The following is a 90130-nucleotide window of genomic DNA, read 5'->3' as shown; positions in this document are numbered from 1 at the left end:
AGTGATTGCTGCTGTTAGAGTTGTTTTACCGTGGTCAACGTGGCCAATTGTACCTACGTTTACGTGCGGTTTCGAACGTTCAAACTTTTCTTTTGCCATTTTAAAATTTCCTATAAAGAAATTAAAGTCCAGTCCTAAGACCGGACCGAACTAAAATTACTTAACAGCGCGAGCTGCAATTATTGCGTCGGCAACGTTTTTCGCCGCTTCTGCGTACTTGGAAAATTCCATTGAGTACGAAGCACGACCTTGCGTTGCAGAACGTAAATCGGTTGCATAACCAAACATTTCAGACAGTGGCACTTGTGCATTAACAAGCTTAAGACCACCAAAAGCGTCTTCCATACCTTCGATCATGCCGCGACGACGGTTTAAGTCGCCGACTACGTCACCCATGTTTTCTTCAGGGGTAGTGACTTCAACTTTCATAACAGGTTCTAAAAGCACTGGTTGCGCTTCTAAAGCACCATTTCTGAAGCCCATTGAACCGGCGATCTTAAAGGCCATTTCATTTGAGTCAACGTCGTGGAAAGAACCGTCAAATAACGTCGCTTTCACACCTAACAAAGGATAGCCCGCAAGCACACCTTGTTTCATTTGCTCTTGAATACCTTTATCAACCGCTGGAATATATTCCTTAGGAACCGTACCACCTACGATTTCATTAACGAACTCGTAAGTTGGTGCGTCTTCATCAGAAAAGTCCATTGGTTCCAATTTCAGCCATACGTGACCATATTGACCACGACCACCTGATTGACGTACGAACTTACCTTCAGCTTCTACAGAACCACGAATTGTTTCTCTGTATGCCACTTGCGGCTTACCAACGTTACATACAACGTTGAATTCACGTTTCATACGGTCAACAATGATATCTAGGTGAAGTTCACCCATACCAGAGATGATCGTTTGACCTGACTCTTCGTCAGTCTCAACACGGAAAGATGGATCTTCTGCTGCTAGTTTACCTAGTGCAACGCCCATTTTTTCCTGATCAGCGACTGTTTTCGGCTCTACCGCTACTGAGATCACCGGCTCTGGGAATTCCATACGCTCTAATGTGATCACTGAATCTTGAGAACAAAGCGTGTCACCAGTGGTGACGTCTTTAAGTCCAATCGCAGCAGCAATATCACCGGCGCGAACTTCTTTAATTTCTTCGCGCGAATTTGAGTGCATCTGAACAATACGACCAAAACGCTCTTTCTTGCCCTTAACAGGGTTATAAACAGAATCACCTTGACCAACTGTACCAGAATAAACTCGGAAGAAAGTTAATGTACCAACAAACGGGTCTGTCGCAATCTTGAACGCCAACGCCGCAAACGGCGCGTCGTCACTTGCTGGACGTGTAGCTTCAGAGTCGTCCTCAAGGATACCCTGAATCTCTTTAACCTCTGTTGGTGACGGCATGAATTCAATAACCGCATCAAGCACAGCTTGAACGCCTTTATTTTTGAATGCACTACCACATGACATTGGCACAATTTCGTTGCTCAATGTTAGTTGACGAATCGCAGATTTAATCTCTTCTTCGCTCAACTCACCTTCTTCTAAATATTTGTCCATTAGCTCTTCAGTCGCTTCAGCTGCACTTTCAACTAAGTGAGAGTGCCACTCTTCAGCTAAATCCTGAAGGTCTGCCGGGATCTCTTCATAAGTGAAAGTCATGCCCTGGTCACTTTCGTTCCAGTTAATGGCTTTCATTTTGATGAGATCAATAACACCTTTAAATTCATCTTCAGCACCAATTGGTAGCTGAATAGGCACAGGTGTCGCACCAAGGCGCTCTTTCACCTGATCCACAACTGCCAAGAAGTCCGCACCAGTACGGTCCATCTTGTTGACGAAGATCATACGAGGAACTTCGTATTTATTAGCTTGACGCCAAACAGTTTCTGTTTGTGGTTGTACGCCTGATGAAGCACAAAGAACAACAACTGCACCATCTAATACACGCAAAGAGCGTTCTACTTCGATAGTAAAGTCTACGTGTCCTGGAGTATCAATGATATTGATGCGATGCTCAGGGAACTGAGCATCCATACCTTTCCAGAAACACGTTGTCGCAGCAGAAGTAATGGTAATACCACGCTCCTGCTCCTGCTCCATCCAGTCCATAGTTGCAGCACCATCATGAACCTCACCAATTTTGTGAGATAGACCCGTGTAGTAAAGTACACGTTCTGTCGTGGTGGTTTTACCTGCATCTACGTGAGCACAAATACCGATGTTGCGGTAGCGCTCAATTGGAGTAGTACGTGCCATAATATCCTCTTAAAGGTCTTGGGCAGATTACCAACGGTAGTGAGCGAATGCTTTGTTCGCTTCAGCCATACGGTGAACGTCTTCACGTTTCTTAACCGCAGTGCCTTTATTGTCCGCAGCGTCAATGATCTCTTGTGCAAGACGAAGACCCATTGATTTCTCGCCACGCTTACGTGCAGAGTCTACTAACCAACGCATACCTAATGCGTTGCGACGAACTGGACGTACTTCAACTGGTACTTGGTATGTAGAACCACCAACACGACGAGATTTAACCTCAACCGCAGGGCGTACATTTTCAAGTGCAGCTTCAAAGATTTCAAGGTGCGACTTGCCTGATTTTTCAGCAGCCACGTCTAGCGCACCATATACGATTTTTTCAGCAGTAGATTTCTTGCCGTCTAACATTACTACGTTAACGAATTTAGCAAGAAGTTCTGATCCGAACTTCGGATCTGGAAGAATTTTACGTTGACCTATTACGCGTCTTCTAGGCATTTTATCTCTCCGATATCTTCAGGTTCGTTTCTTCAACGAATCCCCAAAACAAATTATTCAATATTAAAACTTAAGTGCTTGGCCTTACTAACGGAGAACCATTAGCCCTTAGGACGTTTTGCACCGTACTTAGAACGACCTTGTTTACGATCGTTAACACCCGCACAGTCAAGCGCACCACGTACTGTGTGGAAACGCACACCTGGTAAGTCTTTAACACGACCACCACGGATAAGAATTACACTGTGCTCTTGAAGGTTGTGGCCTTCACCGCCAATGTAAGAAGTTACTTCGAAACCGTTCGTAAGACGAACACGCGCTACTTTACGTAATGCAGAGTTTGGTTTCTTTGGTGTAGTTGTATATACACGAGTACATACACCACGCTTTTGAGGACAAGCTTTAAGAGCAGCAGAGTTGCTCTTTGTAACCTTGCTGCGACGTGGCTTACGTACTAGCTGGTTAATAGTTGCCATTAAATAGCTCCTGATTAGTTAAAATTACTACTGAAAAAATAAAATCGACCCAATTATTCGTGCCATTTTGATAGAACGAGTAAATGGGTGGCCGAATTTTAATGAGCAAAGATTAACCTGTCAATAAAAATCCATTTCATGACCGTATTTTTCGCTAATTTTGTTGTTTTGAGAGCATAAAGTGCAGAGGAAGGTACAAACGCTGAGGTGTATCACAAGTTTGAAGCTGAACGACGTTTAACAACCATAAAAAGCCATTCCTCATCAACTCGACAATCAATCTTAAGAAATGAGTATACCAGATTCGATAAATTGGTAGATGACAGTATGTTTTACATTTCAATTCTTAACTTAAACGAACTGTTTGAATTGCTTGCGTATTCGATCAAAAAAGCCGTCCTAAGGACGGCCTTTTAAAATATACTGAAATCAGTATGTAGCTATGGCTTATTCATTACCACCAAGCAAGTCAGCATTTAATGCGTCTGTTAGCGCTTGTGACGCTTCTTCTGCACTTACTGTTTGCTCTTCAACCGGCAATTCACTTTCTTTGCGACGGTTGATACGATCTTGGTGATATGCGAAACCAGTACCCGCCGGAATTAGACGACCAACGATTACGTTTTCTTTCAGACCACGTAGCTCATCACTCTTACCGTTAACAGCTGCTTCTGTTAGAACACGCGTTGTCTCCTGGAACGATGCCGCAGAGATAAACGATTCAGTTGCCAGTGACGCTTTAGTAATACCCATTAGCTGAATTTCAAATTTAGCTGGGATCTTACCTTGCTTCTCAAGCTCACGGTTTGCGATGTTTACGCGTGCCACTTCAGCTTGCTCGCCTGCTAGGAACTCAGTATCACCACCATCAAGGATGATACACTTACGCAGCATCTGACGAACAATCGTCTCAATGTGCTTATCGTTAATCTTTACACCTTGTAGACGGTAAACTTCCTGAACTTCGTTCGTGATGTAGTTTGATACATCAGTCACACCACGTAGACGTAGGATGTCATGTGGAGACTCAGGACCGTCGGCGATAACTTCACCTTTAGCAACCTGCTCACCTTCGAACACGTTAAGCTGGCGCCACTTAGGAATCATCTCTTCGTAAGCATCACCTTGATCAGGTGTAATTACTAGACGCTTCTTACCCTTCGTCTCTTTACCGAAGCTTACAGTACCAGTGATTTCAGCAAGGATTGCAGGATCTTTTGGCTTACGCGCTTCGAATAGGTCAGCAACTCGAGGTAGACCACCGGTGATATCACGAGTCTTCGAACCTTCTTGCGGGATACGTGCTAATACGTCACCCGGCTGAACAGTTGCACCATCTGTGATTTCAATCGTGGTGAATGAAGGCAGACGAATCTCTTGTAGGCCACGCTCTTCGTTTTCAATGATTAACTTAGGCTCTTTTGCATTCACCTTAGCTAAATCTTTAACAACAACACGCGTTAGACCAGTAAGCTCATCAGTCTGAGCTTCTGTGTTTGAGTCATCGATATCGCTGAACGATACTTTTGACTGGTGCTCGATAACGATTGGGTGGCTATGCGGGTCCCACGTAGCAACAATGTCGTTACCTTTAACTTCAGCGCCATCCTGTACAGAAAGAACTGCACCGTAAGGTACTTTATAACGCTCTTTCTCACGACCTTGCTCATCGATAACGGTGATTTCAGTCGAACGTGAAGTTACAACGATCTTGCCATCAGTATTCAATACATATTTTGCATTGTGTAACTTCATGCTACCGTTGTTTTTAACTTGTACGCTGTTTTCAGCAGATGCTCTTGATGCCGCACCACCAATGTGGAACGTACGCATCGTAAGCTGTGTACCTGGCTCACCGATTGACTGAGCAGCGATTACACCGACTGCCTCACCTGGATTGATGATGTGGCCACGTGCAAGGTCACGACCGTAACAGAATGCACACACACCAAAGTCATTTTCACAAGTGATTACAGAGCGAACTTTCACTTCATCTACTGAGTGCTCTTCTAACAGGTCACACAGTTTTTCGTCTAGCATTACGTTACGCTCAACAAGAACGATGTCAGTACCTGGCTTACATACGTCTTCAGCAACAACACGACCTAGAACACGCTCGCGAAGTGGTTCTACAACGTCACCACCTTCGATTAGCGGCTTCATTACTAGACCTTCTAACGTGCCACAATCTGATTCGTTGATAACCAAATCTTGTGCAACGTCTACTAGACGACGAGTTAGGTAACCCGAGTTCGCTGTCTTAAGTGCGGTATCGGCAAGACCTTTACGAGCACCGTGCGTCGAGATGAAGTACTGAAGTACGTTTAGACCTTCACGGAAGTTAGCTGTGATAGGCGTCTCGATGATTGAACCATCTGGACGTGCCATTAGACCACGCATACCCGCTAGCTGACGTATCTGAGCTGCACTACCACGTGCGCCCGAGTCGGCCATCATGAATACTGAGTTGAAAGAGTCTTGTTGCTCTTCTTCACCCTGGGCATTCACTACAGTGTCTTTCGATAAGTTCGCCATCATTTCACGTGAAAGGTTTTCGTTAACACGTGACCAGATATCGATAACTTTGTTGTATTTCTCACCTGCTGTTACAAGACCAGACTGGAACTGTTGGTTGATTTCAGCAACTTCAGCTTCAGCGCGCTCGATGATTTCAGTTTTAGTAGGTGGAATAACCATATCGTTAATACCGATAGATACACCTGACTTCATCGCATAGTGGAAACCTGTGTACATCACTTGGTCAGCAAACACGACTGTGTCTTTCAGACCTAGGCGACGGTAACACTCATTAAGAAGACCAGAGATCTGCTTCTTACCAAGTGCTCTGTTGATAAGCTCAAACGGTAGACCTTTTGGCATGATCAATGAAAGGATCGCTCGACCTACTGTGGTATCAACAATGTGTGTTTTTTCCGAACGCTCGCCAGTCTCTTCGTCAACAATGGTTTCTGTTAAACGAACTTTAACGCGTGCGTGAAGCTCAGCTGTGCCTGTACGGTATGCTTTTTCAGCTTCTTTCGGGTCTTTAAACGCAATACCTTCGCCTTTCGCATTGATGCGATCACGCGTCATGTAGTAAAGACCTAATACAACGTCCTGTGAAGGTACGATGATAGGCTCACCACTTGCAGGTGAAAGGATGTTGTTTGTGGACATCATTAGTGCACGTGCTTCTAACTGTGCTTCTAATGTCAACGGTACGTGTACCGCCATTTGGTCACCATCAAAGTCAGCGTTATACGCCGCACACACCAATGGATGTAGGTGGATTGCTTTACCTTCGATTAGTACCGGTTCAAATGCTTGGATACCAAGTCTGTGAAGTGTAGGAGCACGGTTCAATAGAACTGGGTGTTCACGGATCACTTCATCAAGTACGTCCCAAACCTCTGGTACTTCACGCTCTACCATCTTCTTCGCAGCTTTGATGGTAGTCGCCATACCACGGCGCTCTAGCTTACCGTAGATGAATGGCTTGAATAGCTCTAGTGCCATCTTCTTCGGAAGACCACACTGGTGAAGTTTAAGTGTTGGACCAACTGTGATTACAGAACGGCCCGAGTAGTCAACACGCTTACCAAGAAGGTTTTGACGGAAACGACCTTGCTTACCTTTGATCATGTCTGCAAGCGACTTAAGTGGACGCTTGTTAGAACCCGTGATCGCACGACCACGACGACCGTTATCAAGTAGTGCATCTACCGCTTCTTGTAACATACGCTTTTCGTTACGTACGATGATGTCTGGTGCCGCTAAGTCAAGTAGACGCTTCAGACGGTTGTTACGGTTGATAACACGACGGTATAAGTCGTTCAGATCTGAAGTCGCAAAACGACCGCCATCTAGTGGAACTAGAGGACGTAGATCTGGTGGAAGTACTGGTAATACGCTCATGATCATCCACTCAGGGTTGTTACCTGATTGGTGGAATGACTCCATAAGCTTAAGACGCTTAGTAATTTTCTTACGCTTAGTCTCAGAGTTAATTGTAGGTAACTCTTCACGCATTTCTGCGATTAGTTGACCAAGGTCTAGTTCGCGCAACAGATCAAGTACAGCTTCTGCACCCATCTTAGCTTCGAACTCATCACCGTGCTCTTCAAGTGCATCTAGGTACTCTTCTTCACCTAGTAGCTGACCACGCTCAAGCGTTGTCATACCAGGCTCTGTTACTACGAAAGATTCGAAGTACAGTACGCGTTCGATGTCACGAAGTGTCATATCAAGCATTAAGCCGATACGAGACGGTAGTGATTTAAGGAACCAAATGTGCGCAACTGGGCTTGCAAGCTCAATGTGACCCATACGATCACGACGCACTTTAGTTAGTGTCACTTCAACGCCACACTTCTCACAGATAACACCACGGTGTTTTAATCGCTTGTATTTACCACACAAACATTCGTAATCTTTTACTGGGCCGAAAATACGGGCACAGAATAAGCCGTCACGCTCAGGCTTGAAAGTACGGTAGTTGATTGTCTCAGGTTTCTTTACTTCACCGTATGACCATGAGCGAACCATGTCTGGCGAAGAAAGACCAATGCGAATTGCATCGAATTCTTCGGTCTTATTTTGTTGCTTCAGAAACTTAAGTAAGTCTTTCACCTTAGCTCTCCTGTCGGAGTTAATCTTGAGGGCAAGCATTGCTCACCCCTTCATTCTTTACAGTTACAGTCCGGATTGGCAGCTCATCAGAGCTGCCGGTCGGATTAACTTTCTTCCAACTCGATGTTGATACCTAGCGAGCGGATTTCTTTCAACAATACGTTGAATGACTCTGGCATACCCGGTTCCATCTTATGGTTACCGTCTACGATGTTCTTATACATCTTCGTACGACCATTTACGTCATCCGACTTAACTGTCAACATTTCCTGTAGTGTATAGGCTGCACCGTATGCTTCTAATGCCCATACCTCCATCTCACCGAAACGCTGTCCACCGAACTGTGCTTTACCACCCAGCGGCTGCTGAGTAACTAGGCTGTAAGAACCCGTTGAACGTGCGTGCATCTTGTCGTCTACTAAGTGGTTTAGTTTCAGCATGTACATGTAACCTACGGTTACTTGACGCTCAAACGCATCACCAGTACGACCATCATAAAGCGTAACCTGACCACTTGACGGGTAACCACCCAGCTCTAGTAGCTCTTTGATTTCGCTTTCTTTAGCACCATCGAATGCTGGCGTCGCGATTGGTAGACCACCTTTAAGGTTGATAGCAAGACGACGAACTTCATCATCAGAGAAACTAGCAATGTCTACTTCTTGACGGCAGTCACCAAGCTCATACGCTTTCTTGATGAAGTCACGTAGCTCATGAAGCTCCGCTTGCTCTTTCATCATGTCTTCGATGCGCTCACCGATACCACGTGCTGCCAGACCCATATGCGTTTCAAGGATCTGACCGATGTTCATACGAGATGGTACACCTAGTGGGTTAAGAACGATGTCTACCGTACGACCTCTTTCATCGTATGGCATATCTTCTACTGGTACGATTGTCGAGATAACACCTTTGTTACCGTGACGACCAGCCATCTTATCACCTGGTTGGATACGACGTTTAACAGCTAGGTAAACTTTAACAATCTTAAGTACGCCCGGCGCTAGGTCATCACCCTGTGTGATCTTGCGACGTTTGTTCTCAAACTTCTTGTCGTATTCAGCTTTAAGCTCATCATACTGCGCAGCTAGTTGTTCAAGCTCAGCTTGTTGTGCTTCATCAGCAAGGCTCTGAGTTAATAGCTTTTCAGTGCTCAGAAGTGCGATAGCATCTTCATTTTGCCCAGATTCAACAAGTAATTTACGTGCACGCGTTAAGATACCGCCTTCAAGGATCTTAAATTCTTCGTTGAAGTCTTTTTTCGCTTCACGAAGCTGCATTTCTTCAACTTCTAGTGCACGCTTGTCTTTTTCAACGCCATCACGAGTGAATACCTGCACGTCGATAACAGTACCAGATACAGAGTTAGGGACGCGTAGAGAGCTGTCTTTAACATCAGACGCTTTCTCACCGAAGATCGCACGTAGTAGCTTTTCTTCTGGTGTAAGTTGCGTTTCACCTTTAGGCGTTACTTTACCGACTAAGATGTCGCCGCCTTTCACTTCTGCACCGATGTAAACAACACCTGACTCATCTAGTTTGCCAAGCGCAGACTCACCGACATTAGGGATATCAGCAGTGATCTCTTCAGGACCAAGCTTAGTATCACGCGCGATACACTGAAGCTCTTGAATGTGGATCGTCGTTAGGCGATCTTCTTGTACAACTCGCTCAGAAAGTAGGATTGAATCCTCGAAGTTGTAACCATTCCAAGGCATGAACGCAACACGTAAGTTCTGACCAAGTGCCAAGTCACCAAGGTCTGTTGAAGGACCATCGGCAAGTACGTCGCCGCGTACTACTGGCTCACCAACCATACAAGTTGGTTTTTGGTTGATACACGTGTTTTGGTTTGAACGTGTGTACTTAGTTAAGTTGTAAATGTCGATACCCGCTTCACCTGGAACGCGCTCATCTTCATTAACGTTAACAACAATACGGCTCGCATCAGCGTACTTAACGACACCGCCACGCTTAGCAACGATTGTTACACCTGAATCTTTTGCAAGTGTACGCTCGATACCTGTACCCACTAACGGCTTGTCAGCGCGTAACGTTGGTACTGCTTGACGTTGCATGTTCGATCCCATCAATGCACGGTTCGCATCATCGTGCTCTAGGAATGGGATAAGTGCAGCTGCAACCGAGATAACCTGTTGAGGCGATACATCCATATACTGGATGCTGTCGCTAGGCATAAAGGTTGACTCACCTTTATAACGACATGGAATTAGCTCTTCTGCAAATTGGTTCGCTTCAGTCAAGTTAGTGTTCGCCTGTGCGATAACAAATTGACCTTCTTCAATTGCAGATAGGTAATCAACTTCGTCAGTTACGATGCCGTCTACTACTTTACGATATGGTGTTTCAAGGAAACCATAATCGTTGGTACGTGCATACGTAGATAGTGAGTTGATTAGACCGATGTTTGGACCTTCAGGCGTTTCGATAGGACAAACACGACCGTAGTGAGTTACGTGTACGTCACGTACTTCGAAGCCAGCACGTTCACGTGTTAAACCACCCGGACCTAGTGCAGAAATACGACGCTTATGTGTTACTTCTGAAAGAGGGTTGTTTTGGTCCATGAACTGCGACAACTGAGAAGAACCAAAAAATTCTTTAACAGCTGCAGAAATCGGCTTAGCATTGATCAAATCCTGTGGCATCACGTTATCTAGGTCACCTAGACTTAGACGCTCACGAACAGCACGCTCAACACGCACTAGACCAACGCGGAATTGGTTTTCAGCCATTTCACCAACAGAACGAATACGACGGTTACCTAAGTGGTCGATATCATCCACTTCACCTTTACCGTTACGAATGTCGATTAGTACTTTCATAACAGAAACGATGTCTTCTTTGCTCAGCGTGCCTGGGCCTGTGTCTGAGTCATAACCCACACGGCTATTAAACTTCATACGACCAACAGTAGACAGGTCATAACGCTCATCAGAGAAGAATAGGTTGTCGAATAAAGCTTCAGCAGCGTCTTTCGTTGGTGGCTCACCTGGGCGCATCATACGGTAGATTTCTACCAATGCTTCAAGGCGGTTTGAAGAAGAATCAATACGCACTGTCTCTGACATATACGCACCGCTATCTACTTCATTGATATATAAAGTATCAATTTTGGTGTGGCCAGCCTTCACAAGCTCTGCCATCAACTCAAGCGACAATTCAGCGTTCGCTTCAGCGATGATTTCACCTGTTGATTCATCGATGTAGTTTTTAGCTATAACACGACCGATGATGTACTCATGTGGTACTTCAAGTTGCGTGATACCTTTTTTCTCGATGTTTTTGATGTGACGAGCTGTGATACGACGGCCCTGTTCAACTAGCACTTCGCCGTCTGCATCTTTCAGATCAAATGCAGCAGTCTCACCACGTAGGCGAGATGGTACTAGTTCCATCATCACTTTACCGTTTGATACTTCAAACGCAGTTGTCTCGAAGAACAACTCAAGAATTTCTTCAGTTGTGAATTCAAGTGCACGTAAAATGATTGAAGCTGGTAGCTTACGACGACGGTCAATACGAACGAATAGGTTATCTTTAACATCGAATTCAAAGTCTAACCATGAACCACGGTAAGGGATTACACGTGCATTATAGAGCACTTTACCCGAAGAGTGAGATTTACCGCGGTCGTTATCAAAGAATACACCAGGTGAACGGTGTAGCTGAGAAACGATAACACGCTCGGTACCGTTGATAACGAAAGTACCTGTGTCTGTCATGAGCGGGATCTCGCCCATGTAAACTTCTTGCTCTTTAATGTCTTTTACTGTGCCTGGCGCTTCTTTGTCCATTAGCACAAGACGTAATTTAACGCGAAGTGGAGCAGAATAAGTCACACCGCGAATTTGACATTCTTTTACATCGAATACTGGTTCTCCGATACGGTAACTCACGTATTGAAGTTCAGAATTGCCCGAGTAGCTTTTGATTGGAAATACAGAACGGAATGCAGCTTCCAATCCAGTATCGCCATCCGCGTCCGGAGTAATGAATTTTTTGAACGATTCCAACTGCGTTTGCAAAAGGAAAGGTATATCCAAAACTTGTGGACGTTTACCAAAATCCTTACGGATACGTTTCTTTTCAGAATAAGAGTAAGCCATGGGGTTCCTCAGCTTGCTGATCTTTGACCCAACCTGTTCATGCAGAACAGCATTCATTGGCATCTAAGCCATGATAACAACATCTAAATTGTCTCCCCAAACCCGACAGTTCCCAATAAGATTAAACCATTGAAAAACTTGCAGAATTTAGGTTTTTTTTGCGCAATAGTAATACTTTCGCTCTAGAGCGCAAAAGGGCCGGTGATTAAAAAATCACCAGCCCTTGCCTGATTTCTCAGGCAGCGAACCTAGCATATGCTAGATTACTTGATCTCAACTTCAGCACCAGCTTCTTCAAGATCTTTCTTAAGTGCTTCAGCTTCTTCTTTAGAAACAGCTTCTTTGATTGGCGCAGGAGCAGACTCAACAAGAGCTTTTGCTTCTTTAAGGCCAAGACCAGTTGCACCACGTACAGCTTTGATAGCAGCAACTTTGTTACCGCCAGCGCCAGCTAGGATTACGTCGAACTCAGTCTTCTCTTCAGCAGCTTCAGCAGGACCAGCAGCAACAACAGCAGCAGCTGCAGTTACGCCGAATTTTTCTTCCATTGCTTCAACTAGTTCAACAACTTCCATTACTGACATTTCAGCAATCGCGTCAAGGATTTGGTCTTTAGTTACAGACATTTTAAGTTTCCTAATTAATCACGAACCCATGAGGTTCAAAAAAATTTATTGATGAAAGTGTAAAAGGTGCGATTAAGCAGCTTCTTCAGCTTTCTGAACACGTACAGCTTCAATTGTTTTAACCAATTTACCAGCTGACGCTTCTTTCATAGCGCTCATTAAGCGTGCAACAGCTTCGTCGTAAGTAGGTAGCTTAGCAAGCATATCTACGTCTACAACATTGCCTTCAAATGCAGCCGCTTTCAGTTCGAACAACTCGTTTTTCTTTGCGAAATCAGCAAAGATACGAGCAGCAGCACCTGGGTGCTCTGAAGAGAAAGCGATTAGGCTTGGGCCTACTAGCGATTCGTTAAGGCACTCATAATCAGTACCTTCAACAGCGCGTTTAGCAAGCGTGTTACGGACAACTTTCATCCATACGCCAGCTTCACGAGCTTCTTTACGAAGCGCAGTGATCGCATCTACTGTTACACCACGAGAATCTGCAACTACTGCAGATAGAGCACCTTTGGCAGCTTCGTTGACTTCAGCAACAATTGCTTTTTTGTCTTGAAGATTTAAAGCCATGGGTGTTACTCCTGGTTGATAGGGAACATGTCCCTAGTTCTACTTTACTCAAAGCCAAGTGACCTTGAGCTGCTTTTTACGGCGAGAACCAGAAGATTAGGAAAATCTAGCTGGGATTCACACCGTCTACGTAGGAAGATTAAGTAACAAAGTTACACCTACGGTCTTGGACGGAAACGCAATTTATCGATTTTATTGTAGACCAAATTTGATAAACAACAGTTCGAAATTATGCGCTTCAACCCGAATTCTTTGCTTCGTTGGAAGTGACTTCTCAACGAAATGGCGCAAAATTATAGTCTAATTTTTACGCCATGTAAACGCTAAAATCTAAATTACGCTACTTGCGTGTTTAGAGTAGCTTGGTCTACAGCAACACCCGCGCCCATCGTCGTTGAGATGCTTACTTTCTTCAAGTAAGTACCTTTCGCTTGAGAAGGCTTAGCTTTCTTAAGCGCAACGATAAGTGCTTCAAGGTTTTCTTGAAGCTGGTTAGCGTCAAAGTCAACCTTACCGATTGTCGTGTGGATGATACCGTTCTTGTCGTTACGGTAACGAACCTGACCAGCTTTCGCGTTTTTAACTGCTTCTGCAACGTTAGGTGTTACAGTACCAGTTTTAGGGTTAGGCATAAGACCACGTGGACCTAGGATTTGACCTAGTTGACCAACAACGCGCATTGCATCCGGAGAAGCAACAACAACGTCAAAGTTCATTTCGCCTTTCTTAACCTGCTCAGCAAGCTCTTCCATACCTACTAAGTCAGCACCTGCTTCTTTAGCAGCGTCAGCGTTAGCACCTTGAGTGAACACTGCAACGCGAACTTCACGACCAGTACCGTGAGGTAGTACAGTTGCACCACGTACGTTTTGGTCTGATTTACGAGCATCGATGCCAAGGTTTACAGCAACGTCTACACTTTCAACAAACTTAGCAGTAGCTAGTTCTTTAAGAAGAGCAACAGCTTCGTTGATGTCGTATTCTTTAGTTACTTCCACTTTTTCGCGGATAGTACGCATACGTTTAGTTAATTTAGCCATTCTCAATTACCCCTCTACGTTCAAGCCCATTGCACGTGCAGAACCTGCAATCGTGCGTACAGCTGCGTCCATATCAGCAGCAGTAAGATCTGGACGTTTTGTCTCAACAATCTCTTCTAGTTGAGCACGTGTTACAGTACCCACTTTTTCAGTGTTAGGACGGCCAGAACCAGACTTGATACCAGCAGCTTTCTTAAGCAAGTAAGAAGCTGGCGGAGTTTTCATGTCGAAAGTGAATGAACGGTCGTTGTAAACAGAAATGATTACAGGAACTGGTGCACCTTTTTCGATAGACTCTGTACGTGCGTTGAACGCTTTACAGAATTCCATGATGTTTACACCGTGTTGACCTAGTGCAGGACCTACTGGAGGACTAGGGTTAGCCATACCAGCAGCAACTTGTAGCTTGATTAGAGCTTCAACTTTTTTAGCCATGTTAAATAACCTCGTTAGATGGGTCTTAGCCTTGTGCGCGCGAGGACGCGTACTCAAACGGCTTCCCGATTAAAAAATTCTTACTTTTCTCGGCAGTATTTCACTACCTACAAAAAGGCCGCTGATTATAGTTTAATCAGCGGCCTTTTTCAATTATTTTTTGCAATAGTATAAAAATACTGCAAATTAAGTATCTTGCTCGACCTGACCGAACTCAAGATCAACTGGTGTTGAACGACCAAATATAAGTACAGATACTTTTAAGCGACTCTTTTCGTAGTCCACTTCTTCAACAACACCGTTGAAATCTGCGAATGGACCATCAATAACACGAACCACTTCACCCGGCTCAAACAACGTTGCTGGCTTAGGCGCTTCAGCATTCTCTTGTAGACGGTTAAGAATACGATCAGCTTCACGCTGACTGATAGGTGCAGGACGATCAGAAGTACCGCCAACAAAGCCCATAACACGTGGTGTACTATTCACCAAGTGCCAAGTTGCATCGTTCATCACCATTTGAACAAGCACATAGCCTGGGAAGAATTTACGCTCAGATTTGCGCTTTTGACCAGCGCGCATCTCTACAACTTCTTCTGTAGGTACTAGTACTTCACCGAAGTCTTCTTCTAAGCCTTCAATTTTAATATGCTCGATAATAGTTTGAGCAACGCGCTTTTCAAAACCAGAAAACGCTTGAATTACGTACCAACGTAATTTCTTTTCTTTGTTCTCATCCGACATGGGATCAGATCTCCAATCCAGTTAAAAAGCCAACAGCACGGAATAGCAAGCCATCTAATCCCCAAAGGATAAGTGCCATCACTACTGTTGCTGCCATCACGATAATTGTAGTATGCGTTGCTTCTTGACGCGTAGGCCAGACAACTTTACGGACCTCAATACGAGATTCTTTTGCAAAAGCAATAAAAGTACGTCCTTTTTCGGTTGTTGCGGCAATGCCTAAAGCAGCACCAACTGCAACCACAACGCCTATAGCGCGTACCAATGCAGACATATCTGCATACATGTAGTTACCAACTACTGCGCCAGTGAGTAGTACAACTGCAACTAGCCATTTTACCGTGTCCATCGAGCTAGACGGGTTTTCAACATTAGTGCTCATAATTGTTTTACCTTAAATACAGACACAACAACCCTGTCACTGACAGGGTTAATCCATTAAATCCAAATTTATAAATAAGCGACAAGAAAACACATTATTTTAGATTTGGACTAAAAAATTTGAGTGGCAGGGGCGGCAGGACTCGAACCCGCAACCATCGGTTTTGGAGACCGCTGTTCTACCAATTGGAACTACGCCCCTGCAAAGTGGATGCCCATTATACTGACGAACAAACTGAAAACAAGTGTAAAAGTTATACATCGCATTATTTTCCCAGCTTTTGTCATTGCAAGTGAAATAGACAACCCCTATAACGCCAGCTATTTCTTATTTTGTTCGCTAAATTATAACCGCATAACAAGTGTTTATTATTGCAACAAAGACCCAGGAAGGTACACTTTGTATCATGAGAAACACCCAAAGTTGAAGGACATGTATATGCACAAATAAACAGCTACTTATGCCGTTGAGTGCAAATTCGCACCCTCCACATCATAATATTAAACTTCTATGTTGGGCCCAGATACTAAACTTCAAGGTGTCTCAAGAAATATTAACCTGTATTGCCAATGCGCAACTTTTGGAATAGATAATAACAATCAATGGAATTTGAATGATGATGAAGAAATATATTATAGCAGCCAGCGCCCTCGTGATTTTAGGCTGTGAAAGTAAAGATTCTGATAAAGTGGAAGCGCTATCGACGACCTCTTTATCAGAACAAGACTTTCTGCTTACGCAATTTTTAAGCAATCAACACACACCTCACATAAAAACGGCACTGGATGGCACAGTGACACTCTCTGACGAAGATGGGAAGTTAGTCAAGTTAACGGGCAATGATAGCTTACAGCTTGTTGCGGCCAGTGGTGAGCGCTATCCTTTTTCAAACAAGCCCACTACAAACTTAGGTGCCACTCCTCAGCATTGCTGCGCAATCTCCACTGAATTACCTGACGATTTACCATCTGAGCCAAATTTTGAAATCACACTATCTAGAAATGATTCTGCAACTTCATTTGGTACGTTGACGCTGCCAAAATTTGTCGAGTTTATTTATCCCAGTAACGAGCAAGACATTAAAGCGATAACATTAAACAGCAACCAGTTAACCTTTAGCTGGCAGCCAGAAACGGATGAACATTTACAGTCTGTCAGGCTCTCTCTCCTAGCGTCAGAGCAAAATATACCTTGCCCCGCAAACAGGTATCAGCGCTGGGTTAAGCCTTCACAAGATAATGAGCAACAACCAGCGGATAAGCTGTATTCCGAACTCAATTATCAGCTCACGATTAATTTGGCACCACTTTTTGAATGTGAGAAGCCGTGGCGAGTACAGGTCGCTTTTGACTATTATAATGGCCAATCGGCTCAACAGCTTTTTGACTTCAGCAAACCTGACTAATGATATCTAGAGAGGGAGTCGCGCTCGCCACTCCCCTTGATGCGCTCATGACTTTGCTATGATTGCCTTTACATCGGTAAGGAGGCTCGAAGCACCAAAGCGAAAGTTATCTGCATTGATCCAATCAGATCCCATTAATTGGGCAGCGTACTCCAAATAGGGTAACGCTTCGGATACAGTTTTCACGCCCCCGGCAGCTTTAAAGCCTACAGGTTTATTATTAATTTTAATTCGTGACAACATTACTTGAGTCGCCGCAAGCGTGGCATTCACAGTGACTTTACCCGTGCTGGTTTTAATAAAGTCAGCGCCAGCTAAAATTGCGATATCACTCGCCTGTGCAATCAACTCATCAGAGCCTAACATGCCGCTTTCAATAATCACTTTTAACTTTGCATGTTGACCGCACACATCTTTGCTCGAACGAACATATTGCCAAGGTGTATCTGGGTCGCCCGCCATAACTTGGTTGTACGGCATCACTAAGTCGATTTCATCCGCCCCATCAGCAATCGCTTGGCGCGTTTGTGCTAGTACCTTTTCCAACGGTTCCTTGCCAGATGGAAAGTTAGTGACAGTGGCAACTTTAACGTGATTAAAGCCTCGTTCGACAAGGCTGGCCTTACATAACGCGACAAACTGTGGGTATACGCAGACAGCAGCAGGCAATCCTAATGCCGCGTCTATTTCATCTAACATTGCCATGATACTTTCTTCGTTATCATGGTCATTCAATGACGTCAGATCCATTAACCCGAGTACACGCCTTGCTTCATTGGGCAAATTGACTTCAGTTGAGCTCATTCAATCTCCTTAACGCGCCAACTCTCTCAGAACAAAGTGTCTTGGTGCGTTCAAATTTCCTGTGTAGTTACACTGCCAGTAGAATGGATCCGACGCCTACCCTACAGGACAATTATCCGCTTACTGCACTCTTTGAACGCAACGATACTGACGTGTGTGTGGAATCCAATTCAATTATATCTCATAACCAATTGCTATAAGTTGCTAATATGGGGGCATATTCCGCTCTATCCCTTGAAATATAAGCCTTAAACCAAAATTAAAGTCGGCATATAACTTTTTGTTATATATTTTGGGTTAATATTATTTTTTTGTCTGTATTGTGCAAGATATTCTGCCAAACAACAAAGCCACATACATTGGCTTGAATCAAGGTTATGCATTAGGGGCAAAGGTTGTGCAATACTTACCAATATTTACAAAGTTAGACGACAAACCAGTACTGGTTGTAGGTGGTGGCGATGTCGCACTGAGAAAGTGCCAAGCGTTTTTGAAAGCGCGCGCGCATGTCACTGTCGTCGCCCCCGAATTTTGCGATGAGCTTGTGTCATTAGCACAAGAAGGTAAGCTTAGTCTGATCAAAGAGTATTTTGAAACTCATCACGTACTCGGCATGATGCTTATTATTGCAGCAACAGACAATGAAGCCGTTAATAAATCCGTCTTCGATGCTGCAAATAACCAAAATATATTTGTCAATGTGGTCGATGACCAACCAAAATGTGGGTTTATCTTCCCCTCAATTGTAGACAGAGACCCCATTACAATTGCCATCTCAAGTGCAGGAAGTGCACCGGTATTGGCACGCCGCATTCGTGAAAAATTAGAAACCTTGATCCCGCATCATACCGGCGCACTAGCAAGGTTAGCAGGTAACTTCAGATCACACGTAAAAGCACGTTTTAAAAGTTTCTCTGAACGTCGTCAATTTTGGGAACGCGTATTCGATTCCAGCGTTGTGAGTAAAGTCCAAGTCGGCGATCAACTGGGTGCTGAGCAGCAAATGCATGACATGCTGGTAGAAGAGACGCAACCAGAAGGTGAAGTATATATCGTTGGTGCAGGTCCTGGTGATCCAGAATTACTGACAATCAAAGCCCTGCAATTAATGCAGCAAGCAGATGTCGTGGTTTATGACTACTTAGTGTCGGATGAAATTATGGAGCTTGTAAGGCGTGACGCCGACCTTGTGTGTGTAGGTAAAAAAGCAGGCCATCACAGTGTAAAACAAGAAGACACCAATCAAATGTTGGTGGATTTTGCCAAACAGGGCAAAAAAGTTTGCCGCATTAAAGGCGGTGACCCATTTATTTATGGCCGCGGTGGAGAAGAAGTTCAAATACTGGCAAACCATGATGTGAAATATCAAATTGTGCCAGGTATCACAGCCGCAGCAGGCTGTAGTGCTTATGCTGGTATACCGTTAACCCACAGAGATCATGCGCAGGCAATTCAATTTGTTACTGGCCACTGTAAAAAAGAAGGCCAAGAGCTTGATTGGCGAGGCCTCGCGCAATCAAATCAGACACTTGCGATTTATATGGGTGTCATCAAATCACCACATATTCAAGCAAAGTTGCTTGAACATGGCAGGGCGCCAGAAACGCCAATCGCAATAGTTGAAAATGGCACTCGAAAATCACAACGAGTCGTCAGAGGAACACTCAGTGAACTCGCAACAAAGATTGAGCAACATCAAATCAAATCTCCAGCACTATTGATTATTGGAGAAGTTGCGGCACTGCATGAAGAACTAGCATGGTTTGGGCAAACAGAGCAAGTCAGTAGCTTCGCTCAGCCAATAACCAAAGTAGCTTAACCGTTTTAATTTAATTAATAGTAGGACGACGAACAATGGCTTTAACCCACCTTCAGCAACTTGAAGCTGAAAGTATAAAGATTATTCGCGAAGTCGCTGCAGAGTTTGACAATCCAGTGATGCTTTACTCAATTGGTAAAGACTCTTCAGTGTTATTGCATTTGGCACGTAAGGCATTTTACCCTGCGAAAATTCCTTTTCCACTACTGCACGTAGATACGGATTGGAAATTCCGTGAGATGATCGAATTCCGCGACCGCCTCGCGAAAGAATATAATTTTGATCTAATTGTACATAAGAACCCTGAAGGCATTGCCATGGGTGTCGGCCCGTTCTCACACGGTTCAGCAAAACACACCGACATTATGAAAACACAAGGCCTAAAGCAGGCATTGGACAAATATGGTTTTGATGCTGCATTCGGTGGCGCACGTCGTGACGAAGAGAAGTCTCGTGCGAAAGAGCGTGTGTATTCTTTCCGTGATAAACATCATCGTTGGGATCCAAAAAACCAGCGCCCAGAACTTTGGAACACATATAACAGCCAAGTAAACCCTGGCGAAAGTATCCGTGTATTCCCACTTTCAAACTGGACTGAGCTGGATATCTGGCAATACATCTACCAAGAAAACATTGAGATTGTGCCTCTTTACTTATCAGAAAAACGTCCAGTGGTTGAACGTGATGGCACTTTAATCATGGTAGACGATGAACGTATGCCACTTAAAGAAGGTGAAGTACCAGAAATGAAGTCTGTCCGTTTCCGTACTCTGGGCTGCTACCCACTTACGGGAGCTGTTGAGTCAGAAGCAAATACGTTAACAGGCATCATTGAAGAAATGTTGCTATCCACATCATCAGAGCGTGAAGGTCGTGTGATTGATCACGATTCAGCCGGTTCGATGGAGAAGAAAAAACGCGAGGGGTATTTCTAATGTCTACAGCAAATGAAGTAAGAGAATTAGGTATCGAAGCGTATCTATCTCGCCAGCAAGATAAAAGCCTATTGCGCATGATGACATGTGGCAGTGTTGATGACGGTAAATCAACGTTAATTGGACGCCTACTACACGATAGTCACCAAATTTACGAAGATCAGTTAGCAGCACTTCACAAAGACAACGAAAAAGTAGGTAATGCCGGCGAAGAGCTAGACCTTGCATTATTGGTAGATGGTTTACAAGCCGAACGTGAGCAAGGCATTACGATTGATGTAGCATATCGCTACTTTTCAACGGCTAAGCGTAAGTTCATCATCGCAGACACACCTGGACACGAACAGTACACACGTAACATGGTGACAGGTGCGTCGACCAGTGATCTGGCAATTATCCTCGTAGATGCGCGCTATGGTGTGCAAATCCAAACTAAGCGCCATAGCTTTATTTGTGACTCATTGGGCATCAAACAGTTCGTTGTTGCTATTAACAAAATGGACATCGTCGATTTTGATGAAGCCGTATTCGAAAAGATCAAAGCTGACTATTTGCAGTTTGCAGAGCAACTCAATGTGTCTGATATCAAGTTTGTGCCGATGTCTGCCCTTAAAGGGGATAATGTTGTTACACGCTCTGAGCATACACCGTATTACACTGATAAGCCGTTGCTTGAGCTATTAGAAGATTCACCAGCCGCGGAAGCAAATCATAGCTTCGAAGCCCGTTTCCCTGTTCAGTATGTGGTACGTCCAAATCTGGACTTCCGAGGTTTCCAAGGGACACTGACTTCTGGTTCACTAAGTGCTGGTCAAGCAATTAAAGTGCTGCCATCTGGCAAATCTTCAACGATCAAAGAGCTTGTCACTTTTGATGGCAACCTTGAACAAGCACAAACAGGTCAAGCATTTACAATTACATTGGCCGACGAAATTGATGTAAGCCGTGGTGATGTCATTGTTCCTGCGGAGTCAACGGCAGCGGTGACCAACCTTATTCAAGCAAAGTTAGTTTGGATGCATGAAGAACCGCTCGTTGTAGGTAAAAACTATAACTTCAAGTTAGGTAGTAAAAATACATCAGCCATTGTACGTAATATCGATCATACCATTGATGTTAATACCCTCGAAAAAGGTCAAGCAGAACAATTGCAGCTTAACGAAATTGCCATCGTGACACTTGAACTGACTGAGAGCATTGTTGCTGATATCTATCGAAATAACCACGAAACAGGTTCATTTATCCTCGTTGACCGTATCAGTAATCTGACTATTGGTGCCGGTATGATTGAAGCGTTACTGGCTGAAGAAACTGCTAAGCCAAGTGAGTTCAGCGCGTTTGAAGTTGAATTCAATGCTTTGGTACGCAAGCACTTCCCACACTGGCAAGCGCTTGATATCAGCCAATTGAAGTAATCGTACTAATGCCTGTTATTGGAGAAAAACGTGCTCGTTGATCAAATCATCTTAACAGGCATTATGCTCACGCTCATCGTGTGCTTATTCGGCACACGACTCAACCCTGCTTGGTTATTTGTCAGCGCAATTGGCATTAGCTATTTAACTGGCTTAATTGAGCTGGAATCTATGTTGGTTAATTACGCCAACCCGTCTTTAATCACGCTAGTGCTGCTGATATTAGTTTCCATCGCCATAGAAAAAACCACTTTGGTGCAGAAGCTTGCAAGCACATTGGCAAGTGGCAGCTTGTCCAAGTCTGTCATGAAACTCGGGCTATCAACCGCTTTTCTGTCGTCGTTTACCAACAACACTGCCGTAGTTGCCTCTTTGATTAGTACGATTAAAGAAAGTCAAACGCACTCACCATCTAAACTGCTATTGCCCTTGTCTTACACCGCAATATTGGGCGGGACACTGACCCTCATCGGCACCTCAACGAATTTGATTGTCAATGGCTTTGCTGTCGATGCAGGTATGGCACCTTTAGGCTTTTTTGACTTCACTCTGGTCGGGATTGGCGCACTTGTAGTGGGACTCTTAACGATTTTACTTCTGCTAAAGTTTTTACCAGATCACGGTACTGAAAGTGAGGAAGTGGTGCCGTTTTACCTAGAAGGCAAAGTTGCACTGGGCTCTAAACTCATTGGCCGCACTGTGGAAGAAAATGGTCTAAGAGATTTGAAAGATCTTTTTTTAGCAGAGATTATCCGTGGAGAGCGTCGTATCTGTGCCGTAACTCCACAACAAGAAATTCGCCAAGGCGATGTACTTTTGTTTGTCGGAGACATCAAATCAGTCCCTTTGCTAAGACAGTTTAATGGTCTACAAATCGTACATGATAAGCATGAAAAAGATGCTGAACATTTGGTTGAGGTGGTCGTCAGCCAATCATCAAAGTTCATCGGTAAAACTATTAAAGAAATTCGCTTTAGAGAACAATTTCACGCTGCGGTAATTGCCATTCGCCGTGGCCATGACCGGCTGCAAGGTGGACTCGGACAAGTGAAACTACAAGCTGGTGATTCTCTGATCCTTGCCCCTGGTAGCGATTTTTACGCGCTCCCTGATTTGAAGCGTGAGTTTGTCTACATTTCTGGTTTAGACTTGCAAACCCATTTAACACAAAAGCAATCAAACCACGTACTGCTGGGATTTGCTGCGGTTATTGGCCTAGGCATATTTGACATAATCCCTTTGGTCAAAGGCCTCATGGTCTTACTTTTAGCATTAGTGGCTTTAGGCACCATTAAAGTCAATGAAATGAAACGCCGCTTTCCAATTGAATTACTTGCCATTGTAGGCAGTGCAATTGGCCTCGCTAAATTAATGATAGATACAGGGCTTGCGAGCAAAATTTCCGACGCCTTATTTCTTTTACTCGGCGACTTCGGGCCCTATGGTGCTTTTATTGCTATCTTTGTAATGACAGTCGTATTCACAGAACTTGTCACCAACAATGCCGCAGCAGCGTTGTCATTTCCTGTTGCTTATGCACTGTCTGTTGGTTTTGGTGTCGACCCACTTCCTTTTATTATGGCAGTCGCCTTTGGCGCGTCGGCCAGCTTTATTTCACCCTTTGGTTATCAGACAAACTTGATGGTCTATAGTGCAGGAAACTACCGGATCCGCGACTATGTAACAGTCGGAGTACCTTTATCTATCATCTATTCCATCACCGTTTTAACCTTGATCCCATTGGTCTTTCCCTTTTAATGGATAGCTTCATGGATAACAACATTGTTTGGCATAATTACGCCGTAGAAAAAACACACCGTGGTGAACTCAAAGGCCACAAACCGGTCATTTTATGGTTCACTGGCTTTTCCGGTTCAGGAAAAAGTACCGTCGCAAACGCACTAGAAAGTGCGTTACATCAAAATGGTGTACATACATATTTGCTGGATGGTGATAATGTAAGACATGGCCTGTGCAAAGATCTTGGCTTCAGCGATGCTGACCGCGTAGAAAATATTCGCCGAGTAGGTGAACTCAGTAAGCTGATGGTAGATGCTGGGCTGGTTGTACTCACAGCGTTTATTTCGCCATTTCAAGCTGAACGAGATATGGTTCGAAACCTTGTCGAAGATGGTGAATTTATTGAGGTTTTTCTGGATACGCCTCTCGAAGTTTGTGAGCAAAGAGACCCTAAGGGCCTATACAAAAAAGCACGTGCTGGAGAAATTAAAAACTTCACTGGCATCGACTCAGACTATCAGCCGCCAGTGGCGCCGGAAATCAGGTTAAATACTGGAGAAAACACGTTAGCCGAGTCTGTGCAGCAACTTATAGATTATTTAAAAGATAAAAACATCATCAAGTAACAAGGAATACCCATGAATGATACAGATCTGCTAGAAGAACTTGTTGAGCTTGCCCGCCTCGCAGGCGATGAAATCATGCAAATTTATGCTAAAGATTTCGCAGTCGACTACAAAAGTGATGATAGCCCAGTTACAGATGCGGATCTTGCTGCAAACCGTGTCATCACCGCAGGTCTGAAACGCCTCACACCAGAGATCCCCATTCTAAGTGAAGAAAGTGCGGATATTAGCTGGCAAGAACGACAAAACTGGCAACGCTATTGGCTTGTCGATCCAATCGATGGCACCAAAGAGTTCATCAAGAAAAATGGCGAATTCACGGTTAATATCGCGTTGATAGAGCATGGCAATCCTACCATGGGTGTCGTTTATGCCCCAGCACTTAAAACATGCTACTTGGCTGCAAAAAGCATTGGCGCTTTCAGAGAATGTGATGAAGCGCGCATCGAGCTCAAAGTCACGCGTAAAAGCCAGCAAGGAAAAATCAAAGTAGTTGGCTCTCGCTCTCATCCCTCGCCTGAGTTGGCAGATTATTTAGCACAATTCGACGATGTTGAAATGGTGCCTAAGGGCAGCTCGCTTAAATTATGCTTGGTAGCTGAAGGTACAGCAGATGTATACCCAAGACTTGGTCCAACTAGCGAATGGGACACCGGTGCAGGTCATGCGGTCGCCGAAATAGCGGGGGCAACCGTAACCCAATCCGACGGCTCCGCACTAAAATACAATCAAAAAGAATCTTACTTAAATCCGTATTTTATTGTCTCACGACTGGATAACTAACTCTTTTTCGCATCGTGTCACGCTAGCGCACGATGCGGCCTCTTTAGCGCCACCTTTTACAACCCTAGTGCTAGGATTTTTGTCCACTTACTTATACTATAGCGCTTCAAGTCGACATGCGATAACACGCAGCACCCACGACGGTTATTCATGTTCACAACGCGATGATTAAATTGGAAAGTAATATGGACTTTAAACTGCTCACTTGGGCCGCTTTGCTTGTTTTACCCGTACAACACGCCGTTGCAAAAAAAGTGTCCTCGGATGAAATTGAAGCGCTCAATCAATGTATTCTCAGCCAAGCTATGTCAGGCGATGAAAACAGAACAATGAAAGAAGTTCGCCAGTATTGTGAACACCAACTTGGCAGACTGAGCCAACTGGATAAACGCATGGCCAGAGAACGGGTTACAGAAGAAAACCGGAATGTGCTGACGCCACATCATCGTAACTATATTTTGCCAGTTTCCTATATTAAGAACCCTAACAATCGCCCTTTTGACCGTTTTATGGAAAAAGGCGATCAACAAGGCGAGCCGCTTGATAACATCGAGGCAAAATATCAAATATCTTTGAAGCTACCGCTATATCATGATTTTGAGGATAAAGATCAAGCCATCTATATGGGTGTCACCCTGCAATCATACTGGCAGGTTTACAACAAAGACATTTCTTCACCATTTCGCGAAACCAATTACGAGCCGGAAATATTCTGGATCAACTTTCTAGATGATGAAAATGTGCTTTGGGGCGATGAGATGGCATTTGTATTGGGGATCTCTCACCAATCCAATGGTCGCAGCCAACCCAACTCTCGCTCATGGAACCGCATCTACGCCAATTTTATTTGGGAGTATGATGGTTTTGTATTTAGCTTTAAGCCCTGGTATCGACTCCCTGAAGATGATAAGCCAGAACCTAATTCAGCGAAAGGTGACGACAACCCAGATATTCACAAATACATGGGGTATTTCGAATTAAGTGGTGCTTACAGATTTAACAATGACCATGAAGTTGGCATGATGCTGCGAAACAATGCTGGCGGTGATAACCGCGGAGCAGTGCAGCTAGACTGGTCTTTCCCGATCACTGGCCGCGTTCGTGGCTACGCACAGTATTTTAATGGTTATGGTGAAAGTTTAATCGACTATGATGCACATATTCAGCGATTAGGGATTGGGATTGCGATTACCGATTTACTCTAATGAACTGTGCGACCAAGTCTGTGACTTGGTCGCACATTGACTTACTTACCGATAATCACAAACTCACCGCAGAATTTGGCTACCAGAACGTCACCATCAAATATATTCACAGGCACGGTATACCTTGCTTTACCCTCAGAGGACAATGCGCTCAGTTCACCCTCACACTCTGACAATGTCACTGTTGCACCTGGCGCAGTTGTTAACGGTTTGAGGTATTTTATATTCGCATCCGCCAATACAATATCCCCTTCTAGGTTATGCTCTTTTAATGCAAGGTAAGTGGCCCCCCACCCCGTCAACGTTGCCATACTGTAGACAGATCCTGCAAACATCGAGTTATGTAGGTTTAGATTCGCTTTTAAATCTGCCTTAGTTGCAAATTGCCAATCTGTGTAGCTTTCGACTTTAATTCCCATGGCATCGCTGATTGGTATCGACTCACGCCAAGTATCTTGCAAAACTTGAGTCCAGTCAGGGTGACGGAACCAACCGGGTGCCGATGGCTTTTGCTTTACCATTTTCCAGTGTTGCACATCACCATAGGCAAGGTGTGCTTTTTCCATTACCTTGTAGCCATGACGCTCATAGAATGCCAAAGCACGCTCACGCGCAAACAGCACCAACTCTTGTGCATCTTGCGTCCAGGCGACCTTTTCCAGCTCATGCAAAAGACGGCTACCCAGATGCTGACCACGATGCGATTCATCAACCGCCATGTAGCGTACTTGCGCCTGTTCATGATTATTAAAATGCAACCTTGCAACAGCAAGGACGTCGCCCTCGTTATTTTTGATATAACGATGCTCTGACTCTTGCTCTAAGTCATCTTGCTCAGATCCCCGAGGTTGATGCCAAGGTGCACGAAGCACTTGCCAACGCAATTGATAGTAATCCTGCCAATCCTGACTACTTTGAGGTGAGGTTACTGGAAACATATTTACTCCTTTTTGAGCACACCTGCATGAGTGCCAATTTTTGTGTTCTACCTTACAAGAAAAATACTGAACAGGAAATGCTCAAGGTTAAATCCTCGACTAATTGTGTAAAATCATCTAAACACAGTGGAATTACCCCAATCCTTAGCTATGCTGATGTTACTATGCAGGAATTTTTAACTGAATCAGGAACCGTCAGCAGCGACTTTGTAACCCAAAGCCACCAGCTTGGTCACTTGTTATATTGGCATAAGCATGGAAAAACGAGCATACAAGTTAGACAAGAAAAAACGCTCCGTTGGCTACTAATAAACAACACGTTACAATCTATCGTTGAACTGAACCACCCAGAACACTTGCTATTTCCTCACTTGCAAGTGCTAGACAGCTTATGGCAAAAATACCCGCCACCACAACGTGTTTTGGAGCTGGGGCTAGGGGCTGGTGCGATTCGTGATTACTTACATAGTGTACATCAAGATTGTCAGGTCATTTCTGTAGACAATAACCCCGATATTATTCATTGCTACAAACGCTACTTTGGTGGTGATCACATCAGCGAAGTCAATTGCAACGACGCCTATAAAGTATTGGAACTAGACGGGACCGCGCCATTTAATTGGATTATTTTAGATTTATTCAGTGAGTTGGATGCGCCACGTTTTCTTTATCAGCATAAATTTTATACCTTGCTACGTAATACACTTACGGAGCAAGGCGTGCTATTCATAAACTTTATTGCTGAACACGAATCTCAGCTTAAACAGTTAGAACACCTGCTCATTATTAATTTTGGAAAGAAACCACACATTCATCATGTGCCTGGCTATGCAAACTACATTATTGTGATTGAACGCTAGACAGCTAAATTAAACGTAACGGGTCCATCGTTGCACAGGCTAACTTGCATATCGGCACCAAACTCTCCCGTTGCCACAGTTATCCCCTTTTCTTTTGCTTGCGCCACAAAGTACTCATATAAAGACAATGCTTGCTGTGGTGTACCTGCACAAGAGAAGCTGGGTCTCATCCCCTTTTTCGTATCTGCGGCCAAAGTAAATTGAGACACCACTAACAGCTCGCCATGAATGTCCTTTAGGCTTAAATTCATTTTGCCTACATCGTCAGTAAAAATACGATAATTACTGACTTTGTGTAATAGTTTATCGGCATGGCTCTCGTCATCTAACTTTTCTACGCCAAGTAGCAATAGAATACCCTGTTGGATCTCTCCGACAACTTTGCCACCCACTTCCACTTTTGCGAATTTTACTCGTTGAATGAGCCCCTGCACACTAACCTCTATTTTTATCTATTTTACACAGCAGAAGATCTGCTGCTCTGCGGATAGCTTCAGAATATACTTTATTTGTACTGCTGTGCCCAACCCCTTCAAGAATTAATAATCGTGCGCCGACTTGCTCCGCAAACTTCTGTGCCGATGCAAAACGACACACTAGATCTTGACGACTATGTATCATCCAAATCGGCAACGAGGCAATTGATTCGCCGTGATGAAAAATTTGCAATTCGTCTATAAAACAACGTGATGACATATAATGTACCATCAGCCTTGCCTGTGCGACCAAGTTGCCACCACTGTGCAATTGATACCGCTGTAAGTGAATATCAACGCTTAACAGTCTGTCCCAATCCAGCCAAAGCTGCGCCGCTTTATGCTGAAGTAGCTCATCCTCACCAAACAGCTGCCTACGGTATATTTCCAGAATCCGTTCATAGTCAGCTTCACCATGAGAAAATATTGCAAAGCGTTCGGGATAAAACTGCGCGCCGGCCCCTGCATGCCCATACAACCAAACCAAGTCGTCTTTGGTCGCAAAAAAACTGGCCCAAACTATCAAGCCAATGACTCTTTCACGATGTTGCTGCGCAAATAACAAGGCCAACGTTGCCCCCCACGACCCCCCCGCAATAATACACTTTGGCAAATCGAGGTAATCTAATAACGCAAGCATATCAGCCACTAACAATTGGGTATTATTATGCTCTAAGGAGTGTGGAGAAGATCTCCCACAACCACGTTGACTGTATAAGATAATGCGATAGCGAGCTGGATTAAAATAGGTTTGTGTGGCCTTGTGCAAACCAGCTCCCGGCCCACCATGACACACGAGAACCGGAACGCCGTCTGGATTACCGTACTCCTCAACATGTATCTGGTGGCCATATGAAACCGGCAAATGAAAACTGCGCAGCACAGCACTGGGCTGATAAAGTAGGGTCATGACTAACCTCAGTCTTGAGGTGTGCCAGTCTCCTTTTCATGATGTTCTGCCAGACAAGCCGTAAACTCAGCGCCCAACAGAACCACCATCCACGATAAGTACACCCATACAAACAAAATTGGGATCGTTGCCAATGCGCCATAAATTACTTCGTAAGACGGGAAATGACTGATATACATAGCAAAGCCCCGCTTAGTCAACTCAAATAGAAAAGCAGCAAATAACGCACCGGGTATCGCAGCTTGAAACGACACACGTGTATTTGGAACTAAAGTATAGAGCATAATGAAGCCCGCCATCGAAATTACATATGGCAGAAGTTTAAGCAGTAAGCCGCTGAACCCTGGAATGCCTTGATCCGCGAAAGACACCAAAGACACAATATAAGATGTCACACCAATACTGGCTCCCAATAGAACAGGACCTAAAGTCAACACCATCCAATATATGGCAAAAGAAATCATCAACGGTCGTTTACTCTCAACTCGCCAAATGCGATTCAGTGCACTGTCGACATTACGAATAAGCAAAAGTGCAACCGCTGCCAGAAAGCTGATACCAACTGCGGTCATTTGATTTGCATTGCCTGCAAATGCACTAATATGCGATTTTATGGTATCAGTAGAAGTCGGTACAAAATTGGTGAAAATAAAGTTCTCGATGGCTAAACGTGTGCTTTCAAAACCAGGGAAGGCTGCAAAAATGGCCACCCCCACGGCGATCAGTGGCACCAGAGACAACAGCGTCACATATGCCAAATATCCGGCATTAATGGTTAACTGATCTTCCCTACATCGCTCGAAAAAACGCTTCCACCAGCTCGGCTGAGCTTTTAAATATATGCCGAGTTGGGCTTTCACTGCTGGCCAATCTTGTTTCATGATGATTCATTGTCAATGATAACTTTGCACATCTTACCAATCCGCTTCATAATTTAAAGTAGCCAATTAACGTTAAAGGATAAAGTATGCCTCTAAAATACCTACAAATAACCATAATGATTTTAGTCGCTACGCTTCTGAGCGGCTGTAAAAGTGCACAAAATGCCTACTATGCCGCTTGGGAGCAAGTGGGTGTGCACAAGCGAGATATTCTCGTTGACCGTGTTGAAGATACTCAGGCGTCACAACAAGCATCTCAACAAGAGTTTCAAAGTGCACTCGAGAGACTGTCTGTTTTGATAGACTTTGATGGCGGAGAATTGCAAACCGTCTATGAGCAACTAAACAGTGATTATGAAGCCAGCCAAAGCTCGGCTGAAACGGTTACAGCCAACATCAATAAAGTAGAGTCTGTTGCAGAAGCCTTGTTTGACGAGTGGCAAAATGAACTAGAGCAGTACTCAAACCCTCAACTCAAACGCAGTAGCGAGAAAAAGTTGCAGCAAACCCAACAACAATATAAAAAATTGATCCGCTCTATGCGCAAAAGTGAAGCGAAAATGCAACCAGTGCTCGATTCAATGAAAGACAATGTGTTGTACTTAAAACACAATCTCAATGCGCAAGCTATCGCAGCTATCAAAGGGGAATTCACCAACTTGAAGCGAGATATCCAAAGTTTAATCAGTGATATGAATCGCTCCATTGCGGATTCCACCAGCTTTATTGAGCAAATGAACAAAAGCTAAAGCTAGGCAGAACAAGCCAACTAAATCTCCCTAGTTGGCTTGTAGACGTCTGGTGTTCACTTTATCAAACACCCACCTCACATCATCTGTCATCGGCGCTAAATAGAAAGTCTTGCGTAATATCTCACATAGCTGCTCAACACTATCTACTGAGCGCTCAATGTGCTCACCGGAGCGCTCATTAAAATAAAGATAACTTAAATTCCGTAGTACAAAGCGTTCATGCTCGGAGATCCGTGATACAACTAGGTTGTTTACGAAGCTCGCCTCTGGATGTTGATGGCTATAGAAGTGGCCGACATCACAATCACTTTCATAGGTATCAAGCAAATCAACTTGATACAAAGTAACTCGCTCAGGCTCTAGTAAGGACACGGTTACACTGTTTGCAGTTCTTTTAATATGGTATTCGTTAATGCCTTCAGCAATGTTAGCACTGCGCTCAATTGGAATAGGAATACGCGGTGTTTTAACGCCAAAACCAACGTCTACCAGATATGTGTTACCTTGAAATGTTAACTGGGTTAGCCGATGTGTCCGGGCATTCGTTTTAGTGCCATTTAATAGCACCCTTCCCAGTAATGGCGAAACATTAAAACCCATCGCGCGTAACGCCAGCATGGCAATTTTGTTATGCTCAAAACAGTAGCCGCCTTGTTGTTGCACTATTAATCGCTCAAACAACTCATCATCACTGGTACTGAGGATTTTATTTTGCATTGCATTAAAGCTACTGAAACTAAAGCGATTGATGTGTGCCTGAATGAGTTTACCAACCAATATCAAGTCATTTGAGATAGCATCTTGTATATCTAGTTTTGATAAATAAATAGCCAATTGTGTTTGATTCATGTTATTCCCCTTTGTGCCTCAGATGATTCCCTAAGTGAATAACCACACCTTAAAACCTCAAGCAAAGTTGAGGTCAACTATTAACTTACCTCATTGAGTAATTTTTTAGATCCGTGATGATGGAGTAATTGAAGCGCTTCAAAATCGCAAAGTGGCTTGCTCATAAAATATCCCTGCATTTGCTGGCAGTATAGTGTAGATAGAGTCTGTAATTGCGCGAACTGCTCAATGCCCTCCGCCGTGACCGTCAAATTAAAGCTTTTAGCCATCGCACAAATTGCTTCAATCAATTGCCTTGGTTTGCCGGCGCCTTCAATACCATTGATAAATGCTCTATCAATTTTCACCCCATCAACAGGCAACACATTGAGCCTTGATAAGCTACTGTAGCCAGTACCAAAGTCATCAATATAGATACCAAACCCAAGATCATGCAACTTTTGTAGCGGCGCTATCAGAGATATTTCTTCTGTCATCATGGCGGACTCCGTTAATTCAATTTTAAAATGATTAGGGCGATACTCAGCATGTTCAAACTGAGTTAATAACCAAGACATAAATCCTTTATGTTGCAATTGAATAGGCGACACATTAACACTGACAAACATCTCATTGTCAGGTAACTGCTGCTTGAAGCGAATGGCATGTTGAAATACCCACTGTCCCAACTTCACGATTTGCGCACACTCTTCTGCAATTGGAATAAATTCAGCGGGACTAACAACCCCGAGTGTAGGGCTGTGCCAACGCACCAATGCTTCGAAGCCCACCACAATTTCTCCACCGCGACGGTAAATCGGTTGAAAGCGTAAAGACAATTCTTGATCCATATTAAGCGTATGCAGCGCCCGCTCCACCTGTAGTCTCCTAGATGCTTGAGTCGCAATCGCTGAAGTGAAAATGTAATAGTCATTTTTCCCTCGCTTTTTGGCCTCATACATGGCAACGTCGGCATCATGCAGTAGCTTTTCGGCTTCATAATTCAGACATGGTGCCGTAAAGCGCCTGACACCAACACTGCCACTGACCGTATGCATCGTGCCTTGATATTCAAACGGAACGCGAATAGCAGTTAATATGTCTTCAAGTAACAGCTCAAGAGGCATGGCTAACCTATTGGCATTGAGTAAGATTGCAAACTCATCTCCCCCTAAGCGGGCAATATCCGCAAAGCTGCCGACGAGTTCACGCATCCTCGTGGCAAACTCTATCAGTAATTTATCACCCGCCAAATGCCCCAGCGTATCGTTAATGAGCTTGAAACGATCTAAATCGAGGTACAGTAAAATAAACTCCCCCGGCGCTTCGGTACGATTGGCCTCTACCAGTTGCAAAAACGTTTGACGATTGAGCAAGTCTGTTAAGCTGTCATGCTGGGCTTTATACTGGAGTTGCTCATTGAACAACTTCAGTGTCGTGACATCCGTAATTCGCCCTTCGTAGATAACCTCATGACTATGACATATCCAGGAGCCTGTTTGTCTCACCCAAACGCCGCTTGTTTGATGAGAACCAGCTAACCACTCTAATTCGTCGTGCGGCTGCAATTGTGCAACCATCTCTTGCCACCTTGCAGCAACCTCGCTGTCTAGCATTAAGTCACTCAAGGTCAATCTGGTAGATGCATGGGTTTCACCGAGTAAAAGCGCCTTGAAAGCAGGGTTGGTATCAACAAGTACACCGTGTTTATCCAAGACAAATAAACCTTCACTGCTATTCACAAAGAGGCTTTTATATTTACGCTCAGCAACAATGTGCTGTTGAAGTGCTGTAAGACGTTTATTCGATTCGTGTTGAATTTGCTGGTTCGCCTGCGCCAAACTGGCTGTTCGCTCTTCAACGAGACTATTGATGGTGTCATGGCGTGCTGTTAAGTAGCGTACTTGCAATAAAACCATTGAACCAAGTGCCGCGGCAATCAAGGTCACTAGCACAATGATAAGTGGTGTGTTGTGTAACAGCGAAGGAGATAGTTGTGCCTGCGTATAAAGGTGCATTGAAACTGGCGTGCCGAAAAAGTCAATTTCCTCGGTGATCCCCGCGGTTTTATTAGCAAGATCGAACTGATTTTGCCAGTCAGAGCTAAACAATTGCTGCTTACCCGCAAACACACGCATATGATGACCACTGTTTTGGTACAGCTGACTAAAAAGCCCTTCAAGCAGGTGGTTAAGTTGAAATCCAATACCAAGTGCTCTTTGTGACTCAGGAAGTTGGTGAACAAATTGTTCTATCACAACACTCCAACGCTGCCCCTGTGGCCACTTTAATGCTTGCAGCTCATTCTTAGCGAGACGCTGCATAAATGGATCAGTGACAGCCACAGCAGTACCAACTAAATGACCAAACTCAGACACTGGCGCCGCTTTTAAGGTGGTTAGATACAACCCCTTTATATCACTGGGTAAGCGCACTTTAAAATCAAAAAAGCCCAATGATTGATACTGCTCTTCTAACTGAGAAACTTGATGGCTATCGATAATGGCATACGACTCTAAACTTAACTCAAGTTCCAGGCCCGCCAATTGTGATTGCGCCAAATGATAAAACTGCTCCGGTGTTATATCAGAACGCGCTCGGAGATAGGCTTCAATAGAATACAGTAGATGGGCAAAACGCTGCAGCTGATCGCTCAATCGTGACTGATAGAGTGACACATGCTGTTCAAGCTGATGATGCGTTCGTTGTTTGAAATGCGTATTGAATTCAAATCCAACGTAACATATCACACATAAATAAATGCCATATACCCAACCACCAAACTTGGCTGGCGTTTGAAACACTTTATCCCACTTTTTTACTCTAGACATCCGCTCATAACACTGTACCATTGCACCACTTGATAATAATTCTTATTTGCGATGATTAAAAGTAAACTTTGCTGTTTTTACCCGATTTTGCTACTAAGTACCCAGATTTTAGCCAAAGAAGAGCTCAACGTTTACTCATTTCGAAAATACGAATTGATCAAGCCTATGGTACAGGCGTTTGAACAGCAAAGTGGTATTCGCGTTAATGTGGTTAATGGCAAGTCTCAATTTTTACTCTCGCGACTCAGTGCTGATGGAGCAAACTCTCGCGCCGATGTGATACTAAGCTCTGATCTAGTGCAACTCAGTACGCATCGCACGCTGCTGCAACCAATGAATGATTTAAAGAAGTGGTCGGACGTACCTAGCGTATTTAAAGACCCAGATCAGCATTGGGTCAGTGTATCTATGCGAACACGTGCCCTATTTACTAAGACACGCCGTAATCTCCCGGTTCCGAAACAATTTGCGCAATTGAATGCCCCGTTCGCCAAAGGGCAATTTTGTGTCAGAGATTGGCGACATAGCTATAACCGGACCCTCTTTGCCAGTTTGCTCGCCAGTGATAACCCGACGAATACCAGTTGGTTGCCGTATGCAAATCAGCTTCTGGCAAAACGTCCATCGGGCGGAGACAGAGATCAACTGCGCGCGTTGGCGAAAGGGCAATGTCAATTTGCATTGGCCAATCATTACTATTGGCATATGATGAAACAGTCGAGTAACAAGCAAGATGTGAAAATTGCAACGCAACTTGAGATGCACTTTTTGCAAATGGCAAATGGAAAAACACCCGTTTCAACAACCACAGCGGCGATTGCCAAACATGCCCCTAACAAACGCAATGCGTTAAAGTTTATCGACTTCCTGCTTTTGCCAGAAACCCAAAAAATGTATGCGAAGCTGATTAATGAATTTCCAGTCATGGAGATCGAAGGCTACATGCTGCCGTTTGATCCGGCGTTAGAAAATATAAATAAAAGTTTGCAATACACCCAAAAAATAGACGCTGTATTACCCCAAAGCTAACCCGCCTATTTATACGAGTTTAGGTAATGATCATGTCACAACGTGTTGCGTCATGATTGTGCAGCTTTGTAACAAAATAGCGCAGCAAACTGAACCATCTACTGCGTTGTTGCGACCCACTTTTGCACAGACGATTTGGGGTATAAGACATCTTTAAAGAGACGATGCTTTTCAAAAACCAAGCCTTTTTCTGTGCTCGGTAGTCCTACTTGTACCTGACTATGGTGCGTGTTAAAACGCGAGATAAGAGTCAGTTTATCCTGTGCTCTTTTGAGATGAGTATTTAGATACGCACGAACGTCATCGGCTGTCATTAAGCCCAGCGCGTCTAAATTCATTAATTCTTTTCTTAATGCAGAGCGAATACCCATCGTAGGTCTCCCTGTGTTGTCATAATGGAATTAATCAAATTGCTAGCAAAATACACACCAATTGCTGCAATTACATTAAAGACCCCCACTTTCACGAAAAAGTTTCGTCATTCATCTTGTCTGCGCGGTATACTGTCGCAAAGACGTTTTTAGAGTTGTGATATGAATCAAGAATACATCGAAATTGAACTCGAAGAAGAACCGATCGAGCTTTGTAACCTATTAAAAGTACTCGACTTCGCAGAAACAGGTGGTCAAGCCAAGCAATTAATTGCACTGGGATACATTACTGTCAATAATGAACTATGCACTCAAAAACGTAAAAAAATGTATTCTGGAGATAGCCTTTACTTTGATGGTGACGCATTCTTGCTAACATTGGCTGAAGGCGCAACCCCAAACCCCAAACCTGCGATGTCAGCAAACACCCCGACAACCAAGCAGGCACACACACACGCTACGACCAAAAAGTCCCAAAAAAAACAGTCCAATAAAAAGCGTAACAAGCAACCCAAAGTGGACAGTAAGACGGGTCGAAAGCCTATTTCATTTGGTTAATTAAACTATCAAGGAAAAACATGAGTATTTGGTTTAGACCGATCACCAAGGCGCTTTGTCAATCCCTAGACCAAGGGCTCCATGGCAAAGGCTCTTTAATGGCCACTCTTGGCATAGAAATTAGTGAGATTGGTGATGACTACCTTGTTGCAACCATGCCCGCGACACCACATCACCACAATCCTATTGGTATGGTCCATGGGGGAGCGAATGTTGCCCTGGCTGAAACAGTGGCAAGTTATGCTGCCAATTTCGTCGTCGACTTTGAGCGTTATTACTGTGTCGGGCAGGAGATCAATGCCAATCATTTAAAAGCCTCTCGAAATGGCATACTCACAGCAGTGGCTAAACCCCTTCACTTAGGTAAACGTACCTCAGTTTGGGAAATCAAAATCACCAATGCTAAAGGTGAGTTGTGTTGTGTGTCTAGAATGACCGCTGCGGTCATTGAGCGCGCCACAAAGTAACCACCGCCCTATGTTATCACCCATATGGATGGCAGATGCGCGGACTCCCCAACCGAGGAAAGAGTAAACTCACCATGGAGCAAACCGACACGTTAGTAATCGGTGCAGGCGCTATTGGACTTGCCATCGCAGCAAGACTAAGTCAACACACCGACGTCGTCTTGATTGAGCAAGCACATCACTTTGGCGAGCATACGAGCAGTAGAAATAGCGAAGTCATTCACGCTGGTATTTATTACCCAAGTCACAGTTTAAAAGCAAACACCTGTGTTGCTGGCAAAGCCCAGCTCTATACACATTGCATCAAGTACGGTGTACCGTATGCTCAAATAGGTAAAGTAATCACCGCGCAAAATACGCAAGAAGAAGCAAAACTTGCGTCGCTTTTAGCCCAAGCGCAACACAATGGTGTAGACGACTTATATTGGTTAAGCCAGTCACAATTGGCACAAAAAGCGCCGCAACTTAATGCGATGGCAGGACTCTATTCTCCCTCAACTGGGATTGTAGATAGCCACCAGTTTATGCTTTCACTACTAGGCCAACTTGAACGCAACCAAGGGCAATACGTACCTTGTACACGATTTATTCGAGCCACTCCCTGTGCGCATGGGTTTCATGTCTCACTCGAGTGCGATGGCGCGCCATTTGCATTGAGCTGTCGCCAACTCATTAATGCAGGGGGGTTATTTGCACAACATAATGCCACGTTAATTGAGGGACTATCGGGCATTCACATTCCGCCCATTCACTATTGTCGTGGTCAGTATTTCAGTTACCAAGGTCGTCACCCTTTCAAGCACTTGGTTTACCCAGTCCCAGAGCAACATGGACTTGGTATTCATGCCACGCTGGACTTGGCTGGACAGCTGCGTTTTGGCCCAGATACACAGTTTATTGAGACACTTAATTATGATACCGATGCCAGCGCGCTAGACGCCTTTTATCACGCTATCAAACGCTATTGGCCAAATGTAGACAAACAACGTCTGCAAGCCGGTTACACAGGGATCCGTCCAAAGACACAGCGTCAGGGGCAACAAGATTTTCAAATTGAAGGGCCTGAACAACATGGTTTGGTGGGGTTGATCAACTTATTCGGTATCGAATCGCCAGGTTTAACAGCGAGTCTCGCGATTGCCCAAATAGTGGCAGCAAAACTGCAAGTTGAGCAAACATAAACAAGGCTGCCACCGCAGCCTTGTTTCAATCTCGCAATATACCGCTAAATATCTTCTAATTCCTTTAATGTTTTCGCCCTTTCATCCATGAGCTTTTGCACATTTTGCGCATCTTTCATAAGCTTTTTAACGTCTGTAGGGTTCAAATTATCGACGTCAATTTTGCCATCGGCTTGGCCTTTTTCTTGGCGAAGCTTTTCCAAAATCTCAGTACTTTCGGCTGCCATAATCGTGACTTTAGTCGGATCTAAGGTATGTACTTGGCTGCTGACTCTGGTATTGGGCCTGTCTGAATAATGCCAATTTCCTTTGGCGTCTTGCCACTTATAGATAGTTGTTTGAGAAGTCGTTGCATCTTCATCATTCAATGCTTTTTTGGCTGAATCAACAACATTGCCAAGCTCCCGTTTGGACTTATCTAACAGCGTACTTGCTTGCTGCTGCGCTTCGCCAAAGATCATATCTACACTTAACCAAGGCTTGCCATCTGGACGCTTAATCACAAATAATGACCCGAGCCCAATCAGCATAATCATTATCATTAGGTAACTTGAATATTTCATTTCGGCACTCCCTGTTTCTTGAGGCCACACCTCTACAGTATAGCTCTTTCTTAACTAGAGTTTGACAATTGAGTAGAAAATTATCAATCCGAATTTGCAATAATGACGCGATTTAAAACAAAAACAGCCGCTTAAAAAGCAGCTGTTTTTTTGATAACCATGGGCGGACACAATAAAGTATTAGATACCGTCACCATCGATATGCAAACCACACTCTCGATTTAACCCAAAGAAGCGTGTTTCCTCTTCTGTCATACCTGGCTCTAGTTTACGTGTGGTATGGACATCCCCCATCGACACATACCCTTGCTCCCATAATGGGTGGTATGGCAAATCATGCTTTGTCAGGTATTGATAAACGTCGCGATTATGCCACTCGATAATTGGGTACACTTTTACGCTACCACGACTGATCTCTAATATTTGTTTGTCAGCACGCGATGAAGATTGCTGTCTACGTAACCCACTAAACCAAGTACCCACACCAAGCTCTTTCAGAGCACGCGTCATCGGTTCGACCTTGTTTAGGGTATTATATTTCTTAATCCCGTCTTCACCTTGCTCCCAAAGCTTACCAAACTTTGCTTCTTGCCAAGCTGGACTGTATTCACTGCGAAAAACTTGCAGATTCAACTTTAGCCTCTCAGTCATTTCATCAATGAACTGATATGTTTCAGGAAATAGGTAACCGGTGTCAGTTAAGACCACAGGGATATCACTTTTTTGCTGTGATACCAAATGCAACATCACGGCAGCCTGAATGCCAAAGCTCGACGACAGCATATGGGTATCAGGCAAGTTTTCTAGCGCCCAAGCAACACGCTCTTCAACACTTTTTTGTGCCAACATGCCGTTAGCATCAGCAAGCATTGCCTGTTGTGTTGCTTTGTCTAACGTCAATATTTGCTTAAATTCGCTCATAGCTTGTCCTATTATCGGGCGCATTGCGCCCTTTTATTAAGCGTGGAAATCCGTTTTTGAAACTTTCACTTCAGCAACGATGCCTTTACGAATCACGAAATCGCCAAAACACTCTTGCTCATTACGCTCTGCAGCCCACTGGCCGATTAATTCGTCCAGCGCAGGCAGGTAAGTTTCTTCACCCACGTTTTCAAGGTACAACTTAGGTACTCGCGTACCTTCACGGTTGCCACCAAGGTAGACGTTGTATTTGCCAGGGCCTTTACCCACTAAGCCGACTTCCGCCAACATGGCACGTCCACATCCGTTTGGACAACCAACAACACGTAGAATAATGTCGTCATTTGCGATCTCATGCTTGGCAAGCAAGGCTTCGGTTTTTTCAACCAAATCTGGCAAGTAACGTTCAGCTTCCGCCATCGCAAGTGGACATGTTGGCATCGCAACACATGCCATAGAGCTCTTTCTTTGCTCCGTATGCGTGTCATCGATTAAACCGTGTTCACGCGCAATTTGTTCGATTTGCGCTTTGTCTTCTTGCGCAACACCGGCAATGATCAAGTTTTGGTTTGCAGTCATGCGGAAATCGCCTTTATGGATTTCTGCAATCTTGCGACACCCTGTTTTTAACGGCTTTTCAGGGTAGTCGAGGATACGACCGCTCTGTAAAAACAGCGTTAAGTGATGTTTGCCATCAATGCCTTCTACCCAACCGAAACGGTCACCGCGATGGGTAAACTCGTAGGGGCGGCTCTGTGCAAATTTAACACCTGCACGCTTTTCGACTTCCTCTTTAAAGGCATCGATTCCAAATGCATCTAGCGTGTATTTGGTCTTGGCATTTTTACGGTTTACACGGTTACCCCAGTCACGTTGCACACTGACAACATGCTCTGCTATCGCTAAGGTGTGCTCCAAGGGAATAAAACCGAAATCATCGGCACGACGTGGGTACGTATTAACATCACCGTGAGTCATGGCCAGACCACCGCCAACGAGTACGTTAAAACCAACTAACTTACCTTCTTCCGCAATGGCCACAAAGTTCAAGTCATTTGCATGCACGTCCACTTCGTTATTGGGTGGAATAGTGACCGTCGTTTTAAACTTACGTGGTAGGTAAGTTGAGCCAAGAATAGGCTCTAATTCTGTTGAGTCTTTACGCTCACCGTTAAGCCAAATCTCTAAATAAGCACGCGTTTTTGGGAGTAAGTGCTCAGAAATTTTGGCCGCCCACTCATACGCTTCTTGGTGTAATTCAGACTCTACCGGGTTCGTAGTACACAATACATTACGGTTTACATCTCCTGCGGTTGCAATCGAGTCAATCCCCACATCATGCAGTGTTAAGTGCATTTCTTTAATGTGCGGCTTTAACACACCGTGAAACTGGAAAGTTTGACGCGTTGTGAGACGGATACTCCCGTACGACGTTTTCTCTTCAGCAAATTTGTCAATTGCTAACCACTGTGCTGGCTTGATGATACCGCCCGGCATACGCGCACGTAACATAACGTTGTGCAGTGGCTCAAGCTTTTGCTTCGCGCGCTCAGCACGAATATCACGGTCATCTTGCTGATACATACCGTGGAAACGGATCAGCTGGAAGTTATCTTTAGTGAATCCCCCCGTTAACTGATCGCCTAGATCTGTTTCAATGGTACCGCGTAAATGTTCACTCTCAGTTTTTAATCGCTCGTTGTCAGCAAATTTAGCAGCGGGATCGTGCTTACTATTTGGCTTATAATCTTGGTTGCTCATTGTCATTCCTAAATTCGTATGCTGTGACGGAAAGTAAGTGCGTTATGACGTCTATTAATAGACGTCTTTTTGATAACGGTTAGCACTACGCAGCTCTTTCAAATATTGCTCGGCCTGCTCATCGTCTTTTCCACCATGGGTTTTAACAATGTCCAACAGTGCCTGGTGTACATCCTTTGCCATACGCGTGGCATCGCCACATACGTAGAAATGTGCACCTTTCTCTAACCAAGCAAACACCTCTGCGCCCTTCTCACGAATACGATCTTGGACGTAAATTTTCTCTGCCTGGTCACGACTAAATGCCAAATCAACACGATTTAGCAATCCTGATTTCACGTAACCTTGAACTTCAACTTGGTATAGGAAATCTTGTGTAAAATGTGGGTTACCAAAGAACAACCAGTTTTCACCTTCTGCTTCTCGTGCATCACGCTCTTGTAAAAACGCTCTGAAAGGCGCAATACCAGTACCTGGTCCCACCATAATGACAGGTGTGCTATCGTCTGCTGGCAAACGGAAGTTGTCATTGTGTTCACTAAATACTTTAACTTTTGTACCTTCTTCTACACGATGTGCTAAGAAGCCTGAACAGCCACCAAAATGTTGTTCTCCAAAGGCTTCGAATTCGACAAGGCCCACGGTCAGGTGTACTTCTTCTTCTACCTCGGCTTGGCTTGAAGCTATCGAATATAAACGCGCTTGGATTTTACGACAGCACTCCACGAGGGCTTGTGCTGCGATATCACTCGGGTTTTGTTTTATCACATCAAATACCTGACGCGCCTCTAAATACTGGCGCAATGCCGCTTTATCGGTGACTAACTGTGCAAGTTCCTCATTCCCAGTTGCCGCAGCATATTTTTCCACAAAGCCAGGATAAGACTGTGTTAGCTCAAGCTTTTCAATGAGTGCATTACGAACAGTCAATGTCTCATCACCCAGCTTTACTTCGCTCTCAGGTGCAATATTCAATGCACTTAACACCTCATCCACCAAAGCTTCATCATTTAAGAAGTAGACACCCAACGCATCACCAGGCTGATAGCTAATATCAGAACCCTCTAAATCGATTTCAATGTGGCGAACATCTTTGGTTGAATCTCGACCTGTGATCTTTACTGCCGATGAGATTTCAGCCGAAAATGGATTCTGTTTTGTGTACTGGCTGTGCGCGGCTTGTGGTGCACCAAATGGCGCACTGACCACATTAGCCGCACCGGCACTTTGCTGCGCCTTTAACTCTGGTTCGAACGCATCCAATGCGGATGCTATCCACGCCTCTGCTTGCTCGTCGTAGTCAACATCTAAATCTGCGCGCGCCACAACACTTTGCGCACCCAGCTTTTGTAAACGTTCTTCGAAATCAATGGCAGTTTGACAGAAAAACTCGTAGCTTGAATCACCCAATCCAAGCACCGCAATTTTTACACCCTCTAACTTTGGCGCTTTTTTGCCAACCAAAAATTCGTGCAGATTTTCAGCATCTTCAGGCGGCTCACCTTCACCATATGTCGACACCGCAACAGCAATGAACTTTTCTTTCTTTAAATTACCAGGCTTGTAGTCGGCCATATTCACTAACTTGGCTGTTAAACCGCGTGCTTTTGCTTGCGCTTCAAGCTGTGCAGCAACACCTTTTGCGTTGCCGGTTTGTGAACCATATAAAATAGTGAGTGGTGCAGCTTCTTGTGCAGGCGCTGCTGCCTCTCCAATTACGCCACCGAGTGCCGCAGTATTGGCATTTGCAGCCAAGTAACCACTCACCCAAGCCTGTTGAATTGGATTTAGCTCAGCCACCAACCCCTGTAACTTTTGCAGTTGTTCTTGTGATAGCGGACTTGCCGCAGCACTCAGTTGACTCAACAACATTGATTATTCCCCGTAACCCATTTCGTTTACTTGCTCTCGCACCTGACTGTGCAGGTCATTTAATAGCAAGCAGGATACTGTTCCTATCTAACAAAAAAAAGAACAGTATCTGCTTTGTTATTCCTTTTAGTTATGAAAAGAAAAAAACTCCAAATAAAACAGATTAAAAGTAACGATCATTTTTTGATCAAAAGTTATTTAACATTTTAATAACTGTAAAGTACATTATCTGACCTTAATTAACCTACTCAAAACAATAAGTGAGAAAAATGAAGCATCGTAATTTTCATAGATTTAGTATAAAGACCGCTGTTTTAATTGGATTAGTTTGTCCAATAGCCAGTGCAGAAGTTAGTAATGGCAGCTTCGAAAATTGGCAACAAAACACGCCGAGCAATTGGTCTACCATTGACACGGGAATAACACTCTCCCAAGTAAATACCCCGATCAAAGATGGCCAAAGTGCCGCTTCAGTGACGGTCAAGACCGCCACACAGGGTAATACGGATCTCCGTCAGGCAATTTCTGTCATTAACGGACAAAGCTACACGTTCAGTACTTGGGTCTACCATACCGAGGGCAGTATTAAGGCACGATTATACGTAGATGGTTATCGTGGATATTCGAATGAAAATCTAACGGGTCAGTGGCAACAGCTTTCGTATCAATATACAGCCAGCAGCACTAAAACTATTGAAGTGGGCCTGCGTTTTTACGACACCAGCGGATTTGACGGCACTGAAGTGGTGTATGTTGATCACTTTACCCCAAGTGACTCAACGACTACCCCACCCCCGCCTCCCCCACCCACACAATGCCAACAAAATTCAGTCCAATTGAAACTTATCACTGACAACTATGCCAGTGAGACCAGCTGGGCACTAAAAAATCAACAGGGACAAGTGCTCAATAGCGGTAATGGCTATGCGAACAATACCACTAATAATGAATCCTTGTGCTTGGCTGATGGCACTTACACGTTTGTGATCTCTGACAGTTATGGAGACGGTATCTGTTGTTCACACGGCAATGGTAGCTATGAATTAACGCTCAATAGTCAAGTATTGGCAGCTGGTAGCGAATTTACTAATCAAGCGCAAAAAACGTTTACTTTGGGCAACGACGGAGGGGATGGCGGTGGCCAAGATCCCACTGGTTATTATGCATCGGCAGCGGGTCTCACTGGGTACACACTAAAATCTCAGCTACATACCATTATTAAAGATCACACTAACCGTGGTTATAGCGCACTGTGGTCATTCATAGATCAATATGAGCGAGACCGTTTCTTTGAAAAAGACAATACCGTGCTAGATAGATACTCAGAAAAACCCAGCACCGCTGATAACGTGAACTTTGCGGCAGTAGGCGACCAATGCGGCAGCTACCGAGTAGAAGGTGATTGTTACAACCGCGAACACTCATTTCCTAAGAGTTGGTTTGGTGGCAAAGTGGAACCTATGAATTCAGACGTTCATCATATCTTTGCCTCAGATGGTTTCGTCAATGCGAAGCGCAATAGTTACCCCTTTGGCGAAGTCGGTAATGCCAGCTACACATCAAGTAACGGCAGTAAGCTAGGCAGTGCCAGCGGTATCAATTATTCAGGTACCGTCTTTGAGCCCATCGACCAGTTCAAAGGCGATATGGCACGTATTTACTTCTACATGGCAACACGATATGAAAATGTCATTGCCGGATGGCAAAACAAGTCGAGCTATGGCAATGATGTCTTAAACGGCACAGCCAATGCAGTTTTTGAGCCATGGGTCATCGCCCTACTTAAACGCTGGCACCAACAAGATCCGGTAGATGATATAGAACGTGCCCGCAACCAAGCTGCGTACGAATACCAAGGTAACCGCAACCCGTATATTGATCACCCCGAATTTGTCGAAAAAATTTGGTAATTTTCAGGCTATAACCTGAGAGAAAAAAGCGGCCTAATCCATTAGGCCGCGTAACATACTCAGCGCAGAGTCTACGTGAGTGTTTAATAAAGGTAAGCTAACTCGCTTCCTATCCTGTAAACCGTTTTGATATTCCACCACCGCCGCGATTTACAAGTGTACTTACCTTGGCTCTATCGTTAAGGGAGATAAAGTCATTTTTGCGTTATTGCTCGCCCCCATCAGGTTGTTGTACTGGCGATTTTCAAATAACGTATAAAATACATCTACATAGTCATCATCATTGGTAAACCAATGACTTGGCATCGCCTTAATTAACTCATTTGTTAATTGTGGAATAATGGCATAGCCCTGCACATTTGGATCGGGGATCAACCTCATTACTTGCGTTACAATGTTCAAAAAGGTCGATGCCAATTCTTGATAGTTGGTGTTGTCGTCATGCTCCATCAATAAGACATCCGCTGCCTGCCAACGATAGCGCTCCCAGTGAATGAGGATTTGATTAGGTGTGTAATCTTGTCCATCATGATCAAGATACGGTAAATCCACCACATCTAACGCTGGCTCATCCCGAGTTGGACTGACGCCATTGACCACAGCATATACTTCTGCTGCGCCTGAAATCCAAGGCTCTTTGTCGTCCTTTAAGCGGATACGGCTAATGACTGAAGTTGAAATAGGTGCACTCTGCTGAGGCGCAAATGATGACACTTGCGATAAAGGCGAATGCTCTGCAAACTCACGATTTTGATTGAACACCTTGCGCATCACTTCAATGCCTTCACGGTGTACAAGTTGTTTGTCTAACTCTACGACCAATACCGGTCTAGTGGGCATCTTCTGTGCATCAAGCAAATGAAGTTCACCCGCAGCATCAAACGCTTCAACATGGATCCATTGTGTATCCTCACCACGCGGTGCAAACGCAACTAAAGGCATTTGACCATCTTGCCATTGAGATAACATCGACTCATCCGCAAGACGTAGCTGATATACATTTTGGCCATCACTAGAAAGTCCTTTCAGCTGTCGAGTTTGTTCACTGGCTTGCATACCTAGCTGGGCACTCGCCGTAGGTAAGCCTAAATCAGCAAAACTTAACGTGTGCGTGCTGTCTAGCTGTGATAACCAATTTGCTTGTTTCTCACCTAGTTGTACCGCCACAGCCTTTGCAACCACCCTTTTGATGTCTGCGACCTGCATATTTTGGTTATTGAATCTATCTATCGATTGCAATTCAGTATGCACTGAGCGTGCACTACTCGATGATTGTTCTAATTGACTTGCAATTGCCGTTGTACTGGCAAGCATAACGACTGAATGCAGTGCTGCAAACTTAAGTAACCTATTCATAACATTTCCTTGAAATAATCCGTGTGTTTTTTTATTTACCCTAAGATAAACAACTATGTGTGCACAACCACGATAAAACAGCACAATAGATTTATCAAGATATTAATAACAGATTAACATGAAAAAATTCATATCGAGCGTATCCCACTGATAAATATAAACTTAACATCAAACCAAACAAAAAGCGGGACAATTAATTATCGCAATAATAAGGATTGCAAAACGTTTATGTCAGAAAAAGTACCCGGTTTATCCACAATTATTTTATCTTCAAAACAACGAGGTATTAGGAACAAAAGAGATAATAAACAGAAACTTAAATCTTGATGTTTGTATTTATAAAGTGTGTTAATTAAACTAAATAGTTTGAAGAACATGCCCAAAATTTAACAGGTAATACGTTCCTATTCAGGTATTATGAACAATTCACATAAGAACAACAATTTACCTTTTTTAGATATTTAATTTAAAAAAAAGTAACAAAAACACCTGTTTTTAAGTAAAAACTTAAAAAAGAAAGCGCAGATTTTTGGCATAAGCAAAGAAAAGAAGAGGTTGGCTGTTGGTCAATAGCACATCTCACCAACAGCAATATTGCAAGTTATATAAGTTACTTTTCTACGGGGTAAAGCGTAATTTCAATGCCTGCACCTATCGCAGAAATCCGTAGCAGCGTATCGACATCCAATGCCTGAGAATAGCATTTAGGTGCATCGCCTGATGCAAAGCCAATGTCAAAAGTGCGCTTTTTACACCCTAGCCATTGCTTTAGAGCCGCTTTTGAACACGATTCAATTAACTCACATAAATGGTTAATCGCTTTATTGGGACTGGTGACAGTGGCACTTGACTCAATCCTGGCCAGCTCTCTGTATTCATCTTTATCATAGTGTAATACAACAGCGTTGCGCTTTAGATCCTCAACCAAAGCGGAGATGTCGTGTTTGGACTCTAACTCTAAATCGACATTTAAAAATTGGATTTCTGACATTGCGAATGCGTTACCTTGCTGGGTGATTGGACCTAAGCCCGCCAATTGTTTAATTTCCATACAACAAGTTGTCACGGTATGAGTGCGAACCCGACCCTGAAAGTCATACTTTTGGGTGCGACAATTTGTCACTTTGGATTTTACGTTAATTTCAATAAGCTATCAGCAATTTTGACCAAAAAACAGAGTAATGAATAAAACAGCCCTAAAACCAGCCAGAAAAGTTCATAAATATCTTGGCTATTTACTCGCACTTCAAATATTTGCTTGGTTGCTTGGCGGCTTGGTTATGAGTGCAATTCCATTGGACATGGTCCACGGCAAACACCTTGCACACAGACAACTAGAAAACCCGTTCAACGCTACAAATTATACTGCCAGCTTAGATCAGATTAAGTCGCAGGTTGGTAATTTGCACCAAATAGAATTTACCCATTTTCTAGACCAACCCGTCATTAAAGTCGGTGCTGACACTATCACCTATTTTGATGGCACACACGGCCAGCCACTGCAAACGCCAACAAAAGAGCAAATTCGTCAACAAGCCAAGCGGCATTATATTGGTGACGGGCCATTGGCAACCATAGAGCTCCTAGACGCAGGTCCTCGGGAAGTACAATATCGCCAACACATTTGGCGTGTTGTTTATGCTGATTGGGTCAGTACGACCCTCTACCTAGACGCAACAAGCGGCCAAGTCGTTACGGTGCGTAGCACGTTATGGCGCATATTCGATTTTTTCTGGATGCTGCATATCATGGATTATGATGAGAGAGACGATTTTAATAACCCATTACTTATCTCTTTTTCTGCGACCAGTGTTTTGTTTTGTCTTTCAGGGATGATCTTGCTATTCCAGTCACCGCCTTGGCGACGACGGCGCATTCAACGAAATTAATCACAATACATCGTTAAGTTCGTTATTATGAGCACAGTCCTGAAGTCCACCCTAGGTGAGAGGCATGCTCAATATTGTACCTTTGAGCGTGATATTACTGCTGTTAAGTACCAGTGGTCACGCTCAAACATTCGACAGTTTTTACAAAGCAAAAAAGTATTTAACTCGTCAAATTGACCCCTATGACACGACGCTTTACTGTGGTTGTGAAATCAAAAAGCAGGGTAAGAAACTAATTCCAGATCCGAGCGCCTGTGGTTATCAACCCAGAAAACCTATCACTCGCAGTGGCAAGCCCAATGTTCGGGCGACGAGAATCGAGTGGGAGCACATTGTACCCGCATGGGAGTTTGGCCATCAATTACAGTGTTGGCAACAAGGTGGGCGTAAAAACTGTCGTAAGGTAAGCGCCAAGTTTCGTGAAATGGAAGCTGACATTCATAACCTTGCGCCCGCCATTGGAGAGATCAATGCCGACCGCAGTAACTTCCGTTTTGGGATACTCCCACACACGCCTTATCAACATGGTGCATGTGAAGTAAAAATCGATTTTAAGCAACGCGTTATAGAACCACCTTATTACGCCCGCAAGCAAATTGCAGAAGCCTATTTTTATATGCAAAAAACCTATGGGCTAAAGCTGAGTGAGCGTCAGCAAAAACTCTTCACAAGCTGGGTAAAATAAGGAGGGGTAGGTTGCTCAAAATGAAAAAAATTATAATTGAACAAAATAGGAACACGTATCCGCTTTTTCATTGTAATCTTGCACAACAGTTGATAATTTGGGCCCATAATACATAGATTAATGATGTAGATTGAAAGCACACATCGGTTCGTAAGGTCTACTTGTTATATCGGCCAGTGCTTTAATTTTTAGGAACGGGATATGAGATTCAAGAACAAACTCAACCTTGCTATCGGTTTAGCAATGACCACCACCTTGTTAGCTGGATGTGGCGGCTCTTCTGGCGGCGGTTCAAACAATGATAATATTGTCACCCCCCCTACACCACAAACAACCGCCCCGACTTGGCAAGTAGGTCAATTCCGGCCATCAAATCAATTTGCTAATTTATGTGCCACTCCGCGCTCTGGTATCGACCCTTTTGAAAATACACCATATCCAGATGCCGCGGGCACGGCAATGCATGAAAAGATGTGGCTACGATCATTCAGTAATGAAACATACCTTTGGTATGATGAAATTATCGATAACGATCCTAACCAATTTTCTACTGTCTCTGCCTATTTTGCACAACTAAAAACGCCGCTTAAAACAGCCAGTGGCCGTGATAAAGATGAGTTCCATTTCAGCGAGAGCTACGAAGACTTTAAAAAAGAATCGCAAGACGGGGTCGCAGCCAGCTTTGGTATCACTTGGACCATACCTCAAACTCGGATGGCTTATGTCGCCTATATCACAGCCAATTCGCCTGCTGCTCAAGCCGGTGTTGAGCGCGGTGACCGACTCCTTAAAGTAGGAGATTTGGACTTCGCCACATTCGATAGCAATAACAGCACTCAGTTCAACCAAATTATCAGTGCCTTTTCACCCGCAAACAATCAAACTGTGGAGTTAACCCTGCTCGCGCAGAATGGAGATCAAAAACAAGTTTCTTTAACCGCCCTCGACTTAGCGCTGGAACCTGTCCGCAATGCGAAGGTGTTTGACTTTGAAGAGAAACGTATCGGTTATATGCAATTCAACCAATTTATCGCCAGTGCACAACCAGGGCTAATTAGCGGTTTCAATCAATTTGGTAACCTAGACGAGTTAATCTTAGATATGCGCTATAACGGCGGAGGCTTAGTGTTTCAAGCATCTCAAGTAGCGTATATGATTGCCGGAGATCAGCACAACAACCGTAATTTTTCAGTTAAAACTCACAACGATAAATTAAGTTCACAAAATGAGCCTCTTGGGTTTGTGGACCAGTCCATCAATTGGAGCACATTAACTTATAATGACGACAAGCTACCAGCAGCAAATATGAAACGCGTATATATGCTCACCACCAGCGGGACTGCTTCAGCGAGTGAAAGTGTGATCAATGCACTACGTGGTATTGATGTCGAAGTGATTTTGATAGGTGCTGATACCCGTGGCAAGCCTTATGGTTTTGTACCGCAGCAAAATTGTGGCACTGTGTACTATACTATTCAAAATAAATCGGCGAACAACAAAGGGTTTGGCGACTATGAAGATGGCTTCATTATCACGCCCGATGCCCAGCTGATTGGTGAAATGGGCCTAGATGAAAAAGTGCCTGGTTGTCGTATTGCAGATGATTTTAGTACATCCCTTGGCGATCTGAGCGAAGGGATGTTAGCCGGAGCGTTGCACCATATTTCCACGGGGAATTGCCCTGTCAGTTCTGGGCGTGTGGCACGCATGACAGTGCAAGACAATGCCTCGAAAGAGAGGGTAAATGACTTTAGTGTACCTTATCGACCGTTACGACATGGTGCGATTTACACGCCAGTTAAAGAGTCACACAATGACTAAACCAAGGTTGCTCACTGTGATACTCGCACTCCTTGTTAGTGCTTGTCACAGTCGCCCCCACACTCAGCCGATGCCTGCGGTATTAAGTGATACCTCACCTTCTATCGTGTCTGAGTTACAACAAGCCATTGTGACTTTAAAGGGGGGATTGCCCCCCGTACTTGCCAATAATGTACTGACACAATCACCACAACTGATCATATCTAGCGGCCAGCTGGGTAATGACCAAGCGATGATGACGGTTGATTTGTCTGCGCTGCCAATCAGTGCTTTTGAATTACAAATAAGGGACCGTTTATGTGTGCTTTACTACTCCAAAGCCGATAAATATGTGCCGCTGCGTCATGCACAATGTATTGAATACAAGCCCGATTAATCTTACCCCGTTATTTGCCACTTAACGTGGCAAATAACCATCTGTTTACTCTAGTGAACTTGCATAGCGCAGAGGGATCAGAGACACTACCTTGGCTAAGCCAAGGAGTTTTTCATGCACATCACTGAACGATCACCCTTTACCCCTAAGTTGCCGTATTCTTTTCATTGCACGGCCTTTGATGCAAACCAATATCAAGATACTGACTATGCATTTTTCAACCAGCCTTTTCCGAGCAAGCTCAAACGGGCTGTGGCCAAAAGAAAAGCAGAGTATTTAGCGGGCAGAGTGTGCGCAGCTCACGCGATGACGTCATTAGGTATGGCGAATTTTGTGATTCAAAGTGCCGAAGATCGCGCGCCGATATGGCCAGAAAATACCTCTGGCGCCATTACGCATAGCAAAGGCATTGCGATGGCCATGGTGACTGACAGCGATGACGTACTAGGCATCGGCATCGATATTGAACACAATATGACGGACAAACAAGAACAAGAGTTACGTGACCAAATATTGAGGGACGATGAACACGCCGCCTTTGAGCTACTTCGCGCACGTCATGAAAAGCCCTTAACAGTCGTCTTTTCAGCCAAAGAAAGTATTTATAAGGCACTGTATGCGCAAGTGAAAGCGTTTTTTGGTTTTGATGCCGCAAAGCTGGTGAAAAGTGACGACGACCAATTGCGCTTTGTGCTGACAAAAACGCTGCATGACACCTTACCTGAAGGCACAGAGGTCGCCGTGTATTATCAATCTGCACACAATATGGTTTTAACAGAGTGTGTGCATTTAAAACGTTAAATGCATTAAAAAACGGTGCCATTGCACCGTTTTATGAGCATTAGAAGCTATATTCTAACTGTAATGCGACTTGCCTTTGCTGGCCAAGCTCAACATAATTCCAGCGGCGGCTACCTTGTGAATTGATGTATTCACGGTCAAGTAGGTTATCAACCGTTAGGAAAACACCCCAGTCAGCAGGTTTATACCCGACACGCGCATTTACAATCGTACGGCCTGGAATTTCAGGATCATCGAGGACGCGATCACCATTTTCATCCACGGATTGATAAACCGGTGCAGCAAACTGTTTTGCACCATCTTGGTAGTTTACATTGATATTGGCTAACCAACCCGTGCCAGAATCATAATCAACCCCTAGGTTTGCTGTCCAATTCGGGCTTTTAGGGAATGCGCGGCCAACGAAATCATCGCCCGTCACAACATCTGAGCGATTAAACTCAAAGTCTGTGATCTCCGTTTTTGCATAGCCTAACCCAGCAAATACTTTTACGCTCTCAGACCATGCATAGTCGATGCTGGTTTCAAAACCTTTTACTTCAGACTTACCCGCATTGACGACTTCTAAATCAAACAAGTTACCTGACAGCTGCACACGCACCTGTTGGTCACGCCAATCGATATAGAATGCATTGGCATTAAACACTAAGGTTTCATCCAGCCATGTGCTGCGCAAACTTAGCTCATAGTTGTGGGTATACTCTGGATCATAGGTATAAATTTCGTTGCTCGTTGTATTCACACCCAAACCACCTGAACGGTAGCCTTTTTGATAACTCAAGCTGACAGACATATCGTCATTAAACTGAAGTGTTGAGCCAATCTTTGGTAAGAAGGTTGTGAAAGACTCCTCAGCTCTCGGCTGAACGCCTGAAGCGCGCTGAGCATTGGCCACAATCAGTTGGTTTACGCCAGTGATAAGCTGAACCATCAATGGGTTTTGTGCAAAGCCTTGTGGATCTGGCAAAGTCGTTTCTGGCGCTAGGGTCTGGCTCGCAACTGAAGAGTTAGCACGCGTTTCTTTATCCCAACGTGCGCCACCAAATACAGACCACTGATCATTAATTTGATACACGAAGTCACCAAATATAGCTTGGTTTTCAACTTCTTCAATTGGGTTTGTCGCCCCGTTTACAAGCACAGGATCGGCCCCTGCTGCACGATAAATGCCGATCACCTGATCAGCCATCGCCTCCGCAGGCAAACCCAGCTGAGTAAATTGCGCAACGAGTTGATCACGTACACCGGTCTCTGCAAACCCATAACTAATTTGTGAGTCAGTCTCCATGTTGCGATCGTCATTTGCAATAAAAGCACCAAAGATACCGCTTAATTTATCGCCTGAATACGTAAATTTTAGTTCGTGGCCTCGACGCTTGTCGTCATTAGTTTGTTGCCACACATCCGACTTCGCAATACCAAAATCACTGTCATTCAACCGCGTATAATTGCTGTCACTATATGACCCGGTGTACGTTAATTGCCATTGTGCAGACAAATCATAGTCCACATTGAGTACCCATCGCTCCGACTCATTTTCGGTGTATGCATCCGTATTAATGAATAAGTACCTGTTGGCAAATAAGTCATCTGTTGAATATTTTGGATCAGGAGAGCTATTAGATTGAAATAGCGTGCCATTTTCACTGCTAAAATTAGTATAGCTAAGGCGCGCCGTTAAGGCGGTCATTGCAGACGGTGTGTAGGCTAAATTCACGCGAACAAAATCACTTTCTTTGTCATCCATGGTTTTGTTCAGCACTGGGTTATAGATTTCACCATCTTGCTGCTTGTGCTCAGCAGCGACACGAAACGCCAGCTCATCTTTAATCAGGCTACCGCCAAAAGCGATAGCCGCTTGTTGTTCACCATTTTGGCCATAGATAACTCGTGCTTTACCAGAAGGTGTGTGCTCTGCTTCGCGTGTCTTGACTACGACAGCACCCGCAAGCGCACTGCGACCCTGCAGTGTAGACTGCGGACCACGTAATATTTCCACTTGCTGTGTATCCCACGTTGAGAATGCACCCGCTGCGGTCATATCTTCAGACAATGCTGCGCCATCCACGTAGATACGTGCCAGGCCACCATTACCACCACCGGTAATGGTGTATGAGTCGATACCGCGGATGCGGTAGCCGGTGCTTGCGTCACCCGTTACGTTGGGTGTACGCATTGTAATATCGTAGAAGTCTTGAATATTCTCCTTCTCCATGGCTGCCGACGTAATCACAGCAACACTGGTGGGCGTTTCTTGCAAGCTTCTATCAATTTTCTGCCCGGTAACAACTATTTTTTCCAATTCTTGCTGTTCATCGCTCAGCGCAACACCGCTATGTGCACTCAGTGCTAATGCGACACCGCAGTAAAGTGGAGAAAAACGACCTAGTCGACCTAATGATGCAGACACAGCATCCTCCTTAAAATTAATAAACAATGATAATCATTATCATTGTACATATTAATTGCATAATTAAGAAAGCGTTTATTTTCTTTTTATTTGTTTTCTATTCAAAAAATCGAAATACAAGTAATAAAAGTTACATAAATCAGAGGTAATGAGTGATTTGAAAACAAGCTTAGAGAAAAGTAAGGTTTTGTGTAGTTGCATTATAAGAACAAGAACAATAATTTAGTGAGGCTGGCTGACACAGAAACGATGGGTTATCGCCTCTGCGTCAGTGACTGCTCACCCTTAAACTAGCTCACCAATTTACCTGCAAGGTGATGCGTGCATTCGGTTAAACAACCATTTTCCATGCGTAACAGTCTATCCGCAAGGTGGAAGTATTTGTCGTCGTGCGTGATGACAAAGATGGTTTTCCCTTTAGCACTGAGCTCCGGAAGCAGCTCTTTATAGAATACATCCTTAAATACCGGATCCTGATCCGCCGCCCACTCATCAAAGATATAGAATGGCCTATCTTCTAAATACGTCACCACCAGTGCTAGACGCTTGCGCTGCCCTTGAGATAACTTCTGGGTGGTGAATGCCCCCTCCTTTATCGCCACCTTATGATGCAGATTGAGCTTTTTAATTAGCGCATTGCCCTTTTCTTGTAACACCTTATCTTGGCAATCAAGTAATCTGTCAAATAGATGAAAGTCACTGAATACGGCACTAAATAGTTGGCGATAACTGTCTAATTGTGCCGCAGTGATGTGTTTACCATCCACATACAACTCCCCTTCTTTGGCAGGGTATAAGCCGCATAAAAGTTTCGCAAAGGTCGTTTTTCCACTGCCATTGCCACCAACCAAATATATGATTTCCCCTCGATTTAACGCCAGATCTATCGGTGTTAATGCAAAGACTTCATCGCTTTGCTCGTGGTAATAACCATGACTGAGTGCTTTGAGTTCAATGTGATCAAAGTCCGTAAGTGCTGTTTGAGATGTCTGTGCAATACGGTGCATTTCAGTTGTCATTTCAGTAATGGTATTCGCCGATGCTTTTGCCGCTGCCGCTTTGGGAATCGCAGCTAACATCACTTCCAACGGCGTAAGCATATATAAGAACAATAGAGCAAAACCAGACATCACCTTGGTTGCCTCGCTACCTTGTCCAGAAAGGAAGTAAAGCGCACCACCAATAAATGCAAAAATACTGAACCCACCCCAAGAGGCAGCATAATGATAAATTGTGGCACCTTGCACTCGGCGTGTACGTAAACGTGTAATCGTATCGCCGATGACTTGCTCTACAAAAATCCGGCGTTTAGATTTGTGCAACTTCAACTCTTTTGCCCCATCATAAATGGAGTCAAATTGGCTATAAAGCGTATCCTGAATACGCGCGGCCTCGGTGACTTTTTTAAATGCCGTGGCATTGGCTAAGCTGTAACCGACAGAGCCAACAATCAGGGTCAATACCGCAAAGATAAACACACGCCAATCTAACCAAGCCATGTAAGCAAAGCTACCTAGCACAATCATTGCATTGGTCAATATGCCCGGTAAGCGCTGGAAAAACTCGGAGACGCGTAAGCTATGTTCAGTCAAACAAGACTTTATTTTACCAGCACCTTGCGCTTCGACATCATTGAACTCAGCATTAACAACATGCTCTGCAACTTGGTTCCTGACCGTTGCCTGACTTTGTTCAGTGAGTTGCTCGGCAAAGACCTTTGAACAAAGCTGTAAAATCACGCCTGTAATTGCCAGTATAGCAAAATAGGTAAATTGCTCAGAACGCGCATCCGCCGAGCTATTGATGATTTCATTGATCAGCGCAACCAACGCCACACTTGTTAGGCCGAACAAGGTGCTGGTGGCGGCAGTTGCAATAAAGCGCCACCATGTGGCACGAATTAGATTAGCAAGCACGTTACTTCTCTTTTAGTTATTTAAGAATAGGACTAGATACAGGACGAGAGCCGTGCAAAAAAATTCATAATCTGATGCGCTTTTATGGGCAGCATATCCATTTCAAGCAATTTGGTTTCAGTCAATTACGTACTATCAATTCTAGATAGACTTATCGCCTTTTACCCCGCTTAAACAGCACCTGATACGACGTTTAATCTACGGCTGCTCAGTATTGTGTGTCGCGACATTCACATGTACAAAATATAACAATCGTCCGTAGCACTAAATCTTTTTGATATTGACACGTCTTGAACACACATCGAGGACTGACCGCATTTATTGCAGCAGTCGTATGACAACGCAAAAAGGTTAAATTATGCATGCTGGCGAAATATCCAACTTAGCGCAAGCTCAGTCTTTGGGCGAATTTTTATTAGATCAGGATTGTCTTTTTGTCTCTGGCGATAGCTGTTTGCTGGGTCATGGTATCAAACATCGTTTTAATATCCCCATTGCCAACACTGAGTACTTAGTTGAAGAACTTCAGTCACAATTGCGTGAACACCAAGGAGACAGTGACAATGCCATTGCCTTTGGCGTACTTCCTTTTTGTAAACTCCAAAATGCCCAGTTCATCATTCCAAACACTGTGGCACGTTGGGATAAAAGTGTTTTTAGCCAATGGCTCAATGCCCAAGTTCCCGAGCTAGATACGTCCAACAACGCGCTTCAAGCGGTGCGCTACCTCCAAGACCGCAGCCACTTTGAACAAACGGTTCAAGACGCAAAGTCGTTATTCGACAGCAAGCAGCTAGAAAAAATTGTGTTGAGTAAGCAAGTTGACTTAGAGTTTTCAAAACCACTCAATCGCAAACATGTACTCAACCAGCTTTTACAGCAAAGCCAGTCGGGTTATCACTTTGCTTTTCCAACACAAGATGACGCCGTGTTAATGGGCGTTAGCCCAGAATTATTACTCAGAAAGCAAGATCAAACCGTGACCAGTAACCCTTTGGCAGGCTCGATCCCGCGTGATCGGTGCGAAAAAGTGGAAGCACAACGCCGATCTGTTTTATTCAGTTCTAAAAAAGATCGGTATGAACACGCCGTCGTGATCGACGATATGCGGCAGCTATTGGAACCTGTGTGTGATAATTTACAGATCCCAGCAGAACCAGATCTGCTGAGTACAGCGACCATGTGGCATTTATCGACCGTGATCTCTGGTCATTTAAAAGATCCAGACACCCATATTCTGGATCTGGCAAATCAATTACACCCAACACCCGCCTTGTGCGGTAAACCCACTCAACCTGCCTATCAGCACATCCTCGATCTCGAAGGTCATGATCGCGGGCTTTTCTCTGGGATCATTGGTTGGTGCGATCAACACGGGAATGGAGAATGGGTAGTGGTGATCCGCTGTGGTGAACTCAAAGCACAGGTCGCTCGCTTATTTGCAGGTGCAGGCATCGTTGCCGCATCCGATCCAAAATCTGAATGGCTAGAAACTGAAGCCAAACTAAAAACGATGCTGAATGCCCTCTCGGTACAGCAAGCTTATTCCAGTTTTAACAAGTAAAAAATATGAGCATCGAATATACACCTTGGCCAGCTGAACTGGCAGAACAATACCGCGCCAAAGGCTATTGGCAAGATAAACTATTGACCTGCATTTTGGCTGATCAATTGGACAGCAATAGTCAGGGCATCGCCGTTGCCGATGGGCAGCGCCAAATGACCTATGCCGAACTCAACACTTACAGTGATAACTTAGCGGGATACCTCGCTGCGCAAGGTCTAACACATGGCGATACCGCTATCGTGCAACTCCCCAATAGCCTTGAGTTTTATATCACATACTTTGCCTTGCTCAAGCTGGGTGTTGCGCCAGTATGCGCTTTGTTTAATCATCAGCGTACTGAACTGCAAAGTTACTGTGAAATATTGCAACCGAAAGCGATGCTGGTCTCATCTGCACATGCGCTTTTTGGGGATGAACAATTTACTCAAGAGTTGTTTAACCGCTTCTCATGTTTAAGCAAGATCATAACCGATCACAGCAAGGGGAACAGCGAACTCAAACAGGGCTATTTGAATAAACATGCTTTCACTGTCCGCGATCTGAACCCTGAGGATGTCGCGTTCTTTCAGTTATCTGGTGGTAGCACAGGCACGCCGAAATTGATCCCGCGTACACACAATGATTACCTTTATTCCGTCGTGGCAAGTAAAGAGATCTGTGAACTCAATGGCGAGACACGTTACTTGTGTGCATTGCCTGCGCCACATAATTTCCCACTTAGTTCACCTGGTGCTTTGGGGGTATTCATCGCAGGAGGTACGGTGATTTTGGCCAATGATCCAAGCCCGACAGTCTGCTTCCCACTTATTGAACGTTTTGCCATTACACACAGTGCCTTAGTACCACCCGCATTGCAGCTGTGGCTTCAGCATGCTAGCACTGCTGATACCGATCTCTCGAGCTTACAAGTGATCCAAGTTGGGGGGGCAAAACTCAGTCGCAGTGTCGCCGAGCAAGTAACCCCCGTATTAGGTTGCCAACTACAACAAGTTTTTGGCATGGCTGAGGGGTTAGTCAATTATACCCGATATGATGACGATCAAGAGCTGATCCTAACAACCCAAGGTCGCCCGATCAGTGATCTTGACGAAATAAAAATTGTCGATGAGCACGGCGATCTTGTACCGCAAGGCGAGTCAGGACGATTAATGACCCGTGGCCCTTATACTTTCCGAGGTTACTATAAATCTCCAACACATAACGCCAGTGCGTTTGATACAGATGGGTTTTACAGCTCTGGAGACATTGTTAAACAACTGCCATCGGGACACCTTATTGTCGAAGGGCGAGACAAAGATCAGATCAACCGTGGTGGTGAAAAAATCGCGGCCGAAGAAGTCGAGAACCACTTACTTGGCCACGACCATATTCAGCAGGTCGCCATTGTATCTATGCCTGACGAAGCCCTTGGCGAAAAAAGCTGTGCCTTTGTAGTTGCAGACCAAGGTACTAAGCTTACCACGCTGATTTTACGTAAATACCTTCGCCAACTGGGTATTGCTGACTATAAAGTGCCAGACAAATTTAAATTTATAGAACAACTCCCGTTAACTGCCGTGGGCAAAGTAAATAAAAAAGCCTTGCGTGCCACTTTCGAACAATAGAGAACAACATGAGTATTCCAAAGTTAAACCATTACCCACTGCCACGTGACGCAGAGTTGCCAGAGAATCGCGTTGACTGGGCACTCGATCCCGCACGCGCGGCACTGCTGATCCACGATGTACAACACTACTTTGTGGGCTTTTATGGTGAAGACAATCCATTGATCGAAACCATGATCCAAAATATTCAAGCGCTTAAAGCGTACTGCTACGAGCATGACATTCCCGTTTATTACACCGCTCAGCCAATCAAACAAGGTAAACATGAACGTGGCTTACTGTCTGATATGTGGGGACCGGGCTTGCAAGATCCAGCCCAGCAACCAATCGTCGATGCCTTAGTTCCGACAGAAAAAGATGTGGTACTCACAAAATGGCGTTACAGCGCATTTCAAAAATGTGATTTTGAGCAACAACTGCAAGCGCAGCAACGCGATCAATTATTAATTGTTGGGATCTATGGCCATATTGGTGTTATGACCACAGCCGTTGATGCATTTATGCGTGATATTGAACCATTTTTAGTTGCCGATGCCATTGCTGACTTCAGCAAAGAAGAACATATGATGGCCCTGAACTTCGTCGCGAAGCGTTGCGGTAAAGTGGTTGCTATGTCTGAGATTTTAGGCACACAGACACAAGATCTTACCTCTTTAGAAGGGCTTAAATCGCACATTCTTACGTTGATCGATTGTGAAGAAGACGAATTTGATGAGCACGAAAGTCTCATCGACTACGGACTCGACTCAGTACAAGTGATGAACCTGATCGCGTTGTGGCAGCAGCAAGGCATTGAAACCAACTTTATTGAGCTCGCGCAGATCCCAACATTAGCAGCTTGGGTAGAGCTACTAGAAGAACGTAAGGAAGACTGATGCAAACCTCTCTCCCACTTACTGATTCGCAGCATGCTATGTGGCTGCTCGATACCATCAGTGGTCGAGGTGAGCTGTTCAACGTTGCCGAGTGTATTGAGTTTAAAGGTAAAGTCTCGGCAAGCTGGCTACAACAATCATTGCAACATGTTTGGCAGGCAAGCGATACGCTTGCTTGTCGATTTGTGCGCAGTGACGACTACACGCCGCAACTGCTCCCGAATGACACGGTCCCTGAAATCATTAGTCACACACTCGAAAGCGATCCTGATGACGTCCTGACCTTTGCACAAAACTTTGCGCAGTCCTATTTGGCGACACCTTTTAAGCTGAGCCAAGAGCCACTTATGAAGTTGTTTTTACTGCGTGCACCTGTTCAAGACTACTTGCTAATTGTGGCCCATCATTTATTGCTTGATGGTTATGGGTTTGGGTTATTTTCGCAATCGCTTAATCGCTGTTATAACGCTTTGAGCAAAGGTAAACCCTTACCTCAATTACGCTTTACGCAGCAACAGCAACTGCTTGACTTACATCATAGTGACGCTTTCTTAGCGCAACAAAATGCAGCCAAAGAGACACTGAACCAGTGGCTGGATGAAGTGCCTGAAATAAACTCATACAGCACCTCAAAAGCCGATGTTGCGGCGCCTAACAAGCGTCTTACCACACGGTTTAAGCAATCAGTATGGCACACCATTCAATCCGCCGCACAAGTCACTCAGACCACCAGCAGCGAGATATTGCTCGCCGCCATTGCAGCCTCACTAGTTGCGCAATATCAGCATTATCATGTCACGTTGGGGCTGGTAATGATGAATCGCCAAGCCCTGCCAGAGCTGAATTGTCCCTGCGTGCAAAGTAATGTCTTGCCACTGCCTTTGGTGTTTTCAGACACGACAAATTTAAGTGACGCAGCAACACACATTAATCACCAAATTAAAGCTCTTAAGAAGCTGCAAAATTACCGTGTTGAGTCACTCAAGAGAGACCGCCAGAAACAAGGGAAGTCGTTAAACATCATCGGCCCAACAATCAACCTCCTGCCCTTTGCCAATGCGCCAAAATATGCTGGCATAGAAACGGTTAGCCATATTCTGAGCGCTGGCACGACGGACGATATCATGCTTCAAATCCACTTGTTAGCGGACAAGCCCGCGACAGTCGACTTCGATTGCAACATCGCCCGGTATGATGATGCGCATACTCAGCATATTCAGGCACGTATTTTCGCCGCTGCTGAAATTTGGGCCTCGCAGCCAAAACTAACACTCAGCAAAGTTGCTGAGTTACTCCGCCAAACCTATTCCTAAGGAGTACGTTGATGCAATTTGAACAGACTTTGCATGCCGAATACCGTGACAAGATTGTCTGGGTGACTGGGGTTGGACAAGGGATTGGTCTGGCCGTCGCAAAACATTTCACTGCCCTTGGCGCAAAAGTCATTGGCTTTGACCGCCAATTCAGCGAACCTGATGTCCTCTATCAACAAGTGGTGTGTGACCTATCTCAACCCGAACAGGTTGAACACATATTGGCAGAGCTCATTGAACAACGCCTAGCGCCTTACAATTTGATCTATGTTGCCGGCGTACTCGAAATGGGTGAACTGGAAGCACTGAGTCTCTCACAGTGGCAACACTGCCACAACGTCAACGCAGCCAGTCTGTTTGCCTTTATCAAACACTGTGGTGCCCATTTTAAACAACAGCGCAAAGGCAGCTTAGTAACAATAGGGTCCAATGCCGCTGACACCCCCCGCCAGAACATGGGTGCTTACTGTGCCTCTAAAGCTGCCGCAACGCAGTTAACATTGACTGCTGGCATTGAATGGGCCAATTTTGGGATACGCTGCAACGTCATTGCACCGGGCTCAACGTTAACGCCCATGCAAACCGGCATGTGGCAAGACGACCAAGGTGCACAGCGCGTCATTGATGGGTTTGCAGAGCAATATAAGTTAGGTATTCCCCTCAAAAAAATCGCCACGCCCGAAGAAATTGCGCACAGTGCAATCTTCTTAGCATCCTCCCTCTCGTCACATACCACGATGCAAGTGTTGACCATTGATGGCGGTGCAACATTTTAAGCACTGATCACCTCGTTCAGTGTTATTGATTTGACCACACAACGCAAAGCCGCCTTCCCTTAGCGGGTGGCTTTTTTCTTCACTTTATCTCTCTACTATCCCTCGTTAGCGCAGCCAATCCTGGCAACAAATCCTTATCGCACTCCATGCACAAAAAAGCCCCACAGGTGTGGGGCTTTGTGCTGCGAATATACACTGCTAAGTGCCTGCCTTTAGGCACTTATATCGCGTATTAGAATGAATACGTTAACTGTAGTGAGTAATTGCGTGGGTCACCTGGGCGAACCGTTAAGAATGCAATCTTAGCATCGTACTGTTTGTCTAGCAGGTTATGAATATTGAACTTAGCGCTGAGCGCATCGTTGAACTCATAGTATGCAGAGAAACCCAGTAGCGTATTCGAACTCACATCAAAATACTCTGTGCCACGACCAAGGCCATTGAAGCCTTTACGGTCGCCAGCATACGTTAAGTAACCACCAATACGTAAACCTTGTAACCCCTCTTCAAAGTCATAGAAAGAGCTGAATTTAAAGACTTCTTTTGGCTGGATAATAATGGTTCTATCAATCAAAGAGTTTGGATTAGATACGTCAATATCGGCATAAGATGCCGAAGCAAACCACTGCTCTGTAATATGGCCTGTGACTTCAACTTCATAACCTTTTGATTCAATCCCACTTTGACCGACATAGTAAATCTCGCCAGAGTCATCTTGGGCAGCAACACGCACTGGGTAGTTATCCTGACTAATGTCAAAATAAGCCACATCGACTGTAAATGCATCATCTTGGGTTGCATATCTCACACCGATTTCTTTATTTTTTCCCACGGGTGAATCTAGCAACTGGTTGTTTTTGTCGTAGTGCGCAGGCTGATCAGAGATATCCGTATAACTCGCATACACCATTGTTTGCTCGTTGAAACGATACACGCCTCCAAAGTAGTAGTTAGTATCCGAGAATTCTCGTTTACTCTCTACGTTGCGTGATACGCCTTGCGCTTGAATATCTTTGTAGTTTGCACCAACTAGGAAATTCAAACTATCTGACACGTTTAAATTCAATGCCAAACGCATGCTTTGTGATTCAAGTTGACTGTGCGTTAACGCACCATTGTCGTAGTCGAATGCAGGCTTTGCCGGTTTCGCTTGCGCAGGTTCCTGAGCATGTTCTGCAAAGAAATTCCCACCCGCGCCACCAACTGGACGATAACTCCAATACGTCTCCTCAAACTCAGTGTCTGCAAACGTAAAATTCAAATCATGGTCACGACCAAATAGGCTAAATTGACCATTAACGTTAAACTCGCTGCGTTCTGAAGTGTAATCACGTCTGTTATCACGTAAGTAGAGGAAGTAATCACCATTGCGCTCTAGGTGAAAATCAAGGTCTGTATACAAGTGATCGTCATCCATTTCCGATCTGTGTGTACGTGCAACGATATTCCACTTATCATTGATCTGATAACGAACTTCACCCATTAAGTTTTCTTGAGTTGTGCTTTGGGTTGCCCAGTCAGGGTAAAAATTCAGTTCAATACCTGCTGTTACACGCTCACCGGTAATAAATCGATATGGTAAACCATTTGACATTGCATCTAGGTCATCACTTTGATGACTCGTAAATACCGACACTTGCAAGTCATCGGTCAAATCCGCGGTGAGTGTGCCATATAGTACCTTGCGTAGTGAACCTGAACGCTCAACAAATGACTCTGCATCATCATAGACAAGCACGGTGCGCGCACGTACCGAACCATCCTCTGTTAAAGCAACATTCACGTCAGCTTCAGCGCGACGCTTGTTCCAAGATCCATATTCTGCCGATACGGAGCCACCTGTCGTATTATACGCGCGTTTTTGCACTAGGTTAACAGTACCAGAAGGCTGGCCAATTTCTTGTAACATCCCTGTGGAGCCACGGATCACTTCAACACTCTGGAAAATACTGGTATCCAATAGGTTACTATTGACCGGGCTGCTTCCAGCCCCCATCCCATCGATAAGGTAACGGTTAATTTCAAAGCCACGTGAGTATACGAAACGCGAACGATTAGCCAACGAGTTTTCAGCAAAGACACCGGCACTGTGCGACAGTGCGTCACCCACGGAGTTAATATCATGGAAAGACATAAACTCACTGTCAACAATCGAGATCGACTGTGGTGTGTCACCGATAGCCAGAGGTAGGCCTGTTGCGCCTACGTCACGGTGGTGCTTACCCACTACTTCAATACGTTCTAAATCTAATTTCGCATCATCTGCTAATACCGCTGAAGAGCTACTTGCTAGTAGCCCAATACACACCGCTTTTGCAATCGTAGAATATTGCTTCATACGCCGTTTGACTCCCTTATCCTAGTCGAGATAAAAATGCTGATTTACTGAAGGGCAGACGATGCAATATTCTAAAAATTTAGCGCGTTTGTGTCTTTTGTAGTTACAAAAGTTTAGGAAATGATTTATTTGCAATTAAAACAACAACTTATTATATTTTCAATAATTATGAGTATATTAATGTTCACAAGATAACGATTAAACTAGGCCCATGTATTTATGCCAAATAAGAAAATAAACAACCCGCCCATTGGCGCTAAATACTTGGTTGCTAGCACAACTTGAGACTTGTAATCTCCCAACATGGAAAAATGAAATGCGACCCCCGCGATGATCACGATGCTAAACAGCTCAGAAATCGTCAGCACACTGTGAAAGTCAAAACCAAAGAGATCTAGGCTGAGCCAGATCCCACCTCGTACCAACAACCAACCGACGACGAGTCCAAGTATCACGCCAAAGTTTAAAACGCGCATTACAAAACACCTCCTAGTGCAGCCAATGCCAGTAACATGAGTACCGGGGCAGTACCGCGATGATGGCCGATCATGACCACCACAGACAAACCGATACTCAATGCAAATAGCACCAAAAATACGGCAGCAATCAACCCCATTTGCACATAATAAATCACCGTCAAAAGCACCACACTCACAATCAAAACGTGCTTAGCACTCAGCCAAGTAAAAAGACGATTCGCCACCGGTACTTGAGCATAAGGCCAGTATTTCGACTGACTAAACAGTAAAAAGCCAATTAAAACGCAACCAAACCACGCAATCATTAGGCTGGCTCCAATTCAATACTGCGTTTTTTCACTTTGTCAGACACGCGCACAACCACCGTCGCCAAACCAAAACTCAAACAAGCCAAGGCAATAAACGCGATGTTAACGGTCACAATATCTCGACCAACAAAGCTATATAACTCATGGCCCAGCGCCAAACGAATTACGTCGATCAAAGGTAAGAGTAAAAACAGGACACCCGCGCCTTGTAACACGGCATGTGCAGAATCTTTCGAGTGTTTAAAGTACAAGGTCAAAAAACCACATCCGAGTATGCTTAAAAGGATAATAAGCTGATTTGTCATGACCAAGAGCGGCTCACCTTGGCTAAACAATCGCGTGCATACCAATAACAAGGCCACGGCTAATAAGGCGCCACAGGTGCCAGCCTCCAAACAAAAACGCTGTAATTTAAAGAGTGGTTGTCCGCAGCGCTTCGGTTCACGAATGGCCAACCAATATAAATTACCGATAAGCATCGCTGCGATGGCCATCATTGAGAGTACAAAATAAAGGAAGTGTGAGGATTTACCTAACAAGTGCCCTTCATGGAGTTGCACCATAATATTGTACACATCATTCAATGGTTTACGCTCAGGTTCATACAGTAGATTACCCTTTACATCATAAAAAGCGGTCACAAATTCAAAGCTACGATCCGATTCTCCACTGACCCTTAAGCGAACCCAAGGCCGTGGATAAATATCAAATCGGGCGATACGCATCTCTGGATAAGCTTGTTGATAATCAGAAATCACTTGATTGAGCCGTGCTGCTGTTAGTGTTGCATCCATATCATAGTTTTCTGGCTTGCGTGGAAAACCCAGCTCATCCCAGTAACTGTCCCCACTTTTTTTCGCATACTCGTGATATACTGGCCCATTAATTTCGTAGCCAACATTAAAGTAAGCACTGCTCCAGCCATACATCAACATAAACAACAGTACGCCAAGCCCTAACAAGACATGGCTGTCTTTAAACACATCACGAGACTTGCCTTTGGCACGATATTGGTGGAATTTCTTGACGAGGTCTTTCCAACGGATCCATATGCCGCTAATGGTGACCATCATCAAGAAAATACAGGCCAGCGCGATGATGTCTGTACCAATGTGCGTGGTGAAATTGATATGCCAGAAATACAAAAAATCAGACGCTGCTTGCTGCGCGGTATCTTGACCAAATAGCTGTTGGGTTTGATTGTCATATAACAAGCGGTCATCGTGACCCACATAGATTTGAAATAGGTGATTATGCTGAGGATCTGTGGTGAGTGTGATACGTTGATTGACAAAATCAGGGACTTTTTCGGTCAAGTCCGTCACCGCAGTTTGCCAAGACATTGCGCGCTCTAACTGGTTATCTTGTTGCCAAGCAAATTGCCAATTGAGTAATTGACCTCGGAAAAAAAGTAAGCTGCCACAAACAAAAACAATGGTTAAAATGCAGGCGCTAATTGCACCTAAAACGGAATGCTGCTTGGTTAATCGGGTCAGCGTTTTTTTGTCCATAAACTCCTTCCTGTTTATTTTACGACCTCGAGTGAAACGATGAGGCCGCCAAAAATGCACCACTTTGGCAACGACGAAACAAGTTTAAGAAAATTTAAACAAATAAGATAAACAACAGAAAATGGGGCGTTAGTTACCCAACGCCCCTATTTATTTTTTATTGCCAGGGCCCTCAATTCGACCCAGTCATGTGCCTACTGCATTACCGCTTTAACCAACTGCGCGTGACGCACCACATGTTGATGGTGGCAGGCCAACTGTTGCTCGGTTAACTGCGCGCCGTTTGAAGATAGATGGCTGCGATAAGACGCAATGTCACTGGCCAGACGCTCACTAGACCACCATACCTGGGTAGTTAGCCCTGTCGGTAAGCTGGGTAACGTACAGCCGCTTTCCCGCTGTGCCTTAAGCCGCTCGCTATGCGCAAACGTCTCAGCCAATTGAGCCGCATCGATGGCACTGTAGGGCAGCGGTAACTGAGCACTTTCGGCTTGCCAAAATGCCGTTAACTGCGCAGTGAGTGCATTGACTTCAAGTTCAGCACTTTCCAACAAAGGCTTGAAGTGCGCATCAATTCGGCTTGACCAAGCCGAACCACCATTATCAACCACCAAAGTTAAGAACTCATGCACTGCTTCAAATTGCGTCACAACACGTGGCTGGGCAGCGGGGATCCAAGAGTCTGCCAAGTACAAATGCGTCACAGATTGACCTGTGGCTGCGAGTAATACCGCCACTTTTGCCGCCAAAAGCCCGCCCATAGAAAAGCCCAATAGCTCAATACTTTCACCGCTAAACTGCGCGGTAATTTTTTCCGCATAGCGCGCTGCAAGTTGGTCAAAATCGGCCGCTTCAAGATCCACTTTACTGGGTACTAAGGCGAACAAATTTACTTTCGCTTCAAGTTGCTCAGCCAATTCGCGGTAACTCAAAGTAAGTCCCAAGCCATCATGAAAACAAATCACCTGACGGTTACCTGCTTTGTGTGTATTCAATGGTGTAATTGCCTGTGCCTCGCCGCTCGTTAAAGCCTTCGCCAGTTGTGCCACACTGGGTGCTTGGAATAGGACGCCCAAATCAAAATGTAATGGTGCCGCTTCTCGGTCCGCCCAGCGTTTCACCAACTTAATCGCTGAAATAGAATGCCCACCCAACTGGAAGAAAGAGGCACTTCGACTTACCTGCGAAAGCTCCAAGACTTCTGCGAATATGGTAGCCAAACGTCTCTCTAAATCACCCTGTGGCGCTTCATACGCCACGGCTTGGGTTGTAAACGAAGGCAGTGCCTTGCGGTCAACTTTGCCATTCCCCAAGCGCGGCCACTGCGCCACCACCATAAATGCCGACGGCACCATCGCCTCGGGCAGCTTTTGTGATAAGGCAACTTGCAGCGTTGCTGTCGCCTCACTATCGAGTGCGCCCTCAGCAAACTGGTTAGCGACAATATAAGCTTGCAAAGTGACCTGACCATCGACTTTATCGGCAATCACCAAGCAATGTTCGATGCCCGCAACTTGCTCTACGCTATTAGCCACTTCACCCAGTTCAACTCTAAAGCCGCGTACTTTAACTTGATCATCTTTACGCCCCAAAATCATCACTGAATTGTCTGGCATATAACGCGCGAGATCACCCGTGGCATATACGCGCTGATTCAATTCATCATGTGTTGTAAATGCCGGGTGTTGTGGTTGAGCCAGATAACCTTCACTTAGCTGTGCTCCCGCAATATACAATTCACCCACTTCACCATAACTGCACACCTGCCCAGTGTGACTCAAGATGTAAGTTTGAGTACCCGTAAATACTTGACTCAACTTCGCCACGCCACCATCACCTACCTGATAGCGATGGCACATTACACCGACAGTGGCTTCACTGGGTCCATAGTGATTATAAATCTCACTGTGAGGCGCCCACTGTTGTAGCGAGCGTAAAAACGTATTTGGACACGCTTCACCGCCAAGAATTATCTTTTGCGGGAAGTAAGGCAGTGCTTTTAGATCGCAAAGCGCCTGTAAATGAGAAGGGACAATCTTGATACAATCAATCTGGTGTTGCTGTAAAAAGGCCGTAAATGCCGCGCTGTCCATGCTTTGTTGCTCATTGGCAATACATAGCTGCTTACCCAAATACAAGGCATTAAACAAGCAGGTATAACCCAAGTCGGCGGCCACGGTTGCGGTTAGGGCAAAGTTTTGCTGCGCCGCTAAATTCAACGCTTCACTCGACGCATGACAATAGGCACTTAATTGCTGCTGACCAATACGAACACCTTTAGGAGTGCCAGTAGAACCCGACGTAAAAATAGTATACGCCAAATTGCTTGCTATCGATTCAAGTGCCGGTAACGCAACATCACGGTCTGATTGCAATGCGTCCAACGTGACACCCAAGTCAGTCGATGCAGCAATCACCACCGCATTATCAAACTGCGCCAATACTTTATCAATGCGTGCCTGAGGCCAACTGGGATCTAAAGGCACAAAGCCAAAGCCTGCACGCATGCTCGCCAGCATCGCAACGATTAACTCTGTGCTTCTTGGAAGCAGTAATAAAACAGGTTGCAAAGACGCGGGTTGCTCTGCCAATAAGCCTTTGGCTACTTCCTCGACTCGCTGCCAAAGTGCTGCATAATTCAGTGAGCCTATTTCGTCTGTCAATGCTGAATGAGTTGGCTGAGTCTGAGCAAAGCCATACACGCGCTGCACCACACTCTCTAATTGCTCACTCAGTTCTGTGCCATTCATAGCGAACAACTGAGATTTATGACTGTCACTCAGAATACTGATATCAGCAGACGGGAGCTGAGCATTACCCGTGGCAATAACATGGAGGACTTGCTCCAATTGCGCCAGCAAGCTTGTCACCGCGGCTGTGGAATAACAGCCTTGAGCATAACTTAAAGTCAGCGTGCCATTTTGAGAAATCGCAATCGTTAATTGCTGACTGTGTCCTGTATGCCAGCCAGGTTGAGATTCGTGCAGTGGCAGCACATAATCTGTTGCACTCAATGCGGCATTCAATTGCGATTCGTTCGCACTCAGTGCATATTGACGGTGGTTCTCACACTGTTCATTCAAATCGCTCAACCATTTCTCTAGCGACTGCTCAGGCTGATATTCAACGATTAATGGCAATGCTTGTGCGTAGCGACCAATGGCCCCCTCAAACGCCTCATCTTCTTGACGAGGATCGTAGTGTAACGCCGTTACAAAGCGTGGTGTGGTTGCCAAACGCGCCATCAACCACCACCAAGCGTATTGCGTCAGGTTTGACGCAGATACACCTAATGTCTCGGCGTAGCTGCTCACCCCTTGCCACACACTGGCGTTGACCGAGTGCTGTATTTGACTAACACTGCGTTCACCTTCACTGACAGCCCCCATGTTATAAGGCAGCTGTAATGCGGAGGGTACATCACCACTCAAGTAATTTTGCCAAAATGCTTGTCCAGCCAAGCCTTCATCTTCACTTTGCATCTCTTGTTGCCAAGCAACAAAATCTGGGAATTGAAGCGCTTCTTCATCATCTGGCTGGCCATTAATAATCGCCGCGATGAGCTCAAGGGAAGGCAAATCTACAGCGCCTGCAAAACCACGTAATGCCAGCAAGCTTTGTTCGCTCGTTTGCACATACGTGAGCTGCAAGTTGCAGCCACTTTGCGGTGCCAAATCCACAGGAGATAATAACGCCAACTGAGCGAGACTCGGTATCCCCGATTGCGGCCACTCAATGCTATCCACCGCAATTTTTGCGCTTTCACTCGGCAGAGCACGCAAACCTTTAAAGCCCGCGATTTGTTGATAGTTTGAAGCGAGACTGATATGAGATAGCACCAATTCGTCAGCATAACTTTGCACACGCTGATACGTCGCAGAACAAGGTACCAGCAACTGCACAAGTGGTAGTGACGCGTTAATATCAGCAGTGAAACACTGCTGATTGGCCGTCAGTACAACCCCTTGCTGATATTCTTCAATGTATTCAGCGATCATGCTAAACACTCCTGATTGGCTTTCGCCTGCTCAGCATTCGCCGCAGATAATTGCGCTTGAGATACCATGTCCCCCATAGCCACCACAATTTTACGTGGTTCTTCATATGGGTCACGGGCATGGGCAGCCAGCATGTTATCTAGCATCACCACATCGCCCTTTTGCCAATCAAATCTCACCGCACAGCGCTCATATGCTTCACCAATGATCGTCATTTCTTCGTAACTAATTGGCGTCCCATCACCAAAGAATACGTTGCGCGGCAAATATTCGTGACCAACCATCTCGATAAGATCATCGCGTACACTTGCCTCTAAACAAGACTCATGGTGCAGTTGCACTTGATTAAAGAAAGATTCCTCACCACTTAAGTGGTGTTTGATCACACCATGCGTTTTAGTGCGTGTTTGCAAGCCACCATTGTCCAACCAACGGAACTCGGTGTTGCTTGCCGTTAGACGAGCTTCTACCTCAGCTTTGTCGTCGGTTTTATAAAAATCTTGCCAAGCCACATCTAGGTTTGGAATAAAATTACGCACGTATAACAGCTCTTTTTCTTTGATTTTTGCCACCAGCTCTTCAGGTAGCTCTTTGAGCATACGACGACAATCCACAATTGGCGTTGCACCACCGACCTTCGAAGGCAGTTCACAGAAGAACCACTGCTTGCGTGGCCATTTACCTAAATGGGAACTTTCATTGTGATACAGGATCATCTGACGCTCTGGATAAGGTGTCGACTTATAGGTTTTTTTACCACCTTCCTTTTTCGGTAAGTCGCCATATTGGCCATAGAGGCCCGGCTGAATGGCATCAGCAAAAGACTCAAATTCTTGCGGCGACTGAAGCGCGAAATTTCTAAAAATGATCCCACCGTATTGTTGTAAATAACCGTCTATCACATCGCGGTTATTGCTTGCCCAGTTGATTGGGTCAAGATCGGGGGACGTCGGCTCTACGAGAATTGGAAACTGCTCAGTCTCGGGTAAAAAGTATGTTTTTATCGGTGCAGCTGGTGCCTTTGCACGTTTTTTAAGACCTTTTTTTAATCCTGAAAATGAATTTCCTCGGGCTGCTTTTTGCATAGTTTTAAATTCCTGAATCATTGGCGAAATTACATTGCGAACAGGCTGTTCGCTCATCTCTATGAGTTGCAACACGCATTGCTGCCAACGCCCCAACCATTGCTGCATAATCTCTGGGTTATAAAGCTGTTTTCTAAACACCCACTGGCATTGCAACTCATCCGCCTCAATGACGAAGAGCGCGCTATCAAATTTACTGCTAATCGTACTTAAACTCTCCACCGGTGTTAGGCTAATTTCGGCCATTGGCCACTGTTGCTGTGGCGTGTTTTGCATCACAAACAATTGCTGCACCAGGGGCTGAATATTGTTCATGCGCGGTGTCTCGACCAACTCAGTGAGAGACTCAAGTCCCAAGGCTTGATGGGCCATTACTTGCAGTGACAAGTCTTGAGTTTTCTTAATAAAATCAATAACTAAAGATTCTTCTTCGAGCTTACTTCGCTGTGGCAAGACCCGCACAAAGAAACCAATGAGTGCTTCAAGTGCCGGATTTTCACGCCCAGCAAAGTCACTGCCCACAATCACATCTGGCTTGTCATTGATGGCATGCAAGAACAAAAAGTACCCAGAAAGCAACAGTGCATTGAGAGAAAGACGCTGCTCACTGGCAAATGCTTTTAAACGCTTGGTTTGATCTGCATCAAAAGACCCAACCACCAAACCGCCTTCATTACTTAACTGTGCCGGACGAGGATAATGGTTTGGCAAGGCGCTATTTGTTGGGGCCGCCGCGAGGTGGTCGCGCCAATAATCACGTAACAACTGACCGGCTTCTTGGCTTTGCATAGCCTGTTGCCAGTGGGCATAATCAACATAGTCAATCTCTAGTGGCTGCCAATTTGGTGACTGTTGGCTTGTCAGCGCTTGGTAGGCCTTGCCTAAGTCATCAATTAACACGCCCGTCGACCAACCATCCGATATGATGTGGTGCATACTGACAGACAATAGAAACTCACTCGCCGCGAGTTTCACCACCATGGCACGTAGTAGAGGCGCAGATGCTAAATTAAACGGCTGATTTTCAAATTCTGTTTGTAACGTTTGCGTGTGCTCATTCCGCTGCGTTTGCGTAAGATGTGACAGGTCATGGGTGGCTAACGTAAACTCAACCTCATCAGCGACAAGCATGCTGGCTTCGCCTAAATGCTCTTCAAAACGCATACGCAGTGATGCATGACGAGCAACCACCAGTGAAAATGCCTGCTGCAACAAGGCAATATCCAAGTCGCCATGCAGTGTCACGGCACCTGAAATATTAAAGGCATGTTTATCTTGTTCTTGCACCATCTGATCAGACAACCACAAGCTCATCTGTGCAGGAGCAAGCTCATAACTAGGTTGCCTGTCTACTTTCTCAAGTACCGGGAATACATTGGCTGATGCCGAGGCTAATCGTGCTGATAAAGCGGCCACGGAGGGGGCATCAAAAATATCTTTAACAGCGCAATTGAGCGTTAAGGACGCACTGATGCGACTGGCCAATTGCAATGCAATGATTGAGTCGCCACCAAGAGCAAAAAAGTCATCTTCACGCCCTATCGGTGATTGCTTCAGGACCGTTTGCCAGATGTCCGCTAATTGCTGCTCTTGTTCGTCAGCGGGTGCGACAAAGGCTTCACGATGACTGTCTTGTACCTTAGGTAGCGCATGACGGTCAATCTTACCAGAGTTATTCAGCGGCAATGCCTCGAGCACCACTATCACACTGGGCACCATATAATGCGGAAGTACTTGCGCTAACTGGGTTTGCAGCGTGCTACTTTCAATGTCGCTGCCTGCCACATACGCGACCAAACGTGTGCCGGTTGGTAGTTCTTCAGCGATTACCACGGCCTCAGTGACATTCGATTGGTGATACAGCTGCGCCTCAATTTCACCCAATTCAATTCTAAAGCCGCGAATTTTCACTTGGTGATCGGTACGACCAAGGTACTCCAAGTGGCCTTGCACATTATATTTCACCAAATCTCCGGTGCGATACAGTCGACTGCCGTTATCGCAAAAGGGGTTTGCCACAAAGCGCTCAGCACTGAGTTCTGGACGATTTAAATAACCTCGCGCCAGACCGGCACCGGCGATGTATAGCTCGCCGGCAACCCCATTTGGTACAGGATTGAACGCATCATCCAAGACATAAAACTGGGTAGCGCGAACGGTTTCCCCGAGGTGTATTTGACCATCAACCACACGCTGGCAGGACGACCAGATCGTTGTTTCAGTCGGCCCATACATATTCCAAAGCGTCACATCATGGGCCAGCAGCGACTCGGCAAGCTCCGCAGGCAGCGCTTCGCCGCCACACAGGCCAAGTACCGGACGCTGTATCAGGTTTTCAGCCATTAGAGCCCGCCAACCCGCCGGCGTTGCTTGAATTAAAGAAACTGCCGCCAATATTGATTCGTTTAAATCACTTTGCTGTTCTGCAACCAGCACCTGTGCGCCCGCATAAAGTGGCAGATGTAATTCAAGGCCAGAGATATCAAATGACAATGAGGTCAGGGCCAGCACTTTATCACTCGATTGCAGAGTGAATTTATTTTGCATCGCGGCTAAAAAGTTACTGAGATTTTCATGGCTAATCGCCACCCCTTTTGGTTTGCCTGTGGAGCCTGAGGTATAAATCACATACGCCAATTGCGCCCCGTGAATATTCACGACAGGCGCAGACTCAGGTTGTGAATCTAGCGCAAGTGTCACGGTATTAATCGCCACGACCTTGTCTGTCAACGCCACTTGCGTATTGTGCAGCACCAGCAAAGACGCGCTGTGCTCTAAAATATAGTCTATGCGTGACTGTGGTAACTTAGGATCAACGGGCACATACGTGCCCCCAGCACGCATTACCGCTAACATCGCCACTAGCATGTCAACGCCTCGGCTAAACATCAGTGCCACGGTTTGCTCGGCCTGTAACCCTTGCGAATTCAAGTAATGCGCTAACTGCGCACTGCGTTTATCCAAGTCTCCATAAGTCAGGGAGTGACCATGAGGCTCCATTACCGCAACTTGCTCGGCATGTGCGCTAAAACACTCGGTCAATCTGGTTAGATAATTCTGCGCAGGTGCCATTGGCTCAACGGAGGCGAGGGGTTGCTGTACAGCCAAGGAGACGTTACCCATTGCTTGTTCTGGTTGCGCTGCCAATTTCTCAGTCAACACTAAGAAACTCTCTAGAAGATGGGTTAGTACCTCTGCTTCATAGTGCTTGGGGTCGCCCTCAAACTGAATCAAAATCGAATCGGCTTGCTCAACCACTTCCAATGAAAGTGGAAACTTGGCCTCGAATTGATCCACAATGATCGGCGTCAACGGCAATGGCATCGGCCCATCGCTACTTGGTTGATACTCTGAGAAATTGTACATGGCCTGGAAGTGACTTTGCTCTCCCGTTTGCTGCCACCCCAACTCTCTTGCCAACCATTCGTAAGGCACCAATTGATGATCAATTACAGCCAAGGTGTGCTGCTGTACAGCGCGTGCTGCCTCTACTAATGAACGCGCCGGTAAAGCCTCATTTTTATACAGCTGTGTGTTCACAAAAAAGCCGACAATTTCACTAATATCTGGGTGGTTTCTCGCCGCAGTTGGCACCCCTAATAAAAACTGCTGTGTATCACTAAAGCGAGATAAAACAACTTGGTATAGTGCCATCGCCAACGACGACAGCGTCAAGCTATATTGCTGGCACACTCCGCGCAAAGATTGGGTTACCTCAGTCGGCAACTGCGTTTTTGCCAAAATGGCATAGCGGCCATCATCCTCTTGTGTCGCCTTCGGTATATTGAGTTGTTGCGGCTCAAAATTGACGTAGTCACGCCAATAATCGCAGGCCTTTTGACCCATTTCGGCCTCAAGCGCACCTCGTTGCCATTGGGCATAATCGAGATATCTTAGCGCCGTTGGCGCAATATATTCACCAAAGTAGGCGCGAGCAAGGTCACGCAGAATCAAATTTGCCGACCAGCCATCACTGGCGATGTGATGGTTGTCTAGAAGCAGGATCCCACCTTTATTAAATGCTAGCCAAGCCGCACGCATTAGTGGGGCATGAGATAAGTCAAAAGGCTGGGCAAACCAGTTTTTCACTACATCTGACGATAATGCCTCTACGGCTGATTCTACTTGCTGTGCCTCTGGTAGTGCCAATTCAATAAGTGGTACTTGCGCATGGTCGACGAGGTACTGAACTGGCGAATTGTCATCGCTAAAACGTGTCGCCAGTGCCTGATGGGTGTGGACTAATACATTTAAGGCCTGTTGTAGCTTGGCTAAATCCAACGCTGTCTCAATGTAGTAAGCACGGGGCACATTGTAGGAAATAGACTCTGGTGTCAGCTGTTGCTGCAACCATAATCGTTGCTGCTGAAATGACAAGTGGCCAAAATTATCCGCATGACGAGGGATCTCGCTGTGTGTTTCTGGTTGCTCAGCAAATAGTTCACCAAGTAAGTCTAGGTCTAATTCATCGGCCAGTGCGTCAAGAATATCGTCGTTGTTCATGTGTATCTCTAAAAAAGGGAAAAGGGAGTCACAGACTCCCTAATGTAAAGATTGATTTGATTAAGCGATTAGCTGCTTAAACCCAACTTTTGTTGTAGTGCTTCGCGCTGCTCTGGCGAGAGCGTAGCCAGCTTTAATTGGGTCATGGCGATTTTTTCTAGCTTTTGCGCATCAGGGTGCTTAACACTCAATGCGGCCGCTAACTTCACGATGGTGGCGTTATCAAAAATAATGCCTGGGTCAACATCCATTAACAGTTGCTTTTTAATCCGTGTTACCCATTTGATGGCAGCTAGAGAGTGGCCGCCTAGGTCGAAGAAGCTAATATCACAGCTGACTTTTTCAACTTCTAAAATATCGGCCAGCGAGTCTGCTAACCATTTTTCTAGCTGTGAACTTGGCGCCACGTATGCCACGTTTTGCAGCTCATTTGCTTTAGGTAACTGAGTACGATCAACTTTGCCATTGGCCAACAGTGGCAGTTGCGTTAGCGCGATGAAAAATTGCGGCACCATGGCTTCAGGTAAATGGTCGCGCAGGTGCGTTTGCAAGTATTGATTCACGTCACCATCTAGTAGGCCAGATACCTGATTACCTTGATATTCAAACCCAGTTAAATAAGCCACTAATGCGGTTTGGCCACCAAGATTTTGCGCCATGACATAACATCCTACTGACTCAAGCGTACGGCTTACACTTGCAGCAACTTCATTGGGCTCAACCCTAAAGCCGCGAATTTGTACTTGGTCATCTTTTCGGCCTGACAAACTGATGGTGCCATCAGGCATATAACGTGCGACATCACCCGTTGGATATAATCTGGGGGCCCATTGGCTATCACTGATGAAGCCTTCACTTTGCCCTTTACCTAAGTAACCACGTGCCAGTTGCGTACCCGCAATGTGCAATTCGCCTTGCTCACCAACCGCACACAGCGCACCGCGCTCATTAAGAATATAGATTGACGAGCCTGCAAATACTTGGCTTAACTTTGCCACGGTGCCGGCAAAGCTTGATAAATCATGGTACTGATGAGACAACACACCGACCGTCGCTTCCGTCGGTCCATAGTGGTTAAATACTTCCGACGTTGGGCTCAAGCGATGGATCTTTTGAAGTAATGTCGGGGCACTGGCTTCACCACCAAGGATCAGCTTGTTTGGTAGAACTTTTGGCTCACTCTCCAACAGCGCTTGTAAGTGAGAAGGCACAATCTTAACCACGTCCACTTGCTGCGCACTGACGTATTGGGCAAAAGCCTGACCTTCCAGCACGGCCTGTTCAGGGGCAACCACTAAACTACCGCCATTGTAAAAAGCATTAAATAGGCATGTATTACCAATGTCAGCCGCAACCGTTGAGGTCAAACCATAACGCTGCTGGCCAAGATTCATTGCTTCACTCGAGCCAAAGCAGTAGTGTGCCAACTGAGCGTGTTCAATCACTACGCCCTTTGGCGTGCCCGTAGAGCCCGATGTGAATAGAACATACGCCACTTGTTGCGCGTTAGGCAGCGCAATTGAGTCCGCGACAGTGAGTTGTTCTGCTGCAGCCAACAACTCAACTAAACCTATGCTGTGCTCATCACTTTGTGCTGCAATGTGGCGGGCTGCACCAGCGGCTGCAATAATTTGCTGTTGGCGCGAGTCTGGCCATACAGGGTCCACTGGACAATAAGCAGCACCAAGGCGTTGGATCGCTAGAATCACCAATACTTGCTCGAAGCTGCGCGGCAGCGCAACCGTGACAATATCATTGCTGGCAACGCCCTGCGCTTGCAAAACATTAGCAATACGCAATAAACGTGCATCCAAAGTGGCATAGTCTAAGCTTTGTTGGCCGTCTGTTAGGGCAAGTTGTGTTGGCTGAGTCGCAGCAAAGTGTGCAATTTTATCAAACAGTAGCGGCACTTCCGTGGCGGCACGGTTTAACCCTAAGTGACGCTGTTGCTCCTGCTCTGTGGCAAGCTGTAATTCACCCACTGGCGTATTTAGTTGACTACCTAGTTGCTGCAATAATTGCTGATATTGCGCTAACAAGGTTTGTGCCGCTGCGTCACTGTAGGCTTGGCTATCATAGCGTAGCGCCAGTTGTGCGCCTGTGTCTTGTAGTACACACGTTAAGTGTAATTCGCTGCTATCGTCCAAGCGTAATAATTGGCCATACGACTCGCCGTGCCACACCTGCATAATGCAGCTCGGCGACCAGTTTAATTCGTACTTTTCCATGCCCTGATAGGCTTCGGCCCATTCAAGGTGTTGTTCGCATTGAAACGCAAACTGACTCAGCCATGCAGTCAATGATTGGGTAGGATCCACTTCAATGGCAATCGGTAAATGTAACTGGTAAACGCCAAGCGCCCCTTCCAGTTCTTCACTCATTTGTCTCGGGTCGTAACCAAGTGCAGCGCTATAGCCCGCACTTTTACTAATACGCGCGAGTAATAACCACCACATCGCATGTAAAATCACTTCACTGTCTAGTTCAAGTTGCTCCGCCAAACCATCGATACTTTGCAGAATTGAATCGCTCAGTGGCACCGCACAGCTTTGCTGCGTGCGCAAATCAGTGGCGGCAGGCGCCTTGTGATAAGGCAATTGAAAGTGGTTATCTAAAGGCTGTAATTTTGCGCTGAATTGCTGCCAATACGCCGCCCCTTGGGCCGCTTCTGGTGCTTCATTGATCTCTTCAAGCCAAGCTAAAAAGTCCGGATATTGAATGGCTTCAACGTCGTCTTCCACACCATTGAGCAATTGACCAATATAGTCATAAACACTGGCAATATCTAACGCTAATGCATTGGCATGGATCAATAAATACGCCTGCTGCTGACAAACAAAATGGCTGAGTTGAATGTTTTGTCCATGTGCCGTATCCAATGTAATAGGGAGCAGCTTAGCTTGCTCTGTTGCCACTAAGTCAGCTTGGCTCGTAACCGCTTCACAGGTTAGGCTATGTTGTGCACTTGGCACCTGACGCGTACTTCTGAAGCCTTCTACTTGTGTGAATGCAAACTGCAATATGAGCTGTTGCTGCGCAATGACCTCAGCACGCTGCGTCAGCTCAGCCACTGTTAGGCTGGGTTCGATTGGCACCAAAACACTGTGCACGGCAACGGCGGCATCATCTTGTTTTGATACATGTTGTTTTTGTTGAACACTCAGGCCAAGGCCCTGCGGATACGCATCGATATATTCTTGGATCATGCCAAATGTCTCTTGCAGTAAATTTAGAGCCATTTGGCACACGTGATTGCATCCAAATAGCCCATTATGAAAAACCAATAATGTGCATGCCCCTCAAGGTTTGGTGCCAATAACATGAACGCATAGGGCGTCCTAAAATGCATTAAATGAGGCTATTTTGCCCACAACCTAGGGATGTGTCTTAATGACGAGCAAAGCCTTAGTTTTTTTAAGGAAAACCCATAAGTTTCTGTGAACGCCATAACTGAGCCGTATTTTGTTGATCAAAATCAAGACTGGTTAAATAACAAAAGCCAAGTGCAATAACGCGACTTGGCTTTTGGGTAGACGGTAATGGTCGAATTACTATTTTTTCAATTTACCAAATTTTGCCATTTTACGTTTTTTCATGCCGCCACTGCGTTTCGGTTTTGGCAGTGCTTGTTCAGGCTGAGACGCTAAAGTTGCTAACAAATTCAGCCACTCGGTGATCATCGCTTGCATTTTATCTTTCACATAGAGCGCACGCTTAAACACCATATTGCCACTCAAACCTTGCGCTGTTGGTTCAATAAAGATGGCCGAGTCGAATTTACTGGTAACGCCCTCGCTCGGCAATTCGTTGATTTCAACGCCTGCAACAGGCCAACGCGGTTGCGGCGTATTTTGCATTACGAATAACTGTTGGAAAATCGGCGATACCCCGTTTTGACGCGGAGCATCTGCCACTTGCGCAATGCTCTCCAGCGTCAGCAGTTGATGGTCTTGAACCGCCAACAGCTGCTGCTGCACCTGTTGTGCGAGGCTAATAAAGCTCTCGTCGGCTTGTAGCGTAATACGCACAGGTAACACCTTAATAAAGAAACCAATTAGCGGTTCCAAAGCAGCCTCTTCACGCCCTGCCAAATCCGTGCCGACCACTAGGTCTTGCTGCCCCGTTTGCTGGCTTAAAAACGCCATATAACTGGCCTTTAATAAGGCAAATAACGACAAGTTATGTGCTTCGCTCAACGCGTGTAATTGCGCTGTGAGCTGTGGTGCGATATCAAACACCACCTGCTCACCTTGACTGCTCGGTTTGTCTGGACGCGGTAAGTGCAGGGGTAAAACACTCACCGGCGGAGCGGCTTGTAACTGCTGTTGCCAAAACGTCTGGTTTTGTTCACCTTCTGGCGATGCCAAACGTGCAGTTTGCCAACTTGCATAATCAGCATACTGAACTGCCAAAGGCCTAAGCTGAGCGACTAAACTGCTGTCTCCCAACTGCTCAGCATAGAATACCCCCAGCTCTTGAACCAGATTGGCAATCGACCAACCATCACTGATGATATGATGCATGCTCACCAACAATTGATAATGTTGCTGACCCAACTGCAAAACCTTAGCGCGCATGAGTGGTGCGGTACTTAAATCAAAGTGCTGTTGCTCGAACTCGTTTCGTAAGTGCTGCGCCAGCAGCACATTATCTACTTGCTCAACAGTCAACTTAAGGGTTGCGTTATCAAGCACTTCAACACGCGGCTCACCTTCTACATCCACAAACCGTGAGCGTAAAACCTCATGACGCTTAAGTAACGCATTGAATGCTTGCTCAAGGGCAACCACATTCAACTCGCCCGTCAATTCAACGGCCCCCGCAATATTATAAGCCGCTTTATCGGCTTCGCTGGTACTGAGTCGATCCGTCAGCCACAAGCTTTGTTGCGCAGGAGATACTGGCATAAGCGCAGTACGCTCAACATGTGTCAATGCCAATCGTTCAACCCTCTGCGAAGACACAGAGACACACTGAGCAAGCGCTGCTAGGTCTTGCGCACTGAAGATGTCTTTCACTGCGATACCGTACTCGCCGAGTTCATTGATACGTGGTACCAAGCGCAGTGCCGTTATCGAATCTCCCCCAAGGGCAAAGAAGTTGTCGTGACGTCCCACCTGTTCAACCTGCAATAACGACTGCCAAACGTGCGCAATTTGCAGCTCGAGTTCGCCTTGTGGCGCAACATAGTCGCTGGCGTTATCCGCCAAGTCCACCTCAGGCAAGCGTTTACGGTCCACCTTACCATTTTGGTTAAGTGGCAGCTGTGCCATGATTTCAATGGCTTGCGGTATCATGTACTCGGGCAAGGTTTCACGCAGTTGCGCCTGCACGTCATGCGCGGTGAGTTCAGTGACCGCATACGCCACTAAAACAGACTGGGCCTTGACGTTTTGAACCGCGACAATGGCTTGCTGTACACCCGCGAGTGCGCTGAGCTGCGCTTCGATTTCACCCAACTCAATACGATGACCACGTATTTTGATCTGATCATCCACACGACCAAGATATTCTAGTTGGTCATCTTCGTTCCAACGCACCAAATCACCCGTGCGATACAAACGCCCGCCTTGGTCACCAAATGGGTTAGCCACAAAGCGCTCGGCCGTTAATTCTGGCTGGCCAACGTAGCCCTCAGCAAGACAACTGCCACCAATATACAGCTCACCGGTTGCCCCTTTTGGTAGCAGGTTAAGAGCCTCGTCCAACACGTAAACTTGGCGGTTACCCACAGGCAACCCGATCGGGACGTAGCGACCTGCCACTTGTGACTGTGCATCACCTATCCACAACGTTGGGGTTACGACCGCTTCGGTTGGACCATAGGCATTGACAAACTGTGCTTGAGGTAAGCTTTGCTGTGCTAACTTAAAGTCCCCTTGGTGCCAGCCTTCGCCGCCTACGATACACAATCGCACCGACCTTAATGTTGATACATGACGTAAATACGCAGGCGGCAGGTCCACAACCGTTACGCCCGCAGTGGCGGCGTATTCAACCAGCGCATCGGGACTGAGTGCCTTGGGATCCACCACGCTCAGTTGCGCACCACTCAGAAGCGGCATAAGTAACTGCTCTAGCGCGGCATCAAAGCCCATCGAAGCAAATAATAATGCATGATCATGATGCTGATACTGGTAGGTCTGCTGCATCGCGTAGCAATGATCTGTCAAGGCTTGATGAGACACCCCCACCCCTTTTGGTCGCCCCGTCGAACCGGAAGTAAAGATCATATACGCCAACTGCTGAGGTTGAATCACTTGCTTTATTGAAGTAGCAGGATAGTCAACCACTAAGTCGTCTTCCAAACGCTGAACCTGAGTACCTTGCAGCTGGGTACTCGTATCATCACTGAGCACCAGACTTGCGCCACTTTGTTGGACAATATACTGCTGACGTTCGATGGGTAGGCTCGGATCAACCGGCACATAGGTCGCACCTGATTTTAGTACCGCCAGCGCAGCAACGACCATGTCTGTGCCACGCTCGAAGCGTACAGCAACTACTTTGTGTTGCTGTGCACAAAGATAATGTGCCAAACGATTACTCTGCGCTGTCAATTGCTGGTAATTGAGCTCAGTATCCGCAAATTTCAACGCGATATGATGCGGATACTGCAGCGCAATTTCGCCCAGTTGCGCTGTCACTAAAGAAGCTGCTGGATGCGTTTGACCTTGACCAAGCACATGTAATTGCGCTTGCGTTGCATCAGGAAGTAATTGCAAGTCTGCAACGCGCTGCGCGTGTGCGCTCACTAAAGCGGTCAGTAGAGTGCTAAGCGCGCTTGCCAGCTCTACACGACGCGCTTTACTGAAGCGTTCTTTGGCAAATTCAAATTCAATATTCGTCAGGCCATGGCTGTCTTCATAACAGTTCAGTACGAGTTCAAACTGCGCTTCGCTGCCATCAATGGTCACAGGGCTCACATCCAGATTGGGTAATGTAAGCAGGGCATCGCCGTCCACACGTTGGTGGTTAATCATCACTTGAAATAGCGGTTGTGCGAGATCTCGGTCTAGATCAAGACTGTCTAACAGCTGCTCAAAGGGTAAATCTTGGTGCGCTTGTGCGCCTAACATATGGGTTTTGACCTGTGCTAGCACTTCACTCAATAACGTATCACCGCTTATTTGTGTGGTGATCACTTGGGTATTAACAAAGAAGCCCACTAAAGATTCAGTGCCTGCGGTATGGCGATTGGCGATTGGCATCCCAACGCGGATCGTAGACTGACCACTGTAGCGATGCAGTAACACCTTGAGCGCAGCCATCAAGACATTAAATAAGCTCGTATTATTCGCTTTAGCAAAGTCCACTAAGGCTGCTTTTAATTGCGAATCAAGCTCCACTTGCTCCGTTATGGCTTGGTAAGTACTTTGCTCAGAATTTAAATCACTGGGCAGGCGCAGTGCGGATAAATCGTCCCCAATGACACTATGCCAATAAGCCAACTGCTGAGCTTTCACCTCATCATTCAACCATGCGCGCTGCCACTGAGCGTAATCGCTGTAACGTATTTTTGTGGTGTCGGATAAGCGCAATGCGCCCGCCTGTGCTTGACCATATGCCTTGGCAAAATCATTGATAATGATCTGTAGTGACCACGCATCGGAGATAATATGGTGCATGACGACCACCAGCTCATGGCGCGTGTCACTGTGCTTGATAAGCCCGACTCTAAACAGGTTGCCCTCAGTCAATACAAACGACTGAGCGACAAAGTTTGCTCGCCACGTGCGACTCTCTGCGCCCTCGGATGCATCAAACTCTTGATAAATACACGCACTTTCAGTGGCAATATACTGAGATACCTGCGCATCTCGGTCTTCCACATACACAGTGCGCAGCGCATAATGACTGTTTTTGACGTAATCCAATGCCTGCTGCAATGCGTGGGTGTTGAGCTCTCCATCCAACATCAACGCGCCCTTAATGTGATATGCACTGCTCTGTGGCGAGAGCTTCCATAAGAACCACTGACGTTGTTCGGCAAACGATAACCCAGTGTAAGTGTCAGCATTGCGTACCAGCGCTACGCGATTGGTTGCGCTGTTGCCATCAATCAGTGAAGCCAATTGCGCGAGATCTTCAGTGCTAAATAGCTGCGCAATTGCAAAGTTTAACCCATTGCTCTGACTTTGACTGGCAACACTCAATGCCTTGATTGAATCTCCCCCAAGGGCGAAGAAATTATCACCACGGCCAACTTTTTCTGCACCTAATACAGACTGCCAAATGGCTGCAAGGCGTAACTCCGTCTCGGTTTGTGGCGCTTCAAATGCTTGGTCAGCTTGCCACTGCGGTTTTGGCAGCGCTTTGCGGTCAATCTTGCCATTGCTGTTATGTGGCATATCGTCCAGTGCGATAACCAGTGCTGGTACCATGTAATCTGGTAGCCACTGCGCAATGTGGTTTTTTAGTTCCTCACCATTTAGCGCTGCGCCCGACACATAGCCAACCAATTGTGTGCTGCCAGTGCTATTGTCATCCACCACCACGGCTTCAACGACACCATCACAGCGATATAGTTGCGCTTCAATGTCACCGAGCTCGATACGGTAACCACGGATCTTCACCTGATGGTCGGTACGACCTAAATACTCAAGCTGACCGTGTTCATTCCAACGCACGAGATCTCCGGTGCGATATAAACGGCTACCATCCGTTGCAAACGGGTTGGCCACAAAGCGCTCGGCGCTGAGTTCAGGTCGCGCTAAATAACCACGAGCCAAGCCCGCGCCTGCAATGTAAAGTTCCCCAGCGACACCGTGTGGGCATAGGTTTAGCTGGTTATCGAGCACGTACAACTGGGTATTTAACGTTGCAGCGCCAAGGTGTACTGGCGGTTGCGTAACCCGATAACAACTCGACCAAATGGTTGTTTCGGTTGGCCCATACATGTTCCAAAGTTCAACACCCGTTGCGGTTAAATCAGCCACAAGTTCCGCAGGCAGTGCTTCGCCGCCACACAATGCCAATTTGCCAACCACGTCGGTCAGTAAATTAAGCGCCAACAGGCTGCGCCACCCCGCAGGAGTCGCTTGCAGTAGGTCTTGCTGTGCTAATAATTCAGGCGTGAGTGTCGTGGCATCATTTGCCACGGTCACGGCACCACCGCTTATCAGCGGCAAGTAAATTTCTAGTCCGGAAATATCAAACGACAAGGAAGTCAGTGCCAGTGCATTGACCGCCTCAGGTAACCCCAATTGGTGCTGCATGCCCAACAAGAAATTGAGTAGGTTACCATGGCTTATCGCCACGCCTTTGGGTAATCCGGTAGAGCCAGAGGTGTACAGGGTATACACCAGTTGTGCGTGATGACGTGCTTTGACTGGCGTGCTGTCTGAATAATTATCTAGTGCGATTTGTGAGACATTTAAACACGTGACTGAATTGCCAAACGTTGCAGTCGTATTGGTCAAAACAAGCGTTGCACCGCTGTGTTCAAAAATATAATCGCGACGTGCTTCTGGCAACTCCAACGCAATTGGAACATACACGCCGCCCGCCTTGCCTATGGCAAGCATCGCCACAATCATATCAAGGCCGCGGGTCATACTTACGGCGACGGGCATTTCGATATCTACCCCCGCTTGAATGAGCACCTGCGCCAATTGATTCGCGCGGCGGTTCAGTTCTTCATAGTTAAGTGATTCGCCTTGCTCGTTGCGCACCGCTATCACGTGTGGTGATTGCTGTGCTTGCGCTTCAAATAGGGCCAATGCATCAAAGTCAGGCAGCGCCTCGCTGTGCCCCTGACCCAACTGGTTAAGTACAGCTTGCGCCTGTTTATCTAACAACTGGATCTGGCCAAGCGGTTGATCTACTTGCGTTTGCACTGTCTCGAGTAAAAACGCTAAGTTGTTGGCACATTGCGCCACCAACTCAGCACTAAGCTGCCAGCTCTGATAAGCAAAGTTAATGGTTAGCCCTTGTGCTGTCTCGACAAACACGGTCAGCGGGTAATTGGTTTCTTCACGGTTTTCAACTAAGTTAAAGCGCGCGCCGCCTAATTCTGAGTCACCCAAAGTCTCCGAGATTGGGTAGTTTTCGAAAATCAGTAAACTGTCAAACAAGCCTTGCTGATTGAACTCCACCTGCCCTTCAGCTAGTTTTTGTATTTGATACAAAGGCGTGTGTTCAAACTCTCGGCTTGCCATACTGTCTTGCTGGCGAGCTTTGAGCCATTGCCCCACTGTCAGTTCATCGTCTAGCGTGCTGATCACTGGCAAGGTATTGATAAATAGACCCACTGTGCGATCACTACCAACCAAGTCAGCAGGGCGGCCTGATGTCGTCGCGCCAAAGCAAACCGCTGACTTGTTCAGCATACGCCCTAATAACAGCGACCAAGCGCCTTGTAAAACGGTATTCACCGTGAGCTGTTGTTGTTGTGCAAAGCGTTGTAATTGCGCAGCTTGTTGCTCGCTTAATTGCAACGTATGCTGCGCGTAGCCCTGCGACTCGTCCAAGCGTTCACGTACTTGCAACTGCGTTAAATAAGAGGCATCACCCAGTCGTTCAAGGCGACTTTGCCAGTAACTGTTTCCCGCGGCGTCATCTTGGTTCGCCAAATACGCTAAGTAATCTTTAAACTGACCCCCAGGTGCTGGTAATGTTTGCGCTTGGTAAGCGGCCATGACTTCAGCCAACACCGCCGTGCTACTCCAACCATCTAACAGCATATGGTGATAGGTCCAAATAAAGTGATGCTGCGCTGTCGCTTGTTGAACTAAGGTGAAAGACATCAGTCCCACTTGCTCTGTAACTGCAAACCCTGTATCAAGCAGTGACTTGGCAAGGGTATGTGTCGATTGTGCAGGTTCACTTTGCCAATCTAGTTCTGTAAACACAATCTGGTGGCCTTCTACCACATACTGAAGAGGCTGCTTTGCCGCCGACATAAAGCCACTGCGCAATGCCTCATGACGATCAACAACCAGTTGCCAAGCCGCTTTAAAGCGCGCCACATCAAGACCACTAATATCCAATCTCAGCTGATTGAGATACGCGGCACTGTGCTCCACCATGGTGTGGAACATCATACCCTGCTGCATGGGTGAAAGAGGATAAATACTGGTAACGTCCTGCTGTGAGATAGGCAATGCATCCAGCTCTGCTTGAGACAAGGCCAGCAGTGGCACATCGGCAGGTGTTAAGCGAAACTGGGCTTCGAGGCAATGTGCGATGACGTCACCAAACGCCCGTTCAAGCAATTGGCCAAACTCGGCCATATCAGCCTGTAGCAAGCATGCGCTGCTGTATGTCACAGCCAATTGCAGCTGACCATTTTGAATGCCACCATTGATGGTAATGTCTGCACTGAGTGGGTTTTCAGGGGCAATACTGCGGCCAACACCATCGGTGCTCATTTGCCATTGCGCCAATTGCGCATTGCCATTGGCATCGAGCTGACCTAAATAATTAAACTCTATTTGTGGTTTGCGCGTGCTACAAAGCGCCTGCTTTTGTGTCTCGTTGCCAAAATATTTAAAAGCACCGTAACCGATGCCCTTATTCGGCAGTGCACGCAAACGCTCTTTGGTATCAATAATGGTCTCTGCAATGTCCGTAAAACTAACCAATTTGACGGGGTACAGAGACGTAAACCAGCCTAACGTGCGACTTAAATCTAGTTGTGACTGCCACGGCTCACGACCATGTCCTTCGAGGAATACCTGCGCGTCATCAGCACCCGTCCATTGCTTCAAGGCCACACTTAACCCCGCCAATAGAAGCTCATCAATGTGTGTGCGATAAGGACGTTGCGCCTGCGTTAATAGGGAGTGTGTCTGTGACTCACTGAGTGAGATATTGAGCGTTTGTGCACGGTCCATGGTGTCCTCACCATCGGCAACAAAATTCGGTAAATCTAGCGCATCGCTATGCTGTGATTGCCAAATTGCAAATTCGTCCTCGTGGGCGCTGGGGTAAGTTTGTAATTGTTGTGCCCAGTATTGATAACTGTGGCTCTTTGCTGCAAATGCCACTGCTTTACCAGCTGCTGACTGCGCAATCCCCTGCAATAAGTCATCCACCAAAATACGCCAAGATACCCCGTCAATGACCAAATGATGGGCAATTAACAGCAACTGCTGACGGGTTTCACTATGAACATAGACAACGCGCAATGAATCACCACGCATGATGTTTAAACTCGCTTGTGCTTGCTCCGCCAATTGCAAACAGTAGCTATCAAACGCTTGCTCGGTGGTCGACTGATACCACACCACTTCACGGTAATCCGCTTCGTCATAGTCGCGATAAGATTGTAGCCATTCGCCTTGCTGCTGATATTGCAGCCGCAAGGCGTCATGGTGCTCAATCAGCGCTTGCACGCTCTCTGTTAGCGCTGCTAACCCTATGCTTGCTGGTGGTGTTAAGCGGATCGCCTGGTTCCAGTGATTAACGTGTTTGGGCTGCCTTGCAAAATATGTATGCTGAATGGGTAGTAGGGGCACTTCGCCACGCACACTCTGCGGGATCTTATCCGCGTCACTTAATTCACTCAGCTCACTTGCCAATTGCGCAATGGTTGGCGCTTCAAACACCTGCTTCGCACTCAGTGCAAACCCATGCTGGCGCATTGCAGCCACAATTTGTAAGCTCAAAATGGAATCGCCGCCTAGGGCAAAAAAGTTGTCGTCACGACCGATTTGGCTGTGACCAAGGACCTGCTGCCAAGCTTGACACAGCAACTCTTCGCGCTCACCTTGTGGTGCTTGATAGGTTGTTTGATTTGGCAGACTAGGTTCAGGTAGCGCTTTGCGATCCACTTTACCGTTACTGCTCAGCGGTAAAGCATCCAGTACCCGAATCGAACTCGGTACCATGTAATCCGGCAGCGCATCACTGAGCCCTTGATGTAACAGGCTTTCAT

General features: G+C 45.6%; 61 protein-coding genes and 1 tRNA gene (1 of these 62 running past the window's edge). 25 read left to right on the top strand and 37 right to left on the bottom strand.

The window, feature by feature from the left end:
- From L1286_RS17785 to L1286_RS17725, 13 genes are all read right to left on the bottom strand, one after another.
- On the bottom strand, positions 1–99 hold a 99-nt coding region (locus L1286_RS17785; protein WP_235408380.1), incomplete at its 3' end, for a GTP-binding protein.
- A 57-nt stretch (positions 100–156) separates the two neighbouring features.
- Positions 157–2271, bottom strand: a complete 2115-nt coding sequence (fusA, locus tag L1286_RS17780; protein WP_235408374.1) for an elongation factor G — start codon at positions 2269–2271, stop codon at positions 157–159.
- 27 nt (positions 2272–2298) lie between these two features.
- Entirely contained in the window at positions 2299–2769 is a 471-nt protein-coding gene (gene rpsG / locus L1286_RS17775) for a 30S ribosomal protein S7 (protein ID WP_063372396.1), read from the bottom strand.
- 101 nt (positions 2770–2870) lie between these two features.
- Positions 2871–3245 carry a 30S ribosomal protein S12 gene (rpsL, locus tag L1286_RS17770; protein WP_010387308.1) on the bottom strand — a complete coding sequence of 125 codons (375 nt, stop codon included), beginning with the start codon at positions 3243–3245 and terminating at the stop codon, positions 2871–2873.
- A gap of 447 nt (positions 3246–3692) precedes the next feature.
- On the bottom strand, positions 3693–7874 hold the full coding sequence (rpoC, locus tag L1286_RS17765; RefSeq protein ID WP_065792488.1) for a DNA-directed RNA polymerase subunit beta': 4182 nt from the start codon (positions 7872–7874) through the stop codon (positions 3693–3695).
- 104 nt (positions 7875–7978) lie between these two features.
- Positions 7979–12004 carry a DNA-directed RNA polymerase subunit beta gene (gene rpoB / locus L1286_RS17760; protein ID WP_235408373.1) on the bottom strand — a complete coding sequence of 1342 codons (4026 nt, stop codon included), beginning with the start codon at positions 12002–12004 and terminating at the stop codon, positions 7979–7981.
- Positions 12005–12267: 263 nt separating this feature from the next.
- Complete coding sequence (gene rplL, locus L1286_RS17755; RefSeq protein WP_023400585.1) at positions 12268–12630, bottom strand: 50S ribosomal protein L7/L12; 363 nt, start codon at positions 12628–12630, stop codon at positions 12268–12270.
- 72 nt (positions 12631–12702) lie between these two features.
- Complete coding sequence (rplJ, locus tag L1286_RS17750) at positions 12703–13197, bottom strand: 50S ribosomal protein L10 (protein ID WP_023400586.1); 495 nt, start codon at positions 13195–13197, stop codon at positions 12703–12705.
- 335 nt (positions 13198–13532) lie between these two features.
- Positions 13533–14237, bottom strand: a complete 705-nt coding sequence (gene rplA / locus L1286_RS17745; RefSeq protein WP_235408372.1) for a 50S ribosomal protein L1 — start codon at positions 14235–14237, stop codon at positions 13533–13535.
- A 6-nt stretch (positions 14238–14243) separates the two neighbouring features.
- Entirely contained in the window at positions 14244–14672 is a 429-nt protein-coding gene (gene rplK / locus L1286_RS17740) for a 50S ribosomal protein L11 (RefSeq protein WP_010387320.1), read from the bottom strand.
- Between the two features lie 186 nt (positions 14673–14858).
- Positions 14859–15416, bottom strand: a complete 558-nt coding sequence (gene nusG / locus L1286_RS17735) for a transcription termination/antitermination protein NusG (protein WP_023400588.1) — start codon at positions 15414–15416, stop codon at positions 14859–14861.
- Between the two features lie 4 nt (positions 15417–15420).
- On the bottom strand, positions 15421–15798 hold the full coding sequence (secE, locus tag L1286_RS17730; RefSeq protein ID WP_235408371.1) for a preprotein translocase subunit SecE: 378 nt from the start codon (positions 15796–15798) through the stop codon (positions 15421–15423).
- A gap of 124 nt (positions 15799–15922) precedes the next feature.
- Positions 15923–15999, bottom strand: a tRNA-Trp gene (locus L1286_RS17725).
- Between the two features lie 412 nt (positions 16000–16411).
- Between L1286_RS17725 and L1286_RS17720 the strand changes: the two genes are divergently transcribed.
- Positions 16412–17203, top strand: coding sequence for a hypothetical protein (locus tag L1286_RS17720; RefSeq protein WP_235408370.1), 792 nt, complete (start codon positions 16412–16414; stop codon positions 17201–17203).
- 45 nt (positions 17204–17248) lie between these two features.
- On the opposite strand, the gene deoC is transcribed toward L1286_RS17720, so the two are convergent.
- Complete coding sequence (gene deoC / locus L1286_RS17715) at positions 17249–18007, bottom strand: deoxyribose-phosphate aldolase (protein WP_235408369.1); 759 nt, start codon at positions 18005–18007, stop codon at positions 17249–17251.
- Between the two features lie 397 nt (positions 18008–18404).
- Between deoC and cysG the strand changes: the two genes are divergently transcribed.
- The 7 genes from cysG (at position 18405) to L1286_RS17680 (ending at position 26530) form a co-directional block, all read left to right on the top strand.
- Positions 18405–19826, top strand: coding sequence for a siroheme synthase CysG (cysG, locus tag L1286_RS17710; RefSeq protein ID WP_235408368.1), 1422 nt, complete (start codon positions 18405–18407; stop codon positions 19824–19826).
- A gap of 35 nt (positions 19827–19861) precedes the next feature.
- Positions 19862–20761, top strand: a complete 900-nt coding sequence (gene cysD, locus L1286_RS17705; RefSeq protein ID WP_063358456.1) for a sulfate adenylyltransferase subunit CysD — start codon at positions 19862–19864, stop codon at positions 20759–20761.
- On the top strand, positions 20761–22176 hold the full coding sequence (cysN, locus tag L1286_RS17700) for a sulfate adenylyltransferase subunit CysN (protein WP_235408367.1): 1416 nt from the start codon (positions 20761–20763) through the stop codon (positions 22174–22176). The genes cysD and cysN overlap by 1 nt, the downstream gene beginning before the upstream one ends.
- Before the next feature lie 63 nt (positions 22177–22239).
- Positions 22240–23934 (top strand): SLC13 family permease, encoded by a 1695-nt coding sequence (locus tag L1286_RS17695; RefSeq protein ID WP_235408379.1) that lies wholly within the window; start codon positions 22240–22242, stop codon positions 23932–23934.
- An 11-nt stretch (positions 23935–23945) separates the two neighbouring features.
- Complete coding sequence (cysC, locus tag L1286_RS17690; RefSeq protein ID WP_235408366.1) at positions 23946–24542, top strand: adenylyl-sulfate kinase; 597 nt, start codon at positions 23946–23948, stop codon at positions 24540–24542.
- A gap of 12 nt (positions 24543–24554) precedes the next feature.
- Positions 24555–25325 (top strand): 3'(2'),5'-bisphosphate nucleotidase CysQ, encoded by a 771-nt coding sequence (gene cysQ / locus L1286_RS17685; protein WP_235408365.1) that lies wholly within the window; start codon positions 24555–24557, stop codon positions 25323–25325.
- Between the two features lie 185 nt (positions 25326–25510).
- Entirely contained in the window at positions 25511–26530 is a 1020-nt protein-coding gene (locus L1286_RS17680; protein WP_235408364.1) for a phospholipase A, read from the top strand.
- A gap of 41 nt (positions 26531–26571) precedes the next feature.
- On the opposite strand, the gene L1286_RS17675 is transcribed toward L1286_RS17680, so the two are convergent.
- Positions 26572–27468, bottom strand: coding sequence for a bifunctional GNAT family N-acetyltransferase/hotdog fold thioesterase (locus L1286_RS17675; protein ID WP_235408363.1), 897 nt, complete (start codon positions 27466–27468; stop codon positions 26572–26574).
- A gap of 164 nt (positions 27469–27632) precedes the next feature.
- Between L1286_RS17675 and L1286_RS17670 the strand changes: the two genes are divergently transcribed.
- Positions 27633–28328, top strand: coding sequence for a spermidine synthase (locus L1286_RS17670; RefSeq protein ID WP_235408362.1), 696 nt, complete (start codon positions 27633–27635; stop codon positions 28326–28328).
- Here L1286_RS17670 and dtd read toward each other — a convergent pair.
- From dtd to L1286_RS17655, 3 genes are read right to left on the bottom strand one after another with little or no spacing between them, the layout of a single operon-like run.
- Complete coding sequence (gene dtd, locus L1286_RS17665) at positions 28325–28762, bottom strand: D-aminoacyl-tRNA deacylase (protein WP_235408361.1); 438 nt, start codon at positions 28760–28762, stop codon at positions 28325–28327. The two genes, L1286_RS17670 and dtd, sit on opposite strands and share 4 nt — an antisense overlap.
- Before the next feature lies 1 nt (position 28763).
- Positions 28764–29714: an alpha/beta fold hydrolase gene (locus L1286_RS17660; RefSeq protein WP_235408360.1), complete on the bottom strand. Its 951-nt coding sequence runs from the start codon at positions 29712–29714 to the stop codon at positions 28764–28766.
- Positions 29715–29722: 8 nt separating this feature from the next.
- Positions 29723–30595 (bottom strand): virulence factor BrkB family protein, encoded by an 873-nt coding sequence (locus L1286_RS17655; RefSeq protein WP_235408359.1) that lies wholly within the window; start codon positions 30593–30595, stop codon positions 29723–29725.
- Between the two features lie 86 nt (positions 30596–30681).
- Between L1286_RS17655 and L1286_RS17650 the strand changes: the two genes are divergently transcribed.
- Positions 30682–31344: a DUF2959 domain-containing protein gene (locus L1286_RS17650; protein WP_235408358.1), complete on the top strand. Its 663-nt coding sequence runs from the start codon at positions 30682–30684 to the stop codon at positions 31342–31344.
- Positions 31345–31374: 30 nt separating this feature from the next.
- On the opposite strand, the gene L1286_RS17645 is transcribed toward L1286_RS17650, so the two are convergent.
- Positions 31375–32196: an arylamine N-acetyltransferase family protein gene (locus L1286_RS17645; protein ID WP_235408357.1), complete on the bottom strand. Its 822-nt coding sequence runs from the start codon at positions 32194–32196 to the stop codon at positions 31375–31377.
- 80 nt (positions 32197–32276) lie between these two features.
- On the bottom strand, positions 32277–35006 hold the full coding sequence (locus tag L1286_RS17640) for a putative bifunctional diguanylate cyclase/phosphodiesterase (RefSeq protein WP_235408356.1): 2730 nt from the start codon (positions 35004–35006) through the stop codon (positions 32277–32279).
- A gap of 51 nt (positions 35007–35057) precedes the next feature.
- Here L1286_RS17640 and L1286_RS17635 point away from each other — a divergent pair, with 51 nt between their 5' ends.
- Positions 35058–36035: an extracellular solute-binding protein gene (locus tag L1286_RS17635; RefSeq protein WP_235408355.1), complete on the top strand. Its 978-nt coding sequence runs from the start codon at positions 35058–35060 to the stop codon at positions 36033–36035.
- A gap of 98 nt (positions 36036–36133) precedes the next feature.
- On the opposite strand, the gene L1286_RS17630 is transcribed toward L1286_RS17635, so the two are convergent.
- Complete coding sequence (locus tag L1286_RS17630; protein WP_235408354.1) at positions 36134–36406, bottom strand: hypothetical protein; 273 nt, start codon at positions 36404–36406, stop codon at positions 36134–36136.
- 162 nt (positions 36407–36568) lie between these two features.
- Between L1286_RS17630 and L1286_RS17625 the strand changes: the two genes are divergently transcribed.
- From L1286_RS17625 to L1286_RS17615, 3 genes are read left to right on the top strand one after another with little or no spacing between them, the layout of a single operon-like run.
- Entirely contained in the window at positions 36569–36964 is a 396-nt protein-coding gene (locus L1286_RS17625) for an RNA-binding S4 domain-containing protein (protein WP_235408353.1), read from the top strand.
- A 20-nt stretch (positions 36965–36984) separates the two neighbouring features.
- Positions 36985–37431, top strand: coding sequence for a PaaI family thioesterase (locus L1286_RS17620; protein ID WP_235408352.1), 447 nt, complete (start codon positions 36985–36987; stop codon positions 37429–37431).
- Between the two features lie 35 nt (positions 37432–37466).
- A complete protein-coding gene (locus L1286_RS17615; RefSeq protein WP_328284240.1) occupies positions 37467–38612 on the top strand; it encodes an NAD(P)/FAD-dependent oxidoreductase in 1146 nt (381 codons plus the stop codon).
- 44 nt (positions 38613–38656) lie between these two features.
- Here L1286_RS17615 and L1286_RS17610 read toward each other — a convergent pair whose 3' ends face one another.
- The 4 genes from L1286_RS17610 to L1286_RS17595 all read right to left on the bottom strand — a co-directional run bounded on the left by L1286_RS17610 (position 38657) and on the right by L1286_RS17595 (position 43729).
- Positions 38657–39175 carry a DUF4124 domain-containing protein gene (locus L1286_RS17610; protein ID WP_235408351.1) on the bottom strand — a complete coding sequence of 173 codons (519 nt, stop codon included), beginning with the start codon at positions 39173–39175 and terminating at the stop codon, positions 38657–38659.
- Between the two features lie 180 nt (positions 39176–39355).
- Complete coding sequence (locus tag L1286_RS17605; RefSeq protein WP_235408350.1) at positions 39356–40096, bottom strand: phosphoadenylyl-sulfate reductase; 741 nt, start codon at positions 40094–40096, stop codon at positions 39356–39358.
- 36 nt (positions 40097–40132) lie between these two features.
- Positions 40133–41857 carry an assimilatory sulfite reductase (NADPH) hemoprotein subunit gene (gene cysI / locus L1286_RS17600; protein WP_235408349.1) on the bottom strand — a complete coding sequence of 575 codons (1725 nt, stop codon included), beginning with the start codon at positions 41855–41857 and terminating at the stop codon, positions 40133–40135.
- A 54-nt stretch (positions 41858–41911) separates the two neighbouring features.
- Entirely contained in the window at positions 41912–43729 is a 1818-nt protein-coding gene (locus L1286_RS17595) for an assimilatory sulfite reductase (NADPH) flavoprotein subunit (protein ID WP_235408348.1), read from the bottom strand.
- Positions 43730–43998: 269 nt separating this feature from the next.
- On the opposite strand from L1286_RS17595, the gene L1286_RS17590 reads away from it, so the two are divergent.
- Entirely contained in the window at positions 43999–45639 is a 1641-nt protein-coding gene (locus L1286_RS17590) for an endonuclease (RefSeq protein WP_235408347.1), read from the top strand.
- A 162-nt stretch (positions 45640–45801) separates the two neighbouring features.
- Here the strand turns inward: L1286_RS17590 and L1286_RS17585 are convergent, their stop codons facing one another.
- Together L1286_RS17585 and L1286_RS17580 are read right to left on the bottom strand one after the other, a co-directional pair.
- On the bottom strand, positions 45802–46995 hold the full coding sequence (locus tag L1286_RS17585) for a DUF3103 family protein (RefSeq protein WP_235408346.1): 1194 nt from the start codon (positions 46993–46995) through the stop codon (positions 45802–45804).
- A gap of 610 nt (positions 46996–47605) precedes the next feature.
- Positions 47606–47986, bottom strand: coding sequence for a hypothetical protein (locus L1286_RS17580; protein WP_235408377.1), 381 nt, complete (start codon positions 47984–47986; stop codon positions 47606–47608).
- Between the two features lie 190 nt (positions 47987–48176).
- Here L1286_RS17580 and L1286_RS17575 point away from each other — a divergent pair, with 190 nt between their 5' ends.
- From L1286_RS17575 to L1286_RS17555, 5 genes are all read left to right on the top strand, one after another.
- Positions 48177–48884, top strand: coding sequence for a hypothetical protein (locus tag L1286_RS17575; RefSeq protein ID WP_235408345.1), 708 nt, complete (start codon positions 48177–48179; stop codon positions 48882–48884).
- 64 nt (positions 48885–48948) lie between these two features.
- On the top strand, positions 48949–49569 hold the full coding sequence (locus tag L1286_RS17570) for an endonuclease (protein WP_235408344.1): 621 nt from the start codon (positions 48949–48951) through the stop codon (positions 49567–49569).
- A 201-nt stretch (positions 49570–49770) separates the two neighbouring features.
- Entirely contained in the window at positions 49771–51390 is a 1620-nt protein-coding gene (locus L1286_RS17565) for a S41 family peptidase (RefSeq protein ID WP_235408343.1), read from the top strand.
- Positions 51383–51766, top strand: coding sequence for a hypothetical protein (locus L1286_RS17560; RefSeq protein ID WP_235408342.1), 384 nt, complete (start codon positions 51383–51385; stop codon positions 51764–51766). Before L1286_RS17565 ends, L1286_RS17560 begins: the two co-directional genes overlap by 8 nt.
- A 114-nt stretch (positions 51767–51880) precedes the next feature.
- Positions 51881–52567, top strand: a complete 687-nt coding sequence (locus L1286_RS17555) for a 4'-phosphopantetheinyl transferase family protein (protein WP_235408341.1) — start codon at positions 51881–51883, stop codon at positions 52565–52567.
- 40 nt (positions 52568–52607) lie between these two features.
- Here the strand turns inward: L1286_RS17555 and L1286_RS17550 are convergent, their stop codons facing one another.
- Together L1286_RS17550 and L1286_RS17545 are read right to left on the bottom strand one after the other, a co-directional pair.
- Positions 52608–54977, bottom strand: coding sequence for a TonB-dependent receptor (locus L1286_RS17550; protein WP_235408340.1), 2370 nt, complete (start codon positions 54975–54977; stop codon positions 52608–52610).
- A gap of 290 nt (positions 54978–55267) precedes the next feature.
- A complete protein-coding gene (locus tag L1286_RS17545) occupies positions 55268–56893 on the bottom strand; it encodes a cyclic peptide export ABC transporter (protein ID WP_235408339.1) in 1626 nt (541 codons plus the stop codon).
- 358 nt (positions 56894–57251) lie between these two features.
- Between L1286_RS17545 and L1286_RS17540 the strand changes: the two genes are divergently transcribed.
- From L1286_RS17540 to dhbA, 5 genes are read left to right on the top strand one after another with little or no spacing between them, the layout of a single operon-like run.
- Complete coding sequence (locus L1286_RS17540) at positions 57252–58457, top strand: isochorismate synthase (RefSeq protein ID WP_235408338.1); 1206 nt, start codon at positions 57252–57254, stop codon at positions 58455–58457.
- Between the two features lie 5 nt (positions 58458–58462).
- A complete protein-coding gene (locus tag L1286_RS17535) occupies positions 58463–60064 on the top strand; it encodes a (2,3-dihydroxybenzoyl)adenylate synthase (protein WP_235408337.1) in 1602 nt (533 codons plus the stop codon).
- An 8-nt stretch (positions 60065–60072) separates the two neighbouring features.
- Positions 60073–60939, top strand: a complete 867-nt coding sequence (locus tag L1286_RS17530) for an isochorismatase family protein (protein ID WP_235408336.1) — start codon at positions 60073–60075, stop codon at positions 60937–60939.
- On the top strand, positions 60939–62252 hold the full coding sequence (locus L1286_RS17525) for a condensation domain-containing protein (protein ID WP_235408335.1): 1314 nt from the start codon (positions 60939–60941) through the stop codon (positions 62250–62252). The genes L1286_RS17530 and L1286_RS17525 overlap by 1 nt, the downstream gene beginning before the upstream one ends.
- 11 nt (positions 62253–62263) lie before the next feature.
- Positions 62264–63028, top strand: coding sequence for a 2,3-dihydro-2,3-dihydroxybenzoate dehydrogenase (dhbA, locus tag L1286_RS17520; RefSeq protein WP_235408334.1), 765 nt, complete (start codon positions 62264–62266; stop codon positions 63026–63028).
- A 232-nt stretch (positions 63029–63260) separates the two neighbouring features.
- Here the strand turns inward: dhbA and L1286_RS17515 are convergent, their stop codons facing one another.
- The 8 genes from L1286_RS17515 to L1286_RS17480 form a co-directional block, all read right to left on the bottom strand.
- The gene (locus L1286_RS17515; protein WP_235408333.1) at positions 63261–65366 is read right to left on the bottom strand and encodes a TonB-dependent siderophore receptor; all 2106 of its coding nucleotides are present in this window, start codon (positions 65364–65366) and stop codon (positions 63261–63263) included.
- Between the two features lie 203 nt (positions 65367–65569).
- Complete coding sequence (locus L1286_RS17510) at positions 65570–65842, bottom strand: hypothetical protein (protein ID WP_235408332.1); 273 nt, start codon at positions 65840–65842, stop codon at positions 65570–65572.
- A complete protein-coding gene (locus L1286_RS17505; RefSeq protein WP_235408331.1) occupies positions 65842–66150 on the bottom strand; it encodes a hypothetical protein in 309 nt (102 codons plus the stop codon). Before L1286_RS17505 ends, L1286_RS17510 begins: the two co-directional genes overlap by 1 nt.
- Complete coding sequence (locus L1286_RS17500; RefSeq protein ID WP_235408330.1) at positions 66150–67664, bottom strand: PepSY-associated TM helix domain-containing protein; 1515 nt, start codon at positions 67662–67664, stop codon at positions 66150–66152. The genes L1286_RS17505 and L1286_RS17500 overlap by 1 nt, the downstream gene beginning before the upstream one ends.
- 194 nt (positions 67665–67858) lie before the next feature.
- A complete protein-coding gene (locus tag L1286_RS17495) occupies positions 67859–71662 on the bottom strand; it encodes a non-ribosomal peptide synthetase (protein ID WP_235408329.1) in 3804 nt (1267 codons plus the stop codon).
- Positions 71659–77250 carry a non-ribosomal peptide synthetase gene (locus tag L1286_RS17490; protein WP_235408328.1) on the bottom strand — a complete coding sequence of 1864 codons (5592 nt, stop codon included), beginning with the start codon at positions 77248–77250 and terminating at the stop codon, positions 71659–71661. The genes L1286_RS17495 and L1286_RS17490 overlap by 4 nt, the downstream gene beginning before the upstream one ends.
- A gap of 68 nt (positions 77251–77318) precedes the next feature.
- Entirely contained in the window at positions 77319–80489 is a 3171-nt protein-coding gene (locus tag L1286_RS17485; RefSeq protein WP_235408327.1) for a non-ribosomal peptide synthetase, read from the bottom strand.
- Between the two features lie 312 nt (positions 80490–80801).
- Positions 80802–90130, bottom strand: partial view of a non-ribosomal peptide synthetase gene (locus L1286_RS17480; protein WP_235408326.1) — the 3' portion only. 2836 nt of this gene lie beyond the right edge of the window; 9329 of the gene's 12165 nt are visible here — the last part of the coding sequence; its start codon lies beyond the right edge, outside the window; its stop codon occupies positions 80802–80804.

It is taken from the genome of Pseudoalteromonas sp. SMS1 (genome assembly GCF_021530565.1).
Lineage (GTDB): Bacteria > Pseudomonadota > Gammaproteobacteria > Enterobacterales > Alteromonadaceae > Pseudoalteromonas.
The sequence above is the reverse complement of the archived record's forward strand: the minus strand, read 5'-3'. Positions and strand labels throughout refer to the sequence as shown.

What these genes read in the sequence shown, in the direction of transcription:
- cysD (WP_063358456.1), top strand. Translation starts at nt 19,862, where the DNA reads ATGGCTTTAACCCACCTTCAGCAACTTGAAGCTGAAAGTATAAAGATT.
- L1286_RS17655 (WP_235408359.1), bottom strand. Translation starts at nt 30,595, where the DNA reads ATGAAACAAGATTGGCCAGCAGTGAAAGCCCAACTCGGCATATATTTA.
- rpoB (WP_235408373.1), bottom strand. Translation starts at nt 12,004, where the DNA reads ATGGCTTACTCTTATTCTGAAAAGAAACGTATCCGTAAGGATTTTGGT.
- L1286_RS17570 (WP_235408344.1), top strand. Translation starts at nt 48,949, where the DNA reads ATGCTCAATATTGTACCTTTGAGCGTGATATTACTGCTGTTAAGTACC.
- L1286_RS17580 (WP_235408377.1), bottom strand. Translation starts at nt 47,986, where the DNA reads ATGTCAGAAATCCAATTTTTAAATGTCGATTTAGAGTTAGAGTCCAAA.
- cysN (WP_235408367.1), top strand. Translation starts at nt 20,761, where the DNA reads ATGTCTACAGCAAATGAAGTAAGAGAATTAGGTATCGAAGCGTATCTA.
- rplA (WP_235408372.1), bottom strand. Translation starts at nt 14,237, where the DNA reads ATGGCTAAATTAACTAAACGTATGCGTACTATCCGCGAAAAAGTGGAA.
- rplL (WP_023400585.1), bottom strand. Translation starts at nt 12,630, where the DNA reads ATGTCTGTAACTAAAGACCAAATCCTTGACGCGATTGCTGAAATGTCA.
- rplK (WP_010387320.1), bottom strand. Translation starts at nt 14,672, where the DNA reads ATGGCTAAAAAAGTTGAAGCTCTAATCAAGCTACAAGTTGCTGCTGGT.
- L1286_RS17625 (WP_235408353.1), top strand. Translation starts at nt 36,569, where the DNA reads ATGAATCAAGAATACATCGAAATTGAACTCGAAGAAGAACCGATCGAG.
- L1286_RS17525 (WP_235408335.1), top strand. Translation starts at nt 60,939, where the DNA reads ATGCAAACCTCTCTCCCACTTACTGATTCGCAGCATGCTATGTGGCTG.
- L1286_RS17635 (WP_235408355.1), top strand. Translation starts at nt 35,058, where the DNA reads ATGATTAAAAGTAAACTTTGCTGTTTTTACCCGATTTTGCTACTAAGT.
- dhbA (WP_235408334.1), top strand. Translation starts at nt 62,264, where the DNA reads ATGCAATTTGAACAGACTTTGCATGCCGAATACCGTGACAAGATTGTC.
- L1286_RS17675 (WP_235408363.1), bottom strand. Translation starts at nt 27,468, where the DNA reads ATGTTTCCAGTAACCTCACCTCAAAGTAGTCAGGATTGGCAGGATTAC.
- L1286_RS17590 (WP_235408347.1), top strand. Translation starts at nt 43,999, where the DNA reads ATGAAGCATCGTAATTTTCATAGATTTAGTATAAAGACCGCTGTTTTA.
- L1286_RS17630 (WP_235408354.1), bottom strand. Translation starts at nt 36,406, where the DNA reads ATGGGTATTCGCTCTGCATTAAGAAAAGAATTAATGAATTTAGACGCG.
- L1286_RS17670 (WP_235408362.1), top strand. Translation starts at nt 27,633, where the DNA reads ATGCAGGAATTTTTAACTGAATCAGGAACCGTCAGCAGCGACTTTGTA.
- L1286_RS17540 (WP_235408338.1), top strand. Translation starts at nt 57,252, where the DNA reads ATGCATGCTGGCGAAATATCCAACTTAGCGCAAGCTCAGTCTTTGGGC.
- L1286_RS17535 (WP_235408337.1), top strand. Translation starts at nt 58,463, where the DNA reads ATGAGCATCGAATATACACCTTGGCCAGCTGAACTGGCAGAACAATAC.
- L1286_RS17640 (WP_235408356.1), bottom strand. Translation starts at nt 35,006, where the DNA reads ATGTCTAGAGTAAAAAAGTGGGATAAAGTGTTTCAAACGCCAGCCAAG.
- L1286_RS17615 (WP_328284240.1), top strand. Translation starts at nt 37,467, where the DNA reads ATGCGCGGACTCCCCAACCGAGGAAAGAGTAAACTCACCATGGAGCAA.
- L1286_RS17490 (WP_235408328.1), bottom strand. Translation starts at nt 77,250, where the DNA reads ATGAACAACGACGATATTCTTGACGCACTGGCCGATGAATTAGACCTA.
- fusA (WP_235408374.1), bottom strand. Translation starts at nt 2,271, where the DNA reads ATGGCACGTACTACTCCAATTGAGCGCTACCGCAACATCGGTATTTGT.
- L1286_RS17660 (WP_235408360.1), bottom strand. Translation starts at nt 29,714, where the DNA reads ATGACCCTACTTTATCAGCCCAGTGCTGTGCTGCGCAGTTTTCATTTG.
- L1286_RS17510 (WP_235408332.1), bottom strand. Translation starts at nt 65,842, where the DNA reads ATGCGCGTTTTAAACTTTGGCGTGATACTTGGACTCGTCGTCGGTTGG.
- L1286_RS17555 (WP_235408341.1), top strand. Translation starts at nt 51,881, where the DNA reads ATGCACATCACTGAACGATCACCCTTTACCCCTAAGTTGCCGTATTCT.
- rpsL (WP_010387308.1), bottom strand. Translation starts at nt 3,245, where the DNA reads ATGGCAACTATTAACCAGCTAGTACGTAAGCCACGTCGCAGCAAGGTT.
- secE (WP_235408371.1), bottom strand. Translation starts at nt 15,798, where the DNA reads ATGAGCACTAATGTTGAAAACCCGTCTAGCTCGATGGACACGGTAAAA.
- L1286_RS17620 (WP_235408352.1), top strand. Translation starts at nt 36,985, where the DNA reads ATGAGTATTTGGTTTAGACCGATCACCAAGGCGCTTTGTCAATCCCTA.
- L1286_RS17500 (WP_235408330.1), bottom strand. Translation starts at nt 67,664, where the DNA reads ATGGACAAAAAAACGCTGACCCGATTAACCAAGCAGCATTCCGTTTTA.
- cysQ (WP_235408365.1), top strand. Translation starts at nt 24,555, where the DNA reads ATGAATGATACAGATCTGCTAGAAGAACTTGTTGAGCTTGCCCGCCTC.
- L1286_RS17595 (WP_235408348.1), bottom strand. Translation starts at nt 43,729, where the DNA reads ATGTTGTTGAGTCAACTGAGTGCTGCGGCAAGTCCGCTATCACAAGAA.
- L1286_RS17560 (WP_235408342.1), top strand. Translation starts at nt 51,383, where the DNA reads ATGACTAAACCAAGGTTGCTCACTGTGATACTCGCACTCCTTGTTAGT.
- L1286_RS17695 (WP_235408379.1), top strand. Translation starts at nt 22,240, where the DNA reads ATGCTCACGCTCATCGTGTGCTTATTCGGCACACGACTCAACCCTGCT.
- L1286_RS17610 (WP_235408351.1), bottom strand. Translation starts at nt 39,175, where the DNA reads ATGAAATATTCAAGTTACCTAATGATAATGATTATGCTGATTGGGCTC.
- rpsG (WP_063372396.1), bottom strand. Translation starts at nt 2,769, where the DNA reads ATGCCTAGAAGACGCGTAATAGGTCAACGTAAAATTCTTCCAGATCCG.
- L1286_RS17720 (WP_235408370.1), top strand. Translation starts at nt 16,412, where the DNA reads ATGATGATGAAGAAATATATTATAGCAGCCAGCGCCCTCGTGATTTTA.
- cysC (WP_235408366.1), top strand. Translation starts at nt 23,946, where the DNA reads ATGGATAACAACATTGTTTGGCATAATTACGCCGTAGAAAAAACACAC.
- rplJ (WP_023400586.1), bottom strand. Translation starts at nt 13,197, where the DNA reads ATGGCTTTAAATCTTCAAGACAAAAAAGCAATTGTTGCTGAAGTCAAC.
- L1286_RS17605 (WP_235408350.1), bottom strand. Translation starts at nt 40,096, where the DNA reads ATGAGCGAATTTAAGCAAATATTGACGTTAGACAAAGCAACACAACAG.
- L1286_RS17645 (WP_235408357.1), bottom strand. Translation starts at nt 32,196, where the DNA reads ATGAATCAAACACAATTGGCTATTTATTTATCAAAACTAGATATACAA.
- L1286_RS17505 (WP_235408331.1), bottom strand. Translation starts at nt 66,150, where the DNA reads ATGATTGCGTGGTTTGGTTGCGTTTTAATTGGCTTTTTACTGTTTAGT.
- nusG (WP_023400588.1), bottom strand. Translation starts at nt 15,416, where the DNA reads ATGTCGGATGAGAACAAAGAAAAGAAATTACGTTGGTACGTAATTCAA.
- L1286_RS17680 (WP_235408364.1), top strand. Translation starts at nt 25,511, where the DNA reads ATGGACTTTAAACTGCTCACTTGGGCCGCTTTGCTTGTTTTACCCGTA.
- L1286_RS17485 (WP_235408327.1), bottom strand. Translation starts at nt 80,489, where the DNA reads ATGGCTCTAAATTTACTGCAAGAGACATTTGGCATGATCCAAGAATAT.
- L1286_RS17495 (WP_235408329.1), bottom strand. Translation starts at nt 71,662, where the DNA reads ATGATCGCTGAATACATTGAAGAATATCAGCAAGGGGTTGTACTGACG.
- L1286_RS17650 (WP_235408358.1), top strand. Translation starts at nt 30,682, where the DNA reads ATGCCTCTAAAATACCTACAAATAACCATAATGATTTTAGTCGCTACG.
- L1286_RS17585 (WP_235408346.1), bottom strand. Translation starts at nt 46,995, where the DNA reads ATGAATAGGTTACTTAAGTTTGCAGCACTGCATTCAGTCGTTATGCTT.
- cysI (WP_235408349.1), bottom strand. Translation starts at nt 41,857, where the DNA reads ATGAGCAACCAAGATTATAAGCCAAATAGTAAGCACGATCCCGCTGCT.
- deoC (WP_235408369.1), bottom strand. Translation starts at nt 18,007, where the DNA reads ATGAGCTCAACTGAAGTCAATTTGCCCAATGAAGCAAGGCGTGTACTC.
- L1286_RS17530 (WP_235408336.1), top strand. Translation starts at nt 60,073, where the DNA reads ATGAGTATTCCAAAGTTAAACCATTACCCACTGCCACGTGACGCAGAG.
- L1286_RS17515 (WP_235408333.1), bottom strand. Translation starts at nt 65,366, where the DNA reads ATGAAGCAATATTCTACGATTGCAAAAGCGGTGTGTATTGGGCTACTA.
- L1286_RS17565 (WP_235408343.1), top strand. Translation starts at nt 49,771, where the DNA reads ATGAGATTCAAGAACAAACTCAACCTTGCTATCGGTTTAGCAATGACC.
- L1286_RS17575 (WP_235408345.1), top strand. Translation starts at nt 48,177, where the DNA reads ATGAATAAAACAGCCCTAAAACCAGCCAGAAAAGTTCATAAATATCTT.